Annotated in this window: 109 protein-coding genes, 2 pseudogenes and 1 riboswitch (2 of these 112 running past the window's edge); of the genes and pseudogenes, 11 read left to right on the top strand and 100 right to left on the bottom strand. The window is 56.6% G+C overall.

What is annotated here, in order from left to right; genetic code table 11:
- Window positions 1–653: the 3' end of a glycoside hydrolase family 57 protein gene (locus G7K71_RS15240; RefSeq protein ID WP_166348080.1), read on the top strand. 955 nt of this gene lie to the left of the window's left edge; 653 of the gene's 1,608 nt are visible here — the last part of the coding sequence; its start codon lies beyond the left edge, outside the window; its stop codon occupies window positions 651–653.
- Window positions 654–684: 31 nt separating this feature from the next.
- Here the strand turns inward: G7K71_RS15240 and G7K71_RS15235 are convergent, their stop codons facing one another.
- The 7 genes from G7K71_RS15235 to nifV all read right to left on the bottom strand — a co-directional run bounded on the left by G7K71_RS15235 (window position 685) and on the right by nifV (window position 9,327).
- Complete coding sequence (locus G7K71_RS15235; RefSeq protein ID WP_166348077.1) at window positions 685–3,153, bottom strand: mannose-1-phosphate guanyltransferase; 2,469 nt, start codon at window positions 3,151–3,153, stop codon at window positions 685–687.
- Window positions 3,154–3,185: 32 nt separating this feature from the next.
- Window positions 3,186–4,433: a glycosyltransferase family 4 protein gene (locus tag G7K71_RS15230; RefSeq protein ID WP_207712928.1), complete on the bottom strand. Its 1,248-nt coding sequence runs from the start codon at window positions 4,431–4,433 to the stop codon at window positions 3,186–3,188.
- Between the two features lie 139 nt (window positions 4,434–4,572).
- Window positions 4,573–4,947 carry a carbohydrate-binding protein gene (locus G7K71_RS15225; protein WP_013822764.1) on the bottom strand — a complete coding sequence of 125 codons (375 nt, stop codon included), beginning with the start codon at window positions 4,945–4,947 and terminating at the stop codon, window positions 4,573–4,575.
- Window positions 4,948–5,342: 395 nt separating this feature from the next.
- Complete coding sequence (locus G7K71_RS15220) at window positions 5,343–6,347, bottom strand: isocitrate dehydrogenase (NAD(+)) (RefSeq protein WP_166348074.1); 1,005 nt, start codon at window positions 6,345–6,347, stop codon at window positions 5,343–5,345.
- A gap of 24 nt (window positions 6,348–6,371) precedes the next feature.
- Window positions 6,372–6,872 carry a 3-isopropylmalate dehydratase small subunit gene (locus G7K71_RS15215; protein ID WP_166348071.1) on the bottom strand — a complete coding sequence of 167 codons (501 nt, stop codon included), beginning with the start codon at window positions 6,870–6,872 and terminating at the stop codon, window positions 6,372–6,374.
- 24 nt (window positions 6,873–6,896) lie between these two features.
- Entirely contained in the window at window positions 6,897–8,153 is a 1,257-nt protein-coding gene (locus G7K71_RS15210) for a 3-isopropylmalate dehydratase large subunit (RefSeq protein WP_279286351.1), read from the bottom strand.
- Window positions 8,154–8,160: 7 nt separating this feature from the next.
- A complete protein-coding gene (gene nifV / locus G7K71_RS15205; RefSeq protein WP_166348065.1) occupies window positions 8,161–9,327 on the bottom strand; it encodes a homocitrate synthase in 1,167 nt (388 codons plus the stop codon).
- Window positions 9,328–9,766: 439 nt separating this feature from the next.
- Between nifV and G7K71_RS15200 the strand changes: the two genes are divergently transcribed.
- Complete coding sequence (locus G7K71_RS15200; protein WP_166348062.1) at window positions 9,767–11,017, top strand: OFA family MFS transporter; 1,251 nt, start codon at window positions 9,767–9,769, stop codon at window positions 11,015–11,017.
- 174 nt (window positions 11,018–11,191) lie between these two features.
- On the opposite strand, the gene G7K71_RS15195 is transcribed toward G7K71_RS15200, so the two are convergent.
- The 4 genes from G7K71_RS15195 to G7K71_RS15180 all read right to left on the bottom strand — a co-directional run bounded on the left by G7K71_RS15195 (window position 11,192) and on the right by G7K71_RS15180 (window position 17,505).
- Entirely contained in the window at window positions 11,192–14,002 is a 2,811-nt protein-coding gene (locus G7K71_RS15195) for a HEAT repeat domain-containing protein (RefSeq protein WP_166348059.1), read from the bottom strand.
- A gap of 739 nt (window positions 14,003–14,741) precedes the next feature.
- Window positions 14,742–15,209: a hypothetical protein gene (locus tag G7K71_RS15190; protein WP_166348056.1), complete on the bottom strand. Its 468-nt coding sequence runs from the start codon at window positions 15,207–15,209 to the stop codon at window positions 14,742–14,744.
- 753 nt (window positions 15,210–15,962) lie between these two features.
- Window positions 15,963–16,535 carry a PH domain-containing protein gene (locus G7K71_RS15185; protein ID WP_166348053.1) on the bottom strand — a complete coding sequence of 191 codons (573 nt, stop codon included), beginning with the start codon at window positions 16,533–16,535 and terminating at the stop codon, window positions 15,963–15,965.
- 259 nt (window positions 16,536–16,794) lie between these two features.
- Complete coding sequence (locus G7K71_RS15180) at window positions 16,795–17,505, bottom strand: hypothetical protein (protein ID WP_166348050.1); 711 nt, start codon at window positions 17,503–17,505, stop codon at window positions 16,795–16,797.
- A gap of 569 nt (window positions 17,506–18,074) precedes the next feature.
- Between G7K71_RS15180 and G7K71_RS15175 the strand changes: the two genes are divergently transcribed.
- Window positions 18,075–18,434: a response regulator transcription factor gene (locus tag G7K71_RS15175; RefSeq protein WP_166348047.1), complete on the top strand. Its 360-nt coding sequence runs from the start codon at window positions 18,075–18,077 to the stop codon at window positions 18,432–18,434.
- Between the two features lie 119 nt (window positions 18,435–18,553).
- Here the strand turns inward: G7K71_RS15175 and gatB are convergent, their stop codons facing one another.
- The 26 genes from gatB to G7K71_RS15045 all read right to left on the bottom strand — a co-directional run bounded on the left by gatB (window position 18,554) and on the right by G7K71_RS15045 (window position 47,629).
- A complete protein-coding gene (gatB, locus tag G7K71_RS15170) occupies window positions 18,554–19,999 on the bottom strand; it encodes an Asp-tRNA(Asn)/Glu-tRNA(Gln) amidotransferase subunit GatB (protein WP_166348044.1) in 1,446 nt (481 codons plus the stop codon).
- A gap of 15 nt (window positions 20,000–20,014) precedes the next feature.
- Window positions 20,015–21,472: an Asp-tRNA(Asn)/Glu-tRNA(Gln) amidotransferase subunit GatA gene (gatA, locus tag G7K71_RS15165; protein ID WP_166348041.1), complete on the bottom strand. Its 1,458-nt coding sequence runs from the start codon at window positions 21,470–21,472 to the stop codon at window positions 20,015–20,017.
- Between the two features lie 13 nt (window positions 21,473–21,485).
- Window positions 21,486–21,767 (bottom strand): Asp-tRNA(Asn)/Glu-tRNA(Gln) amidotransferase subunit GatC, encoded by a 282-nt coding sequence (gatC, locus tag G7K71_RS15160; RefSeq protein ID WP_121451400.1) that lies wholly within the window; start codon window positions 21,765–21,767, stop codon window positions 21,486–21,488.
- Window positions 21,768–22,148: 381 nt separating this feature from the next.
- Complete coding sequence (ligA, locus tag G7K71_RS15155) at window positions 22,149–24,158, bottom strand: NAD-dependent DNA ligase LigA (RefSeq protein WP_166348039.1); 2,010 nt, start codon at window positions 24,156–24,158, stop codon at window positions 22,149–22,151.
- Window positions 24,159–24,181: 23 nt separating this feature from the next.
- Window positions 24,182–25,042 carry a lipid II flippase Amj family protein gene (locus tag G7K71_RS15150; protein ID WP_166348036.1) on the bottom strand — a complete coding sequence of 287 codons (861 nt, stop codon included), beginning with the start codon at window positions 25,040–25,042 and terminating at the stop codon, window positions 24,182–24,184.
- Between the two features lie 89 nt (window positions 25,043–25,131).
- Complete coding sequence (pcrA, locus tag G7K71_RS15145) at window positions 25,132–27,336, bottom strand: DNA helicase PcrA (RefSeq protein WP_166348033.1); 2,205 nt, start codon at window positions 27,334–27,336, stop codon at window positions 25,132–25,134.
- Window positions 27,337–27,652: 316 nt separating this feature from the next.
- Window positions 27,653–28,423 carry a phosphoribosyl-AMP cyclohydrolase gene (hisI, locus tag G7K71_RS15140; protein WP_166348030.1) on the bottom strand — a complete coding sequence of 257 codons (771 nt, stop codon included), beginning with the start codon at window positions 28,421–28,423 and terminating at the stop codon, window positions 27,653–27,655.
- 57 nt (window positions 28,424–28,480) lie between these two features.
- Window positions 28,481–29,245, bottom strand: a complete 765-nt coding sequence (gene hisF, locus G7K71_RS15135) for an imidazole glycerol phosphate synthase subunit HisF (protein WP_041282857.1) — start codon at window positions 29,243–29,245, stop codon at window positions 28,481–28,483.
- Window positions 29,239–29,985, bottom strand: coding sequence for a 1-(5-phosphoribosyl)-5-[(5-phosphoribosylamino)methylideneamino]imidazole-4-carboxamide isomerase (gene hisA / locus G7K71_RS15130; protein ID WP_072869943.1), 747 nt, complete (start codon window positions 29,983–29,985; stop codon window positions 29,239–29,241). Before hisA ends, hisF begins: the two co-directional genes overlap by 7 nt.
- Window positions 29,979–30,590: an imidazole glycerol phosphate synthase subunit HisH gene (gene hisH / locus G7K71_RS15125; RefSeq protein ID WP_166348027.1), complete on the bottom strand. Its 612-nt coding sequence runs from the start codon at window positions 30,588–30,590 to the stop codon at window positions 29,979–29,981. The genes hisA and hisH overlap by 7 nt, the downstream gene beginning before the upstream one ends.
- Before the next feature lie 28 nt (window positions 30,591–30,618).
- A complete protein-coding gene (gene hisB, locus G7K71_RS15120; RefSeq protein WP_313884998.1) occupies window positions 30,619–31,221 on the bottom strand; it encodes an imidazoleglycerol-phosphate dehydratase HisB in 603 nt (200 codons plus the stop codon).
- Between the two features lie 3 nt (window positions 31,222–31,224).
- On the bottom strand, window positions 31,225–32,298 hold the full coding sequence (gene hisC, locus G7K71_RS15115) for a histidinol-phosphate transaminase (RefSeq protein WP_013822785.1): 1,074 nt from the start codon (window positions 32,296–32,298) through the stop codon (window positions 31,225–31,227).
- Window positions 32,295–33,602 carry a histidinol dehydrogenase gene (gene hisD, locus G7K71_RS15110; protein ID WP_166348024.1) on the bottom strand — a complete coding sequence of 436 codons (1,308 nt, stop codon included), beginning with the start codon at window positions 33,600–33,602 and terminating at the stop codon, window positions 32,295–32,297. The genes hisC and hisD overlap by 4 nt, the downstream gene beginning before the upstream one ends.
- A gap of 125 nt (window positions 33,603–33,727) precedes the next feature.
- Complete coding sequence (locus G7K71_RS15105) at window positions 33,728–34,039, bottom strand: YerC/YecD family TrpR-related protein (RefSeq protein ID WP_013822787.1); 312 nt, start codon at window positions 34,037–34,039, stop codon at window positions 33,728–33,730.
- Window positions 34,040–34,195: 156 nt separating this feature from the next.
- Entirely contained in the window at window positions 34,196–35,458 is a 1,263-nt protein-coding gene (gene purD, locus G7K71_RS15100; RefSeq protein ID WP_166348022.1) for a phosphoribosylamine--glycine ligase, read from the bottom strand.
- Window positions 35,459–35,479: 21 nt separating this feature from the next.
- On the bottom strand, window positions 35,480–37,012 hold the full coding sequence (gene purH / locus G7K71_RS15095; protein ID WP_166348019.1) for a bifunctional phosphoribosylaminoimidazolecarboxamide formyltransferase/IMP cyclohydrolase: 1,533 nt from the start codon (window positions 37,010–37,012) through the stop codon (window positions 35,480–35,482).
- 12 nt (window positions 37,013–37,024) lie between these two features.
- Window positions 37,025–37,639: a phosphoribosylglycinamide formyltransferase gene (purN, locus tag G7K71_RS15090; RefSeq protein ID WP_166348016.1), complete on the bottom strand. Its 615-nt coding sequence runs from the start codon at window positions 37,637–37,639 to the stop codon at window positions 37,025–37,027.
- Window positions 37,640–37,655: 16 nt separating this feature from the next.
- The gene (gene purM, locus G7K71_RS15085; protein WP_166348013.1) at window positions 37,656–38,699 is read right to left on the bottom strand and encodes a phosphoribosylformylglycinamidine cyclo-ligase; all 1,044 of its coding nucleotides are present in this window, start codon (window positions 38,697–38,699) and stop codon (window positions 37,656–37,658) included.
- An 83-nt stretch (window positions 38,700–38,782) separates the two neighbouring features.
- Entirely contained in the window at window positions 38,783–40,204 is a 1,422-nt protein-coding gene (gene purF, locus G7K71_RS15080; RefSeq protein WP_166348010.1) for an amidophosphoribosyltransferase, read from the bottom strand.
- A gap of 21 nt (window positions 40,205–40,225) precedes the next feature.
- Complete coding sequence (gene purC, locus G7K71_RS15075; RefSeq protein WP_013822793.1) at window positions 40,226–40,930, bottom strand: phosphoribosylaminoimidazolesuccinocarboxamide synthase; 705 nt, start codon at window positions 40,928–40,930, stop codon at window positions 40,226–40,228.
- 25 nt (window positions 40,931–40,955) lie between these two features.
- The gene (gene purB / locus G7K71_RS15070; protein ID WP_166348007.1) at window positions 40,956–42,248 is read right to left on the bottom strand and encodes an adenylosuccinate lyase; all 1,293 of its coding nucleotides are present in this window, start codon (window positions 42,246–42,248) and stop codon (window positions 40,956–40,958) included.
- Window positions 42,245–42,778, bottom strand: a complete 534-nt coding sequence (gene purE, locus G7K71_RS15065; RefSeq protein ID WP_207712927.1) for a 5-(carboxyamino)imidazole ribonucleotide mutase — start codon at window positions 42,776–42,778, stop codon at window positions 42,245–42,247. The genes purB and purE overlap by 4 nt, the downstream gene beginning before the upstream one ends.
- Before the next feature lie 97 nt (window positions 42,779–42,875).
- The gene (locus G7K71_RS15060; protein WP_166348005.1) at window positions 42,876–44,252 is read right to left on the bottom strand and encodes an NCS2 family permease; all 1,377 of its coding nucleotides are present in this window, start codon (window positions 44,250–44,252) and stop codon (window positions 42,876–42,878) included.
- A gap of 366 nt (window positions 44,253–44,618) precedes the next feature.
- Window positions 44,619–46,163, bottom strand: a complete 1,545-nt coding sequence (gene guaA / locus G7K71_RS15055; RefSeq protein ID WP_166348002.1) for a glutamine-hydrolyzing GMP synthase — start codon at window positions 46,161–46,163, stop codon at window positions 44,619–44,621.
- Between the two features lie 98 nt (window positions 46,164–46,261).
- Window positions 46,262–46,819, bottom strand: a complete 558-nt coding sequence (gene hpt / locus G7K71_RS15050) for a hypoxanthine phosphoribosyltransferase (RefSeq protein WP_013822798.1) — start codon at window positions 46,817–46,819, stop codon at window positions 46,262–46,264.
- Between the two features lie 108 nt (window positions 46,820–46,927).
- The gene (locus tag G7K71_RS15045) at window positions 46,928–47,629 is read right to left on the bottom strand and encodes a hypothetical protein (RefSeq protein ID WP_166348000.1); all 702 of its coding nucleotides are present in this window, start codon (window positions 47,627–47,629) and stop codon (window positions 46,928–46,930) included.
- A 234-nt stretch (window positions 47,630–47,863) separates the two neighbouring features.
- Between G7K71_RS15045 and G7K71_RS15040 the strand changes: the two genes are divergently transcribed.
- Entirely contained in the window at window positions 47,864–48,196 is a 333-nt protein-coding gene (locus G7K71_RS15040) for a nucleotide pyrophosphohydrolase (RefSeq protein WP_166347997.1), read from the top strand.
- 7 nt (window positions 48,197–48,203) lie between these two features.
- A complete protein-coding gene (locus tag G7K71_RS15035) occupies window positions 48,204–49,562 on the top strand; it encodes a DUF1015 domain-containing protein (protein ID WP_166347994.1) in 1,359 nt (452 codons plus the stop codon).
- Between the two features lie 136 nt (window positions 49,563–49,698).
- On the opposite strand, the gene murJ is transcribed toward G7K71_RS15035, so the two are convergent.
- From murJ to G7K71_RS15015, 4 genes are all read right to left on the bottom strand, one after another.
- Complete coding sequence (gene murJ, locus G7K71_RS15030; RefSeq protein ID WP_313885014.1) at window positions 49,699–51,303, bottom strand: murein biosynthesis integral membrane protein MurJ; 1,605 nt, start codon at window positions 51,301–51,303, stop codon at window positions 49,699–49,701.
- Between the two features lie 208 nt (window positions 51,304–51,511).
- The gene (locus G7K71_RS15025; protein WP_166347992.1) at window positions 51,512–53,395 is read right to left on the bottom strand and encodes a M48 family metallopeptidase; all 1,884 of its coding nucleotides are present in this window, start codon (window positions 53,393–53,395) and stop codon (window positions 51,512–51,514) included.
- A gap of 41 nt (window positions 53,396–53,436) precedes the next feature.
- A complete protein-coding gene (locus G7K71_RS15020; RefSeq protein ID WP_166347989.1) occupies window positions 53,437–55,101 on the bottom strand; it encodes an S-layer homology domain-containing protein in 1,665 nt (554 codons plus the stop codon).
- An 11-nt stretch (window positions 55,102–55,112) separates the two neighbouring features.
- Window positions 55,113–56,315: a PQQ-binding-like beta-propeller repeat protein gene (locus G7K71_RS15015; protein ID WP_166347986.1), complete on the bottom strand. Its 1,203-nt coding sequence runs from the start codon at window positions 56,313–56,315 to the stop codon at window positions 55,113–55,115.
- Window positions 56,316–56,807: 492 nt separating this feature from the next.
- Between G7K71_RS15015 and G7K71_RS15005 the strand changes: the two genes are divergently transcribed.
- Entirely contained in the window at window positions 56,808–57,272 is a 465-nt protein-coding gene (locus G7K71_RS15005; RefSeq protein WP_166347983.1) for a DIP1984 family protein, read from the top strand.
- A gap of 438 nt (window positions 57,273–57,710) precedes the next feature.
- Here G7K71_RS15005 and G7K71_RS15000 read toward each other — a convergent pair whose 3' ends face one another.
- The gene (locus tag G7K71_RS15000) at window positions 57,711–58,082 is read right to left on the bottom strand and encodes a hypothetical protein (RefSeq protein WP_313884997.1); all 372 of its coding nucleotides are present in this window, start codon (window positions 58,080–58,082) and stop codon (window positions 57,711–57,713) included.
- 184 nt (window positions 58,083–58,266) lie between these two features.
- The gene (locus G7K71_RS14995) at window positions 58,267–58,827 is read right to left on the bottom strand and encodes an NAD-dependent epimerase/dehydratase family protein (RefSeq protein ID WP_166347980.1); all 561 of its coding nucleotides are present in this window, start codon (window positions 58,825–58,827) and stop codon (window positions 58,267–58,269) included.
- A gap of 102 nt (window positions 58,828–58,929) precedes the next feature.
- Between G7K71_RS14995 and G7K71_RS14990 the strand changes: the two genes are divergently transcribed.
- Entirely contained in the window at window positions 58,930–59,223 is a 294-nt protein-coding gene (locus G7K71_RS14990; RefSeq protein WP_166347977.1) for a type II toxin-antitoxin system PemK/MazF family toxin, read from the top strand.
- On the opposite strand, the gene G7K71_RS14985 is transcribed toward G7K71_RS14990, so the two are convergent.
- Both G7K71_RS14985 and G7K71_RS14975 read right to left on the bottom strand, forming a co-directional pair.
- Window positions 59,193–60,935, bottom strand: coding sequence for an SWIM zinc finger family protein (locus G7K71_RS14985; RefSeq protein ID WP_166347974.1), 1,743 nt, complete (start codon window positions 60,933–60,935; stop codon window positions 59,193–59,195). The two genes, G7K71_RS14990 and G7K71_RS14985, sit on opposite strands and share 31 nt — an antisense overlap.
- 253 nt (window positions 60,936–61,188) lie before the next feature.
- Window positions 61,189–61,338, bottom strand: coding sequence for a hypothetical protein (locus G7K71_RS14975; RefSeq protein WP_166347968.1), 150 nt, complete (start codon window positions 61,336–61,338; stop codon window positions 61,189–61,191).
- Between the two features lie 259 nt (window positions 61,339–61,597).
- Here G7K71_RS14975 and G7K71_RS14970 point away from each other — a divergent pair, with 259 nt between their 5' ends.
- The 3 genes from G7K71_RS14970 to G7K71_RS14960 all read left to right on the top strand — a co-directional run bounded on the left by G7K71_RS14970 (window position 61,598) and on the right by G7K71_RS14960 (window position 62,737).
- The gene (locus G7K71_RS14970) at window positions 61,598–61,831 is read left to right on the top strand and encodes a DUF433 domain-containing protein (protein WP_084062154.1); all 234 of its coding nucleotides are present in this window, start codon (window positions 61,598–61,600) and stop codon (window positions 61,829–61,831) included.
- Window positions 61,828–62,148 (top strand): DUF5615 family PIN-like protein, encoded by a 321-nt coding sequence (locus tag G7K71_RS14965; RefSeq protein WP_166347964.1) that lies wholly within the window; start codon window positions 61,828–61,830, stop codon window positions 62,146–62,148. Before G7K71_RS14970 ends, G7K71_RS14965 begins: the two co-directional genes overlap by 4 nt.
- Before the next feature lie 355 nt (window positions 62,149–62,503).
- A complete protein-coding gene (locus G7K71_RS14960; RefSeq protein ID WP_166347961.1) occupies window positions 62,504–62,737 on the top strand; it encodes a type II toxin-antitoxin system PemK/MazF family toxin in 234 nt (77 codons plus the stop codon).
- 28 nt (window positions 62,738–62,765) lie between these two features.
- Here the strand turns inward: G7K71_RS14960 and G7K71_RS14955 are convergent, their stop codons facing one another.
- From G7K71_RS14955 to G7K71_RS14910, 11 genes and pseudogenes are all read right to left on the bottom strand, one after another.
- Window positions 62,766–63,089, bottom strand: a complete 324-nt coding sequence (locus G7K71_RS14955; protein ID WP_166347958.1) for a hypothetical protein — start codon at window positions 63,087–63,089, stop codon at window positions 62,766–62,768.
- Window positions 63,079–64,158, bottom strand: a complete 1,080-nt coding sequence (locus G7K71_RS14950; RefSeq protein WP_313884996.1) for a mannose-1-phosphate guanylyltransferase — start codon at window positions 64,156–64,158, stop codon at window positions 63,079–63,081. The genes G7K71_RS14955 and G7K71_RS14950 overlap by 11 nt, the downstream gene beginning before the upstream one ends.
- Before the next feature lie 53 nt (window positions 64,159–64,211).
- The gene (locus G7K71_RS20100) at window positions 64,212–64,739 is read right to left on the bottom strand and encodes a hypothetical protein (RefSeq protein WP_313884995.1); all 528 of its coding nucleotides are present in this window, start codon (window positions 64,737–64,739) and stop codon (window positions 64,212–64,214) included.
- A complete protein-coding gene (locus G7K71_RS20095) occupies window positions 64,726–65,169 on the bottom strand; it encodes an Rpn family recombination-promoting nuclease/putative transposase (protein ID WP_313884994.1) in 444 nt (147 codons plus the stop codon). The genes G7K71_RS20100 and G7K71_RS20095 overlap by 14 nt, the downstream gene beginning before the upstream one ends.
- Before the next feature lie 299 nt (window positions 65,170–65,468).
- On the bottom strand, window positions 65,469–66,896 hold the full coding sequence (locus G7K71_RS14940; protein WP_166347952.1) for a sugar transferase: 1,428 nt from the start codon (window positions 66,894–66,896) through the stop codon (window positions 65,469–65,471).
- A 79-nt stretch (window positions 66,897–66,975) separates the two neighbouring features.
- Window positions 66,976–68,124: a glycosyltransferase family 4 protein gene (locus G7K71_RS14935; protein WP_166347950.1), complete on the bottom strand. Its 1,149-nt coding sequence runs from the start codon at window positions 68,122–68,124 to the stop codon at window positions 66,976–66,978.
- A 234-nt stretch (window positions 68,125–68,358) separates the two neighbouring features.
- Complete coding sequence (locus tag G7K71_RS14930; protein WP_313884993.1) at window positions 68,359–68,496, bottom strand: hypothetical protein; 138 nt, start codon at window positions 68,494–68,496, stop codon at window positions 68,359–68,361.
- Window positions 68,497–68,513: 17 nt separating this feature from the next.
- Window positions 68,514–68,591: pseudogene (locus tag G7K71_RS20290) on the bottom strand (sugar phosphate nucleotidyltransferase); the annotation flags it as partial.
- 160 nt (window positions 68,592–68,751) lie between these two features.
- Window positions 68,752–70,140, bottom strand: coding sequence for a phosphomannomutase/phosphoglucomutase (locus G7K71_RS14920; protein WP_166348502.1), 1,389 nt, complete (start codon window positions 70,138–70,140; stop codon window positions 68,752–68,754).
- 263 nt (window positions 70,141–70,403) lie between these two features.
- Window positions 70,404–70,577: a hypothetical protein gene (locus tag G7K71_RS14915; protein ID WP_166347947.1), complete on the bottom strand. Its 174-nt coding sequence runs from the start codon at window positions 70,575–70,577 to the stop codon at window positions 70,404–70,406.
- A 323-nt stretch (window positions 70,578–70,900) separates the two neighbouring features.
- The gene (locus G7K71_RS14910) at window positions 70,901–72,019 is read right to left on the bottom strand and encodes a glycosyltransferase family 4 protein (protein WP_166347944.1); all 1,119 of its coding nucleotides are present in this window, start codon (window positions 72,017–72,019) and stop codon (window positions 70,901–70,903) included.
- A 106-nt stretch (window positions 72,020–72,125) separates the two neighbouring features.
- On the opposite strand from G7K71_RS14910, the pseudogene G7K71_RS14905 reads away from it, so the two are divergent.
- Window positions 72,126–73,311, top strand: a pseudogene (locus G7K71_RS14905) (IS3 family transposase).
- A 382-nt stretch (window positions 73,312–73,693) separates the two neighbouring features.
- Here G7K71_RS14905 and G7K71_RS14900 read toward each other — a convergent pair.
- The 44 genes from G7K71_RS14900 to pseC all read right to left on the bottom strand — a co-directional run.
- Window positions 73,694–74,899: a glycosyltransferase family 4 protein gene (locus G7K71_RS14900; RefSeq protein WP_166347941.1), complete on the bottom strand. Its 1,206-nt coding sequence runs from the start codon at window positions 74,897–74,899 to the stop codon at window positions 73,694–73,696.
- Window positions 74,900–74,910: 11 nt separating this feature from the next.
- A complete protein-coding gene (locus G7K71_RS14895) occupies window positions 74,911–78,681 on the bottom strand; it encodes a glycosyltransferase (protein WP_166347939.1) in 3,771 nt (1,256 codons plus the stop codon).
- A gap of 36 nt (window positions 78,682–78,717) precedes the next feature.
- The gene (locus tag G7K71_RS14890; RefSeq protein ID WP_166347936.1) at window positions 78,718–80,037 is read right to left on the bottom strand and encodes a polysaccharide pyruvyl transferase family protein; all 1,320 of its coding nucleotides are present in this window, start codon (window positions 80,035–80,037) and stop codon (window positions 78,718–78,720) included.
- Between the two features lie 95 nt (window positions 80,038–80,132).
- Window positions 80,133–80,426: a Uma2 family endonuclease gene (locus G7K71_RS14885; protein ID WP_243174924.1), complete on the bottom strand. Its 294-nt coding sequence runs from the start codon at window positions 80,424–80,426 to the stop codon at window positions 80,133–80,135.
- Between the two features lie 56 nt (window positions 80,427–80,482).
- Window positions 80,483–81,220 carry an ABC transporter ATP-binding protein gene (locus tag G7K71_RS14880; RefSeq protein ID WP_166347933.1) on the bottom strand — a complete coding sequence of 246 codons (738 nt, stop codon included), beginning with the start codon at window positions 81,218–81,220 and terminating at the stop codon, window positions 80,483–80,485.
- Window positions 81,221–81,235: 15 nt separating this feature from the next.
- Window positions 81,236–82,012: an ABC transporter permease gene (locus G7K71_RS14875; protein WP_166347930.1), complete on the bottom strand. Its 777-nt coding sequence runs from the start codon at window positions 82,010–82,012 to the stop codon at window positions 81,236–81,238.
- A 19-nt stretch (window positions 82,013–82,031) separates the two neighbouring features.
- Window positions 82,032–82,892, bottom strand: a complete 861-nt coding sequence (locus G7K71_RS14870; protein WP_166347927.1) for a lipopolysaccharide assembly protein LapB — start codon at window positions 82,890–82,892, stop codon at window positions 82,032–82,034.
- Between the two features lie 74 nt (window positions 82,893–82,966).
- Window positions 82,967–83,212, bottom strand: coding sequence for a type II toxin-antitoxin system HicA family toxin (locus G7K71_RS20285; protein WP_166347924.1), 246 nt, complete (start codon window positions 83,210–83,212; stop codon window positions 82,967–82,969).
- A complete protein-coding gene (locus G7K71_RS14860) occupies window positions 83,205–83,489 on the bottom strand; it encodes a type II toxin-antitoxin system HicB family antitoxin (RefSeq protein WP_207712924.1) in 285 nt (94 codons plus the stop codon). Before G7K71_RS14860 ends, G7K71_RS20285 begins: the two co-directional genes overlap by 8 nt.
- Window positions 83,486–85,057: an O-antigen ligase family protein gene (locus G7K71_RS14855; protein ID WP_166347921.1), complete on the bottom strand. Its 1,572-nt coding sequence runs from the start codon at window positions 85,055–85,057 to the stop codon at window positions 83,486–83,488. The genes G7K71_RS14860 and G7K71_RS14855 overlap by 4 nt, the downstream gene beginning before the upstream one ends.
- A gap of 174 nt (window positions 85,058–85,231) precedes the next feature.
- Window positions 85,232–86,518 carry a flagellar motor switch phosphatase FliY gene (gene fliY, locus G7K71_RS14850; protein WP_166347918.1) on the bottom strand — a complete coding sequence of 429 codons (1,287 nt, stop codon included), beginning with the start codon at window positions 86,516–86,518 and terminating at the stop codon, window positions 85,232–85,234.
- On the bottom strand, window positions 86,505–87,500 hold the full coding sequence (fliM, locus tag G7K71_RS14845; RefSeq protein WP_166347915.1) for a flagellar motor switch protein FliM: 996 nt from the start codon (window positions 87,498–87,500) through the stop codon (window positions 86,505–86,507). Before fliM ends, fliY begins: the two co-directional genes overlap by 14 nt.
- Before the next feature lie 20 nt (window positions 87,501–87,520).
- Window positions 87,521–87,895 (bottom strand): response regulator, encoded by a 375-nt coding sequence (locus tag G7K71_RS14840; protein ID WP_166347912.1) that lies wholly within the window; start codon window positions 87,893–87,895, stop codon window positions 87,521–87,523.
- Between the two features lie 22 nt (window positions 87,896–87,917).
- Window positions 87,918–88,547, bottom strand: coding sequence for a chemotaxis protein CheC (locus G7K71_RS14835; protein ID WP_166347909.1), 630 nt, complete (start codon window positions 88,545–88,547; stop codon window positions 87,918–87,920).
- A complete protein-coding gene (locus G7K71_RS14830) occupies window positions 88,544–89,332 on the bottom strand; it encodes a protein-glutamate O-methyltransferase CheR (RefSeq protein ID WP_166347906.1) in 789 nt (262 codons plus the stop codon). Before G7K71_RS14830 ends, G7K71_RS14835 begins: the two co-directional genes overlap by 4 nt.
- A gap of 1 nt (window position 89,333) precedes the next feature.
- Window positions 89,334–89,843, bottom strand: coding sequence for a chemotaxis protein CheD (locus G7K71_RS14825; RefSeq protein ID WP_013822842.1), 510 nt, complete (start codon window positions 89,841–89,843; stop codon window positions 89,334–89,336).
- A gap of 62 nt (window positions 89,844–89,905) precedes the next feature.
- Window positions 89,906–90,703 carry a flagellar basal-body rod protein FlgG gene (flgG, locus tag G7K71_RS14820; protein ID WP_166347903.1) on the bottom strand — a complete coding sequence of 266 codons (798 nt, stop codon included), beginning with the start codon at window positions 90,701–90,703 and terminating at the stop codon, window positions 89,906–89,908.
- Window positions 90,704–90,770: 67 nt separating this feature from the next.
- Window positions 90,771–91,541 (bottom strand): flagellar hook-basal body protein, encoded by a 771-nt coding sequence (locus tag G7K71_RS14815; RefSeq protein ID WP_166347900.1) that lies wholly within the window; start codon window positions 91,539–91,541, stop codon window positions 90,771–90,773.
- Window positions 91,542–91,632: 91 nt separating this feature from the next.
- Complete coding sequence (locus G7K71_RS14810) at window positions 91,633–92,385, bottom strand: FliA/WhiG family RNA polymerase sigma factor (RefSeq protein ID WP_166347897.1); 753 nt, start codon at window positions 92,383–92,385, stop codon at window positions 91,633–91,635.
- Window positions 92,386–92,389: 4 nt separating this feature from the next.
- The gene (locus G7K71_RS14805; protein ID WP_166347894.1) at window positions 92,390–93,034 is read right to left on the bottom strand and encodes a flagellar brake protein; all 645 of its coding nucleotides are present in this window, start codon (window positions 93,032–93,034) and stop codon (window positions 92,390–92,392) included.
- Window positions 93,035–93,060: 26 nt separating this feature from the next.
- On the bottom strand, window positions 93,061–93,993 hold the full coding sequence (locus tag G7K71_RS14800) for a MinD/ParA family protein (RefSeq protein ID WP_207712923.1): 933 nt from the start codon (window positions 93,991–93,993) through the stop codon (window positions 93,061–93,063).
- Window positions 93,968–95,257: a flagellar biosynthesis protein FlhF gene (gene flhF, locus G7K71_RS14795; RefSeq protein WP_166347891.1), complete on the bottom strand. Its 1,290-nt coding sequence runs from the start codon at window positions 95,255–95,257 to the stop codon at window positions 93,968–93,970. Before flhF ends, G7K71_RS14800 begins: the two co-directional genes overlap by 26 nt.
- Window positions 95,254–97,329: a flagellar biosynthesis protein FlhA gene (gene flhA / locus G7K71_RS14790; protein ID WP_166347888.1), complete on the bottom strand. Its 2,076-nt coding sequence runs from the start codon at window positions 97,327–97,329 to the stop codon at window positions 95,254–95,256. Before flhA ends, flhF begins: the two co-directional genes overlap by 4 nt.
- A gap of 336 nt (window positions 97,330–97,665) precedes the next feature.
- Window positions 97,666–98,736, bottom strand: a complete 1,071-nt coding sequence (gene flhB / locus G7K71_RS14785) for a flagellar biosynthesis protein FlhB (RefSeq protein WP_166347885.1) — start codon at window positions 98,734–98,736, stop codon at window positions 97,666–97,668.
- Window positions 98,737–98,805: 69 nt separating this feature from the next.
- Complete coding sequence (gene fliR / locus G7K71_RS14780) at window positions 98,806–99,576, bottom strand: flagellar biosynthetic protein FliR (RefSeq protein WP_166347882.1); 771 nt, start codon at window positions 99,574–99,576, stop codon at window positions 98,806–98,808.
- 13 nt (window positions 99,577–99,589) lie between these two features.
- Window positions 99,590–99,859, bottom strand: a complete 270-nt coding sequence (gene fliQ, locus G7K71_RS14775) for a flagellar biosynthesis protein FliQ (protein ID WP_166347880.1) — start codon at window positions 99,857–99,859, stop codon at window positions 99,590–99,592.
- Window positions 99,860–99,994: 135 nt separating this feature from the next.
- On the bottom strand, window positions 99,995–100,792 hold the full coding sequence (gene fliP, locus G7K71_RS14770; RefSeq protein WP_013822854.1) for a flagellar type III secretion system pore protein FliP: 798 nt from the start codon (window positions 100,790–100,792) through the stop codon (window positions 99,995–99,997).
- Window positions 100,767–101,237 carry a flagellar biosynthetic protein FliO gene (gene fliO, locus G7K71_RS14765; protein WP_166347877.1) on the bottom strand — a complete coding sequence of 157 codons (471 nt, stop codon included), beginning with the start codon at window positions 101,235–101,237 and terminating at the stop codon, window positions 100,767–100,769. Before fliO ends, fliP begins: the two co-directional genes overlap by 26 nt.
- Window positions 101,234–101,614 carry a flagellar motor switch protein FliN gene (gene fliN / locus G7K71_RS14760; protein ID WP_313884992.1) on the bottom strand — a complete coding sequence of 127 codons (381 nt, stop codon included), beginning with the start codon at window positions 101,612–101,614 and terminating at the stop codon, window positions 101,234–101,236. The genes fliO and fliN overlap by 4 nt, the downstream gene beginning before the upstream one ends.
- Window positions 101,615–101,673: 59 nt before the next feature.
- Window positions 101,674–102,156, bottom strand: a complete 483-nt coding sequence (fliL, locus tag G7K71_RS14755; RefSeq protein ID WP_166347874.1) for a flagellar basal body-associated protein FliL — start codon at window positions 102,154–102,156, stop codon at window positions 101,674–101,676.
- Window positions 102,157–102,382: 226 nt separating this feature from the next.
- Window positions 102,383–103,537, bottom strand: coding sequence for a flagellar hook protein FlgE (locus G7K71_RS14750; protein ID WP_166347871.1), 1,155 nt, complete (start codon window positions 103,535–103,537; stop codon window positions 102,383–102,385).
- A gap of 155 nt (window positions 103,538–103,692) precedes the next feature.
- Window positions 103,693–104,559, bottom strand: a complete 867-nt coding sequence (locus tag G7K71_RS20090) for a flagellar hook basal-body protein (protein WP_313884991.1) — start codon at window positions 104,557–104,559, stop codon at window positions 103,693–103,695.
- An 89-nt stretch (window positions 104,560–104,648) separates the two neighbouring features.
- A complete protein-coding gene (locus tag G7K71_RS14740) occupies window positions 104,649–105,041 on the bottom strand; it encodes a TIGR02530 family flagellar biosynthesis protein (protein WP_166347868.1) in 393 nt (130 codons plus the stop codon).
- A complete protein-coding gene (locus tag G7K71_RS14735) occupies window positions 105,042–105,446 on the bottom strand; it encodes a flagellar hook capping FlgD N-terminal domain-containing protein (RefSeq protein WP_166347865.1) in 405 nt (134 codons plus the stop codon).
- Between the two features lie 15 nt (window positions 105,447–105,461).
- Window positions 105,462–106,928: a flagellar hook-length control protein FliK gene (locus tag G7K71_RS14730; RefSeq protein WP_166347862.1), complete on the bottom strand. Its 1,467-nt coding sequence runs from the start codon at window positions 106,926–106,928 to the stop codon at window positions 105,462–105,464.
- Between the two features lie 145 nt (window positions 106,929–107,073).
- Complete coding sequence (locus G7K71_RS14725) at window positions 107,074–107,511, bottom strand: flagellar export protein FliJ (protein ID WP_166347859.1); 438 nt, start codon at window positions 107,509–107,511, stop codon at window positions 107,074–107,076.
- Window positions 107,512–107,591: 80 nt separating this feature from the next.
- Complete coding sequence (gene fliI, locus G7K71_RS14720) at window positions 107,592–108,908, bottom strand: flagellar protein export ATPase FliI (RefSeq protein WP_166347856.1); 1,317 nt, start codon at window positions 108,906–108,908, stop codon at window positions 107,592–107,594.
- A gap of 37 nt (window positions 108,909–108,945) precedes the next feature.
- Window positions 108,946–109,758 carry a FliH/SctL family protein gene (locus G7K71_RS14715; RefSeq protein WP_166347854.1) on the bottom strand — a complete coding sequence of 271 codons (813 nt, stop codon included), beginning with the start codon at window positions 109,756–109,758 and terminating at the stop codon, window positions 108,946–108,948.
- Complete coding sequence (gene fliG, locus G7K71_RS14710) at window positions 109,742–110,755, bottom strand: flagellar motor switch protein FliG (protein WP_166347851.1); 1,014 nt, start codon at window positions 110,753–110,755, stop codon at window positions 109,742–109,744. Before fliG ends, G7K71_RS14715 begins: the two co-directional genes overlap by 17 nt.
- Window positions 110,756–110,762: 7 nt before the next feature.
- Window positions 110,763–112,289 (bottom strand): flagellar basal-body MS-ring/collar protein FliF, encoded by a 1,527-nt coding sequence (fliF, locus tag G7K71_RS14705; protein WP_166347848.1) that lies wholly within the window; start codon window positions 112,287–112,289, stop codon window positions 110,763–110,765.
- A gap of 16 nt (window positions 112,290–112,305) precedes the next feature.
- Window positions 112,306–112,605, bottom strand: a complete 300-nt coding sequence (fliE, locus tag G7K71_RS14700; RefSeq protein WP_166347845.1) for a flagellar hook-basal body complex protein FliE — start codon at window positions 112,603–112,605, stop codon at window positions 112,306–112,308.
- 349 nt (window positions 112,606–112,954) lie between these two features.
- Window positions 112,955–113,401, bottom strand: a complete 447-nt coding sequence (gene flgC / locus G7K71_RS14695; RefSeq protein WP_166347842.1) for a flagellar basal body rod protein FlgC — start codon at window positions 113,399–113,401, stop codon at window positions 112,955–112,957.
- A gap of 6 nt (window positions 113,402–113,407) precedes the next feature.
- On the bottom strand, window positions 113,408–113,809 hold the full coding sequence (gene flgB / locus G7K71_RS14690) for a flagellar basal body rod protein FlgB (protein ID WP_166347839.1): 402 nt from the start codon (window positions 113,807–113,809) through the stop codon (window positions 113,408–113,410).
- A 109-nt stretch (window positions 113,810–113,918) separates the two neighbouring features.
- Window positions 113,919–114,006: riboswitch (cyclic di-GMP riboswitch) on the bottom strand.
- 200 nt (window positions 114,007–114,206) lie between these two features.
- Window positions 114,207–115,343, bottom strand: partial view of a UDP-4-amino-4,6-dideoxy-N-acetyl-beta-L-altrosamine transaminase gene (pseC, locus tag G7K71_RS14685; RefSeq protein ID WP_166347836.1) — the 3' portion only. 99 nt of this gene lie beyond the right edge of the window; 1,137 of the gene's 1,236 nt are visible here — the last part of the coding sequence; its start codon lies beyond the right edge, outside the window; the stop codon is at window positions 114,207–114,209.

Here is a 115,343-nt window from a genome sequence, read left to right as displayed (position 1 = left end):
TCCATGCCGGAAACTTTATGTTCAACCGGGAACTGCAGATCAAGTACCTCTGCCGGCACATGGACAGGCCGCCCATTATTGTCGCTCCCTATGATGCCGAACTTTTTGGCCACTGGTGGTTTGAAGGTCCCATGTGGCTGGAATTTCTCATTCGCAAAATTCATTTTGACCAGGATACGGTGGAACTGGTTACCCCCAGCGATTACCTGCAGCGCTTTCCCTGCAACCAGGTGGCCAGGCCCTGTCCTTCCAGCTGGGGGAACAAGGGATATAATGAGGTCTGGCTCTGCCAGGCCAACGATTGGATTTACCGCCACCTTCACCTGGCCGCCTCCAGGATGGTTGAACTGGCCAATACCCATACCGATGCGCAGGGGCTCTTGCGCCGGGCTTTAAATCAGGCGGCCCGGGAGTTACTCCTGGCCCAGAGCAGTGACTGGGCTTTCATCATGAGCACTGGAACCATGGTCGATTACGCGGTGAGGCGTACAAAAAGCCACCTAGCCAATTTCCTGCGCCTTTACGATGGGATCAAGGGGCGGCATATCGACGAGGGCTGGTTGTCCTGGCTGGAACACACCAATAATATTTTCCCCGATATCGACTACTCCTGGTACCGTTCTAAACAAAAAGAGCTAATGGCAGCCGGGTAAAAAACTCCCCGTTTCCCACGGGGAGCTTTTTTTAACCGGTAGCTTCGGCAGAATTTGCAATTTGACTTATTTTATCAATATAAAAGTCACTTAAAGACCGGGCGATTTCCATGGATGCCCCCTCGGTAAATACCCGGCAAACCGGTTCGTCGGGGTCCGGCAGAACCAGCGCCCATCCCTGGGGGTGAAAGACCTTTACCCCGTCCAGCAATTCCAGTTGTGTGGTAGGGGGGTCTTCAATTAATCGCCGGATCACCCGGCCTTTAGCCTCCCAGGGCACGGGTACCTCCTTCTGGTCCATAAAAAAGGTGGGTATTTCATCTACCAGCTCACCGAGGGTTATCCCGTTTTTGGCGGTAAACTCCAGGATACGGGTGAGGGCCCCCAGGGCATCAAAATTCAGGAGGAACTGGAACTCATCTTGTCCCAGCACTTTTTCCACAAAGTCATGGACGGCTGTCTTGGTGCGAACTACCTGTCCCCGGTACTTTTCGGCAAGGGTATCAATGGCCCGCGGGGCTGTTACCGGGACCACCACCGGTCCTCCCCGGGCCCGGAGGATGATGAGTGCGATCAGGGCGGTAAGCAGGTTGTCCTGGATTACCCGCCCCCGTTCATCTACCAGCATCAGCCGCTCGCCGTTGGCATCCAGGAGCGCCCCGGCCGAAGCACCCGTTTCCCGCACCCGCCGGCCCAAGAAGGACAATGTTTCCTGATAATTCCGCCAGGTGGCGGGAGGTGTACCCGCCGGCAGGTCCAGGTTTTCCACTGTAACGCCCAATCTTCCGGTTAGATGTTTCAGATAGGGGCCCAAATTATCCCGGTCGCAGGCTACCACCAACCGGAAACGCGCTTCCTCCAGCACTGCCGGGTCGAGGTCCCGCATCAGGGCCTCGATGTAACTTTCGCCAACGGCGGAAACAAACTCGGGGGGAAGGATGGCCTGCGGTTCAACCCGGTGGAAGTCTTCCCGCATGAGCAGGTTTTCTACTTTTCGCTCGAGGCTGCGGGAAATGTTTCCGCCCTTGCCGTTGAGAAAAACCATAGTTACATGGTCGGAGCGATGGGGAGACAGCCTTACATGTACCCCTCCGGCCAGCGCCAGTTGGCGCACGGCAAAACGCTGCATGGGGGTAATGCCGGTACCCAGGTCCACCACCTGTGCGCCGGCCGACTGCAACCCGCAGGTTAAAGCACTTTTAACCATCCGGGAAGCCGGGGAGGCATCGCTGCTTACAGCCAGGCGTACCCCCCGGTTGCCCATGGCCGAGGCAAAGGCCGCCCCCACCCGGCAGGCAAATTCCGGGGTTAGTTCCACATTGACCAGCCCGCTGATACCTTCAAGCCCGAAAATTTTCTTCGGGCACCGGGTACCCCAGACCAGGCTGTTTTGAACAACGGTACCGCTTTCCACCAGTTTATGGGGCCATAACTTCACGTCGGGCTTGACTACGCTCCGCTCCTGAATTACCGAGTCACTGCCAATGACAGCTCCTTCATAAACAGCCGCGTGGGCCTGCACCTGCACGCGGCCGGCTACGATGGCCCCCCTTAAGGCCGCTCCAGGCCCTACATATACGTTGTTCCACAGAACGCTGCGCTTGAGGGAGGCCCGTTCCTGGATCAAACAGCCTTCCCCAAGGACACTGAAAGGTTCTATCTCTGCGCCGGGACCGATGTAACACCCGTCCCCAATCAGGACGGGACCGGTAATACGGGCGCCGCTGCTGATCTCCGCCCCGTCACCCACCCAGACTCCCGGTTGCACTTCCCGGCCCGGGATGGCAGTTTTCACCCGGCCGGAGAGGACATCCTGATGGGCCTGCAAATATTGCTGCAAATTGCCTATATCACACCAGTAGCCCGGCAACACCACACCGAACAATGGCTTTTTCTCCCGCAACAGCAGGGGAAAAAGGTCCTTGCTGAAGTCGACCATGCGGCCGGGTTCAATGTATTCCAGGACTTCCGGTTCCAGCACATAAATTCCCGTGTTAACCGTGTCACTGAAAACCTCACCCCAGGCAGGTTTTTCCAAAAACCGGGTGATGCGTCCGTCTGGTTTGGTGATGACTACGCCGTACTCCAGGGGACAGCTCACCCGGGTGAGCACCAGGGTGGCCATGGCTCCCCGCTGGCGGTGAAAGGCAACAGCCCGGGTAAGATCCAGATCGGTGAGGGCGTCCCCGCTAATCACCAGGAAGGTTTCATCCAGAAACTCCCGGGCATTCTTTACACTGCCCGCGGTGCCCAGGGGATTTTCCTCGATGAAGTACTGCATGTTAATCCCGTACCGGACGCCATTGCCGAAATGATCCCGGATAGCTTCCGGCATGTATTGCAGGGTTACCGCCACGTCGGTAAAACCGTGGGCTTTCAGCAGTTCCACAATGTGAGACATCATGGGCCGGTTGGCTACCGGCACCATCGGCTTGGGGCGGTTGCAGGTGAGAGGGCGCAGGCGGGAACCCTCTCCCCCGGCCATAATGATTGCTTTCATTAAATCCCTCCTGTTCTGCACTAAAGCCCGGGTTAGGCCCGGGCAAAGATTTTGGACATGCGGGTGAGTAAACGGTTGCTGCGCATGTACGGGGTGTACCATGGAACGTGGCGGTATTCATTCCACACCTGCTGATAAACCCGCCTGGTAGCAAGGGCAATATCCCGCCAGTTGAATTTTTCCAGTACCTTGCGATAGGCCTGCTGGCGCAGGTTTTGGGCCAACTGGCGGTCCTGTAACAGCCAGACGATCATATCGGCCAGGGAACGGCTGTTGCCGGGGTAAAACTTTAAACCGTCCACTCCATGTTCCACAATTTCACTTAAACCGCCGGTATCCGCCACTACCACCGGAGTCCGGGCGGCCATACCTTCCAGGGCGACAATGCCGAAGGGCTCATACAGGCTCGGAAAAACAGCTACATCAGCCCAGCTGTACAGGGTGTTCCGCACCTCGTCATCTACATATCCGGTAAAATAAACCCGCTGGGCTATACCCAGGCTGGCGGCCTGGCGGTGCAGTTCCTCCGCATAGGGACCTTTACCCGCAATAATAAATTTAGTCTGCGGGTGCCGGGCCAGAATTTGCGGGGCGGCGTCTAAAAGGACCTGTACGCCCTTTTCCCGCACCAACCGCCCCACATAAAAAACAATGCGTTCGTCGGGGGCGGCAAACTGGTCCCTGGTTACCCGTATGGTGCGGGTGGCAAAATTGGCCGGATTAACCCCGTTGACGATGACCCGGATCTTATCATCCGGCACTTGAAAGACGTGACGCACCTCATTTTTCATATACTGGCTGCAGCAGATTACTTTCCAGGCCTCGTACGTCAGCCACCATTCAATATCACTAATATGTCGCTGGATATCATTATGTAAGCCACAGTTACGGCCGTATTCGGTGGCATGGATGGTGGCTACCAGGGGTAGGCGCCAGGCGTGTTTTAAGGCCCGGGCCGCATATGCCACCAGCCAGTCATGGGCATGAATGATATGCACCCCTCCCAGTTCGGCGAAGAGCGGGATGGTCCGTTCCAGCATGGCTATGTTCAGTTGGGCAACCCAGGTGACAAAATGGGGGGCGGATATCTGGTAGGTTTGAAAGCGATGGACGTGTACGCCGTTTACTTGCTCGTAATCGGGAATACCGGGGGCACCACAGGTGAGCACATGGACCTCCTCTCCAATCCCCACCAGGGCACAGGACAGGTCGTAGACGTGCTGGGCCAGTCCCCCTACGGATTTAGGCGGGTATTCCCATGAAAGCATCAGAATGCGCAAAAAGTTTTTCCCTCCCTGATCCGTTATTTGCCTTTTAACCTAAAGTGAAATCCCTACCGGGCCCTGGCGGTAGGGATTTAAGAGGCAAATGGCAAGCTGTGCTTAAAGCCAGTGGTGACCATAAAGCTTCCCTGGAAATTTAAATACGGCGCTGGCCGTTATGGATTTCGAAACTCCAGTTGAGCCCGTTATTGTTATCCCAGTTATAGGCGTTGTCCCGGAAACAGAAGTTGAAGCGGCTTTCATCGGGTATTTCCAGCGTTTTGACAAAACCCCACCCCGTGCGGGACATCCGTAAATCCTGGACGTTGCGCCAGTTCCGGGGGTCCCCGAATCCCACGTGCAGGTAAACTTGTTCGGCACCGCTTTGGGCCAGCAGTCCGTTGTAAAATACGGTGATCTCATCGTAGGCTGTGATCGGTGTGGGATCTACCACAACTCCACCGGGGAAGTCTGCGTCGTGCATGGCTTTGAGCCGCCCCTCACCTTCCCCGAAATTGCTTGGATGCGCCAAACAATATCACCTCCTGGCTGCAACGGTAAACGAAATCAGGCCACAGGCTTATTATTATGCCGGCGGGTTTTTTTTATGCACATAACTTTCAGGCTCTTCTGCAGCTGAGTTATCCCCACTTTCCAACTACCCTGTTTTGGCTCCCGCTCGCTCCGGTGACCCAGCACTCACCGGATTCATATACCTGCCCGGAGATTGAACGCCTGTATTAGGCAGCAATTATCCTATCAATGAACTCCGGTTACAGTGAGTGCTGGGGGGCCAAACTAGTGCTCGGCTCAAAGCTCCGGCAGGCTTCCCGAAAGGAAATAAAAAAGCCCGCCGGGGGCCAGTGTTTCCGGCTCCGGCGGGTTTTTTCTGCTTCCTTAATGTCTTGAAGTGCAGGGTCCTGCATTTCAAGCCTGCATTTTGCTTATAATTGCATCGGCCATGTCGCTGGTGCCGGCGCTGCCTCCCAGGTCGTAGGTCAGGGCCTTGCCTTCCCGCAGTACGGCCAGCACGGCCTCGTATATACGGTTGGCCGCCTCATCTTCGCCCAGGTGCTGCAGCATCATTATGCCGGACAAAATCATGGCCAGGGGGTTGATGCGGTTCTTTCCGGCATGTTTGGGGGCGCTGCCGTGGACCGGCTCAAAGACCGCCACCTCGTGGCCGATGTTTGCTCCCGGGGCGACACCCAGGCCGCCCACCAGGCCGGCACAGAGGTCGCTGACGATATCCCCGTACAGGTTGGGCAGCACCAGGACGTCGTAGTTTTCCGGGGCCTGTACCAGTTTCATGCACATAGCGTCTACGATCATGTCTTCAAAAACAATGTCCGGGTATTCCCGGGCCACCTTCCGGGCGCATTCCAGAAACAGGCCATCGGTGAGTTTCATGATATTGGCCTTATGTACGGCGGTGACTTTTTTGCGCCCCTGTTTCCGGGCCAGCTCGAAGGCAAAGCGTGCAATGCGCTCCGAGGCCTGGCGGGTGATGATTTTAATGCTTTCGGCCGCATCCGTGCCCACCCGGTGTTCAATGCCCGCATACAGGTCTTCCGTGTTCTCCCTTACCACCACCAGGTCCACGTTCTGGTAACGGGTAACTATCCCCGGCAGGGTGCGGGCCGGGCGTACGTTGGCGTAAAGGTTTAATTCCTGGCGCAGGGTAACGTTTACGCTGCGGAAGCCCCCACCCACCGGGGTGGTGATGGGCCCTTTCAAAGCCACCCGGTTTCGGCGGATGGAGTCCAGTACATACCCGGGTAAAGGAGTGCCGTACTGTGGGATCAGAGCTTCCCCGGCCTCCACCACTTCCCATTCAATATTTGCACCGCTGGCGTCGATAACCCGGCGGGCGGCCTGGGCGATCTCCGGGCCCACGCCGTCACCGGGGATCAGGGTTACTTTATGTGCCACCGCTTAATTCCTCCTAGTGCTTGCCTAATCGAAATTAAAACCGCCGTATTTCCGGAAATGGGCCACCAGGCCGCCGTCGTTGAGAATTTTAATCATCACCGGGGGGAGGGGTTTGGCCGCAATGGTTAACCCTTTTGTCTTGTTGGTAATCACGCCGGTGCTTAGGTCCACCACCAGCTCATCCCCCGGCTCGATCCGGTCGGTGTCGCATTCCACGACGGGCAGCCCCGTATTGATGGCGTTGCGGAAGAAAATGCGGGCAAACGATTTGGCCAGCACGGCGGAAATCCCGGCGTATTTGATGGCCAGGGGTGCTTGCTCCCGGGACGAGCCGCAGCCGAAATTACGGCCGGCCACGATAAAATCGCCCGCGTTGATCTTCTGGTAAAAATCGGGATCCAGGTCCTCCATGACATGTTTGGCCAGCTCCCGCATGTCCAGGGTTTTAAATTTATATTTACCCGAAATAATGTAGTCGGTATTTACGTCATCGCCAAATTTATGGGCTTTTCCCTGTAAAAGCATCCCGTCACCTACTTTATGTTCAGTTTAACGCAAAAACTCCCGCGGGTCGGTGATCCGTCCGGTGAGGGCCGAGGCCGCCACCGTGGCCGGGGAAGCCAGGTAAATAAAGGCTTTGCTGTTGCCCATGCGGCCTTTAAAGTTGCGGTTGGCGGTGGAAATTACATTTTCTCCGTCGGAAGGTACGCCGTTATGGGTGCCCACGCAGGGCCCGCAGCCAGGGGTGACTACAGCGGCACCGCTTTCCACCAGGGTCTGGATAACCCCTTCCTGCATGGCCTGCAGGTAAATGCGCTTGGAAGCAGGCGCGACAATCAGACGCACGTCCCGGTGGATGCGCCTTCCGGCCAGAATTTGGGCGGCAATGCGCAGGTCCTCCAGCCGCCCGTTGGTGCAGGTGCCGATCACCGCCTGCTGGATGGGGGTTCCGGCCACCTCCGCCACCGGGCAGACGTTATCCACCCGGTGGGGCCGGGCCACCTGGGGTTCCAGATTGGATACGTCATATTCCTTGATCCGGGCGTAATGGGCATCGGGATCCGGGCTTACGGGGAGGAACTGCCGGCGGGTAAACCGGGCCAGCCAGGCAAAGGTCTTTTCGTCAGCTTCCATTATCCCCGCTTTGGCACCCATTTCAATGGCCATGTTGGCCATGGTAAAACGCCCGTCCATGGACAGGTTGGCAATGGCTTCACCGGTGTATTCCGCCGCCATGTAAGTGGCGCCGTCGGCCGTTACATCACCGATGAGATACAGAATAAGATCTTTGGCGTAAACACCCCGGGGCAGGGTGCCGTGACAGACAAACTTGAAGGTTTCGGGCACTTTAAACCACATCTGCCCCGAAATCATGGCACCGGCCAGATCGGTGGAACCCACGCCCGTAGAAAAGGCATTGAGCGCCCCGTAGGTGCAGGTATGGGAATCGGCGCCAATAACCAGAGTTCCGGGACCTACCCGCCCGCTCTCCGGCACTACCTGGTGGCAGACACCTTCCCCGATGTCGTAAAGATGAATGCCCTTTTCCCGGGCGAACCGGCGCATCAGCTGGTGCAAAGCCGATACCCCTTCATTGGGGCTGGGGGCACTGTGATCGATAACAAGGGCAACCCGGTCGGGATCAAAAACCCGTGTGCCCTCCATTTCCTGAAAGGCCCGGATGGCCAGGGGAGAGGTACCGTCCTGACCCATGACGAAGTCAACCCGGGCTACCACAATATCATTGGCATAGGCCTCCTGACCGCTGTGGCTGGAAAGAATTTTTTCAATGATGGTCTGACCCAAGACAAAATCACTTCTTTCCAAAGTAATCTTCATAAATGTACATGAGCTCTTTGTCGAAGAGCGGCCGCTTTAAGGCCACACAATAAGAACGAACCTTGGCCAGCAATTCCTGGGCGCGGAATTCGCTCAAATGGATCCCGTACTCGGCAAACTTGGCCTTCAGGGCGGCGGTACCGGAGTGCTTGCCGATCACGATCTGGCGCTCCAGGCCCACCTCTTCCGGATGGAAAGCCTCGTATGTCTTCGGGTTCTTCAGGGCGCCGTCGGCGTGGATGCCCGATTCATGGGCAAACATATTGGAGCCCACAATGGCCTTCCAGGCCGGCAGCTCCCGGCCGGAAGCCCGGGACACGTATTCAGCAATTTCCCGGAACATCTCAGTTTTGAATCCCAGATCAATGCCCATCAAATGTTTTAAGGCCATGACCACTTCCTCCAGGGCGGCGTTTCCTGCCCGCTCACCCAGGCCGATCACGGTCACCCCCACGTGAGTAGCACCGGCCCTGACACCGGCGAGGGCGTTGGCTGTGGCCATGCCGAAGTCGTTATGGGTATGCATCTCAATATCTATGTCCACATGTTTAAGGATGGTTTGAATGCGCTCGTAGGTAGTGAAGGGATCCAGAATGCCCACGGTGTCGCAGTAGCGCAACCGGTCGGCACCGGCCTCCTTGGCCGCCCTGGCAAACTGGATCAGGAAATCCATGTCGGTGCGGGAGGCGTCTTCGGCGTTAACCGAGATATACATGCCTTCCTTCTTGGCGAACTCTACGGCCTTGACCATCTGCTCCAGCACCCATTCCCGGCTGGTCTGCAGCTTGTATTTAATGTGGATATCCGAGGTAGAAATAGAAATGGCCACGGCATCTACCCCGCAGGCCAGGGAGGCTTCGATATCTTTGATTACCGGGCGGTTCCACCCCATAATGCTGGCTTTAAGGCCCGCCCTGCAAATTTCCTTAATGGCTTCCATCTCATCGCCGCCCATTACGGGGATGCCTGCTTCGATTTGGTGCACGCCAATTTCATCTAAAAACTTGGCTATGCGTACCTTCTCCCGGTTGGCAAAGACCACTCCTGCCGTCTGCTCGCCATCCCGCAGGGTGGTATCCACAATAATAATTTTCCTCTGCTCATTTTTTTCGGTCGTATTTTCACTCAGCTTTTCACTCATTTTTTTCACCCCTTGTCACATCCTTTTTCCGAACAGCTTCGTAGCAAAATGCGACATAAAATTATACAGCTTTAATAATATCATGAAATCGGTTAACTGAAAAGCATTATTTGGGCTGGTCCTCGCTCACCCGGGTGCTTCCTCCCGGTGGCCATTCTATAACACCCAGCGGTCAAAATCCGGCCGTGGGTAGAAAATCGCGGGCAATTGGGGGACCTTTTGCTTTCTTTGAGCAAAAGCGAAACCATTTAGTTGGTGGTTTTGTCTATTGCCGGAAAATTTATATTCTCGTCTGGTCAAACAAAATACAATAAAAGAAAAAGGCGGAGGGATGCCCCGGGGAGGGATGCTATGACCAGCAGAAAGCCCCATCGTATTTAAAAGGGAGTGCAGCAGCAAGTGAGGTATTTAACCAAATATATGACCGGAGGTGTATCCCATGAATCAGCCCAACCAGCCCAGTTTGGCCCGGGCCTGGTCGGTTCCCCTTGCCGGCATGGGTATAAATCTGGCCCTGGGTGTGTTATACACCTGGAGTGTTTTTGCCGCGGCCCTCATTGATCAGTTGCATTGGACCAAAACCCAGTCCCAGTTTCCCTATACCCTGGCCTGTGTGATGTTTGCCCTGTTCATGGTTCCGGCGGGGCGTATGGTGGATAAGTTTGGCCCCCGGCTGGTGGCCACCATTGGCGGTATCCTGGCCGGTGCGGGTATGATCATCTCGGGAGTTACCCAATCCCTGGCAGGTATAACCATTGGTTTTGGGCTTATCGTTGGTGCGGCCCTGGGGTTTGGATATGGTGCTCCCACACCGGCGGCGGTGAAATGGTTCCAGCCCCATAAGAAGGGACTGATTGCCGGTCTGGTGGTGGCCGGATTCGGCCTGGCTTCGGTTTATACCGCTCCTATGACCAAGTATTTCCTGGCTAATTACGGTATTTCCAAAACCTTTATTTATGAAGGAATCATATTCTTAGCCGTTATCGTCATCCTGGCCCAGGTGCTTGCCTTCCCGCCTCCGGGTTATGTGCCTTACGGCGGTCCGCCTCCCGCCACCAGGGCGGCCACCGCGGCCAGCTCCAAGCAGGACTTCAGCCCCCGCGAGATGCTGACCACACCCCAGTTTTACCTGCTCTGGTTGATGTTCTGCTTCGCCGCTTCGGCAGGGCTATTGGTCATCGGCCACCTGGCCAAGATTGCCCAGATTCAGGGGGGAATCAACTGGGGCTTCGTGTTTGTGGCGGTGCTGGCCGTAGCCAATGCCGGCGGGCGCGTACTGGCCGGATGGTTGAGCGACCGGCTGGGCCGGACCAACACCATGCTTTTGGTGTTTGCTATTCAAGCGGCCAACATGCTGCTGTTTGCCTCCTACAAGAGTGCGGCAACCCTGTTTATTGGTTCGGTTCTCACCGGGATAGCTTACGGGGCCAACCTTTCCCTCTTCCCGTCGGCTACTTACGACTACTTCGGGTTGAAGAATGCCGGTATCAACTACGGGTTGGTCTTTACCGCCTGGGGTGCCGGCGCCCTTATCGGGCCAATCATTGCGGGGCGGGCGGCAGACCTTACCGGCGGCTACAATGCCAGCTACCTGATCTCCGCCGCCCTGCTGGTGGTGGCCGCCATCCTCAGCTTCGTCACCAAGCCACCCACGAAACCGTTATCGGACGGGCAGGCAGTAAAAGTCTAGATTGGGGCGGGTTTTCACCCGCCCCTTACCATTTCAGAAAGGAATTTTCCAGCACCGTCGTTGATGATAGTTCGGGCCCCTACTAACGCATGAATTCCAGCTTCACCTTTACTTTTTCTTCCGGCTTAAAGCCCATTTTGCTTAAAAGGGCGGCGGCCACCTTTAGAACTGTGATTATACTTTTTTAGTCAAAAGCTTTTGTATGGCCATTCGGGCCTCTTCTTTCAAAAAATCCACGTTACTATTCCGAGCTATGTCTTGCAAAGCTCTTATGGCACGGGGATCACTCAAATGCCCCAGAGCTTGGACTACAGATACAATAACTTCGGGATCCTTCTCCGTAGATAACAGGGAGAGAAGTGACGATACTGCCTTTTGATCACCCATCAAGCCTAGAGCAGCCGCCGCTCGGGATCTTACCAGGCGGTTCCCGTGACCTAGAGAACGGATGAGAGGAAGAACCGCTGGTACACCAATTTTCTCCAAAGCGTACTGTATAGAAGCAGCTAAATTGCTATCTTCATTTGCAAATGCTTCGATCAAGGGGAAAATTGTCCGGACATCACCAATTTTCCCCAGCGCATTAGCAGCGGAAATTTGGGCAAACACCCCACCTTCCTGGAGGATTTTAATCAAAAACGGTACTGCTCTGGAATCGCCAATCTCGCCCAGGGCTTCAATGAACATACTACGCACTGAATCATCATCTTCTTTTTCGATTATCTCCATAATAGGTGCAATTGCCCTCGAATCCCTGAGCTTGCCCAGAACTTGAGCAATTACCCATTTTACCTCAACCGCTCTTTCAAGTGAAATTATATCTATTAATGCTTCTGCTATGCGTGTGTCGCAAAAACTACCCAAAGCCTTTACTGCTTCTCGCCTGACCAGGGCAATATCATCATGTAAAGCTTGCAAAAGCGGATCTACTGCCTTTATATTGTTGAGTTTACCCAAAGCGAAAGCTGCTGCCGCTCTTATTTTTTCATCCCCGTTACTTTGCAAAGTATGGCTCAACAAATTCACTGCTCGCTCTTCCTCATTTTTAAATTTTTTAATTATTTCTGTACATATTTCCCGTTCCTGAACACGTTCAGGCAACCATGACAGTGTCTGCCGGTCATATTTTCCCAAGCCTTTATCAATTAGGAATGCAGCTTCTTCCATCGTGCCTTCTTCAAAACAATTTAGTGCTACCAGTGAATGGAGCAACGGGATATATGGTAGATCATTTTCCATTTTTAGTTTTTGAGCGGCTAAACGCTTGGCTTCCCGTTTTTTTTCTTTAAGTTCCCGCCTAATCCTATTTACCTCGTCTCTTTCGTCATCAGTCAAGAAAAAGAAGCCATCCTCTTCCCATTCTAATGGCCATCTCACGTAGGAAACCGGCTCGGCCTTCCAGTTTTTAATTGCAGGGCGAGCTTTCTGCAGGGCCTTCACCACCCTCCGCGTGATTAAAAAATCGTTGCGATCCTTCAGACAGAAAAAATCACTACCATCCCAGGTATTCTCATCAAAGTAAAGACCCTGCTTGACTATCTCCGGCTCCCCTTCGGGCACTACGGAAGGCAAAACGGCAATGGGTGCCCGGGAAATATCTACCGAACCGGCACGCCCGGTGACGCATAGACCATGATAACCTTCAGTTAACTTGCCGAATTTATCATAAAGTTCTACCGGGAAAGTCCTCCACCCTGTAAATTTATGCTCTAATAAAAGAGATCGTACACGTTCTGAAATAAGGCAGAAAAAGGGTTCAACCCAAACAAAATCTTCAGGGACCAGTCTTCCGCCAACATAACGGCAGCGAATTGGTACTGGCGGTCGTGTTTCCCCGCGGATAAGATCATTTACTTCCTTGAGCTCAAAGAAATCAAATATATCGTTTACAATCGTTGCTTTAAAAAATCTTCCCGAACCAGGATAGGTAAGAAAAAACACATCCTCTAGCTCTAGCTTATTACCGGTCAAAGAAGAAGCTCTTTCCGGTATTAGTTTACTTAGAGCCTCCCCAGCAACCTTCTTAACTTCCTCTCGCAGATCATTTTGAAATAATTCATTCAATGGCTTAATGGCACGCTTATCTCCTATTTTCCCTAAAATTTCGGCAACGCGCATGCGTATATCACTATCCGTTTCTTCAAGCAACTTAACCAATGCTCCTACCGCCGCATGCCCCAGTTCTGATAAGGCTCTGGCCGACCGCCACCGGACAACCGGATCTTTATCCTTCAATGCCTGGATTAAGGGTTCAATAGCTTCTTTTGCCCCTGTTTTGCCAAGGGCTGCGGCTACCAGCCCCCGGTCATTCAACTCTTTATTCTTTATTGAAGTTGCAAGAGGCCCAACCGCCGCATTGCCGATTTTGCCTAGGGCCTCAGCCGCTAAACACCTATTGTTCCAGCTTCCATCTTTCAGCATGGTAAGAAGAAACGGAATTGCACTAGGGTCGCCAATCTCCCCTAAAGCCGTAACTTCATTAAACTTAATGAGAAAAGGAACGGCTCTTTTATCACGAATTTTTCCCAGGGCGGCTGCAGCATACGGACGGAAAAAGTCATCTTCCAACGCTTTAATCAGGGGCATTACTGCCTCTGGATCGCCGATTTCGCCTAGCATAGATATTATTCTCGTCTTGATACCCACATTCTCGCAGTTTAGCATCTTGATCAGCGGCTCTACTGCCGGCTTACCGATTCCAACTAATGCTTCTTCTGCTTTTCTGCTAATCCGCCAGCTTTCACTTGTGAGGGTATTGATTAATGGTTCTACAGCCGGCCGGCCAATTTTAATCAGGGCTTCCACAGCACTTTGGCGAACGGCCCATTCCTCATCTCCCAAAGCGGAAATCAATGGGAAAACGACTCGTGGGTCAGCCCATTGTCCCAAAGCACGAACCGCGTCCCGCCGAACTCTCCAATTGTCATGATGTAAATCTTTTATGATTTCTGCTAAATTCATCATGATTAGCAACACTTTGATCATAAATAGTCAACTTAAACCTATTTGCATTTTCTTATCTTTTTCCATAAATCTTGAAAGAATTCCACGAATTTTATACCATATTTATCTATTATATTCATGATTATTTTTATAATTATTACATTCACCAATATTATAACTATAATTTTTAAAATAATGTTCATAATTATCCTTCATTCCATTATTAAATAGGTATTGTAGGTACTGTCGCAAAATCAGAAACGAAACGGGTGGCGGTCGTTCCGTAAGGAGCGACATTTCGGAGGACCGGATATGAAACACGGCGCTGCCGAGGTTAGCGAACCGGCAGCGCGAATCGCGCTGGTAACAGTAATGATAGAATGATTAAGCTACTTATGTGCTGTAACTAGCCATGAGGAAAAAAGACTTTCGACGCATATGCAGCGCTGCCAGGTTCGCTCCGAGGCAAGCCGATGTTTCGTCCGGCCCGTAGCACGTAGCGACGGGGGACGACCGCCGTCCCGAGAGTTATGCGACAACATCCCTACGTGTTCAGTTTACCAAATAGTTCATTTAAAACCATTTAACACCTGGGAATTAGCTTATAACCAGGTAAAGTATAACTTTTCCATGGAGCCAGCAACTGCATGAGGTTAAGTCACCGGAAGGACAATGGTCATATAACCACAAATAGGGACTTTAATTACCAGGGATAAAGTACCACCTTTAGATGTCAATGGTATATTGCGGGTTTAACCGAACACGTATGCGACAACATCTATTATTCATCCTGCTGATTGTCCGCAGTACATTGGGATAATAAATAGTCACATAATGCCACATGGAAACCTTGATCTCTTAAATTTTTGATCAACATAAGTGGCACTTCATCGCTTATGGCACCCAGAATTTTGGCAAGAGCCTCTTTTACATCTTTATATTTGAGAGGTTCGTTGGAAAACAAAAAATCTGTAGGATAATCTTTAATCTTTCTAAAGCGCTCTTGTATTTTTTTACCATTAAATTTATCTGATAGTAATATGAAAAGTAAACCAATTTTATCTTGCTTTTCCGGGGATATTTGATAAGACACAATAAAATCATAATATGGGTATTTGGGATTTGTGACTTTGCATACAGATAGGCGTAAAATATAATCTGACAGCTCGTTTATTTTATTTTGCATTTCGTCAATCTTTTTCTGCTGCTGAAAAATAATTTTTTGTAACTCCTCTAGTTCATACCCCAAGTGATTTCCCTCCTATTATTCGACGATTTATTTAGAACAACATTTTCCCTTTAATCTTAATATCCATCACGTCAAGCTAAGTTAAATTAGCAGAATAAGAGGAATATATATCCTTTTATTCTGCTAATTTAATCCTTTAAAGCAACAAAAAGTCTACCGCAGCTGCAATAGCATCAGCTATAGGCAGTGCATATATCCAGGTACATTAACGTTTAACAAACTTGAATATAGCATACTTCTTATGGTTGCCGTTACATAGTCTTGATCATGATTAATTTTTTCCAATAACGTTATCTAAAGCTTGAATAACCTTAGAAGTGTTGCTCCTTAAATATATTGCCTCCGCAGAATTGTAACTAATTTTTTTAGCATATAATTCATAAAATCGACAGCGTAATTGCCTGCCTTAAGAGCGGCTTTAATGGTTTGAAGCGCCAACTTAACCAGGAATCCAAACTTTCCAGCGGGTTGTACTTCTCCATCCTTAGTAGCAGTAGTACTGAGACTACTTGCATCCTTCTCGAGTTGTAAAACATCATTTTTAAATTCATAATATATCAAATGAATAACAGGCGAACACTATTTTTCCTCAGCTTTTTGAACAGAATCTGAATCTAATATACTGTTACCGAAAACTTTAAACCGACGCCAGGTTGGTATGAGGACAACATTAATAAGGATTTTGTTCAGTGCTAGGTAAGAAAGTATGGAAAGATTAAGCAAAGAAAAAAAGGTTATTTTATTAAACATGTTTTACACTTCCTTCACATTACTTTTTTTATTTTCTTTAAGATACCTTAGTATCGTATCAAGCATTTCATCTGGTTTTAAAGGAGAAAGATAATATTTTCTTTTTGATGTTTCTATTAGAAGTAGCTTTTCTGAACGTGTAACAAAAGTACTTACAGGTCCAGTACCTATTTCAAATAACAATGTTGCACCTAATACCCACCATATCGGCATAGAATCTATAATCGCGGTTCTCTGAATTTCTGAGTAATGAATACATACATTTCCAATTAGACGCTTAACAATTATTCCCTTTGCACCGACAGTATAAAGACGCGGGGAATAAAAAAGGTGTATTAACCCAATCATAGCCCACATCCCGCCAAACGAAACTATTATAATTAAAAATAAGGTAAATATACCCTTAATAAAAAAATTTGTTGTTCTTGTTTCCGTAAATATTAAAACTAAAGATAACATAGATAAAAGTATAATAAGAAAAACAGAACCAATTATCCAGATTTTTAGTTGAAATTTAAAATTTCCCTCGATAGGGGCAACTTGAAAATTTTGACTATATCCATTATTAGTAACCATTTCTCATCAACCTTTTTAGCATATATATAATGATTATAACTTAGCTAAGTAAAAGCAGTTGTCAATTTTTAAGGGAACACGTTAAAGGAGGTTAAATAATTATACTTTGAATCAACGATGGTCAAGTATATTGAATAAGATATCCGTTCCCCTATTATTATAAAATATTTAGAAAAGACCTTGCTATCAGGAATAATAACAAGGTCCTTTCTAGAACGCTAAACCTTGCTTAAATTATCGCTGGTTCAACGACAAAAATTTAAGGACATAAACCTACTTTTTCACACACCCATGAACTACCAAGAGCACATGCTAGATTGAGTCCCACAGTATAACAAATAAAGACGCAAATTCCAGTACATGCAGCTACCACAATCGGGTTTGCAGATCTACCACAAATCTTCAGGCACCCCCAAATACATCCTGAACTACTAACTTGATCACACACTATACTTACAACCGATTGACATGCAAAACATGTAGCCGTAGAAGCTACCGTTACCATGCTATCCTTTTCATCATCATAGACATTTAATGTGAGAATACCATCTTTTTTCATTGTTAATACTGCTGCTTTATCATAATCATTGGAAACATAGGTTATTACCGCATTTTCATCATTTTTATTGAAAGGTATTGCCATTATTAAAGTAGTTATATTATTTTCTTCATCAAATTCTGTGATTGTCTGTGCCATAAATACTTTTTCCCAAGAAGGTGAAAATCCTTGTTTGTCTAATTCCTTTAGTAATTTATCGACCTCTTTACTAGATAACGCTTCACTTAATTTTTTTTCTTTCGTTCCCCCTTTAAGTTCTTTTACCTCTTTAACTTTTCCCTCATTTGCCTGCTTTCCATGTGGCTCATATTTTTCAATTAAACCTTTTAATTTCGGGTTGTGATAGCCCACAACAGACGGTTGGCCGACAACCTGTCCCGCCTGTTGTGGGCTTCCTAATATTACTCGCAAAATTCCACCTCCTCTCCCTTCATTCTCCTTTACCTCTGCAGTCCCGACAGGAAATAAAATATATTGGCAAGTATGTTTTTATTAGCAAATCTTGACATCTCCCCTTTTATTACCCGGCTTGATTTTTCTGGAAGTGCGGTGAACCTTGTTGGGCAAACTCCTTGTCGGTATCGACGTGATCCCTAAGAATAGTAATGTTCATTGTAAACGCCAACAGTAAAGCTAACTGGAAAATTATGCGCCGGACACGGTGAACAGAAGCATTTGCCCTGGTGGACAACATCGCTGAGCTCGCAACCCACCATTCTCTACATCAGGTTGTGCCCCACCTCCTCGTCATTTTGTTGACATTACTATTATACAGCAATTATCTCCTTAAATGGTTTCAAAATGGTAATATTTTGGTAAATATTTGGTAACAAATTTTAAATAGAGAGGAAATAACGGAACTATGTCGAAAAGTTTTAATATCAGATAAAGGGAGCTGTAACGAAAGAGAGGACATAATCAAAGGACTGGAAACAGGTGCCGACGACTATGTTGTTAAGCCTTTCGACTCAAGGGAGCTTTTGGCTAGGGTAAAGGCGACACTGCGCCGCACAGTGCCTGCCGCTCAACAGAATGTTATCACATTTAATAATATTGAAATTTTCCCTGCCGCACGGCAGGTAAAAAAGAATGGCCGGTATATTAAATTATCGCCGCGCGAATATGAGTTGTTACTTTTATTTGCTCAAAACCCCAATCGGGTATTTAGCCGGGATGAAATACTGGATCACTTATGTGGTCAAAATTTTTTCGGTGGGCGCAAAACGGTGGATATCTACGTCAGCAGGTTGAGAGCACGACTGGCAGATGAATCGGGTAAGCCCCGTCTGATTAAAACTGTACGGGGTACAGGTTACATTTTTAATTTTGACCCGGAATAACCTGTCTGCCGGGATCCTGGAATCGCCGGATTTTACTCCTGCAAAGGCTATCTGTGGAGATGGCGGAGGTTTGAGAGGAGGGAGCTGGCCGCCCCCTCCTGCTCGATTTCCCGATTTTATTAGCTGGAATGGAGCTTTTCCTTAAGCAGGCGGTTGACCAGCTCCGGGTTGGCTTTGCCCCGGGTGGCCTTCATTACCTGGCCCACTAAGAAACCGAAGGCCCTGTCCTTTCCTTTCAGATAGTCCTCCACCACCTTGGCGTTGCTGGCCAGCACCTCCTCCACTACGGCGGCAATGGCCCCCTCATCGGTAATCTGCACGAGCCCCTTTTCCTGCACAATCTGTTCCGGATCCTTGCCGGTGGCAAACATCTCTTCGAAGACCGTTTTGGCAATCTTTCCGCTGATGGTGCCCCTGTCCATCAGCTTGAGCATGTCGGTCAGCTGCCGGGGCGATACCTTGCACCGGGTAATGTCCATGTTATGGGCATTCAACAGGCGCGAGAGGTCCCCCATCATCCAGTTGCTGACTGCCTTGGCGTTGGGATAAAGGGCTACACACTCCTCAAAGTAATCGGCCATTTCCTTGGTGGCTGTAAGCACGGTGGCGTCGTAGGCCGGGAGATCGTAGCGCTTGATGTAGCGGTTGCGCCGTTCGTCAGGAAGCTCGGGGAGTGTGGCCCGGATTTCCTCCACCCACTGCCGGTCAATCACCAGGGGTACCAGGTCCGGCTCGGGGAAGTAGCGGTAATCGTGGGCTTCCTCCTTGCTGCGCATGGGCAGGGTTACCCCTTTGTTTTCATCCCAGGTGCGGGTCTCCTGGACGATGCGGCCGCCTTCCTGGAGCACGGCAATTTGCCGCTCCACTTCGTAGGCCAGGGCCCGCTGCAGCGCTTTAAAGGAGTTCATGTTTTTAATTTCCGTTTTCGTACCGAATTCCCGGCTCCCCCTGGGGCGTACGGAAACGTTGGCATCGCAGCGTAGAGACCCTTCCTCCATTTTGCAGTCGGAAACTCCGGTGTACTGGATGATGGCCTTCAATTTTTCCAGGTAAGCCCGGGCCTCCTCGGGGGAACGCATATCCGGCTCGGAGACGATTTCAATGAGCGGTACCCCGGTGCGGTTGTAGTCTACCAGGGAATAGGGGGAGGTGGCAATGGTGCCCTGGTGGATCAGCTTGCCCGCATCCTCCTCCATGTGTATGCGGGTGATCCCGATGCGCTTGGTTTGCCCGTTCACTTCAATGTTCAGGTAGCCGTTTCTGGCCAGCGGCAGGTCATACTGGGATATCTGGTAATTCTTAGGCAGGTCCGGGTAATAGTAGTTTTTGCGGTCGAACTTGGAATATTCGGCAATTTCGCAGTTCAGGGCCAGAGCAGCCCGGATGGCGTATTCCAGCACCTTTTTATTTAAAACCGGCAGCACTCCCGGCAACCCCAGGCAAACGGGGCAAACATGGGTATTGGGGTCCCCCCCGAATTCCGTGGTGGACGGGCAAAAGATCTTGCTTTTAGTTTTTAATTCCACGTGTACTTCCAGGCCGATGATGGTTTCGTATTCAGTCAAAGCTTGCTTCCCTCCCTATAAAGACGGCCGGCGGCGGTGATAATCCGTGTGTTGCTCAAAGGTGTAGGCCACCCGCAAGAGGGTGCCCTCGCCAAAGGGCTTACCGATTAATTGCATGCCTACGGGTAAGCCGTCCACAAATCCCGCCGGGATGGATATTCCGGGCATGCCGGCCAGGTTTACCGCCAGGGTGCAGATGTCGGACATGTACATCTGAAGGGGATCGCCGGTCTTCTCTCCCCGTTTGAAGGCCGGGGATGGGGCGGTGGGAGCCAGGAGCACATCAAATTTTTCGAAGGCCCGGTCAAAATCCTGCTTGATTAAGGTGCGCACTTTCAACGCTTTTAGATAATATGCGTCGTAGTAGCCTGCGGACAGGGCGTACGTGCCCAGCATAATGCGCCGTTTTACTTCCGGGCCGAAGCCCTGGCTGCGTGTCTTCATGAACATGTCCACTACATCCCGGGCGTCCTCCGTCCGGTAGCCGTAACGGACGCCGTCATAGCGGGCCAGGTTGGAGCTGGCTTCTGCCGGGGCAATTAAATAATAAGTGGGCAGGGCGTAACGGCTGTGGGGCAAACTGGTTTCTTCAATTTCCGCCCCCAGGGAGGCCAGCAGCCCGGTGGCCTGTCCAATGATCTCCTTTACGGCGGGGTCAATGCCCTCCCCCATGTATTCCCGGGGTACGCCGATTTTCAGGCCCTTCACGTCATCCCTCAAGTAGGATGCGAAGTCGGGGATATCCCGGGGTGCCGAGGTGGAATCCAGGGGATCGTGCCCGCAGATGGCGTTTAACATGAGGGCGCAGTCGGTAACATCCCGGGTAAAGGGTCCGATTTGATCCAGGGACGAGGCAAAGGCCACCAGCCCGTAGCGGGAAACGGCCCCGTAGGTAGGTTTTAATCCCACCACCCCGCAAAACGCCGCCGGCTGGCGGATGGAGCCGCCCGTGTCGGAACCCAGGGCGGTAATGGCTTCCCCTGCCGCCACCGCCGCGGCGGAACCGCCGCTTGACCCGCCGGGTACCCTCTCCAGATCCCATGGGTTGGCGGTTACAAAAAAGCCCGAGTTTTCCGTGGAAGAACCCATGGCAAACTCGTCCATGTTTGTCTTGCCCACCATTACCGTGCCGGCGGCTTCCAGCTTTTCCACCACCGTGGCGTTGTAGGGGGGCACAAAGTTGTAGAGAATTTTCGAGGAGCAGGTGGTGCGTACACCGCGGGTGCACATGTTGTCCTTGATGGCCACCGGGATGCCGGCCAGGGGGGGAACTTCTTCCCCGGCGGCAATTTTACGGTCGATCTCCCGTGCCCGGGCAAAGGCCCTGTCCCTGGTCAGGGTGACATAGGCTTTGATTTTGTCCTCTACGGCATCAATGCGGTCAAAGACGGCGCGGCAAATTTCTTCGGCGCTGATTTCCTTTTTGACGAGCAAATCGTGCAGTTCGTGGGCGGTGAGGTAGTACAGTTCCAACAAAATTCCCTCCTTAAACTATCCGCGGCACTTTGAAGAATTGGCCTTCCGTTTCCGGAGCGTTGGCCAGTACCTCTTCGGGCGGCAGGTGTTCGCCCACTTCATCTTCCCGCCAGACGTTTTTCAGGGGCAGCACGTGGGCGGTGGGCGGGATGTCGTCGGTGTTCAGTTCATTGAGCATCTGGGCGTATTCCAGGATGGCGTTCAACTGTTTGGTGTACATTTGCTTTTCTTCTTCGTTCAATTCCAGGCGGGCCAGAAGGGCTACATGCTCCACGTCTTTGATGGTTATCATACCAGCACCTTCCTTACTTTCAAGACTTTAAATGACAATATTATAGCGCTCCATGGGGGAGGTTGCAACTTTCACTGCCCGTAACTGTTTACCGCTACCACTGGCAGGTGCCGCGTTGTCCAAAGCGAACGACTTGCGAAGCGCTGGAAACAGCACCCGGCGAAGCGAGGGTAACCGGACTGCGGCGCGAAACCAGCGGCACTGGAATGTAGCTTTAGAAAGGTAACTTACTAAAACGGTAATAAAGATGATAGTAAGGTACAACTGCCATGCCGCCTTTGCAGCGCCGCTAGTCCGGTCCGAAGCGAGCCGCGGTGCTGTCAGCGCGGAGCACTGGAGTGAGCGTGGGCAACGCGGCATCATAGCGGGATCACTGAACGTTTACCACTGCTCCACCAGGCGGCGAAAGTCTTCTTCCCGCAGGATGGGGATACCCAGGGCCAGGGCCCTGTCGTATTTGCTGCCGGGATTCTCCCCCACCACCACATAATCGGTTTTCCTGCTCACACTGGAGCTTACGCGCCCGCCCAGGCGCTCAATCAGTTCCTGGGCCTCCTGCCGGGTGAAATGCGAAAGGCTGCCGGTGAGGACGAAAACTTTGCCCGCCAGGGGTTTGTCGCCGGGCTCTTCTTCTGGCTCTTGGCGGGTATTTACTCCGGCGGCGGCCAGTTTTTCCAGCACCCGGCGGTTTTGTTCCTGGGCAAAAAAGGTTATCACGCTTTCGGCAATCTTGGGGCCGATTTCCGGAATGGCCACCAGTTCTTCATAAGTGGCCCGGGAGAGCCGGTCCAGGGAACCGAAGCGCTGGGCCAAAATACGCGCGGCCCTTTCCCCCACGTGCCGGATGCCCAGGGCAAAAATCAAGCGGTACAGGGGGTTGGACTTGCTTTTTTCAATGGCCTCCAGGAGGTTCTGGGCCGATTTTTTGCCCAGGCGCTCCAGGGGCACCAGGTCCTCCAGGCGCAAGGTGTAAAGATCCGCCGGGTCCCGCACCAGCCCCGCTGCCAGCAGCTGGCCGATTACCGCCGGCCCCAGGCCGGCAATATCCATGGCATTGCGGGAAGCAAAGTGGATCAATCCCTCCCGCAGCCGGGCCGGGCAGGCGATGTTGGTGCAGCGGGTTCCCGCTTCTCCCGGGGGACGGACGGCCTCCGCGCCGCATTCGGGACAGCGGCGGGGCATGACAAAGGGTTTTTCGTCTCCGGTGCGCTCTTCCGGGATTACCGCGACCACTTCCGGAATAACATCGCCGGCCTTTTGTACAATTACCGTGTCCCCGATCCGGATGTCCTTCTCCTTGATTATGTCCTCGTTGTGCAGCGTGGCCCGGCTGACGGTGGTGCCGGCCAGGCGGACCGGTTCTAAAATAGCGGTGGGGGTCAGGACTCCGGTACGCCCCACCCGCAGGATAATGTCCCGCACTCTGGTTTTGGCCTGTTCGGCCGGAAACTTGAAGGCAATGGCCCAGCGGGGGCTCTTCATGGTGGCACCGAGCCGGGCCTGCTGATCCAGGGAGTTGACTTTAATGACCAGGCCGTCAATGACATAGGGGAGGTTAAAGCGCTCTTCCTGCCACCGGTTACAGTAATCAATCACCGCCTGGATATCGGGCAGAAGGCGGTGATGGGGATTGACGGGAAAACCCAGTTCTTTGAGCAGGGCCAGGGTTTCGGCGTGGGTATTTACACTAACCCCCTCGATCTCCCCGGTTCCGTAGACAAAGATGCTCAGCTGCCGGGAGGCTGTTACGGCCGGGTCCAGCTGGCGCAGGCTGCCCGCAGCGGCGTTGCGCGGGTTGGCAAAGAGGGGCTCGCCCGCTTCTTCCCGGGTTTCATTTAGACGCATAAAGGCCTCCTTGGACATGTAGACTTCCCCCCGCACTTCCAGCAGGGGAACGGGGCGGAGCAGGCGCAAAGGGACGGCCCGGATGGTTTTCAAGTTGGCGGTAATGTCCTCGCCGGTCTCCCCATCTCCCCGGGTGGCCCCGGTAACCAGCAGGCCGTTTTCATAGCGCAGGGAAACGGCCAGCCCGTCTATTTTCAGCTCCACCACATACTCCACCGGTTCCCCGGGCAGGGCGGAACGCACCCGGCGGTCAAAATCCCGCAACTCTCCCTCGTCGAAAGCGTTGGCCAGGCTGAGCATGGGGATACGGTGGCGCACGGTGGCAAAACCTTCCCGGGGTTGTCCCCCCACCCGCTGGCTGGGTGAATCCGGAGTGACCAGGGACGGGTATTTGCTTTCCAGTTTGATCAGTTCCCGCATCAAAGCGTCGTAGCGCTCGTCGGAAATTACCGGGTCGTCCAGCACATAGTAACGGTAATTATGGTATTCAATTTCCCGGCGCAGCTCCTCAATCCGCTGGCGGGCTCTTTCCAAGGCGCTGTCCAAAAAGTACACCCCCAAGAACTGGATCAGGTAATCAGTTCGGCCACAAAGCGAATCACCAGTGCCCCGGGAACAAAGAGGGCCTGGGCCAAAAGGGTGCCCGCAAGTCTGGTCAGGGCAAGGAAGACGGCCATTTGCTTCACATCTTCCTCCGGGCGCACCCCACGCATGGCCTGGTCGGTGATCATGGCTGCCGTGGGGTCCACCACGGTGGCTGCCAGAACGGCGGCCACGCCGTTGACAATTCCCGAAGTAAGGGTGGCCGTGGACCGGAACTGGGGTATCAACGCCCCCGCATACAGGGCCGAGAGCACACCGGTGGTCCAGATGCCGGTGATTAAAATATTGGCCACCAGGAAGTGCCGGGGTATGTTCAGCGGCCCCCGCAGGGCGTCCCGGAAACGGCCCACTCCCGGTAGTTTAACCTTTTTGGCCATGGCTAAAAGCTGTCGGGGGGAGAGGATCATTTTTAAGATCATCCGGGGTACCGAACCCAGATCCTCCAGGAGCATTATCCCCCGGGTGAAAACCCGGACAAAGGTAGGGATTAAAAGACCCCCCAGGATGGTTCCCCCGGTGGCGGCCAGGATGACCAGGCGGATTTCCATGTTTAACCTGGCAAGCTGGGCCTGGTAGTAGGGATCGGTCAGGATGTCCCCGCCGCCGGCGTGCCTTAAGCCGGCGTTAATGGCGTGTTCCACAATGGAGGACATCAGGGGGGCCTGAATCAGGTTGGCCGTGCTGGCAATGAGAAAGATCACCTGGAAAAGGGACAGGGCCGTGGCCAGGCGCTGGGTGCGCACCCCGGCCAGGCGCACGGAATAAATCAGGGTATTGATCATGTGAATGATGGCCGTCAACAGGGCCACAATCAGCAGACGGGTCATATGAGGAGCCTCCGCAGGACACGACGCAAATCTAACCGGACGCTGGTTTCCCTTATCTTTATTATTGCCAGGAAAATTATGGATCAGACTTAAACCCGTTCCAGGGGGGCGTAGCGGGCCAGAAGGATTTTGGTGCCCAGGTTGGGGAACTCCACCTGTAATTCGGCGTTTTCCCCCTGTCCCCTTACGTTGATCACCGTACCCTGGCCCCATTTACGGTGCCTGACCCGGTCACCGGGGCTGAAGGCGTACACTGGAGCCTGCTCCCGGACGGGCGGGAGCGTACCGGGTTCCGTTTCTTTGGCCGCTCCCCGGGGCAGTCCGGCCCCGCCCGGGGCGGGTTTTGGCCGCTTTGCCCCATTCCCCCTATCGAGGGGGTCATCGACTGTGACCAGGTGGGGCGGTATCTCTTCCAGAAAACGGGACGGGTCGTTGTGCCGGGTGGCACCATACAGGGTGCGCTGCCAGCAGTGGGTTAAATAAAGCCGTTCCCTGGCCCGGGTAATGCCTACGTAGCAGAGGCGCCTTTCCTCCTCCAGTTCCGCCGGTTCCACCAGGGAACGGGAGTGCGGGAAAACCCCCTCCTCCATCCCCACCAGAAAGACCACCGGGAACTCCAGCCCCTTGGCGCTGTGCAGGGTCATCAGCACCACCTGGTCGGCTTCCTCGTCGTAGCGGTCTATGTCGCTCACCAGGGAAAGCTCGGCCAGAAAGGCGCTCAAGGTTCGTTCCCCGGCCTGGCGGTCGAAGTCCTGGGTCACCGAGAGAAATTCCTTCAGGTTTTCCTGCCGGGTGCGGGATTCCACCGTATTTTCGGCCAGGAGCTCCTGCCAGTATCCCGATCGCTGGAGCACTTCCCAGGCCAGACCGGTTACGGTTAACTCGCCCTGGTGTTCATAAAGCCAGCCAAAGAGGCGGGCCAGTTCCATGCATGCCGCCCGTACGCTTTTGGTCAGGCCGGGTATTTCCTCCACCCGGGCCAGGGCTTCCAGTACCGGAATTTCTCTGGCCGCACTGAAGGCAAGCAGCCTGTTAAAGGAAGCCTCCCCGATACCCCGCCGTGGTACGTTAATAATGCGCCTTAAACTTACCGTGTCTGACGGGTTTACCACCAGCCGGAGGTAGGCCAGCAGGTCCTTGATTTCCTTGCGGTCGTAGAAGCGCAGGCCGCCCACAATGGTGTAGGGAATACCCCGGTGCAGCAGGATTTCTTCCAGCACCCGGGACATGGCGTGGGTGCGGTAAAGCACCGCCATATCCCGGTAGGGTACTCCCAGGCGGTGGAGCCGGGTAATGCGGTCGGCCACGAAATTGGCCTCGGCCCGCTCGTCGTGGGCCAGGTAAACCACCACCGGGTTCCCCGCACCGGCGGCCGTCCAGAGCCTTTTTTCCCTGCGCCCCCGGTTGCGCCGGATGACGTGATTGGCGGCATCCAGAATGGTCTGGGTGGAGCGGTAGTTTTGCTCCAGTTTGACCACCTTTGCATCGGGGTAATCTTTTTCAAAGTCGAGGATGTTCTGGATATTCGCCCCACGCCAGCTGTAAATACCCTGGTCCGGGTCGCCCACCACGCAGAGGTTGCGGTGCTCCCGGGCCAGGAGGTTCACCAGCACGTACTGGGCGTGGTTGGTGTCCTGGTACTCGTCCACCAGGATATAACGAAAACGGTTCTGGTAATAGCGTAAGACCGCGGGGTTTTCCCGGAACAGGCGCACCGTGAGCATGATCAGGTCGTCAAAATCCAGGGCGTTGTTGCGGAATAGCTTGTCCTGGTACAGGGCGTAAATACGGGCCACATGACGGGAATAGAAATCAAAGGCCTCGTCCTGGTAAGCGCCGGGTCCTAACAGTTTATTTTTCGCTCCGGAAATGACCGCGGCCACGGCCCGGGGCGGAAACTTTTTCTCATCCAGGTTTAATTCTTTCAGGCAATCTTTCAGAACCGTTTGCTGGTCGTGCTCATCGTAAATCACAAAATTCTCGGAGTAGCCCAGAAAACGGGCTTGCTTGCGCAGGATGCGCAGGCATGCCGAATGGAAGGTGGAAACCCACAGGTCCCGCGCTACATGGGGAACCATGGTCTGGACCCGCTCCTTCATTTCCCGGGCCGCCTTGTTGGTAAAGGTGATGGCCAGGATATGGTGCGGGTCCACCCCCTGCTGCAGGAGATAGGCGATACGGGTGGTCAGTACCCGGGTTTTACCGCTGCCCGCGCCCGCCAGCACTAAAAGGGGCCCGTCTTTGTGCTGCACTGCTTCTTTTTGGGCTTCATTCAGGTTTTTCAACAGGTCCATTTGCCGATCACTTCCCATCCAGGGTGCATTATACCACAGGCCCTGGTCTTTCGGTACCACTGCAAAAGAAAAACCCGGCGTATTTAATGACAAGACCGGGGAAATTTTTATTAGTCATAAGACTTGTTGTTCTATAACAGAACCAAAGCTTGTCTGTGATGAGGCACGACGCTGCCCACGCTCACTCCAGTGCTCCGCGCCGACAGTACCACGGTTCGCTTCAGGCCGCCCAGCATTCACTGAAAAAGCTATACAGGACAACGCCATGCCTTCAAAGACTGAACTGCTTATATGCAGTTCAGCCGGGAAACTCCAGCTAATCATCCTTTCTCCGATCGGCCAGTTCAGCAAACACCTCTGCCGGTGTAATGCCCTGTTCGGCCAGGATTACCAGCAGGTGGTAAAGGACATCGGCGCTTTCTTCGACAACCTCTTCCCGGTCCCGGTTCTTGGCCTCGATGATCAGTTCGGTGGTCTCTTCCCCCAGCTTTTCGAGCATTTTGTCCAGGCCCTTGTCGAAGAGTTTGGCGGTATAGGAACCGGGGGGACGTTTTTCCTGCCGTTCCTTGATTACCTGGAACAGTTCCTCCAGTATCAAGGCATTAACCGCTGGAGCTTTTTTTTCATCACCTTCGTGCCCCAGTGCAAGTGCGCCACCGCTATCTCCTGCCGCCGGCGGGTTATCCTCCGGCTGGCATTTGGGGCCGTAAACCTCTTCCGGATTAAACTGCTGCTCCCCAATCACTTCCGTTTGCCCCGTTTCCGGATTGATGCGGTAGTGGAAGCAGGTGAAGTAACCCTCGTGGCAGGCGGCTCCCGTTTGCTTGACCTTTACCAGCAGGGTGTCCCGGTCGCAATCGTAGGTTATCTCCTGCACCTTTTGCACGTTGCCGGAGGTTTCCCCTTTGTGCCACAACTTTTGCCGGCTGCGGCTCCAGAACCAGGTTTCCCCGGTGGCCAGGGTTTTTTCCAGCGCTTCCTTGTTCATGTAGGCCATCATCAGTACGGTACTGGTATCGGCGTCCTGGATGATGGCCGGGATTAGACCGGCACTGTCGTATTTTAAACAGCCAGGTTCAAAAGTCATGGATTTATCCTCCTGTTTTTTAATATTGTATGCCGCGTAAGTGCCGTATGCCTTTACTTAACAGGGCAGCCGTACGGGGACACCCCGTTCCTTGAGGTATTCCTTTACCTGGCGGATGGAGTATTCACCAAAATGAAAGATGGAAGCCGCCAGAGCCGCATCGGCCTCGCCGGTGGTCAGCCCCTGGGCAATATGTTCTAAAGTGCCCACCCCACCGGAAGCAATTACCGGTATGTTTACCGCCCGGGCCACAGTACGGGTTAGCTCCAGGTCGTAGCCGTCTTTGGTGCCGTCCCTGTCCATACTGGTAAGCAGGATCTCCCCTGCCCCCAGTGCTTCCACCTGCCTGGCCCACTCCACAGCGTCGATGCCGGTGGGGGTGCGTCCGCCGTGTATGTACACTTCCCATTTTCCTTCCCCTGCCCGGCGGGCATCAATGGCCACCACAATGCACTGACTGCCGAATCGCTGGGCCGCCTCCGCCACCAGCCGGGGGTTTTTTACCGCCGCAGTGTTGATGGACACCTTGTCCGCCCCTGCAGACAGAATGGCCCGGATGTCCTCCAGGGAGCCAATCCCACCCCCCACGGTAAAAGGAATGAATACTTCTCCCGCCGTGCGGTAAACCATGTCCAGGACCGTTTTACGGCCCCGGGCCGAGGCGGTGATGTCCAAGAAGACCAGTTCGTCGGCTCCTTCCCGGTCATAAAGGGCGGCCAGCTCCACGGGATCCCCGGCGTCCCGCAGGTTTAAAAAATTGGTTCCCTTCACCACCCGGCCATCGGTAACGTCTAAACAGGGGATGATGCGTTTGGTCAGCACACCTGTTCCTCCAATTCCTCCCGGGCGATTTCCAGGGCATCCCGCAGATTTATGGTACCCGCATAAAGGGCCTTGCCGATAATCACCGCTTCCACCCCCAGGGGTTCCATGGCCTTCAGTGCTCGCAGGTCGGCCAGACTGGAAACCCCCCCGGAAGCAATGATCTTTAGCTGCGTGGACCGGGCCACTTCCTCCACCACAGCCAGGTTCGGGCCTTTCAGTGTACCGTCCCGCCAAATGTCGGTAAACACCACCCGCTTGACACCCAGGCCTTTCATCTCGGCGGCCAGTTCCAGGGCGTTCTTTTCAGCCGTCACTCCCCAGCCTTCAATAGCCACTTTACCGTTGCGGGCGTCGATGCCCACCACGATGGACTCGCCGTAACGGGCGCAGGCCTCGGCCACCATGCCGGGATTGATAATGGCCACCGTGCCCAGGATCACCCGGGCAGCCCCCAGTTCCAAGAGTTGTTCAATTACCGCCATGTCCCGGATGCCCCCTCCCACCTGCACGGGTATGCGGACGGCGGAAAGAATGCCCCGGATCATGTCCCAGTTCTTGGGTTCGCCGGTAAAGGCTCCATCCAGATCCACCACGTGCAGCCAGCGGGCGCCCTGGTCTTCCCAGAGGCGGGCTACGGCGACGGGATCATCGGAATAAACCGTTTCCCGATCCAGCCGGCCCTCTACCAGGCGCACACATTTGCCTGCCCGCAGGTCAATTGCCGGGATAATTAACATTTGGCCACCAACTCCCCAAAGTTTTGCAGAATTTTTAGCCCCAGGGTGCTGCTCTTTTCCGGGTGAAACTGGATGCCAAAAACGTTACCCCGATTGACCATGGAGGTAAAGGGCTGACCGTAGGTGGTTACCCCCGCCACCAGGTCCTGATCCCCCGGGTCTACATAATATGAATGAACGAAATAAAAAGTTGATCCGTCAAGAACTCCCCGGGTCAGGGAAATCTCCTTCTGGAAAAATACCCGGTTCCACCCCATGTGGGGAATTTTAACCTCCCAGTGAATGCGGCGCACCCGTCCGGGGAAAATACCCAGCCCCGGTGTGGAACCAAACTCCTCACTCACTTCAAACAGGAGCTGCAGTCCCAGGCAGATGCCCAGGAAGGGTTTGCCTGTGGCAATGGCCTCCTTAACTGCCCGGTCCAGGCCGGCAGCTATAAGATTGTCCATGGCATCCCGGAAGGCTCCCACTCCCGGCAGGACCACCCCCCGGGCCTGTCCCACGAGGGCCGGGTCCCGCACCACCTCGGCCCTGAAACCCACCCTTTCAAAAGCTTTCTGTACACTGCGCAGGTTCCCCATCCCGTAATCAATGATGGCAATCAAAACTTTCGCCCCCTCCCCCGCCAAAACACTACAACGACCCTTTAGTGGAGGGTACACCCGGCGTCCGGGGATCTGGGGCCATGGCAGATTTCAGCGCCCGGCCCAGACCCTTGAAAATGGCTTCAATGATATGGTGGGTGTTCCGCCCGGCCAAAAGGCGTACGTGCAGGGTAAACTCCCCGTTTAAGGCCAGCGCCCGCAGGAACTCTTCCACCAGCTCGGTATCGAAATTCCCCACCCGGGGTGACGGCAGGGAAACTTCGTAGGCTAGAAAGCCCCGGCCGCTCAGGTCCACCGCCACGAGCACTAAAGCCTCATCCATGGGCAAAAGAGCGTGGCCGTAACGGTTGATGCCTTCTTTATTGCCCAGGGCCTCCTTCAAGGCCCGCCCCAGGCAAATGGCCGTATCTTCCACCGTATGGTGATCATCCACTTCCAGGTCGCCCCGGGCGTTCAGCTCCAGGTCAAAACAGGCGTGCCGGGTGAATAGGCAAAGCATGTGATCCAGAAAGCCGATGCCTGTCCTGATCTGGTAGTTGCCCGTCCCATCCAGGTTCAGGTGCACCCGGATTTCCGTTTCACCGGTGCGGCGTTTTAGCCCGGCCACCCTCTGTAAACTTATTTTCCCCACCCCCTACAGCCCCAAAATCATTTTTAGCTTTTCCAGGAAAAGCCGGTTTTCATCCTTTTTCCCCACCGTTACCCGCAGGCACTGTTCCAGCCAGGGGCCGTGCATATTGCGGATTAAAATACCGTTCGCCAGCAATTCCCGGTATACCTGCTCTGCCGGCAACGGGGTACGGAAAAGAATAAAATTGGCCACGGTAGGGAAAACCTCGACCCCCGGCAGGGCGGCCAGTTCCCGGTATAGTTCCTCCCGGTCCTGCAGGATCTGGTTGATCAACTGGCCGAATTCTTCCCGGCGGGCCATTACCGTGCGGGCGGCGAGCTGGGAAAAGGCATTCAAATTAAAGGGCTGTTTGATGCGCAGCAGTTGTTGAACCACTGCCGGATCGGCCAGCAAATAGCCCACCCGCAGGCCGGCTAATCCGAAAGCTTTGGAAAAGGTGCGCAGGACCACCAGGTTGGAGTATTCCTCCAACAGGGGTACACAGCTTTCCCCGCCAAATTCCTGGTAGGCCTCGTCCACCACCACCAGGGCGCGGCTGTTCTTTAGTATTTCGGCCACTTCCTCCGGCGGGGTGGCGTTCCCCGTGGGGTTGTTGGGTGAACACAGGAAGATCACCCGGGTTTCGGGATGCCGGGCCGCCGCGATAACGCCCGGTACGTCCAGGGCAAAGTTTTGCCTGCGGGGTACGTTTACCGGCCGGGCCCCCGCTATGCGGGCATGTACCTCGTACATGGAAAAGGTGGGAGGGGTGATGACCACCCGCCCTCCGGTGCCAAAGGTTAATAGCAGGGTGAGGATCAGCTCATCGGAGCCGTTGCCCGCCAGGATGCCGCCGGCCGGTACGCCGGTGTAATCAGAAAGCTGATCGATCAGCTCACCGGCCACGGGGTCGGGATAGCGGGTAAAGGTATGATTCCCCAGTTCCCGCCAAATTTCCTCCCGGATGGACGGGGGAAAATCGTAAGGATTTTCGTTGGCGTCCAGTTTAATTACGTTGTGATGGACATGGACCTGGTAGGGTACCAGCCCGTCCAGGTCCGGACGCACCAGCGCTGCGGGATCAAAGGCAGCATTCATGATTTTTCACTCTCCCGGCATGACGTGTCCAACCTTATCTCTACGGCCCTGGCGTGGGCATCCAGGCCTTCCACCCGGGCCAGCTGGATAATGTGGGGGGCCATTTCCAGGAACGCTTCCCGGGAGCAGGAAATAACGCTGATTCTTTTTAAAAAGGTATCCACGCCCAGGGGGGAATAAAAACGGGCGGTGCCCCCGGTGGGCAGAACATGGCTGGGGCCGGCCAGGTAATCCCCCAGGGGTTCCGGGGCGTGGGGCCCCAGGAAAACGGCCCCGGCCGTAGCAATGCGTCCCAGCCAGGAGAAAGGCTCCCTCACCACCAGTTCCAGGTGTTCCGGAGCGAAGCGGTTGGCCAGGTCCACGGCCTGGGCAATGTCCCGGGTCAGGATAATGGCTCCGTGGCTGGCTAGAGAACCGGCGGCAATTTCCCGCCGCGGCAAATCGTTCAGCTGGCGCTCCAGTTCCTCCTTGACGGCCTGTGCCAGCCGGCCGTCCGGAGTGAGAAGCAGGGCCCGGGCCAGGGGATCGTGTTCGGCCTGGGAAAGCATGTCGGCGGCCACATGCCGGGGATCGGCCGAATCATCGGCGATTACCAGCACTTCGCTGGGCCCCGCCAGCATGTCGATATCCACCAGGCCAAAGACCTGCTGTTTGGCCAGGGTAACGTAAAGATTGCCCGGCCCGACGATTTTGTCCACCGGCCGGATGGTTTGCGTTCCATAGGCCAGGGCGGCAATGGCCTGTGCCCCGCCCACCTTGTAAATTTCCGTTACTCCCGCCAGGTCGGCAGCCACCAGCGTGTGGGGATTAATTTTACCCTCGCGGTCGGGAGGGGTGACCATGGCGATTTCCTTCACCCCGGCCACCCGGGCGGGAAGGACGTTCATCAATACCGAAGAGGGATAAGCAGCCGTACCTCCCGGCACGTAAACACCAACCCGGGCCAGGGGACGCACAAGCTGTCCCACCAGGAGGCCCCGGGCGCCGGGTTCAATCCAGGAGTTGGTCAACTGGCGGCGGTGGTAGGCGGTGATGTTCTCCGCCGCCGCCGCCAGGGCGGCGAGGAATTCCCCTTTAACCTGCTTTTTGGCTTCGGAGATTTCTTCCGGCTTTACCTTCAGTTCTTCCGGAGCCAGGTTGATTCCATCGAAGCGGGCCGTATACCGGCAGAGGGCCTGATCCCCTCCGTCCCGCACGCCGGCAAGGATCTCCCTTACCCTGGCGGCAGCCTCCTCCCGGCCGGCCGGGTGGCGGGCCAGGAGTTGCTCCAGGGCCGGATCGCCCGCATTAAGAATTCTAATCAAACGGGTGCCCTCCTTCTATATCATGGCCCGGAAGGATCACCGGACCGGCTACTTCTTTAACTAGTTAAATTGCTATAATGATATCATAATAAACTACCGGTGGGAGTTATGTCAACACCGTACCTTTACTGGGCAGCTTTTGCTTTCCCGGCCAGCCGGGCCAGGACCAGCTTATAGCCGTCGGCACCGTAATTAAGGCAGCGCTTAACCCGGCTGATGGTAGCCGTGCTGGCCCCCGTTTGGGCGGCAATTTCCGTGTAGGTGCGGTTTTCCTGCAGCATCTTGGCTACGGCCAGGCGCTGGGCCATGGCTTTGAGTTCGGCCACGGTACAGATGTCTTCAAAGAACTGGTAGCATTCGTCCACATCCCGCAGTGTGAGCACCGCTTCAAATAATTCGTCCAACAAGGGATCCTTCAGTTTGCCCGTATATGCCATGTTGGCCACTCCCCCTGGTCTTATCCTATTATTCCCAAAGGGAACAGGGTTCTTTCCCAATGGATTTCGACGCCGGGGAGAAAAATCCTTTTCCTCTTTACAAAAGTAAAGAGGGGCCAGTAACCGCCTCCTCCTTACATATTATGTTAAAACACCTTACCTTAGAGCTTTGCGGCCGATGTCCCGGCGGTAGTGCATGCCTTCAAAGTGGATTTGTTCCACGGCGGCATAGGCCTTTTCTATGGCCGCGGGGATGGTTTCGGCCGCAGCGGTTACACCCAGGACCCGGCCGCCGGCGGTAACCAACCGGCCATCCTCCAGGGCCGTGCCGGCATGAAAGACCATCACGTCGGGAGGCACCCGGTCCAGGCCGGAGATGGGATAACCCTTGCGGTAAGGGCCGGGGTAGCCCCCCGAGGCCAGTACCACGCAGACGGCCGCTCCCGGCCGCCAGCGGATTTCTTTTTCCGCCAGGCGGCCCGACAGCACGGCTTCGATGATTTCCACCAGGTCGGTTTCCAGGAGTATGAGCACCGGCTGGGCCTCCGGGTCGCCGAAGCGGGCGTTGAATTCCAGGACTTTGGGGCCTTCACCGGTGACCATTAATCCCGCGTAGAGGACCCCCCGGTAGGGCCGCCCTTCGGCGGCCATGGCCCGCACAGTGGGGATGAGGATATCCTCCAGGGCGGTCCGGTAAACTTCCGGCGTACAGACGGGAGCGGGGGCGTAGGCACCCATGCCGCCGGTGTTGGGGCCCCGGTCGCCGTCATAAACCTGTTTGTGGTCCTGGGCGGGCAGCATGGGAATAACCGTTTCTCCATCGGTAAAGGCCAGAATGCTCACTTCCTGGCCGGTGAGGTATTCCTCCACCACCACCCGGCTGCCGGCGTTACCAAACACGCCCTTCACCATGATGTCTTCCACTGCCTCCAGGGCCTCTTCCACCGTCTGGCAGACAATCACTCCTTTGCCGGCGGCCAGGCCGTCGGCCTTCACCACGCAGGGAGAGTTTAGTTGCCGTATATAAGCAGCTGCTTCCCCGGCATCGCTAAAGACGGCAAACCGCGCCGTGGGAATGCCGTATTTGGCCATGATTTCCTTGGCCAGCACCTTGCTGCCCTCAATGGAGGCAGCGCGGGCGGTAGGCCCGAAAATGGCCAGGCCCGCCTGGTTGAAGGAATCCACAATGCCCATGGTTAAGGGGCCTTCCGGTCCCACCACGGTTAGGTCAATTTTTTCCTGCCGGGCGAAGGCCACCAGGCCGGAGATGTCTTCCGCCCCGATGGGCACGCAGCGGGCCAGGGAAGCAATGCCGGCGTTGCCCGGGGCGCAAAAGATTTCCTTCACCCGGGGGCTTTGCTTTAGTTTCCACACCAGGGCGTGTTCCCGGCCGCCGCCGCCCACCACCAGCACTTTCATGTGATCAGTCCTCCCATTGCACTAGTGTTTGAAATGGCGCATGCCGGTGAAGACCATGGCAATACCGTACTCATTGCAGGCGGCGATGGATTCTTCATCCCGTAAAGAGCCTCCGGGTTGAATAATGGCCGCAATACCGGCTTTAGCCGCTTCGTCCACCGTGTCCCGGAAGGGGAAAAAGGCGTCGGAAGCCAGCACCGCGCCCCTGGCCTTTTCGCCGGCCTGCTCCAGGGCAATCCGGGCCGCTCCCACCCGGTTCATCTGCCCCGCTCCCACACCGATCAGCTGGCGGTTCCTGGTGACCACAATGGCGTTGGACTTCACGTGCTTGACCACGGCCATGGCAAAGGCCATCTCGGCCAGCTGTTCTTCAGAGGGTTGCTTTTCGGTGACCACCCTCACCTCATCGGGGCAGGTTAATTCCAGGTCGGCCTCCTGAATGAGCAACCCGCCGTTAACTTTACGGATGTCCAGCCGGTCGGTGGACGGGCCGGTCAGGGGACCGGTTTTTAAAAGGCGCAGGTTGGCCTTTTGGGTCAGTATTTCCAGGGCCTCGGGGGTAAAGTCGGGGGCAATTACGGCTTCCAGGAATATGGCGGCCATTTGCTCTGCCGTTTCCTTATCCACGGTGCGGTTGCAGGCCACTATGCCGCCAAAGGCCGATACGGGGTCGCCTTCGTAGGCCAGGCGGTAGGCTGTGGCCAGGTCGCCGGCACTGGCTGCTCCGCAGGGGTTGTTGTGCTTGATAATTACCACCGAAGGATCGATGAATTCTCGCACCAGTTCCAGGGCGGCATTTAAGTCAAGGATATTATTAAAGGAAAGCTCTTTGCCGGCCAGCTGCACGGCATTGCCCACACAAGGGCCGGCAACGGTGGGGTCCCGGTAAAAGGCGGCCCGCTGGTGGGGGTTCTCCCCGTAACGCAGGGGCTGGGCCAGCTCAACGGAAATGTGCCAGGCCGGCGGGAAAGGTTCATCCCCCTGGATCTGTTTCTGCAGGTAGGCGGCAATGGCGGTGTCATAGGCGGCGGTATGGGCAAAGGCCTCCCGGGCCAGTTCCAGGCGCAAATCATCGCTGACTTTTCCTTCCGCGAGGGCTTTAAGCACCTGGGGGTAGCGGGCCGGGTTCACCACTACCAGCACGTAACGGTGGTTTTTCGCCGCGGCCCGCACCATGGCCGGGCCTCCAATATCAATGTTCTCGATGGCTTCTTCCAGGGTTACGCCGGGACGGGCAATGGTTTCCCGGAAGGGATACAGGTTAACCGCCACTATATCGATGGGGGTGATGTGATGCGCTTGCAGCTGATTCAGGTGGTCCGGGGTGCGCAGGGCCAGAATACCCCCGTGGACGGCGGGGTGCAGCGTTTTCACCCGGCCGTCTAAAATTTCGGGGAAGCCGGTGACCTCTGAGATATATGTAACGGGCAGGCCGGCTTCTTTCAGGGTACGGGCAGTCCCCCCAGTGGAGACGATTTCTACCCCCAGTTCCACCAGGCCCCGGGCGAAGTCCACCAGTCCCGTTTTATCCGAAACGCTGATCAGGGCGCGCATATAAAACCTCCTTTATGCTTCCTTAATGTATACCCGTTTGCCCCGCAATTCCAGCCGGCCGGCGGCAAAGAGGGCAATGGCTTCGGGATAAATGCGGTGCTCCTGTTCTAAAATGCGGTCGGCCAGGGTTTCGGGGGTGTCGTCGGGCAAAACCGGAACCACGGCCTGTAAAATGATGGGGCCGGTGTCCATTCCTTCATCCACAAAGTGCACCGTGCAGCCGCTGTAGCGGACGCCGTATTCCAGGGCGCGCTGCTGGGCGTGCAGCCCGGGAAAGGCCGGCAAAAGGGCCGGGTGGATGTTCATGATGCGGTTAGGGAAAGATTCCAGCATAACCCTCCCCACCAGGCGCATGTAGCCTGCCAGGCAAACAAGTTCAACCTGGTGTTTTTTTAATGTGTCCACAATGACTTCCTCATACGTGTGCTTGTCGGGAAATTGGGCCGGGTTAATATGAATGGCCGGAATACTGTGGAGGCGGGCCCGTTCCAGGGCTTTTGCCTCCCCGTTGTCACTGATCACCACCACCACTTCGGCCGCCAAGCGCCCCTCGTCAATGGCATCCAGGATGGCCTGCAGGTTGGAGCCCCGTCCCGAGGCCAGGACGCCCAAACGCAATTTTTTCATATATCCTCCCCCCGACTCAAACGTACTTTACTTCCCGCTCGCCTCCGGCTATTTCGCCCACAAGGTAGGCTTTTTCGCCCAGTTGGGACAGGTGTGTTAAGAGGGCATCGGTTTGTTCTGCCGGAACCACCATTACCAGACCCAGGCCCATATTAAAGGTGCGGAGCATTTCCTCCTCCGCCACCCGGCCGATGGACTGGATGAGGGAGAAAACCGGGGGTACGGGCCAGGACCGGCGTTCCAGAACCGCGGCTGTACCCGGGGGCAAAATGCGGGGTATATTTTCGGTAAGACCGCCGCCGGTAATGTGGGCCATGCCCCGGATGTCGAATTGTTCCAGCAGCGGCAGTACCGTGCGGACGTAAATGCGGGTGGGTTCCAGCATTTCCTCGCCCACGGTGCGTCCCAGATCCTCCTGGTAGGTGTCCACCCCGTATCCGGCCACCTCCAGCAGCACCCGCCGGGCCAGGGAATAACCGTTGCTGTGCAGGCCGGAGGAAGGGAGGCCGACCAGCCGGTCGCCGGGGCGAATGGACGACCCGTCGATGATCCGCTCCCTTTCCACCACGCCCACCACAAACCCCGCCAGGTCATATTCCCCGGGGCCGTAAAAGCCGGGCATTTCCGCCGTTTCACCGCCAATCAGGGCGCAGCCGGCCTGCCGGCAGCCCGCGGCCACCCCGGATACAATGGCCGCCACCTTCTCCGGCACCAGTTTGCCTACGGCCAGATAATCCAGGAAAAAGAGGGGTTCGGCTCCCTGGACCAGGATGTCGTTCACGCACATGGCCACGGCATCTATGCCGATGGTGTCATGGCGGTCCATGAGCATGGCTATTTTCAACTTGGTGCCCACACCGTCGGTGCCGGATACCAGCACAGGGTGGCGGTAGCGGGCGGTATCCAGGGCGAAAAGCCCCCCGAATCCCCCGATTTCCGTAAGCACTTCCGGGCGGAAGGTGCTGCGCACGCTGTCCCTGATCAGTTCCACCGCCCGGTTTCCGGCGGCGATGTCCACTCCCGCATCGGCATAGGTAAGGCCTTTCTTTTCCAGGGTCACGCTCTCTTCCCCCTACTCCTGAGGCTGCCATATAATACCTGCCTGTTGCCGTTTACACCCGTTCGCCCCGTTCGCTTATCCAGTTATTCCAGACTGAATTTTCCCGATTTTTCATGTTGCGGTAAGGCTACCGGGTAGTCCCCGGTAAAACAGGCGGTGCAAAAATCGTTGCGATGTTCGCCGAAAACAGAAAGCAAGCCTTCGATGCTCAAATAATATAATCCATCGGCATTAATCATGCGACGAATTTCTTCCAGGGGCATCCGGGCGGCAACCAGTTCCTCCTCGTTGGAGGTGTCAATGCCGTAATAGCAGGAGTGCACCACCGGCGGGGAAGAGAGGCACAGGTGCACCTCTTTTACCCCGCAGTCCCGCAACATGGCGATCAGTTTGCTGCTGGTGGTACCCCTGACCAGAGAGTCGTCCACCATGATCACCCGCTTGCCGGCCAGCACTTCCCTGATGGGGTTGAGCTTCAGCCGCACCCCCAGGTCCCGCAAATCCTGGCTGGGCTGGATGAAGGTCCGTCCGATATAGCGGTTTTTCATCAAACCCTCTTCAAAGGGGATCCCCGAGGCTTCGGCATAACCCCGGGCGGCGGCTATGCCCGAGTCCGGGACGGGAATGACCAGGTCGGCTTCCACCGCGTATTCCCGGGCCAGCTGGCGTCCCATTTCCCGGCGCACCCGGTTGACGTTGAAGCCGTCCATCAAGCTGTCGGCCCGGGCGAAGTATATATATTCGAAAATACAGTGGGCCCGCCGGCGGGGGAGCATTCCCTGCAGGCTGGTCAAACCGTCTTCATCGACAATGATTATTTCTCCCGGAGCCACATCCCGGACCCAGTGGGCACCCACGGTGTCCAGGGCGCAGGATTCCGAGGCTACCACATAACCTCCGCCGGGGAGGGTGCCCAGACAAAGGGGGCGAAAGGCATGGGGATCCCGCACCGCCAGCAGTTTTTTTTCGGTGAGGATGACCAGGGAATAGGCGCCCTTCAGGTCGATCATACACTTCATGATGGCATCGACCAGGCTCGCCTGTCCGTAGCGGGCGATCAGGTTGACAATTACCTCGCTGTCGGTGGAGGACTGGAAGACAGAACCCGTGGAGGCCAGCCTGGCCCTTAATTCGCTGACGTTGGTCAGGTTGCCGTTATGGGCCAGACCCAGCATGCCGCCGGCATATCGGAAGACCAGGGGCTGGGCATTAATGGGGGAGCTGGCTCCCGTGGTGGAATAGCGCACGTGGCCGATGGCTACGTGGCCCTTCAGCTCATCCAGGTCCCCCTGCTGGAAAACCTCCGGCACCAGCCCCATGGCCTTATGCAGCTGCACCTGCCTGCCGTCGCCCACGGCAATGCCGGCGCTTTCCTGTCCCCGGTGCTGCAGGGCATACAAACCGTAATAGGTGAGCCGGGCTACATCTTTTCCGGGGGCGTAGACCCCAAAAACCCCGCACTCTTCCTTTGGTTTATCCGTCAGCCAGTCGTTGGCGGCTCCCACCGTTCTCCCCCCTTATTTTGATTAACCAACCAGCCGGCGCCAGACCTCCTGGTAGGCCTCCTCCACGCCGCCCAAATCCCGGCGGAAGCGGTCCTTGTCCAGCTTTTCCTTTGTTTGGGCATCCCAGAAACGGCAGGTGTCGGGAGAAATCTCATCCCCCAGGAGGATTTCCCCGTCACTGCGGCCGAATTCCAGCTTGAAATCCACCAGTTCCAGGTTGCGTTCGCTCAGGTATTCCCGCAGGATCTCGTTGACCACCAGGGCCGTCTTTCTTATGACGTTCATCTCCTCCGCACTGGCCAGGCCCAGGACGGCAATGTGGTCGTCGTTAATCAGGGGATCTCCCAGTTCGTCGCTTTTATAGTAATATTCCACCACCGGGCGGGGCAGGGCCGTGCCCTCGGCCAGGCCCAGACGTTTGGCCAGGCTGCCGGCGGCAATGTTGCGCACCACCACTTCCACCGGGATTATTTCCAGCGCCCGGACCAGCATCTCCCGCTCGCCCACCTGTTCCAAAAAATGGGTGGCAATGCCCCTGTGTTCCAGGAGGCGGAAGAAGTGGGCCGAGATCTTGTTGTTTAATTCACCTTTGCCGGAGATGGTTCCCTTTTTTAACCCGTTAAAAGCGGTGGCGTCGTCCTTGTACTCCACCAGATACACACCGGGATCGCCGGTGCGGAAAATCTTCTTGGCCTTACCTTCGTAAAGCATTTCTCCCTTTTGCAAGTTAATCCTTCCCTTCTGGCAAAATTTAGAGACCGAAACGCCGGTATATGTCGTCAACATGGCGCAGGTGATAGTTGTAGTTAAAGAGGGATTCTATTTCTTGAGGGGAAAGCACGGAGGTGATGTCCGCATCTTCCTTTAAGAGCGTCTCAAAACTGGCACCCTCCCGCCAGGAGCGCATGGCATTGCGCTGTACCAGCTCGTAGGCCCGTTCCCGGGACAGGCCCTTTTCCACCAGGGCCAGGAGCACCCGCTGGGAGAACAGCAGGCCGCGGGTGCGTTCCAGGTTTTTACGCATGTTTTCCGGGTAAACCAGGAGATTTTTCATAATGGCCGTCATCTTGTGGAGCATGTAATCCAGGATGATGGTGCTGTCAGGAATGATCACCCGTTCCACCGAGGAATGGGAGATATCCCGCTCGTGCCAGAGGGTCACGTTTTCCAGGGCGGCCAGGGCGTTGCCCCGCAGGATCCGGGCCAGACCGCTGATGCGCTCGGCGGTGATGGGGTTGCGCTTGTGGGGCATGGCCGAGGAGCCCTTCTGCCCCTGAGCGAAGTATTCCTCTACTTCGAGAATATCCGTGCGCTGCAGGCTACGGATTTCCGTGGCAAACTTATCCAGAGAGCTGCCGATGACGGCCAGGGTGGTCATAAACTCGGCGTGGCGGTCCCGCTGCAGCACCTGGGTGGAAATCCGGGCCGGGCGCAGGCCCAGGCGGCGGCAGACATGGGCTTCCACCCGGGGATCTATGTTGGCGTAGGTACCCACCGCCCCGGAAATTTTGCCCACGCTGATTACGTCGATGGCCCGCTTCATACGGTCTATATTCCGTTCCGTTTCGGCCACCCAGAGGAGCATTTTCAAGCCGAAGGTGATGGGTTCCGCATGCACCCCGTGGGTACGGCCAATCATCAAGGTGTAGCGGTGCTCCCCGGCCCGCTCCAAAAGCACTGCCCGCAGCTCCTCCAGGCGCCTTAAAATCTGCTGGCCGGCCTCCTTCATCAGTACCGCCAGGGCCGTATCCAGCACATCGGAGGAGGTGAGGCCCATGTGGATGTATTTGGCCGCGTCGCCCACATATTCCCCCACACATGTAAGAAAGGCAATGACGTCGTGGTTGACTACGGCCTCAATTTCTTCAATCCGCTGCACGTTGAAATCGGCCCGTTCCCGGATTTGCCTGAAGGCCTCTTCGGGTATCAGCCCCATTTCGGCCATGGCCTCGCAGGCGTAAATTTCCACCTCCAGCCACTTGCGGAACTTGTTCTCCTGGGACCAGATGGCCTTCATTTCCGGCAGGGTGTAACGTTCGATCATCCTTTAGCTCCTCCCATTTGCTCAAGATAACCCGCCACACCCAGTTCCTGCAGCCGCCGGGCCTTTTCTTCCACCGCCCGGGCCAGTTCTTCCTTGTAGCGCAGGACCTTCTCCCGCACCTCCGGGTTGGTAGCGCCGATGATCTGGGCCGCCAGGATGGCCGCATTACGGGCACCGTTAATGGCCACGGTGGCCACGGGAATGCCCGGGGGCATCTGCACCATGGAGTACAGGGCGTCCACTCCGCTTAAGGGACCGCTTTTGATGGGTACGCCAATTACGGGCAGGGGGGTCTGGGCGGCGATGACCCCCGGCAGGTGGGCGGCCACGCCGGCGGCGGCGATGATCACCGCCAGCTCCCGTTCCACCGCCGACCGGGCGTACTCGGCGGTGAGCTCCGGCGCCCGGTGGGCGGAGGAAATGCTCACTTCGTAGGGCAGGCCGAACTTCTCCAGCATATCCACGGCCTCTTTCATTACGGGCAGATCCGAATCGCTGCCCATGACAATGCCAACCAGCGGTTTGATCATGATTTCACCTCTTTAAATGTTATTATTGTTATTTAATTATTATCGCATGGCTACCCGGGCGGCGGTCATGCCTTGTTGTGGAAAACGCTCCGGGCTTTTAGTGTTCCGCCAGGAACAGGTAGCGGGCCAGTACCAGAGCGGTCAGGATCCACATCAGCCAGTGCACTTCCCGGGCCCGGCCGCTGATTAATTTGAGCAGGGTGTAAAAGATGATCCCGGCGGCAATGCCGTTGGCGATGCTGCCGGTGAAAGGCATCAAAACTATGGTCAGGAAGGCCGGCATCCCTTCGGTGAAGTCCTCGAAGTCAATGCCCTTGATGGCCTGGGCCATGAGCAGGCCGACGATGATCAGCGCCGGGGCGGTGGCCGCTCCCGGAATCAAGCCGGCAATGGGTGCCAGAATCAAGGCCAGGAGGAACAAAACCCCCGTGGTTACGGCTGTAAGGCCGGTACGGCCACCTTCGGAAATGCCGGCGGCACTTTCAATGTAGGCGGTAACGGTACTGGTGCCCATTAAGGCGCCGAAAGCCACCCCGCAGGCATCTACCAGCATGGCCCGGCCCAGGCGGGGAGACTGGCCGTTTTCGTCAAGAAGCCCCGCCTTGCCGGCAGTGCCTACCAGGGTGCCGAAGGTATCAAAGAGTTCCACAAAGGTAAAGGTGAAGACTACCGTCCAGATGCCCATGTTCAGCGCCCCGGCCAGATCTAGCTTGCCCACCGCCAGCCGGGAAAAATCAGGCAGGGCAAAGGGCTGGAAGTTGGCCGGAATTTGGGTGACGCCCAGGGGGATGCCGATGATGGTGGTGAGGATGATGCCCAGCAGCAGGGCCCCCTTGATCCTTTTGGCCATCAACAGGGCTGAAATGACCAGACCGGTCAGGGCCAGTAGGGTGGTCGGGTTGGCAAAGCTGCCCAGGAAAATGTTCCACTCAAAGAAACGCAGGGTGGCAATGCCGCCGGGTTGGGAGAGCGCCTCCATGGTGGGCGGGATTACCGGACCGGCTTTAATGACCATGAATTCGGCCATCTTCAGGCCCAGCATGGTGATGAACAACCCAATGCCGACAATAATGGCCCGCTTGATGGAGTTGGGCACGGCCACCACCAGCAGCTGGCGGATCCGGGTGACGGTGAGGAGAATAAATAAGATACCGGAGATGAATACCGCACCCAGGGCCACCTGCCAGGGCATGCCCACGTGCTGGGCGGCCACCGTGGCAAAGTAGGCGTTGAGGCCCATGCCCGGCGCCAGGGCGATGGGATAGTTGACCAGGAGACCCATAGCGATGGTAACCAGGCCCGCGCTAACGGCAGTGGCAAAAAAGACGGCGTTTTTGTCCATGCCGGTAGCGGCCAGGATGTTGGGGTTGAGGAACAAGATGTAGGCCATGGTCATAAAGGTGGTCAGTCCGGCAATAACCTCTGTGCGCGCACTGGTATGGTACTGGCGCAGTTTAAAAATTTTTTCCAGCAATTTTAACCCTCCTCCTTGTTGGGTGCGGTGCTGTCCCCGCTCACTCCAGTGCTTCGGGCCGACAGCACCGCATCCTTGTCATATCGGTTTTACTGAATATACGCCGGAATTAAGGATTAAACAAGCAGCCCAGGCGGGCAGGTTTCCGTGTACATGTGAGAAACCTACCGCCTGGGCTTTTCTCCCTGCCGGTGTAACCCGGAAAACTGCTCTTCCGGGCCTGTACCGCTCGGACCGAGCCACCCTGAAAACCGGGTGTGGAACCCTAGGTACACTTTCTCGAAAACTTTATCTTGCAATCGGGAAAAATAGCCATCCTTACAAGTGTATCTTAGCAAGGCGGGAACGGGCTTGTCAATAACCATTTCACTCCCATTCAATGGTGGCCGGCGGCTTGGAGGTGATGTCGTAGACCACCCGGTTTACGCCCGCCACTTCGTTGACGATGCGGCTGGATATGCGTTCCAGAACTTCGTAGGGCAGGCGCACCCAGTCCGCCGTCATGCCGTCGTGGCTGTGCACCGCCCGCACGGCCACGGTATAGGCGTAGGTCCGCCCGTCGCCCATCACTCCCACGCTCCGCAGGTCCGGAAGCACAGCGAAATACTGCCAGATTTGCCGGTGCAGGCCGGCCCGGCGGATTTCCTCCGTGACAATGGCGTCGGCATGGCGCAGAATTTCCAGTTTTTCCGGGGTTACTTCCCCCAGGATGCGCACGGCCAGCCCCGGTCCTGGGAAGGGCTGGCGCCAGAGCACTTCTTCGGGCAGTCCCAGCTCTTTGCCCAGTTCCCGCACCTCGTCCTTGAAAAGCCAGCGCAGGGGTTCGATCAGTTCCAGTTGCATGTCCTCGGGCAGGCCGCCCACGTTATGGTGGGACTTGATTACTGCCGCCGTGGCCGTACCGCTTTCCACCACGTCGGGGTAAAGGGTTCCCTGCACCAGGAAGTCCACCTGTCCCAGCCTGGCGGCCTCCTCTTCAAAGACCCGGATGAATTCCTCCCCGATAATTTTGCGCTTTTGTTCCGGGTCGGTTACTCCCGCCAGGCGGTTTAAGAAGCGCCGGCTGGCGTCCACATGGATCAGCGGGATACGAAACTGTTCCCGTATGACCCCGACCACCTGCCCGGCCTCGCCCTGGCGCAACAGGCCGTGGTCCACAAAAATGCAGGTCAACTGGTCGCCGATGGCCCGGTGGACCAGTACGGCGGCCACCGAGGAATCCACGCCGCCGCTGATGGCACAGAGGGCACGCCTGTCTCCCACCCGGGCGCGGATTTCCTTGATGGATTCTTCAATAAAGGAACCCATGGTCCAGCGGCCCTGGCAGCCGCAAACATCGTAAAGGAAATGGCGCAGGATGTCCTGGCCCTTCGGAGTATGTATTACTTCCGGGTGGAACTGCACGGCGTAAAGCCTGCGCTCCCGGTTGGCCATGGCGGCCACGGGAGCCAGTTCCGTGCGGGCGATGATTTCAAACCCTGGGGGCGGGGCCTCCACCCGGTCGCCGTGGCTCATCCAGCATTGTTCAATGGGCTCAAAGCCACAGAAAAGGTCGCTGGTGTCAAGTATTTCCAGGGCCGTTTTGCCGTACTCGTGGTGTTCCGCCCGGGTAACCACTCCTCCCAGCTGCCTGGTCATTAACTGCATGCCGTAGCAAATGCCCAGGATGGGGATGCCCAGATCATAAACGGCCGGGTCCACGGTGGGTGCCCCGGGCTGGTAGACGCTGGCCGGCCCGCCGGAAAAAACAATGCCCCGGGGATGATGTCTTCTGATTTCATCAAGGGGCGTGTTGTAGGGCAGCATTTCACAGAAAACTTTCAACTCCCGGATACGGCGGGCGATAAGGTGGCTGTACTGGCCCCCGAAGTCCAGGACAATGACCATCTCCTGCTGGTCTTGAACGGACATGGTGCGGATAACCTCCCGGTTTTTCTGCCTTAAAAAATGTCCAGTCAACCCACTTAAGGCACGGCGTTGTCCCGCTTACTCATCTGAAATTTACAAGTTCAATTTTCCCTCTGCTCCTTGCCGCTATAAACTTCCCGTTTCAGGATCAGAATATCCCGCAGGTGGCGGTAGCGGCCGTCGTAATCCAGGCCGTAGCCGACCACGAATTCATCGGGGATGACGAAACCGTTGTAGTCCACCTGCACGTTTACTTTGCGCCGGCTGGGCTTGTCCAGGAGGGTGCAAATTTTTAAACTGGCCGGCCCCCGGGTGAGCAGGTTTTCCCGCAGGTAGTTCAACGTCAGGCCGGTATCGACAATATCCTCGACGATTAAAACGTCCAGGCCTTCGATGTTCTGCTCCAGGTCCTTTAGAATGCGCACTACCCCTGAGGACTCGCTGGAGGTACCATAACTGGAGACGGCCATAAAGTCCAGGCGTACCGGGATGTTCAGGCAGCGTACCAGGTCGGCCATAAAGATGACCGCACCTTTTAATATGCCGACCACCAGCAGTTCCTTCCCGGCATAGTCCCGGGAAATTTCCGCCCCCAGCTCGCGCACCCGCCGGGCAATCTCCTCTTCAGTAATTAAAACTTTTTCCATATCCTCGTGCAAAGAAACACCACTCCTGAAAACAAAAAATGCAGCAGCAACGCCGCGTTCTTTAAAGTCCTTAAATTATAATAAAAGAAAAAACGGGTAACGTCAATTATTTGTCGAAAATCATACCGGTGGGTTGATGTTCATTTCCCGGTCAAAATCCCACAGCTTCAGCCCCACCGAAAGGCCCGTTATGTTCCCCGGTTCTTTGGCCTCCAGAACGACCTGGCGAATGCGGTGGTCCTGCGGTTCAATCCACAACTTGCAGTAGTAGTCCGTGTACTTCAATTCCAGGTAGGAATTGTCCAAAAGGGGCTGGCATTCCAGCACCAGCATTTGGCCTTCCTTTAACTTTTCTTTGCCCCGGTAACGGACACCAAGGGCATCCTTAAATTTTAAAAACCCCAGGGGGTTAAATTCGGCCACAAAGAGTTCCGACTGGGCCAGCCGGTTTCCTTCCATGGTAAGCCACTTTTTGGTCCACAGATCCCGCATATAGGTGGTATCCCCCACCTGGATGAACTCCACGGGGTTGTTGTACATGGTGCCCTTAATGTGTATGCGGTCGGGAGCCTGCCGTTCCCCTTCCACCCGGCTGAGCACGCCGTCCCGGCCCAGCTTGGCTTCCACCCGGTAACGAAAGCTTTTGCTGGTGGCCGTTTTTTCCAGGGCTTCCGCCAGCAGCTGTTCGGGGGCGATCTCCGGTTCGGGAGCCAGTCCCCCTGATAATACCCGGAGGACCAGGAGGAAAAGGAGCAGCCCCAGGATGGCCAGCAGGTATTTCTTGCGCAAAATCAACCACTGCGGCCCGCGCCTTGGTTCCATGGTTTTTCCCTCCTTCCTGCTGTGAAAACAATATGTTCCGGCGGGGGAAAATATGACCATTAAGTGGAAAGATGTGGCCCTTCCGGGAGGACTTCGGGAAATAGATCTTTTCACCTGGTGTCCTGCAGGGTATAATGGCAAAGGTGAGGCCCTCAATTACCTGCCGTTTGCACGCGTTCTCCGGTGAGCCTCGCAGGCGCTTTGGAAGTAATTTAACAACGGGAGAGGTTTGGCGTGGAAATCAGGGAAATGCAGCAGGAAGTGGACCGCTGGATCAGCCAATTTGAAGAGGGTTACTGGCACCCGCTGGCCATGCTGGCCCGCCTGACCGAAGAGGTGGGTGAGCTGGCCCGGGAAGTCAACCATCTCTACGGCCAGAAACCGAAAAAACCCGGGGAACCCCCGGGAGATCTGGCCCTGGAACTGGCCGACGTGCTTTTTATTATCGCCTGTTATGCCAACTCCCTGGGCATTGACCTGGAAGAGGCCTTTTGCCGCATGATGCAAAAATACCGGCAGCGGGACAGCGACCGCTGGACGAAGAAAAAGAGCGATAACAAGGAGTGAGAAGAGATTGGCAGAAATCAAACCCTTCAGAGGACTGCGCTACGCCCCCGGTGTGGGGCCCCTGGCCGACCTGGTGACCCCGCCCTACGATGTCATTGATGCAAAAGCCCAGGACGGCTACTACAGGCGCCACCCCTACAATATCATCCGCCTGGAATACGGCAAGGTCTATCCCGGGGATGGCGAAGACAACAACCGCTACACCCGGGCGGCAGCCGATTTTACCGCCTGGCGGGAGAAGGGCGTGCTGGTGCCGGAAGAATCCCCGGCAGTGTATCTTTACGAACAGGAATTTAGCGTGGGTGGGAAACATCTGGTGCGCAGCGGAATGATCTGCGCGGTTAAGCTGGAGCCCTACGAGAAGGGCGTGGTCCTGCCCCACGAGGAGACCCTGCCCAAGCACAAGGCCGATCGCCTGGCGCTGATGCGGGCCTGCCGGGCCAATTTCAGCCCCATTTTCGGCCTTTATGCCGATGCGGAAATGGCCGTGGACAACCTTTTGCGGCAAGGGGCGGGCCGTTCGCCGGACCTGGAGTTTACCGATGAAAACGGCCACGGCCACCGCCTGTGGGTGATCACGGACCCCGCCGTTATCGAACAGGTGCGGCAGGTCATGGCCGGCAGGCGCGTTTTCATTGCCGACGGCCACCACCGTTACGAAACGGCCCTGGCTTACAGCCGGGAAAGGCGGCAGGAAGAGGGTAACCCCGCCGGACCGGGACCTTATGATTACGTAATGATGACCCTGGTCAACCTGTACGATCCCGGCCTGGTGGTGTTGCCGACCCACCGCCTGGTACGCAACGTGGAGGGCCTGGATGTGGAGGAACTCTTGGGCAAGATACAGGAGCATTTCGAGGTAGACGTCTTCCCCCTAACCCCGGACTACGATAACTTTACCGGTTTCATCAAAGAACTGGCTGCCCGGGGGGGCTTTGCCGGTGATGCCCGGCCCGGGGTCGGCCCCCTTTCCCACCGCCACTCCTTCGGCCTGTACTGCGGTGGGGGGCGCCTGTATCTCTTAACCCTGCGGGATGAAGGGGCGTTGCCCCGCCTGATGCCCGCCGGCCATTCCGCCGCCTGGCAGGGGCTGGATGTTTCGGTGCTGCACCACCTGATCCTGGACCGCCTTCTGGGTATCGGCGGTGCGGAACGGGCCAGGGAGAGCCACCTCACCTACACCCGGGAAGAGGTGGGGGCACTGAAAGCCGTGGACGAAGGCGAATACCAGCTGGCCTTCTTCCTGAACCCCACCCTGGTGGAGGAGATCACGGCGGTGGCCACCAACGGCGAAAAAATGCCCCAGAAATCCACTTTCTTTTACCCCAAGCTGATAACGGGTCTGGTTATCAATCCGCTTTTTTGATGTTAACTCATCGTTAAACTGGTTGGGCGGCGGCCGTCCCCCGTGGCTGAAGGAACGGCCGCCGCCCCTGTTTACTTCCCTTGCTGTGCAAGCTACCTGCTACATACCTCCAAAAACGCCTGTGTTGGTGCGTTCTTTACCGGGCCGCCGGGCGGAAGCGGTGGAAGATGTTCCGGGCCAGGTTCAGGGCATAGCTCATCTCTCCCACCCGCAATAGCCAGCAGCTAAAGAAATAAAAGCACCCGCCGGCGGTGATCAGCACTCCCAGGCGCAGCCCCTGCAGCACAAAACCGGCCAGGCTCCCGCCGCCCGGGGAATTCCCCGCCAGGCCCTCCAGGAAGGGCCAGCCCATTAGCGCCAGCCCCCGTACATCCAGCCACCATACTAAGAGCCCCATCAACAGGGAGGCCGCCAAAATACGTCCCGTTTCCCGCACCAGGGCCGTTCCCCCAATATGCCCCAGCCGGCGGCGCAGCAGCCAGAACAAGAGCATGCAGCCAACCCCCGCGGCTGCGGATGTGGCCAGGGCCAGCCCGGCCAGGCCGGTGTACCGGACCAGGATCAGGTTTAAAGCGATGTTTACGGCCACGGCCACCAGGCCCGTACCCATGGGAGTCCAGGTATCCTGCAGGGCATAAAAGGCCCGGTTGAGGAACTCCCGCCACATCAGGAAAAGCAGGCCTGGAGTGTAAAAGAGGAGCGCCACGGCGGTCATACCGGCATCCTTCGCGTCAAAGGCACCCCGCTGAAAGATAAACTGCACCAGGTCTTCCCGCAGAATCATTGTGCCTACAGTCAGGGGGATCAAAACGAAGGCCAGCACCCTTAAACCCCTGCTTAAACCCGCCAAAAAGCCGGTGGAATCCTCAAGGGCCGTACGTTCCGTCAGGGTGGGGTAAAGCACGGTAATGAGGGGAATGGCAAAAAGGCCCTGGGGCAGGTTTAAAACCCGCTGGGCGTAATTGAGGGCGGAAATGCTGCCTTCGGCCAGGCCTGAAGCCAGCATGCGGTCTACAATCACGTTTAACTGGTTGGCCCCCACCCCAATCAACACCGGCCCGGCCAGCCAGAGCATTTTCTTTAAGGCCGGGTGGCGCCAGTTAAAAACCGGGCGGTAGCTGATGCGCCGCCGGTAGAGGGCCGGCACCTGGATGAGAAACTGGCTAACCGTGGCCAGCACCGTAGCCCAGGCCACCCCGGCAATGCCCCCGTAAGCCCCGGCCAGCAAAATGCCCCCGATCATGATGATGTTATAGGGAATGCCCATAAAGGCCGGGGCGGCGAAATGCTGGTGGGCGTTGAGCACCCCCTGGGCCCAGCCCACCATGCCCATGATCACCACCATGGGCAGCAGCACCCGCACCAGCTGGGTGGTAAGCGCCGCCTGCTCCGGGGTGAATCCCGGGGCCAGGATGCGCACCAGCCAGGGGGCCGCCGGCAGCCCCAGCAGGGCGATGATTAAAAGGGCGCCGGTAACGGCGTGAAAACTGGTCCAGATCAATACCGGCAGTTCGGACCTTTTATCCGGCCGGTGGATGTACTCGCTGAAAAAGGGAATACCCACAGTGGTAATGGTGGTGCCCACCAGGCCAAATAACAGTGCCGGAATGATCATGGCCACCAGGTAGGCATCGGTGGCCGCGCTGGCCCCGAAGGCCGCCGCTAAGACCGCCTCCCGGCCAAACCCCATGATTTTGCTTAAAATGGTGGCGCCCATGACCAGCGCCGTGGCCCGGGCGATCCGTCCCTGGTTGGTCAGTTTGTAAGTTCACCTCGATTTCCGGCAACATCTAGTCATATCCAAATAATAACACGCCCGGCACGGAACGGACAAGGGGTCCCACTTTTCACTTGTTCCGCCTCCGCAAAGTCAGCTGTTACGGGAAAAATGCAAACTGTTAACGGAGTACATTACCGACCTGGAGGAACAGTCCCACGTAAGTTAAATGTTATATGCCCAGTATTTCCTTCAGGGGTTGCCGCAGTTCCAGGGGGATTGTGGCAATCTTGACGCGGCGCCCTTCCAGCGTAGCTTTACCCACCATCACCAGGCCCAGGGACCACAGGAAGCCCAGAAAAGATTCCGGTTCCCGCTCATGCCAGAAAAAACCGTCCCCTTCTAAAGAGCCGAATTTGCGGGTGACGGCGTTCAACCGGCTCCAGCCGCTCCGCTGCAAAAGATATTTTAAAAGTTCCCTTTCTTCCTCTTCCAGTTCCCCCACTTCCTTTTCCAGGTTGTCGCGGCGGGAGAGAAATTCCCGCAGCTGCTCTTCCCGCTGCCGGCGCTGCCGCGCGGGCTCGAGACCGTAGTATATACAGGCGCCCTCCAGCCAGTGGGCGGGCATGTTTTTCAAGCCCCGGGAGAGGGAGGCGTCCACAGGCAGGGGTTTCTCTTCTATTTTCCGGCGCTCATCTTCCTCATAGGCCTGCATAATCATTTCCGGCAAGCGAATAACACTTTCATAGCGCTCTATTTCCCTTTCCAGAATTTTTAAATTTTCGGCAAACTCTTTCTCAAATTCCGGATTATCGATCCTGTTAAAATATTCGCGGGCTTTCTCTATTTCTCCCATTTCCAGCATCAGCGAGGAAAGGTTGAACAGAAAAACCGGGTTGTCCGGGTCTATTTCCTCCAGCATTTCCATTATATTTAGAGCCTCATCCAGATCGCCCTTTCGGCGCAGAAGGTTGGCAAGGGTCATCATCGCCCGGGGGTAGAGCTTCCCCTCCCGGTGGAGACCCCGCAGCAGCTCCACAGCTGCGTCTATTTTCCCTTCGTCCCGCAACTTAATCGCCCGGTCCACTATTTTGTCCAGCTCCTGGTCCGGTTCCATCAAAACGGGGGTCTTTTTGATCTCCACCAGCCGCCGCTCCCCGTCGATAAACATGGGAACGGGCTCGCCTTCCCGCAGGATGCCCCTGGCCATGAGGGCGTCTACTGCTGCAAATTTCAGGGAGGGAGAAAACCCGGGGTATTCCAGCACCTGCCGCCCCAGCTTTTCGCCCCATTCGCCGCCGTAATACACCAGGGTATATACCCCCTGGGCGGCATTTTTGGAGCTATCCCCCTCCAGCAGCCAGGCAAGCAGCATCATGCGGAAAAAGCCGTCCTGGGTGTACCGTCGGCGCGCTTCCTCGCTGGTCGCGGCCTCTTCCATCATTTCCTGCATTTTTTCCATGGAATAGCGTTCGTAGCTCATCTCAAAGGGCGGGATGACGCCCCGCTCCACCAGGAAGGCCACCTGCTGCATGCCGGAAAACAGCCTGGACACCTGTGCTATGGAAGACCACAGGGTTGCGGCCCGCTTGTAGCGGCCCAGGTTGAAGCAGGCCACCGCGGCCAGAAATTTGTTTTCCCAGGAAACATGGTAAGGTTCCCAGCGGCGGTAAAGTTCGAACACCTGCCGGTGATCTCCCAGGTCGGCGGCCGCCAGCATGATGGTCACCGTGTACTCCCGGAATGAATATGGGACCTGTCCCAGGCTTCGGCGCAGTTCCGACAATCCCTTCTCAAAGCTCCGCGCGGCCTGCTGCAGCCGCCGGCGGGCCTGCTCCTCCTGGCCCAGGGAGCGGTGAATCCTGGCGGCCAGGGCGTAGGTAAAGGGATTCGCCCCGGCATCTTCCTTTTCCGGGTCCAGGTACGGTTCCAGAATCTCAAGGGCGCGCCGGGGCTCCCCGGCCATAAAGACGGCCAGCGCCAGGTTGTTGCGTACGGGTATAGCGTCGTCTTCTTCCAGGGCTGCGGCAAAGGCCTTTTCCGCGGCCCGGAAGTCGCCCTTCTCCAGGAACTCTCTACCTTTTGAAACAAGTTCCTCAGCTTTATTGACCTTCATTATTCTGTTGGATTGCCTCCTTTTAACAGGTGCGAAGTATGCTATTCACCTGCAATCCGGATCTCCATAACCACGCCGGCTCCATCCAACCACAACTCGACCCGGGATTTGATGTACCGGTCCAGGTCGGAAAAGGCAATTCTGTTGCCCGAGGGATCAGTTACCCTCACCGCGGGGTCCACATCATACTCCTTGTCCTTTTCCAGGATAATGCGGTAAGTCCCTCCAGTTGTTTTGATGGCCTGCAGTTTGCCCGTTTGTTTTTTCAGGCTGGGACGGGAGGTTATCTTAATTTGAAGCACCCGTTCGTCCTGAATCTCCCCGGGGATGGGATCAAGGTAGGTAATTTCCACCCGGTCTCCCCGCATAACGCCCCCGGCGCGCCGGTCTTCCCTGTCCACTATCCTGGCCCGGTCCCAGTAATCGAAGCGATCCGGGTTGCCCTTCTGGCCGGACCTGCCCAGCAGCCCCAGCGTTTTGCTGGTGAGTGTACCTACGGTACCCGAGATTTTTTTCACCTCGAGCAGGGTAACCCGCTTTACCTGGCCGCCGTCAAGCTCCACTTCCACGAAGTCGCCCGGTTTGAGGGAGCGGAAATCCTGCTTGGCCTTTTTCCCCACCAGCACCGCATCCCAGGCCAGAGAAAAAATACGATCCTCGCAGTTCAAATCGTTCAATACCAGCAGGTTATCTTCACCCAGGACTACGGACTTCACCGAACCGGTTACTTTCTCTGTATTACCTGCTGTCTTCCGTTTCTCCAGCAGGTTGACCCAGCGCACCTGCCGGCGGCCGTCCAGGATAACTTCCACCCGGTGATTGCCGGCCTGGAGCAGCGTGCATTCCCTGCCGTCGGCGAAGCAATGATAATCTGGACTTACCCGCAACTTCTGCACCCCGACCAGGGAGGTGAGCTCCAGTTCCAGGCCTTTCGGGTCCATACGCACATTGGAAACCCAACCCTCCAGCCGACGGCCCGCCGGCACTTTAACCCAGTTGCGGTCCAGCAGGCTGGAAAGAATGACCGCCATTTCAGCGCGGTTCAATATGTGGGCGGGACGGAAAGTGCCGTCGGAATACCCGGACATGATCCCGGCTGCGGCCACGGCCCGGATGTAGGGTTGGTACAGGGCGGGTGCCCGGTCGATATCGGGAAAGACGCCGGTGGAAGGAGCACTGCCGGAAGTGCCTCCCTCTTCCGGTACGGCCAGGTAAAAACTCCGGGCCAGTAAAGCGGCCACTTCGGCCCGGGTTACCGGTTTATCCGGATTAAAGGAAGCCACCCACTCCGGGGGCAAAAATTCCTTTTTTACTGCCAGGGTAAAGGAATCCTGGCCCCAGGGAACCCGGGGGATAGGACTTCCAGCAGGCGAAGGCGTGCCGGAATCCTCAACGGTGCGTCTCCGGGTTTCCCGGCGGGCCGCCTCTGCCGCGGCCTTTTCGAAATCGCCCACCCGCATCACCAGGGCCACCAGCTCCAGCCGGGTGAGGGGGCGCTGGGGCCGGTAGGTGGCATCGGGATAACCCCGGACCAGATCCAGGGCGGCCAGGCGCAGGATGTGGCTTCTGGCCCAGTGGTTCCGTATATCCTTAAACCATTCTGTTCCGGCCGACTCCCCCGCTGCCACCCGGGGAGGCAAAATAAACATAATCCCTGTAATAATTCCCGCCATCAGCAGGACAAACTGGAAATGAAATCGCCTCATATCAGGAACACCTACTTGAACAGGCGCCAGGAATTGCCGGCATCCAGTATTTTGTACAAGCTCCCTTTGGCGGTGACTACGTACAGGTAACCGTCCGGGCCCACAAGCGGCGGCCTGCTGACGGCCCCGTCCAGCTCCAGGTCCCAGATCAACCGCCCTCCGGCGCCGACCGCCAGCAGGCGTTTGTCGGAAGTTCCGGCATAAATCCTGTCCCGCCTGCCGTCCACCGCCGGGGCTGAAATCAGATTCAAGAGCGGCTGGTACCATTTTTGCTGCCCGGTTTGAGCATCCAGGGCATAAATGCGTCCCCCGGCAGTAAAATAAAGGGTTTTATCCGGGGAAAGAACCGGAGCGGTCAGGTCGTCGAAGGGTATGGTCTGGCTCCAGGCGGGCCGGCCGCTGTCCTCCGGCCGGAAAGCATATACCTTCCCTTTATTCAACTTGTCGAGTTTCGACGGATTAACCGTTGCATAGAGAACGCCGTCGCCTCCCGGAACCAGATGGACCTCCTTTATCTCTCCCAGCCAGTAACGCCAGAGGATTTTCCCGGCACCGTCCACAGCCAGCAGGGTCGATCCAGCCTGCCTGCGGCTGCAAACCACGTATACCGCCCGCTCGTCGCCGGCACAACCGTCAATTGCCCGGTCTTTAAGGGGGACGGCCCGGTACAGATCGCCGGCATCCCAGTGTAACAACGCCCATTTATACCGGCCAATGGTGTCCACGGCGTACAATGCCGCAGGCAGGGGCAGGTAAAGGTAACCCCGCGGACCTGAAGACAACCAGGCAGGCCCGGATGCCGTGGAACCCTGGAAGGCACTGAAACTCCATCCCGCCGCCCCGTTCATTTTTATTTCCTGCACCACGGTACTCCCCGGTAAAAAAATAGAACCGGCGGGACCGAAAACCGGCCGGCCCATCCTTCCTCCCGCCGGACCGGCCGCCTCCCAGACCACCCGCCCCCGGGTGTCCACCGCCGCCAGTTTGTTGCCCACGGGGAGGTATAAAAGGCCGTTGGGGCCAACCATTATGTCCCCCGAAAGGCGGCCCACCCCGGACAACTGCCAGATAAACTGCGCCGGTTTCCCCTTCTGTTCGGCCGGGGAATAGACGGTCAGCTTCTGGGCGGCCCGGGCGGGAGAAGGAACAATTAGATGAAAGATAAGCAGCCCAAGGACAAGCCGGGCTAATAATTGCTTCGGTACTCCACACATGCCGACCACCTTTTACTGGTTCAGTCATTTCCCCAGCGTTACCAATCACCACCCGGATACCGCAAGCTCCGCCGCGGCCAGCGGCGTCTCCAGGAGTCCGGCGTTTTTTAAGGGCACGAACACAGAGTCTGGTGGTAATTCCCCGGGGCAGGCGTCACGACTAATTCACCTCCAATGAGCTGGTAGGGTGCCCCCTCGGGGAGCTTACAATAGTCAGCGTAGGTGTATTTTTTTTCGCCGGTAGCGGCGATCTCTGCAAGTGCCGCCTTCACCATTTCACCCCCCCTTGGATGCTTGCGGTAAAAGGCCCTGACTGGGCTCTTTCGCGGCATTATTGTAACATTTTTCCGAAAGGCGGGCAATGGTATGCGGGATAAAAACGCAAAAATCATGAAAAGCTTGCCAGCGTTCCTCGATATGAAAATATTAAATTTTAAGGAACTTTCATCTCTTTTCCTGTGTCTAATTCTATCAGGGAAGGAGATGGTAACAATGAAGTTGGCGGAGGCACTTTTGGAGCGTAAAAGTATAAAGGAGCAGATTGCTGCGTTAAGAGAGCGCGCCTTCAAGGATGCCCGGGTGCAGGAGGGTGACCTGCCGGCGGAGCGCCCGGAAGACTTGATGGCCGAAATTGAGAAGTTGACCCGCCGTCTGGAGACACTGGTGGTGGCAATAAACCGTACCAACCTGCAGGCTAAGCTCCCTGACGGGCCGACATTAATGGAAGCCATCGTGCATCGCGACATGCTCAAGTTGCGCCAGAAACTGGTTACGGATCTGGTTGATGCAGCCGCACCTGATCGTGATAGTTGGCGAATAACCCGTTCCGAGGTTAAGTTCCAGCCCACGATAGATGTAGCCCGGTGGCGGCGCGAAGCCGACGCCCTGGCCAAGGCGTACCGGGAACTTGATACGGCCATCCAGGCGGTGAACTGGACAACCGAATTGAACGAATAAAAATTTCAGGTGTAACCAGAGGTGGGAGCTGCTGAGGGCATCTCCCCGTCGGAGGTGCTATATCCGGCCGTAGCCGCGCTGACGCGCGTCTCCGTTAACTTCTCAGGGGTGAGGTCCCTGCAGGATACCGGTGAATGCGTACCGGGTAATGGGTACACGAGTACCGGGTAGCGGGTAAAGCTTATAACCACATGCCGGCAGCAATCTCTTTGGTGAGGGCGGGATAGAGGGTACCTATTTAACAGGTGCGAAGCATGCGTCTCCAAGAGTCCGGCATTTTTTTAGAACACAGGATATTAAATCAATCAAAAAGTCCGTGTCCAATAAAAATCCGGCTCTGTCGTTTTCCTAAAAAGGGGCATTATTGGTCACTGAATAATCCCCATTTATGGTCACGGTCCAGGGCCAAATATGGGGAAGCCCCCCCACTAATATTTCTTAAGGCAGTTTATCTCCTTTAACGCCGTTATTGATGATGACCCGAGCTTCTTCCAGGGTGCTGGCGGCAAACAGCTGCTCCAGGATATAGTCCAGCGTTTCTAAATCGGTCATCCGCTCGACCTTTTGCTGCAAGCCGGCCGACTTATCCCCAAACTTACGGGACAGATATTTACAAATGATTTCCCGCGCTTTCTCCACACGCCCTTCCACACGGCCTTCCGCACGGCCTTTTTCATGCCAGCTGGTGGTTATTTGCATAATGGCGTCAACCTCCTTTTTGTCCATTTTACCCAATTCACGGTAAAGTTGTTCTTCTTCCTCGCGGTTCAGCTTCAGGTAGGTCTCGAAAAAAACGGCCAGCAGTTCCATCCGCGCCGGGTCCAGTTTCGGTCGATCTGATTTTCAGTCATCGAGCTGTCTCCTTATATTCTTTCTGGTTAAAGTTTACATCAGGTCCAGAAGGGTTTCAAGAAGCACGGTCATTCTCCTTCTGGTACCTGCTTAAATTTTACACGGCCAGGTCAATCATGAAAACCCGCCTCAAGTCCCACCTTCATAGTCCTCTGGATGCCGCCGGTGCCACTCCCAGGCCGTGCGGACGATGGTTTCCACGTCGCCGTAACGGGGCGCCAGTCCAGCTCTTCCCTGATACGCCGGGAGGAGGCCACCAGCACCAGGTGGCACCATAGGGGTTGGTAGGAGCCAGGGGGTGGTCTTCCTCAATGGGCACCTGTACCGGCTCGCCGTAGACGGCGGCGGTGGAAGAAAAAATGAAGCAGGGAACTTCCGCCTCCCGCGCCGCCTCCAGGAGAGACAGGCCCTTAACCACGTTGTTATGGTAATAAAGGGACGGCTCGGCCATTGACTCCCCCACCAGGCTCAGGGCTGCAAAGTGAAGCACGGCCTGAATGCCGCGCGATCTCACCAGCCCCACCACCAGTTCACGGTCGGCAATGTCCCCCCAGACGAATTCCGCACCATCAAGCACCTGCGCCACCGCCATGTGGCCCCGGGAAAGATTGTCCAGCACCGTCACCCGATACCCCGCCCGCAAAAGTTCCTGAACTGTATGGCTGCCGATGTAACCGGCCCCACCGGTGACCAGAATGTGCATTTATCCACGCTCCCTTAAATTACCACTTCTGCACCGTCGCCCTTTTTGAATTTACCACTCCTATCGAAATGCCGACGCCGAAACGGCGAGGTTGATACCGGAATGGTGACGTACCGCTGGCGTATTTTTTGGGTGAGTCTGGACCCGGTTGCGGGTTCCGAACAGGGCGGAAAACGCCCGGCGCTGGTGGTGTCCGCCGAAGAAGTTAACCAGTCGTTGCCGGTGGTTACCATACTGCCGATAACCTCTTTTAAGCCCGGAAGAAAGGTATACGCCACCGAAGTTTTCTTAAGTAAAGAGATTTCCGGATTACCCAAAGGATTTTTCGCCAGTGTAATTAAGGAACAATACAGTTCGTCCCGTTTTTATAACCCCGCTCCGTCCAGCTCTTCCTGAAGCGCCGGAAAACGGGCATATTTTCTCCTCAACGCGGCGAAGTAATCTTCCCAGTTCTCCTGCGCGCCGGTGCGCTGGCAGAGAGTTTTAATCCGGCACAGGTAGCCTGCGGCTTCCCGGTAGGCCCCGCGCTGACGGCGGCCGATGGCCTCTTCCACCAGCTCTTTGTACAACGCTATGGCGTCTTCCGGCCGTTCTTTTTCAGCGGCCCCGGCCACCTTCTCCTTGTAATTACGCCATCCCCAACCGGAAGCCCGGGGCAATAACTCCAGCGCTCTCGTCACGTCGCCCTCATGCAGGGCGATTTCAAGCAACACGTGCGGCATTTTCTCGATCTCCGGAGTGTGCAGTACTTCGGAGCGCACCTGTTCCCAAACACCAAGCTTTTTACTAATATATTCCAGGTCTATGAACGATTTAACCCGTGGGTTCTGGAGAAAAACCCTGCGCTGCCACTTCAAGGCCGCTTCCCAATCTCCGTGTACCAGGTAATATTCCGCCAGCCATTCCACATATCTCCAGTGGGAGTCAGCCCCCTCCGCCAGTTCGGTCAGCAGGGTTACGGCCTGTTCCCGGGCGCCGGCTTCCACCAGCTCACCGGCAAGCCTGGTAATCAAGCCGGGTTTATCCAGGCAATGCTGCCGCGCAATGGCCACAGCCTCAGCCGGTTTTCCGTCCCTGACCAACCACAGCATGCGCTGTTCCGGGGTACCCAGTTCGCGGACGATATCGCCTGCTTCTTCATGCCGGCCGTGCTTCTCCCGCCAGGAGACAAGCATCCTGACCAGCATTTCCTTCTTCCAGTCATTGCTTTCCCCCATGGCCTCACGTATTCGTTCCTCGAGTACGGTCCATTCCTCTTCGGTGGCATGCTCCAGAATGACGTCAAAGGCGCCGGACGCAAAATCAATACCGCCCAGCCTGATGTCGGCCAGTTCGGCTTCCAGCAGCGTCTGCAGCCACTCCCGCCGCGTGCGGGCGTCAACCCGTCCCTGGGCCAGACACTCGCCCAAAAGTTCGGCGCAATCGCCGGCAACAACCGCGATGTCCCCCTCCTCGTCCATGAACTGAATATCCTCATATTCGGATGACAGCACGCTCAACAGGGCATGGCAAACCGTACCCGCGCCGAACCAGTCTTCTTTTGCGGCCATACGTTCGGCCATGTCAAGCATTCCCCGTAAATCCGCTTCGATAAGGAGCGGATCCTCATGCCGCAGCACACGTAACGCCTGCCGGCGGCACGATGCCGCATCCACATGCCCCCGGGCCGCGGACGCCGACAGTTCCACCAGGACCAGCAAGGACGGTTCCCGTTCAATCATCTCACTAATTAAAGATATAAGCTCTTCCTTGCTCAGCCGGGCAAGCATTTCCTCCAGAGGTGTCAGTTCCCGGAATGATTCCGGCTCATGGACATAGGCAAGCAACAGGGCCACGATGTGCTTGCAGAACCCGCCCCGGGGGCAGGTGCAGGAAGCTTCCACAATGCCTTTATCGCTAAACCTGACCCTGACCCTGTATGGCTGGTACCGGGAACCGCTACATTCCCCGCGCAGTTCCATCCCCTGGCGGACGGGGTCTATGATAGCTCCATCATTATAATAGTTCCTGCCGCGCTCAAAACTCTGAGGGTCCGCCATGTCGCGGATGTGGGATTCGGTTAGTCGCGGCAAATTATCCTTCTTTGTTTTGCTCTTTCTTCCAGTCACGGCCACACTACCTTTCAGGATTTGGACAAACTCATAGAAGTTGCCTATAGTAGAACAACCGCCTTCTCCACGGCTATTAGCATGTATCTAAGCTTTTCTTTCTACGGGTTCGATCCCCAGTTCATTCAGCCATTCCTTTATCCACCCGGTCATTGCTGCCTGTTTCTTTTGGTACCAACGTTGGTGCTCTGCAGGGTATTCACCCACCTCCTGCTATTGGCATTCAAGCAGCTCTGCAACAGTATATCTGCGGTTACCAGGCAGATTGCCGCCCCCGGTTCCCCGGTGATGCTTCCTGCTGACCGTTCACCAGGGCATGGATCGCTGCGCGCTTTTCCAGGTCCACCTCCCTTTGTTCCCGGGCCGCTTCACCCCCCAGGATGACAGGGATGGTCTGCAGCAAGATCTTACCTGTTGGTACGATTTTAGCCATTACCTTTTCCAAATGTCAACATTTCGAGGTGCAGTTGTCTCTTGCCAAACAGGCAGGAAACTGGCGGAAGACGACATCGTACGGTTTGAGGACGATTCCAGACGGGATATTGATTTACAAGGTTTTTTACCTTATAATGCATGTAAAAATAACTATAGATGATCGCCAGTATCCTCCAGGGGAACCGGGAAGAGTTGTTTAAGGCTTAGTTGAGCAGGAGGTGTTGGAAATGATTGAGCGTATTTCAATTGACCCGGCTGTTTGTCACGGTCAGGCCTGCATAAAAGGAACCCGTATTCCTGTGCATCAAATTATCGCTATGATGGCGAATGGAGATACCATTGAAGAATTGCTGGCGGAATATCCAACCCTGCAAAGGGAGGATATTCTGGCCTGCCTCGAATATGCGGCTTTACTCGCTGAAGAACAGATCACCCCCATTGAGGTTATGTCGCAATCATGAAAATTTATGTAGATGAAAATATCCCATCGCGAACAGTTCAAGTCCTGCGGGAATTGGGTCACGAAGTTTTTGATCACCGGGGAACGCCAAAAGAAGGAATTGCCGATCGAGATCTTTGGAAAATTGTTCTGCGCCTGAAATGCCTGCTTATTACTACAGATAAAGGGTTTGTGAACAAGCGCAGCGAACGGCATTATGGCATCATAATCGTTCGGCTTCGTCAGCCAAATCGTAAGAAAATTCATGAGCGCGTGCTCAGGGCTATTAATCAGTTTCGGGAAGATGAATGGCCGGGGACGCATAGTTGTTATGCGTGATAATGTACAGAGTGTTTGGCTAAAGGAAACCGCGCGATAGGAGATTCTTTCTTTCATACATAAACCGCACTATTTCCGCCAGCCCGGCCATAAGCGCCTTAAACGTTAAAGACTTTCCCTCGCGTGCTTACCTTACCGGCAGCAACAATTAATGGTGCCTACAAGGCGCTCAGGGTCAAACTCCTACACGGGCTTTCCAGGCTCCAGTGGTAAACCGACCCTTTCGCGGCAGTTTGGCTTGACGGTAATATCACAAAGACTGCGCCTATTTTCATTCATTATGGAGTGAACGTAAGTTCGTCATGGGGAACTCCTATCGAAATGCCGACGCCGAAACGGCGAGGTTGATACCGGAATGGTGACGTACCGCTGGCGTATTTTTTGGGTGAGTCTGGACCCGGTTGCGGGTTCCGAACAGGGCGGAAAACGCCCGGCGCTGGTGGTGTCCGCCGAAGAAGTTAACCAGTCGTTGCCGGTGGTTACCATACTGCCGATAACCTCTTTTAAGCCCGGAAGAAAGGTATACGCCACCGAAGTTTTCTTAAGTAAAGAGATTTCCGGATTACCAAAGGATTTTTCGCCAGTGTAATTAAGGAACAATACAGTTCGCCCCGTTTTTACAACCCCGCTCCGTCCAGCTCTTCCTGAAGCGCCGGAAAACGGACATATTTTCTCCTCAACGCGGCGAGGTAATCTTCCCATTCCTCCTGCGCGCCGGTGCGCTGGCAGAGAGTTTTAATCCGGCACAGGTAGCCTGCGGCTTCCCGGTAGGCCCCGCGCTGACGGCGGCCGATGGCCTCTTCCACCAGCTCTTTGTACAACGCTATGGCGTCTTCCGGCCGTTCTTTTTCAGCGGCCCCGGCATGTCGCCCCAAAAGGTAGTTGGATAAACATGCCGGCGGGGAAACTATAGGGAAGGCAGGGCCTTCCCTATAAAGCATCTTCGAGACCCGCTTCCTTGAGGGCGGCGGTGAGACGCTTCAGCTCCTGGGCGCGATCCTTGCGGCACACCAGCAGGCACTCCCCGTCGTCCACCACTACCAGGTTCTCCACCCCCAGGGTGGCCACCAGCCTGCCGGGGGCGTGGATGATGCTGTTGCGGGTTTCCAGAAAAACCCCCCGCGCCTCGATCACGTTGCCGTTTTCCTCCGTTTCCCGGCACCGCTCCAGGGCCGGCCAGGAACCCACGTCGTCCCAGCCGAAGTCACCCGGCAGGACCAGCACGTTGGGGGCCTTTTCCATGACCCCGTAATCAATGGAAACCTTCGGCAGGCCGGGATACACACGGGATAAGACTTCCCGGCAGGAGCCGCGGTTCATGGCCCGCCCTATTTCCGCCAGTCCGGCCGCCAGGGCCGGCAGGTGTTCCTCAATCAACCGGTAAATTAAATCAGCCCGCCAGATAAACATCCCGCTGTTCCACAGGTAACACCCCGCGGCCAGAAACTGGCGGGCCTTTTCCGGCCCCGGCTTTTCCGTGAACCTTACCACCCGGTAAACTGGTATGTCTTCATGGTATTCGAGCAACTCTCCCTGGCATATGTACCCGTATCCCGTGTCCGGCCGGGTGGGGGTAATGCCCATGGTTACCAGCCACTGGCCGCCGGCCGCCAGGGATACTCCCGCCTGCAGCACCGATTGAAACCGCTGTACATAGGCAATGTAATGGTCGGCAGGCAGCACCGCCATTATCCCCCGGGGGTCCTTTCGCAAAACATGGAGGGCTCCCAGACCCACGGCGGCCGCCGTATCCCGGCCGCACGGTTCGGCCACAATGTTTTCCGGCGGAATCTCCGGCAACTGCCGGCGCACGGTTTCGATATAATTGACACCGGTAACGACCAACACGTTCTCCGGCGGTACCAACCCTGCCAGCCGGTCAAAGGTCAGCTGCAGCATGGTGCGCTCCCCCACCAGGGAGAGGAACTGCTTGGGTCTATCCCGCCGGGAGAGGGGCCAGAAGCGCTCCCCCGCCCCACCGGCCATAATTACGGCATAAAACAAAAACACATCCCCCCGTACGGCGGGGCATACACCGCTTTGTGCAGTCCTTACCCCGGTCTTTATCGCTCTCTAACGCCGTTATTGATGATGACCCGAGCTTCTTCCAGAGTGCTGGCGGCGAACAGCTGCTCCAGGATATAGTCCAGCGTTTCTAAATCGGTCATCCGCCAGACCTTTTGCTGCAAGCCGGCCGACTTATCCCCAAACTTACGGGACAGATATTTACAAATGATTTCCCGCGCTTTCTCCACACGCCCTTCCACACGGCCTTCGGCACGGCCTTCCGCACGGCCTTTTTCATGCCAGCTGGTGGTTATTTGCATAATGGCGTCAACCTCCTTTTTGTCCATTTTACCCAATTCCCGGTAAAGTTGTTCTTCTTCCTCGCGGTTCAGCTTCAGGTAGGTCTCGAAAAAAACGGCCAGCAGTTCCATCCGCGCCGGGTCCAGTTTCATCCGTGCCAGCATGCGCAGGAATTCCAGCTTTACGCGCACCCTTTCTTCCGGCCTGAAGCCCATTTTGCTCAACAACGCCGCTGCTACCGGATTATCACTATGTATGTACTCCCGCCAGTCAAGTTTTTTCAACTCCAGCTTGTAAAACCGGAAATTCAGGACATCCAGGAAAGGGAAAGGCAATCCCGAAACTGTCCGGTTCATCCCGTACCCGGTCGTAGCCGAACACGGCCACCGGTAATATTTTCCGCCGGTACTTCTCGTATAACCGGCTGAAGTAAATAAACATCCGCTCGTTAAAATTCTTTTGCACATACGATTGCGGTTCAATGTGCACCAGAATCAAACCGGGCTGGCCCTTGAGACTGGTTTCCACCAGAATGTCCACTTTGTGTCTGTCACCGGCTGTAACATCGGTGAAGATTTCTTGCTGGAGAAACCTGATCTGTGTCAGGTCTATGGATCGGGCGGCTTCCGGAAAGAACAACTCCATGAATTCGGCGAAAAATGTTTCCAGCAATTCTTTAAACAGGCGGTCATGGTCGATCTGATTTTCAGTCATCGAGCCGTCTCCTTATATTCTTTCTGGTTACAGTTTACCTCAGGTTCAGAAGGGTTTCAAGAAGCGGTCATTCTGCTTGCCGGCATCCCCCGGCTAAAACTCCCACTGGAAATCTTCCACCTGGGGGTGGGCGGTAATTGCTTTTTTCATTAGTTCGATCCCCAGTTCATTCAGCCATTCCTTTATCCACCCGCTCATTGCCGTCTGTTTCATTTGGTACCAACGTTGGCGCTCTGCAGGATATTCAACCCACCTCCAGCTACTGGCATTCAAGCAGCTCTGCAACAGTATATCTGCGGTTACCAGGCAGATTGCCGCCCCCGGTTCCCCGGTGCTGCTTCCTGCTGACCGTTCACCAGGGCATGGATCGCTGTGCGCTTTTCCGGGTCCGCTTCGCTTTGTCCCCGGGCTGCTTCACCCCCCAGGATGACAGGGATGGTCTGCAGCAGGATCTTTAGATCCAAAAGCAGGGAATAGTTCCGGATGTAGTAGAGATCATAGCGGAGCTTGTCCGCCGCGGAAGTGGTATACTTGCCGTGGACCTGGGCCAGGCCGGTAAGCCCGGGTTTTACCAGGTGGCGGTAGTGATAATCAGGTATTTCGCTCGCAAACTGTTTAACGAAAAAAGGACGTTCGGGCCGGGGACCTACCAGGCTCATATCCCCCTTGAGCACATTGAAAAGCTGTGGCAACTCATCCAATCTGGTGGCCCTCAGGATACGGCCCACCGGAGTGATACGGGGGTCCTTCTCTCCTGCCAGTACCGGCCCGGTCTGTTTTTCCGCATCCTGGATCATGGTGCGAAACTTGTAGACCCGGAAGGTCTTGCCCCGGAAACCCGTTCGCTCCTGGGTGTAAAAAACGGGGCCGGGAGAAGTGACGGCTATGGCCAGGGCACAAAGTGCCATTACTGGAGCCGCCAGAATCAAACCCAAACCCGCCACTACTACATCCATCGCGCGCTTGGTTACCCGCTGCGGCCAGGTGAGGCGGATATCCTGCACCTCCACCACCGGCAGGTCGTCCAGCTGGGTCAGGCTGGCCCGGATCAGCAAAATGTCGTACAAATCCGGCACCAGGAAGACCTCCCGGCGGGCCTTGAGGCAGGCACCGACCACCCCGGCCTTGTCCTCCCGGGAGAGGGAGGGCACCACCAGCACGGCATCCACCGCGGGCAGCCATTTCTTTAATTCTCTCAGTTCCCCCGGCGCCAGCACCCGGCGTACCCTGAACCACCCCCGGGGCAACTCCAGCACCTTGCCCAGGATTTCTGCGGCCTCCTCCGGCGGCCCTACCACCAGCAGCTCCCGCCGGCCATAGATCCGGTGTTCGAGATGCCAGAAGAAGCAGCGCCACAGGCAGATCAGCCCCGCCTGGATGGGCGGCGCCAGCAGCAAAACACTGCGGGGGAAGGCAAAACCCCGCAGCCAGAAGGTGAGAGCCATGGCGGCCACGGCCACGCCAGCCACGCCGGTCAAAGTCGCACGCAGCACGGGCATGAAGCCGTTGTAACTCTTCTGGTACAGCCCCAGGGTACCGAAGATCCCCCACGTAACTGCCCCGATGCCCGGAAGCGCCTGCAGAAAAGCCTGCCAGTTTTCGGGCGGCAGCGTGCCGGCAAAGCGCAGGATAAAGGCCAGGTAATAGCCGCCCAGGACCCCCAGGGCGTCCCCGAGCGCCAGAAGCCAGGGTAAAAGCGGTTTTAAAAGACGCAGAAATTTCTTCATGGGTGAAACATCCAGTAAATGTATTGGGGTTCTGCTTTTTACTTAATTGACTTACTTCGACGGCTGGAGCAATTTTCCTTCAACAGGATGCCGGGAGCATTTCCTCGTACAGTGCCGTATAGCTTTTTACCATCCGTTCCACCGAAAACCTTTCCCGGGCCAGCCGCCCGGCCTTTTCCCCCATCTCCCGGCGGAGCCGTGCATCTCCCAGGAGCACCTCCAGGGCCTTTACCGCTCCCGGCAGGTCCCGGGGCGGGACCAGGAACCCCGTCTCCCCGGGGACGACCAGTTCCCCCACCCCGCCCACCGCCGCGGCCACCACCGGCTTTGCCGCGTACATGGCCTCGATAATGGTGAGGGGCAGGCCTTCCCAGAGGGAGAAGAGGACGAAAACATCGAGATCGCCCAGAAGGGACGGGGCATCCTCGCGGCCGCCCGGAAGGAAAACTTTTCCGGCCAGGCCGTGGCGCGCCACAAAATCCCGACAACCGGCCATTAAAGGGCCGTCGCCAATGAGCACAAAATAAAGGCGGTTAGACCATTTCCCCGTGGAAAGCAGCGCCCGGGCCGTTTGCAGGAAGAACAGGGGATCCTTTGGCGCGCGCAGCCGGCACACCATACCCACCAGCAGGACGTCCCTGTCCAGGCCCAGCTCCCGGCGCAGGGCACCCGGCTTGAATGGGGGTTCCGGCAGGCCGTTGTGAATAACCGCCAGCCGGGAAGGCGGAGCCAGTCCCAGCTCAAGGCCCTTTTGCAGATCAGCCTGCGAAACGCACACCACCCGGCTGCTTACCCGCCCGGCCAGTCTTTCAGCCGCCACAAATAAAAGCTGGGCCGCCCGGGACTGGTAATCGTTTATTCCCCAGCCGTGAACGGTGAAGACGATGCCCGGTACCCCGGCCAGGCAGGCCGCCAGGCGCCCCAGGATACCTGCCTTGGAGCTGTGGCAGTGCACGATGTGAAAGCGCTCCCGGCGCATAAGGCGGTACAAAAAGCAAAAGGCGGACAGGTCCCTTAGAGGCGACACCTCCCGGCAGAGATACGGCACTTCCACGATCCTCACGTCCTCGTGCCCGGAAAGCCAGTGCACCAGCTCCCCGCCCGGCGCACAGGCCACCGTAACCTCAAAGCGCTCCCGGTTCAATCCGGACACCAGGTGGTAGAGCACCTTCTGGGCGCCGCCCAGTTCGGAAAGGGTAATTAGCTGGAGGAGCTTAACTTTTTCCATGCTACCATACCCCGACAACGCCAATCACCGGGTGGGTGTTCCTTACCTTCCGCAAATTATTCCGGCTACCCGTCCCCGGTCTTCTCCCATACCTCTATCTTTTTACAATTGCCTTGTAACTGGGAAGGTTAACCTGGCCAACCTTCGAAGATGCTTTCCCAAAAAAGAAGGCCGGCCCTTTAATAATACCTACCGGTTGCCGGCGGGGAAACTAAAGGAAAAACAAGGCCTTCCCTATAAAGCATCTTCGAGACCCGCTTCCTTGAGGGTGGCGGTGAGACGCTTCAGCTCCTGGGCGCGGTCCTTGCGGCACACCAGCAGGCACTCCCCGTCGTCCACCACTACCAGGTTTTCCACCCCCAGGGTGGCCACCAGCCTGCCGGGGGCGTAGATGATAGGGAGAGGAACTGCTTGGGTCTATCCCGCCGGGAGAGGGGCCAGAATCGCTCCCCTGTCCCACCGGCCATAATTACGGCATAAAACAATAATACATCCCCCCATCAGAAACAGCCAACCAGATTTTCCAGGCTGACCGAACTGTTTTCCTAACGGTAACCAGTGCGTTCCTGGCTGCTGAAGTAACCGGATTAACTTCCTGCCGGAAATCTATTCTTCTTTGTTTCCCGGCTAAAACTCCCACTCGAAATCTTCCACCTGGGGGTGGGCGGTAATTGCTTTTTTCATTAGATCGCAGATCCTCTGCAAGCCTGCGGGTGTTTTCGCCTCGCAGCGGGCCACCAGCACGGGCTGGGTGTTGGAAGCGCGCACAAGTCCCCACCCGTCCTCAAACACTACCCGGGCACCGTCCACGTCAATAACTTCGAACTGGCGCTGAAACTCCTTGACAAGCTGCTCTACAACGGCAAATTTAACCTCGTCCGGACAGGGTACGCGCGTCTCTGCCGTAGAATAATATTGCGGCACGCCGGTCAAAAGAAGAGAAAGAGGTTTTTCCGTATTTGATAAAATACGCAAGAGCCTCCCGGTGGCATACAGCGCATCGTCGTAGCCATAATATTCGTCGGCGAAAAACATGTGGCCGGACATTTCCCCTGTAAAGGGGGCGTTAAGTTCCCGCATTCTGGCCTTGATCAGGGAATGCCCGGTGCGGGAAAAAACGGGCTTCCCCCCAAGGCGGGCGGCTTCCTCCACCAGGCTCTGGGAGCACTTGACTTCCACCAGCACCGGGGCACCGGGGAAGCGGGGAAGAATTTCGCGCCAAAAGAGGATCATCAGCTTGTCCCCCCAGACCACGTTTCCCCGGTCGTCCACAACCCCCAGGCGGTCGGCATCCCCGTCGTAGGCCACGCCCAGATCCGCCCCCTCCTCAAGAACTTTCTTTTGCAAATCGAGGAGGTTGGCCGTTTTTACCGGGTCGGGGTGGTGGTGGGGAAAGGCCGGGTCGGGAGTACAATAAAGCTCTATGACGTTACAACCCCAGCGGCGCAAGAGCTGCGGCGCGAAGTAACCCGCCGTACCGCTGCCGCAGTCCACGACCACTTTTAATTGGCGGGGACCAAGTTTAATTTTATCAGCCAGCGCATCCAGGTAGGCGGGAACAACGTCAGCAGTTTTAATTTTCCCCCGGCCGGCGGCAAAGGAACCGAGTGAGCTAATCTCCTTGAGCTTCTGGATTTCATTCCCGTAGATCGTTTCCGCGCCGCCCGCAGCGAGCTTAAATCCGTTTTCCTCCGGCGGGTTGTGGCTGCCGGTGACCATCACGGCGCCTTTTACGCCCAGGTGGTAACGGGCGAAATATACGATGGGGGTGACCACCAGGCCCAGATCAATAACATCACATCCCGTTGATAAAAGCCCATCGCAAATTCCCTTTCGCAATTCTTCGGAACTGGCCCGGTTGTCCCGGCCCACCAACACTTCACTTAAGCCCTGTTCTAAAAGAAAGGTGCCGAAGGCTTTTCCCAGGATACGGGCAGTTTCAAAGGTTAAGTCTTTTCCGGCCACGCCCCGGATGTCGTATTCCCGGAAGATTGAGGGGTTTAAGAAAGGAGATATCTTCAGCAAGTCGAAAATCGCCTCCTTACATCACAAAACCATTACGAGGTACCGGGAACCGCTGCATTCCTCGCGCAGTTCCATCCCCTGGCGGACGGGGTCTATGATAGCCCCATCATTACAGTAATTCCTGCCGTGCTCAAAACTCTGCGGGGTCCGCCATGTCGCGGATGTGGGATTCGGTTAGTCGTGGCAATTTATCACTGTTTGTTTTGCTCCTTCTTCCAGTCATGGCCACCATTACCTTTCAGGCATAATAATCATCATTGCGTGCCGGTATAATTGCCGGTTTCCTGCAGCATCGTCCTCTCCCCGAACAGCCGCAGGAATTGTTTGAGCCTGTTTCTCGAACCCGGGGGCCGGAACCGCTCGCTGCCCCTTCCGGCAAGGACCACGGTGTGTATGTTAGCGTTGTCTTTTTCCCGCATGGTTCTCACAGGTGCGGCCTCCAATTCCGGTAATGTAACCATTGCTTTTATGTGTAAGCCCACAGAAAGCGAACAGCCCCTGCCCCGCCCTTCATCTGCCACGTCGTCGCAACAACGGCAATACCACCTTACCCAACGTGTGATCTTTTGTGTCTCCAGTTCCGGTGCGTAATGGGTCCAGAAATCTAGACACGAAAAATGGGGGGTCCAAGCTTCGAATGGCTGTACGGGAAAAATATCCAAACATCGGTGTAAAACCCCTTACAGGACTAGAGGACGCAGGTCTGCGCGCCGACGGTTTCCTGGAGGTGATGAGGTCGAGAACCAACTGTCTATCTCGATACAGCACTTTCTACAAGACTCCTGTAGGCCTCTTGGATCGCCTGGCATTGCCGAGCAAAAGAGTATCGTTGTTCGTACAGCTGCCGGCCTTTCCGACCCATCCGTTCGCACTCTTCGGGATGCGACGCGAGGAATCTCATGGCATCTCCAAGGCGTTGTACGTCGTCGTACGGTACCACGAGACCTATACCTTCACGCTCCACGATCTCTCCCACTAAGGTCCCGCCAGACGTTATGATAGGCCGGCCTAACATCATAGCTTCGTAGAGTTTATTGGGCGCGGCAAAACGATTATTCGGCACGGCGGGATCGTATAAGGCCAGTATGGCGATGGCGCCTCGCTGCAGCGCCAGGGCTTCCTCGTAGGAGACCCGGCCGCGGAAAGTAACGAGGTCTTCCTTTCCGCTTTCCGAAGCACACATTTTGGACAATGGGCCGAAGCCGGCGATCGTCAACCTTGCGCCAACCGCAAGTGCAGCACGGATTATTTGCTCGATGCCACGGTCAGGCTGGAGCACCCCGACATAGACGAAGTAATCACCCGGCTCCGTGTGTTCGCCGTGGTTAGCAAGGCAGTCTATTTCCTCCGGGGTGTTATAAAAAACGACCCACCGCCTGGGCGAAAAGCCAGTCTGCTCTATCCGACTTTCGTGAGCCAGCACCACCAAATCAGCCGCTCGGCAGGCTAGCCGTTCAAGCCAGTTAGCTAGCGGTTTCAGGCACCCAACCTTGCGGGAGTCGGCATACCAGTCGGCGATGTCGTATACCACCCGGCTCTTGACAAGGCAGCGGGCAAGCAACGCGGGCAGCACCGTATCCAGGTCGTACGCGTGAATCACCGGCGGGCGGGTTTTCAGGTGATTCCAGAGCAACCAGAGGTTAAACACCAGCAGGCCGAACAGGTTGAGAAACCCTCCGCCGAATCTGCCCGGAAAGTACATTCTGCAGCAGGGATAACCGGGCGTTAGACCTGTTTTGTCCAATCTTTCGCGTGCCCAAGCCAAAACACTGCAATGGTAACCTGCTCCTTTCAGGCAGCGCACTAGCCTGCTCACTCTGGGGTCGGGCAGAACCGGGTTAGAACGTGTAACCACAACTTCCCAACTCATTTCTGGTGTCACCCATTTGCGTTGAGTCTTCGAGCGAGAGAACTCCTTGTATCCTTATAATGGACCCAGGATTTTAGACAGTGAAAAGGGGGTTTTTTAGAACCAAATGTCTGTTCGCAAACAATATTCGCCGGAATTCAAAAGCAAGATCGTACTGGAAATTCTCAAAGAAGAAAAAACCCTCTCTCAGCTATCATCGGAATACGGGGTCCATGCCACTCAGTTAAAGAATTGGAAAAAAGAAGTACTCGAAAACCTGCCCCAACTTTTTGATAAAAGAAAATATAGAAGCCATGAAAAAAGATTACGAAAAGCAAATCCAGGACTTGTATGCCGAGATTGGTCGTCTGACCACACAACTGTCCTGGTTGAAAAAAAAATCTGGCATCCAGCATGACCCGTGAGCAACGCATGGCCCTGGTCGAGTGGGATAACCCGGAAATTCCCATTGCAACACAGGCCAGACTTTTGAGCCTTAATCGCACAAGCCTTTACTACAAGCCTGTGGGACCTTCACCAGAGGAAATCGCTATCAAACACCGCATTGATGAGATCTACACAGAACATCCGTACTACGGTTCCAGACGGATTACAGCACAGCTTCGCCGCGAGGGCTTTGAAGTCAACCGTAAAGCAGTACAGCGACATATGCGTGAAATGGGGATCGCCGGTATCCATCCCGGGCCAAACCTGAGCAAGCGCAATCAGCAACATAAGGTTTACCCCTACTTGCTTAGAAACCTCGAAATCACCCATCCAGACCAGGTGTGGGGCATAGATATTACCTACATTCGCCTGCAAAAGGGCTGGGTGTACCTGGTAGCAATCATGGATTGGTACTCCCGTTATGTGGTCAGTTGGGAGATGGACCTCTCGCTGGAGATTTCCTTTGTCCTGGAAGCGGTTAAACTGGCCCTGGCCCGGTCCCGGCCGAAAATCATGAACAGCGATCAGGGAAGCCAGTTCACCAGCCCGCAGTACATAGAGCTTTTAAAAAATGCGGGAGTCCAAATCAGCATGGACGGTAAGGGTAGAGCTACAGATACATCTTTGACGAGCGCCTCTGGCGCAGTCTGAAATACGAAGAAGTTTACCTGCACGACTACGCTAGTCCCCGTGAGGCCAGGCAAAGAATCGCCCACTACCTGGACTTTTATAACTATCGTCGCCCTCACCAATCACTTGGCTACCAAACACCTGCAGAAGTTTACATACAATCCTGCCAAAAGATGCAAAAGGAGGTGGTTACAACCAGCGATATTATAACAGATTTGGTAGTGCCAATGGTTTAATAACTCTAACCATTCTACCTATTACAAGGTCTATAAAACACGTATTTGGCTCTTAAATTTTAAATAAAACTGTCTTGAACAATGGGGTCCACCTTGGCTGTTTCTAAAGAGTTCAGCCGTTTGAACAAACTCTCCGGAATGGCTTTAAATAACAACATTATAAAGCGCCAGGCTGCCGGAATGTATATACCTCCTCACGCCCCTTATAATCCGTACACAGCACCGAAACAGGCGGTTCTGCAAGCCCCGCGTGAAGTGCGTACGCTTGGCGGTTGATGGTGGTGCTCAGCACCACCCTGCTTCTGCTCGTCGCAGTATGGCGGCACGTCGGTGCCGCCGCCGAAATCGATGCGCAATGGGGAGCGTGCACGGATGATCATTTCTAAGGTACCATCTTAAAGATCGCACAAATGATCTCCCATTGGCGCCACATCAATCGTTCCCAACTCAGCCGCTCGGCATATAGCAATGCATGTTGCCGGAGCCTGGTATGCTGGGCGGAATCGAGCATCTCCATCACCGCACCGGCGATGTCCTCCGGACTGCCGTCGGTCAGACACCCCGCCTGGCTCTGCCGGATGACACGAGTAATATCGCCCACATCGGTGCCTAGTACTGGCAACCCGACGGCCATGTACTCGGCGATTTTAAGGGGGAAGGCATATCGGGTCAAGGGGGAAGGCCGGAAGGTACAAATGCCGATAGTAGCGTTGGCCGTGTAGCGAGATAGTTCATGATACGGCTTGCGGCCCAGGAAGATCACGCGACCGCCAAGCCCCAGCTCCTCAACGAGCGCTTTCCACTCAGCTTCCGCCGGCCCAGAGCCAATGATGTGTAGCTCCGCATCAGAACGTTGCTTCAGGATGAATGGCATTGCCCGAATGACCAAGTCCACGCCCGCCCAATGCTCCAGCGAGCCCGTGTAAATTAGAACCGGTGGGTCAAACCGAGGGCTGGCGGCTGGGCGAAACAGTTGACTCTCGTAACCGTTCTCCACCACGTAAACCGGCCGTTGTGTAAAAGACCGCCGCAAGGCAGCAAGCTCCTCACCCACTGAAATCACGGCGTCCGATTCCGCAATGCAGCGATTTTCGATTCGCATGATCGCACGGAACACGTCCGGCTGGTTTATGTAGAAACCCGGGAAGAAATCATAGTCCTCGTAGACCACAGCACGTATCCTGCCTAGACGCTTGAGCCACAGCGCGACGATGCCTGCCCACGGCGTGCTGGCAACCGCCACGTCAAACACACTGCTGTCCCGCAACAAGCCATGTAAGAACGTAAGAGCTGGACCAGTAGTGGAATGGATGGCGGAGTGCCAAAACCGGAAGAAATTAGTATGCACCTCAATGTATTTTATGTTCCCATCCTGCCAATTTACTGCCTTTTCTAGGTCACGGATGTGGACGAGCCGCTTCCACATTGACCATTTTTTTTCGAACGGAGCCATGCTGTTGTACAGGACAGTTACCTGGGAGCAGCGGGTAGCCAAAAAGCGGATGACATGATGCACCCGCTGGTTGGGAGCAAGACGGCGGTTGGCAACGTCAATGGCAGTAATGATCATTAACTTCAACTTCTGCATTTACTTCACTCCTAAACCGGCGAATAGCAGCTCTTGCGCGCAATTGCAAGAATAGTCTCGCCGAGTCGATTAAAAATCGGTAGTTTTCGTAAGATCCGCTCTACCCGCACGGCCTTTCGTGCGGCTTTTTCTGGGTTTTGCCCCACTTTAACCAGAAAGCAGGTTAACCATCGAGTGAACGGAAGCACCAATGTTTCGATCCGTATTACCTCGTACTGATACTCCCGCAAGAACCTTACCACCTCCGCAACGGTGTATCGACGATCCAAGCTATGATCTTTTTGCCAGTTTACCAGGTGGTGGTGGGGACTCAGCACACCGGGCACTATCGTACCAAGCAAGACTTCGAGCATGGAAAGCGGGTTCCAACTCCAAGGGAGACTATGACGGGAAGGAACGGCTAGGACGAGCTTGCCTCCCGGCACCAACACCCGTGTGGCCTCATATAGGGCGATGTGCGGGCGGATTGTCTGGCCCAAGGTATAGGTACTCACCACGATGTCAAACTCTGCCGAGCCGAAAGGCATGAATTCCGCATCGACCAATATAGCCTCCAGCCCGCGCCGCCTCGCCAGCTTTACCCGATACGGATTATGGTCGATTCCCAACACCCGTAGATCGGGGCGTTTCCGTACCACCTTAGTCAAGAGGTATCCGTCACCGCAGCCCACATCCAGCACCCTGGCGCCAGGGGCTGCTTTCGATATGAGTGTATCAGCCAGTTCCTCATACCTCAGGTCATAAAGCCACCGCGACTCCGGTGCCCAGGTGGCCAATACATCCTCTACAAAAGGTTCGCCAGAGGAAAAAACTGGCTTATAGTTCGGGTTACGAAGGAAGCCAAGTTCGCATCGGCGACCGTAACGGGCTCGGTAAACCGCTTGAACCCTCCGCAGGAAATAGTCGACCACACAGGCTGCGGCAGCGACCCCTCCCAATATCTGGGAACGAAAGTACAGCGCCGGGACAGCCGCACTGAAGGTAACAAATAACAAGATCTGAGTGCGCAGGATGTAGGCCGTTGGTTTAGCCAGCAAGCGTAGCACTTCGGTTACCGTACCCCTACCGACGCCGATCACCCACCGGATGAGATTAATGCGGGTGAGGAAAGGAGAATCAAAATCAAGTGGCGGCTTTTTACGCCCGACCCGCAACCACCCCAAGGTATACCCGTAGACACGACCTACATCAAGTGCCAACCAAATCAACGGTAACCATAGAAAGACTCGCCAATCGTGGATGGCCTGGTAAACGCCCCATGCCCGCATAAGGAAGCCCAGCGCACCTACTAGGGCAAGTAGGGCCCCTACCAAAGGAGAAACGACCAGAAGCGTCAGCACCAAAAGCAACAGAAAGAGCCGCAGATAGCTTTGCTGGTTCCAGATGAAAAAGAGGCGGGCTTCACCATCCCCGCGGGCGTACGCGAACGATTGCCGGTAAAAGGCTCGCAGGTTCGGCCGGGGGCGCCAATATACGATGGCATCGCTGGCGAAGGCATGTTTCAAGCCGGCCTTGCGTAGAGAGAGGTCGAACAGGGTATCCTCAGCCGTTTGCAAGTACTCTGGGTAACCCCCTACCATTTCCCAGGCATCCCGCGTAAATGCGATAGATCGGCTAGACGGCATAAAGGTGTTTGGATCCACGCACTCCAACTTGGGGAAGGTCAACTCGCCTAAAATCCGTTCAAAAAGGGATCGACAATCTGGTTTATAGAAACCACAGACCACCTGAACTTCGGAATCTACTTCAAAGGGAGCTACTATATTACGCAACCAGTCTCGGTCTGCTCGACAACCCGCATCGGTGACGGCGATGAGATTGTGGGTAGCAGCGCGGATACCGATGTTCCGCCCCTGCGCGATATTAGTACCTGGTGCCTCGATCAACCGAATGGTGTCGTGATCCCTGGCAAACTGTCGTACGATCTCTACAGTCCGATCAGTGGATCCCCCATCCACCACCACAATCTCATCGGGAGGGCGGGACTGGCTCAACAAAGCCTCCAATACTTCAGCAATCGACGACTCTTCGTTCTTGATTGTGAGGACTACGGATACCTTGCGCATTGCGGTTCCAGACTGCCCCCTTGTACTTTCCGACCTCCCATCGGAACCGTATTTGCAGTATAGCTCGTTCACACGAGGATCCGCCCAGCTTCGAGCGTTGGCCCGTTCCAGAACCGCCAGGCATTCTCTGCATCGGCCAAACCGGGCTAGGGCCTGCGCCAGCTGAACGGTTGCTTCACGAACCTCCGGCGCTAAGCGAACTGCCTCTTCCAGGTGGCGGATACCGCCCTCTTCGCCGGAGCGTACCTGCAACATGCCCAAGCGCATGTGGGCATAAACGTGACTTGGGTCCAACCTGATACACGCTTCATACTCAGCCCGGGCCTCCGGGATGCCTAACGCTTCCGACACCACCGCGTGCATGTACGCGATCTGGGAGTTGTCGGGCTCGAGCCGACGGGCAACTTGTAACACCTCCAGTGCTGCCTGGTAATCGCCGACGCGGTACAGCAGCTCACCCCTATGGTACAGTATTGGGGCGATGTCACCCAATTGACGGCGAGCTTTCTCTAACTCACAGAGTGCCCGGTCTGGGAAATCGGCGATCTGGAAAAGAGCTGCCCGTGCTACATGGGCGTGGCCCGTCTCCGCATCCGCCAGTTCATCCGCCATCAGTAGGGCTTGAGCAACCGGTAACCCTTTTGCGGAAAGGTGGGCTACCATATCCCATACGCCCCAGAGTCCCGGTTTACTGGGTGTCCGACGCTCCCCGTACCGAAATAAGGTTTCATAGGCGTCCGCTATAGCACCCCAAGTGTGCTGCCTGGTCAACTTGTAACCCTGTCTCGCTATATGCCAGAAATATTCTGGGTTTTCCAGTGCCTCTTTCAGACCTTCCGCCAGATCGTCGGAAGTGCTATACAACCTAGCCACTCCCAACAGGAAAGGTGGCATGCAGCTTAAGTATCTTCGCTTGAGCTCGCTCGAGTAGGCTGCGAAAACGATACGTCCAGCTGCCAGGGCTTCCCAGATGGACAAATACCCGGTGGCGTACACAAAACGATAGCCAGACATCAGCACTGCTGGATCTGGAACGGAGGCAAAAAACCGGACCGGTAGGCCCCGCCGCCGGGCGTAAGTCTCCAGCCGGGGCCTTAGGGACCCGTTCCCGTACAGGTCGGCCGGTAGTTCCACCCCGTACCGGGCGCGCAGAATCGACAGAGCCTCAAGCAGCATGTGCACGTCCGTGTCCGGCTCCAGCCGGCCCGCAAACAAAATGCGGTAGGCGCCCGGTCCGTCGGTATTCCGCTGCTGCACGACGCCGCCATAAGTTACCATGTCCGCCGGCGGCCCATATACTTCTGATATCCACTCACCGACAGCTATCGACGCCGTTGCCAAGTCGTACGCTAACCAGTGGAGGTTCCGCGTTGGCGCAGGAACTGGCCACTGGCCCTCATGCCCATGCCGAACCAGAACCACAGGCTGGCGCAGCCGGCGGACGAGATACGGAAATAACCAGAATACGGCCGGATAGAAATCGTGGATCACAATTACGTCGAATTGGTCCAACCACATTTGGTGGCGTACCACCCACCGCCACCCTTCCCATGGGTGGACGGCGTGCATACACCGGATCTCAGCTTCCACCAGAAACGCTACGCTTCCGTTCCCAATGAGCACCGACACCTCGTAACCGCGCTTGGTTAGCTCGGCTGTTACCTGCTGAACGTGCCGTTCTACCCCACCGTACTGATTTAAAGTTTTGACCACCATGCAAATCCGCACACCTACGCACCACCCCTCTTCCTTTCATCTTAACAGATCCGCCACAATACGTGCGCTTACCCGCGCCCGATGCCGGAGCCATTGCGTTGTTGTTAGCAAGTGATCCCGAATTTGTTCCCGCCGTTCCCAGGCCTGGGACACGCAATCCCAAAGGCGGTCCAACTGGAGGTTTGTGTCTACCCAGTTGTGACCATCCCCAATCCCGGGTGATGCCAGTTCCGGTAGACCGACCATCTCCATAAATTGCTGTACCTTATGATGATAGGGAATTGCCACCACCGGTACGCCCATTGAAGCGGCCAGGATCAATGCGTGCAATCGGAGGCCGATCACGAGGTCCGTGTGCGCTAGAAACGCCTGGGTTTGGGCTGGCGTGAGACCTTCTAGCGCCATGAGACTGGCCGATTGGCCTACATCCGCCCGCTCCAAAACCTCCCGGGCAAAAGGAGCGTCATAGGACGGCTGCATACATGTGAATGCCACGTGTGCCCCTAGCTGTGACACCAGACGCCTAGTAAGCGCGGCCAAGTCATTCCTGTACTGGTCAAAGCGGTGACCCTTACCGGGCCAGAGGCGCGGGTTATGAAACAATGGCGCCACGCTTACGGCCACTACAGGCTGACCAGGCCGACCAGGTCGCGGCATGGGCGGCGGCACCTTTTCCCCGCCCCGCCACCCGATAGCCGGATCGGCGGCGACCTCAATAGGCCGTCGGACCCCGCTTACACGCAGCCATTCAAGGGAAGCTTGATCCCGGACGGTTGCAACGTCCATCAAATTGATTAGCATCCGGATATATAACTTACCTTTCGGAGTAGTAATGGGACCAGCCCCCACCGCATAGAGCATGACCTTTCCGCAAAGCACTTTAGCTGCCAGCGCTCGTAGCAGCCAGGTAGGAATAGCCTCCGGCTGCCAGTCAGAGAGGAACCCTCCACCGCCCAGGATCACCAGATCCGCCCGAGCGATGGCTTGTAACGTGGTGATGATCCTGCCTGACCTGAACGACGCCTTCACATCTGACCAGTGATAAGGCAGATGCAGTGCGGTCGGTAATCGGTGCACGGCGCGTGTGTGATCTGGCACCCCCGACAGCACCGAGATTCTGGCCCCCGGTATTTCCGCTTGTAGGTCCTCAACCATACTGGCTAGAATAGCCTCGTCGCCAGCGTTGCCATAACCATACCAGCCAACGATTAAAATCTGTACTCCCTGAGGCGTGCTTTCCATATCCATATCCATATCCATATCCATATCCATTTCCATATCCATATCCATATCCATTTCCATTTCCATTTCCATTTCCATTTCCAGATCTACACCTGGTTCTTCCACTTCCAACATCACTGCCTATTCACGCTGTACCAGTACAGGCCTTTTGTGGCTTGGCAGTTTCCGAATGGCGAAGAAGGTATTTTTTTACCTGGAAACAGTCAAGGTTAACCCGGCCAACCTTCGAAGATGCTTTCCAGACGAACGGTGAACCCTGGAAGGACACGTGAGGAGATTTCGCCTGTTCGCTCTGCCTCCTGGTCGAGGACAAACCTGCCCTCTCTGGGCACGAAAACCTGTACCGATTTTTCTTCCGGGTCCACGATCCAGTATTCCTTGACGCCGCACCGCTCGTAGACTTTGAATTTTTTCCGCAGGTCGTAGTAGGCGGTGGCGGGGGAGAGAATTTCCACCACCAGGTCGGGAGCGCCATTTATCCGCTGCGGCTCGATGATGTTCATTATTTCCCGGGCGCGGCCTTATTGTAACATTTTTCCGGAAGGCGGGCAAACCCGCTTTACCCCGCCGCCCCGCCCATAAACTCCGCATACGCCCGGGCCACCTCCGCGGCTGGACCCTGCATCCTTATCTCCCCCCGGTCCAGCCACACCGCCAGGTTGCACAGTTCCGCCACCTGCTTTGGTGCGTGGGTGACGAAGATGATGGTCTTCCCCTGCCCCTGCAGTTCCCGGATGCGGGCCAGGCACTTTTCCTGGAAGGCCAGGTCCCCCACGGCCAGCACTTCGTCGATGAGCAGGATTTCCGGGTCCACGTGCACGGCCACGGCAAAGCCCAGCCTCATGTACATGCCCGAGGAGTAGTTGCGTACGGGGTTGTCGATGAAGTCGCCCAGCTCGGCAAAGGTGATGATGTCGTCCAGGCGCTCCTTGATCTCCCTGCGGGTCAAGCCGAGGATGGAGGCGTTTAAGAAAATATTTTCCCGTCCCGTGAAGTCGGGGTGAAAGCCGGCACCCAGCTCCAGCAGGGTGGAAACTCTCCCCTTTACGCGCACCTCACCCTCCGTGGGGTATAAGATGCGGCTGATTACTTTTAAAAGGGTACTTTTGCCGGAACCGTTGCGGCCGATGAGGCCCACGGTTGTTCCCCGCGGCACGGTGAGGTTTATGCTTTTAAGCGCCCAGAAGTCTTCGGCGCGCTGCCGGCCCCAGAAGATGACCCGCTCTTTGAGGGATATTGCCCGCTCGTGGTAGATGCGGAACTTTTTCCATAAATTAACTACTTCCACTGCAGCCACGGGTTGTCCTCCGCTTTAAATTTCTTCGGCTATGTTGCGCTGCAGCCGGCTGAAGAAAATCAGGCTCAGCGTCAAAAGAACTGCCAGGCCCGCGGCCAGGTAGCCCAGGGACGTCCAGTCGGGCCAGCGGCCGTAAAAGAAAATGGCCCGGTAGGCTTCCATCAAGGGGGTGGCGGGATTGAGGTTGAAAAAGGGCTTCACTCTTGCCGGTATTATGTCCACCGGGTAGAGCACGGGGGTGAGGAAAAACCACACGGTCATCAAAATACCCAGGATGTGCTCCAGGTCCCGGAAGTAAACGTTGGCCACCGAAACACAGAGGGCCAGGGAAGTCACCAGCATGGTTTCCACCAGCAGCACTGCCGGGAAGGCCAGGAGCGCTGCGGTGAGCTTAATTTTGAAGGCCAGAAGGGCCGGAATGAGGATTAATAGGCTTAACAAATAGTTGACCAGATTGGCCAGGACCACCGAGAGGGGCAGGACCTCCCGGGGGAAGTAGATTTTTTTAATCAGGGCGCCGTTCTGCACCAGGCTGGCCGCTCCCTGGAGGACTGAGACCGAAAGATAGTTCCAGGGTAAAAGGGCTACAAAAAGAAACATGGCGTAATTTTCAATTTGAGCCCGCATGACAAAAGAAAATACGACGTTATAAACGACCAGCATCAAAAGAGGATTGAAGAATGTCCACAAAAAACCGAGCACCGACCCTTTGTAGCGTGCCCGGAGCTCTTTGGCCACCAGATTTCTGAGCATTTCCCTGTAGGCGTAAATCTCTTTGATCTGCTCACACATATTATTGCACCTGCTTGATTTATCCCTGCAAGGTCGGGACTGCCTTCAACTGCTGAAAAGCCGCTTCAAAACTTTTGTTTATCTGCCCGGCTTCCTTTACCAGCTTTTTTGCTTCCTCCGTTTTACCCTGCTTTTCTCTCACCAGGGCCAGCCAGAGGGATGCTTCGCCTTTCAACTGACTATCCTGAAGAGCGGCCTGCAGGCTTTTTTCCGCTCCCGGCAGGTCACCCAGCAGGTACCGGGCCTGCCCCATCTCCAGGTGCACCCCGGGCGTAACGGAGAGCATGGGAGCGTCTACCCAGAGCTTCTTCTCTTCTTCCCCCAGTCCCGCCACCCGGGCCTGGATCATCTCCGGTACCTTCAGGGCTTCTTCCAGGTGCCGGCGGGCGGCATCCCTGTTGCCTGCCTGCAGTTCACCCCTGCCGGCGGCGGCACAGGTTGTTGCAAAAGTTTCGTACCAGGCAATTTGATAGGGTGCCAGCTCCAGTGCCCGGCGGGCATAGTTGACAGCGTCCGGGTACCTGCCGGCGGCCAGGGAGGCCCGGGCGAGATCGGCCTGGCGGCCAGCGCTGTAACGGCTTAAGGCGGCGGCCCGGCGGGCCTCCTCCAGGGCCTGCTGTGGCTTACCCGTACCCAGGTAGATGCGCATCAGGACGGTATGGTAGTCGGCATTGAAAGGATTATAAGCGGCTGCCTTCTGCATGGCGGCCAGGCCCTGCTGGACGTTTCCCTGCTGCAGGTATCCGGCCGCCTGGCTGGCATAGCTGCCGGCAGAGGCCAGGAAGAAGGCAAAAAGGAACACTATGGCGCCGGCAACGGTGGCTGCGGCCAGGGCGACCGGATTTGAAGTTTGGGTCTTGGCGCTTTTTAGCGGCCGCAATGAGGTAACTGCTGTTTGAGCAGGTCCACCTGTAGCATGTATGATCTTCTTGCGTTTAGCTTTTTTGGCCATGTTTACCAGCCCTTAAATACTGAATCTATTTCTTCGTCACTGAAATGAAACTGTCGTAGTATGCGTAATACTACCACTGGGGAAAACTCACCGGCACCCATATCAATGGGTACCACAATTTTCCGTCCCTTTAAATATCGTACATATAATCGGTGGTCCCCTTTACCCTCACGATAATACTTACAGCCGCGGGATTCCAACAATCGAATAAGTTCCTTAACTTTAAGTGAGGGGACGCTTTTAGGCATGGATTGCCCTCAGTTCGAAGTATTCAGGTACAGGTTCATCAGAAGGCATTGATAAAAACTCATGTAATTCATTTATTGGAACTGGTGCCGTGTAAATTTCGGGATCTTCCCTGCGGGCATCTTCGAAAGAGTCAATGGCTTCTTTTAATTTGAAAACAGCCTCGTCCTTTGTTTTTCCCTGGCCGATCAGGCCATTTTCCAGACATAAGGCCACCCAGTACCCGCCACTTTTCTTTAAAACGAAAGTAAAAAAGCCATTACGGAATTGCATCATCATTCACCTTCCCCACTTATTTCCCTGTTTCGATTATAACCCAGAACCCTGACGCAGGCAAAGAGAGTCCACAAGGCCAGGGTGAGGGCGGACAGGGACAGGTCGAAGTCAACTGCTGCGTGCAGGCCCACGGCCAGGGCTCCGGCAGTCATGGCCCAGACCATGGCCCGGCTGGTACTGCCGGCGGGCGCCTTCCAGTACGCCCGGTGGGCGGCCCACAGATAGGAGACCCAGATGCCCAGCAGCACCAGTAATCCCACAACACCCGTTTCCACGGCCACCTGGAAGTAGTGGCTGTGTACCTCGTTGGAGTTGTACAGGTAGCCCTGGTAGGCCCGGTAGGCTTCTTCCCAACCGCCCCCACCCCAGCCCAGAAGGGGGCGATCCTTGATCATGATCATGGCATCTTTAACAAAATAGGCACGTGAAAAAGCGTTGCGCAAATAAGTAAAGCTGGTTACCTTTTCCATAACCTCGGGGTGTGTGGTCAGCACCGCCGCGCCTGCAACCAAACAGGCCAGTATAATGGAGGCTAAAGCCATATTCACCCGCTTTTTATCTTCAAACCACGGAGATAAAAAGCGCCTTTCCGCAAAGCCATAAGCCCACTGTCCGGCCAGAACCAGGGCCAGCCCGCCCAAGATCCAGAGCCAGGCCGTTCCCATCTGCTTGGCCATGGCTGCCGCGATGAACTTATGGGATGCAGTATAACCCAGGCCGCCCACATACAGCGCATGCAGCAGTACGGGCAGCCGTTTTTGCCAGTGCAGCCCGATCAGGTAGAGCACGAACACCGCGCCGGTGATGAGCAGGCCGCCGCGGGATTTGGTGCCGAAGAGCACGGCCAGGATGATGAAGTTGGCCGCGGCGTAAAAATACCCGTACGGCCGGCATTCCAGCAGGCGCCGGGGCAGGGTTTTGAGCAGCACCCGGTCAGTGATGCTTTCCCCCACGGTGCGGGAACCATAGTGCGCCCACAGGAACAGCCCCAGGAAGCCCGCCAGGGCCAGGTAGCTGGCCAGGGCGTTGGGGTACTGGAAGGTGGAATAAATGCGCCCGTTTAGAAAACCGTCCTTTATATATACCAGACCGGTGGCCGTGAAGAGACCGGCCAATGCTACACCGGCGGCAGCCAGATAAATGACATGCAGCAGGCGGCCGGCGTCTTCTTCCTGTTCCACCACCTGAACGGCCACCCAGTAGGCCAGGAAATACAGGATGTTCTTGACAATTTCGTCCACCGCCAGGCCATAGTTGACCGCCCCGAAGGCGGCAATAACGTACACCAGCGGCAGGGCCAGGGTGAAATAGTCCAGCGGGTGCGATAGAAAGCTGTAATCCCGCTGCCCGTGCTTCCAGAGCCAGGTGAACCAGAAGATTACCGCCGCGCCCATCAGGGCCAGTTCCTGCTCGGGAGGGAAGAAGAGACCCCGGAAAAAGGGTGGGAAAAAGAGCAGCGCCGCCAGTCCCCAAAAAGAAACCTGGTAGATCCAGGGGCGGGCAGTCGCCGTCATTGCAGCCAATTCCCTTGTGCGATTTACCCGGGAGGTTGTGGCAGTTGCTTTGGCCATGGTCTAGCTCCTTTGTGTTACAAAATTTTGTCAGGACTCTTAAGGCACAAATTACAGCATTCTACAATAATTCCCTAATTCCTGCATCCAACTTCTTTTTTATTGTAAAATCTTCCTGCAGAAAAGTACATTCCGTTTACTTTTCAAGGCGGGGTTTCTACCCGCCTTGGTTAATCAATATCGCGTTCCCAGCTGTTCCACCCGCTCTTCCGGGCTGATGATGCTGGTGATGCGCACCCCGAAGTTTTCGTTGACCACCACCACTTCCCCCCGGGCCACCAGGGTGCCGTTCACCAGCACTTCCACCGGTTCATCCACCAGGGAAGAAAGTTCCACAATGGCTCCCGGAGTTAGACCCAGCACCTCTTTAATTGGCCGCCGGGTGCGGCCCAAGACTACACTGACCTTTAAGGGGATGTCCAGCAACAGCTCCAGCTTACGCTGTTCCTCTTCGCTTAAGGTGCCAAAAGCACGCCTTTCATCGCCCCCAGGCGGTGCCCCCACAGCCCTTGCCGGGGGTGGTTCCGCCCGGGCAGCCGCCGGCTGTGGTTCAGGGGGCGGAACGGCCTTCTGCCTTCCGACCGCCGGTTCCGGGGCGGGGGCCGCCGTTTGCGCCATTAACTGCTCTAAAAGCATGGCGGCCTCCTCTTTGGCCGTCTCCAGACTCATGATCTGCATGATCTCCGTATCCACCAGATCGCCGATGGTCATCTTGAAGGAAACCACGACAATGGGGTCTTCGGTGGGCAGCCGGTAACCGGCCCCTCCTTCGGACACCTCCAGTACCGTGGTCTGGGGTGGGGAGATGTTGATGGTACGGCGGAAGATGGTGGCCAGGGAGGTGGAGGCGGTGCCGATCATCTGGTTCATGGCTTCCGATGCGGCTGAAAGCTCCAGTTCGGAAATCTGCTCGGCCACATTGGTGCCGTCGCCGCCCATCATCAAATCGGCCATGACCATGGCGTCCTTTAACTGGATGATGAGCACGTTGAACCCCTTGAGCCCCTCTTTGAACTCCACCTGGATGATCACGTAGGGGACCTTGAAGCCCGCAAAAAACTCCTCCTGCGTACAGGTAAGCACCCGGGGGCTGGTAATGGTTACTTTCTGGTTCAGCAGTTCGGACAGGGTGGTGGCTGCGGAACCCATGGAGATGTTGCCGATTTCCCCCAGGGCGTCCCTTTCCTCGGGGGTCAGGTCTTCCGCCGGCCTGCAGCCTGCGGTGGGCGCTTCACCCGCTGCCTGGCTGGTGCCTGCCGGTTCCCCGGGTGCCGGTTCCGGAGTTTCCCCGGGGCCGGCTGCCGGGATCTCCTCTTCCAGGGCAGGCGCAGCCGTGGCCGCCGCTTCTTCCGCCCCCTGTCCGGCCTGCGGCTCCTCTTCCGGCGAAGGTTCCCCGGCAGCAGCCTTTAACAGGGCGTCTATTTCTTCCTGGCTTAAAAACTGGTTATTATCCGGCACCATTCATTTCCTCCCCGTTGAGCGATACCACCTGCACCGCCAGGTTTTGCCCCACCCGGCCGGCCTGCACGCCGAATTTACGTTCCCCTTCCACGTAAAGGTCCAGGTCCTGGTTTAGATGGCGGTTCAACACCAGCACGTCACCTTCCTGCAGTTGCAGCAATTCATGTACGGTGATTTCCGTTTCCCCCAGGATCACCTGCAGTTCCACCCGGGAAAAGCCCAGCCAGTAACCCAGCCGCTCCATGTCCTCGGGGCGTGGTGCTCCCACCTGGCGGCTGAACTGCTGGCGCACCGAAAGCCGGGATATCACCGGCTCCATCAATATGTACGGCAGGCACAGGTTGATAAAACCCCGCTCTTCCTCGTTGATGGACACGGCAAAGGTGATCAGGGCCACCACCTCATTGGGTGAATACAGTTGCTGCATTCTGGGGTTGGTTTCGATGGCCTGGACTTCCGGCTCCACGGAGTAGAAATCGTGCCAGGCCTGGGCCAGGTGCTCCAGAATACGTTCTACCAGCCGTTTTACCACCGTCACCTCGATCTCGGTCAGTTCCCGCATCTGATCCGTGGAGGTGCCCGGCCCGCCGAAAAGCAGGTCCAGCATGGGAAAAACCACCTGGGCGTTGATTTCCATCAGTGCCGAACCTTCCAGGGGGTTCAAACTGAAAACGGCCAGGGCCGTAGGGCTGGGAATGGAGCGGATGAATTCTTCATAGATCATCTGCCCCACCGAAGCCAGTTCCACGTTGGCCGCGGCCCGCAGGTAGCCGGAAAGGAAACTTGACAAAAGCCGGGCAAAATGCTGGTGCAGCATTTCCAGGGTGCGCAGGTGTTCTTTGGAAAATTTATTCGGCCGGCGGAAGTCGTAGGATTTTACCGCGGGAGCCGGGGGTTTCTTTGCCTCCTCCAGGCTCAGTTCACCGGAGGTGAGGGCCGCCAGCAGGGAATCTATTTCCCCCTGGCTCAGGACTTCCTGCATTCAGTACGCCTCCCTTTGCCTTACTTGCGGGAGCGGGCCAGTACCCGCTCAATGGCCTGCAGGAGACGGTCCTGCTGGAAGGGCTTGACGATGAAATCCCTGGCCCCGGCCTGGATGGCGTCCATGACCATGGCCTGCTGGCCCATGGCGCTGACCATGATGATGCTGGCGTTGGGATCAATGGTTCTAATGGCCTTCACCGCCTCAATGCCGTCCATCTCGGGCATGGTGATGTCCATGGTGACAATATCGGGCTTTAATTCGGCGTACTTCTCAACAGCCTGCTTGCCGTTTTCAGCTTCCCCCGCCACTTCATAGCCGTTTTTGGTGACGATGTTTTTAATCATCATGCGCATGAAGGCGGCGTCGTCCACCACCAGGATCCTTTTACCCAATGCTGTTTCCCCCTCACATATATTAAGAGCCCTGCCCTTCGCTGAACCCGAGAGCGGCCATCAGCCGGTCGATGGCACCCGGTTCGGTGAGCAGGAAAAAGTGCCCCTTAATCAATGTTTCATCATCGTGGAATAGCTCGGTTTCAATAACCAGCACCTGGTCTTCCACCCTGCCGGCGGCCACCATCAGGGAAGTCAGCACCGCCCCCAGCATGTCGAAGGCAAACAGGGGCACGGTGGTGACCATGTTCAGGCCGGTCATCATGCTGATGGCACTGACAAAAGAGCCGGTGAGTACGTTGCCGATTTCCTTTATTGCCGACTGGGCCAATTCGTCCAGTTCCCCGGTGGTTCCCACCGGCAGCCCCATGAGCATGTCCACCAGGTGGAGGGTGCTTTCCCCGTCAAAAATATATAAGACTATTCCCGGCGCATCGCCCAGCACACGCAGGCTCACGCACCCCACCAGCTCCTCGTATCCGCCCACCAGCTCAATCATTTCTTCAAAGGGCAGAAAGCTGCTGCGAGGTACGCGCATGTTCACCCGGCGGTTGATTAACTGGGCCAGGGAGGTCACCGCATTACCCAACCCGATATTGCCGATCTCCTTGAGGGCGTCCAGTTCCACCGGTGAAAGAGGCCTGTAGCTCAAGACTCCCCCCCCTTTGCTCCCCGCTTGCGGTAAAAACAGGTACGCACCTTTTCCAGCCCCAGCTGGTGATAATTAAAAATCATTTCACTTCCCCCAATGAATAGTACCCCTTCTGGCGCCAGGGCCCGGACAAGTTTCTCGTTCAACCTGTCCTGGGCTTCCCGGGTGAAATAAATGGTTACGTTGCGGCACAGGATCAGGTCATAGCCCTGGCCGAAGGGATCGTTCAGCAGGTCGTGGCGGCGGAAGGTCACCCGCCGGCGAAACTTTTCATTAATAACGTAAAAACCGTTTTCCCGGTCAAAAAACCGGGCCAGCCGCTGCGGGCTGACGTTGCGTACAGCCTCGGGAGGATACCGGCCCTCTTTTGCTTTGACCAGGATGTTTTGATCTATGTCCGTGGCCTCCAGGTGGTGCAGGTGTCCCGGGGTAAGCTCTTCCAGGATGATGGCTACCGAGTATGGTTCGGCGCCCGTTGCGCACCCGGCGCTCCATATTTTCAGCGTTCTTTTTTCTTTTAAAAGGGCGGGTAAAATAATGCTCTCCAGTTCCCGGAACCTTTCCGGGTCCCGGAAAAACTCCGACACGTTTATGGTTAGATAATCTAAAAAGGATTGGTAGGCCTGGGAATCATCCTTCAGCTTCTGGAATAATGCTCCATAACCGGCAAGCTGTTGCCGCACCAGGTAGGCATCCAGCCGCCTTTTGAGCTGGGTTTCCTTGTAGCTGTTCAGGTCAAGGCGAAAGTGCTGGCGCACCATTTCTTTGAACCGGGCAAAATCCATGTCAAATCACCTTCAATTTGCTCCCCAGCATGCGGATGCTTACCTGGCCATTGCTGGTGTCGAAAATCATGGTTCGCCCCCGGTTGCCTCCCACCTCTTCGGCCAGGATGGGAATACCCGCTTCTTTTAACAGCGCCCGGGCCTTTTCCACGTTGCGCTGTCCGATATTCAGGATCATTTTGTTGTCCAGACCCGAGAACATCTGGGCTCCCCCCACCAGCTTGGCCTGCAGGCGGTTCAAATGGGCACCGTTTTTTCTCATCTCGTCAATCAACAGCGGAATGCCCAGATCGGCAAATTTGGCCGGCTTGGTGACGTTGCTGAACTGGGTGCTGTCGGGGAGCATCAGGTGTAAAAGCCCGCCCAGTTTGAGCACGGGATCGTAGAGGCTGACTCCCACGCAGGAACCTAGGCCCAGGGTAATCAGCCGGGCCGGGTCCCTGCCGATTTTATAGTCGGCTATGCCGACCTGTATTTCCACAGGGTCGCTGGCGACCTTGGCCGGCTCCATTCCATTCCTCCTTTTGAGGCTGCCTGCCGGGGTTTTTCGGCTGTCCCGGGCAGGTACCGGTTTTACTTGCGCAGGTTGTTGGCCATACTCCACATTTCATCGGCCGAGCTGATTACCCGTAAATCCATCTGGTAGGCGCGCTGGGCTTCGATAAGTCCGGTTAACTCGGTGGTCAGGTCTGCGTTGGAGGCCTCCAAACAGCCCTGGATTAAAGTACCCGCGCCGCCGGTTCCCGGGTAATATTCCGTTGCTTCGCCGCTGGCTGCCGTGGCCAGGTAGAGGTTTTCCCCCCGGGCGGCAAGACCTGCCGGGTTGGTAAAGGAGTAAAGGGTAAGCCGGCCTGCTTCTTCCTGCCGGTCATTGTTTATTATCGTCACCCGCCCGTCGGAATGAAGGGTGACGGACTGATATCCGGGGGGCAAAATTATTTCCGGTTCCAGGGGATAACCCTGTTCAGTGATCAGGCGCCCGTCAGAACTCACGGTAAACCTGCCATTTCTGGTGTAGGCGTATTCGCCGCCGGGAAGAAGCACCCGGAGAAAACCTTCGCCCTGGATGGCCACATCAAGCGGCCGGTTGGTGCGGGCCAGGCCGCCGGGGCGAAAGTCCCGGGAAACGGCGGCCACCCGCACACCACTTCCCTCCGGGGGCGTGGGGCCGGGGGTGTTTGCTCCCGGCGGGGTCACCCTTTCGGCGGGTATACCTTCCCGGCCCATTTCCTGGTAGAGCAGGTCGGCAAAACTGACCCCCTGCTTTTTGTAGCCGTATGTGTTTATGTTGGCCAGGTTGTTGGCGCAGGTATCCAGGCGGATCTGCTGGGCAGTTAGCCCCGCAGCACCGGTCGAAAGGGCTCGCAGCATGGGATCACCTCACAAAGATATGTCTTATCGCCCGGGCGGCAGGTCGTTTCCATGTTAAGGAGCGGCGTTACCGCAGCGCTCCCACCCGGTTGACCGCCAGGTCCAGAAGCTGGTCCTGGGCCTGGAGCAGGCGCTGGTTGGCCTCGTAGGAACGGATGGCGCTGACCAGCTGCACCATGGAAGCGGCGGGATCCACATTGGCTCCTTCGAGATAGCCCTGGCGCACTTCGGGATTGACCGCCGGTTGGGCGCTGCCGGCCGGAGCCGTATAGTAGTTGTCTCCGGTTTTGGTCAGCAGGTTGAGATCGGCAAATTGTACAATACGCAGGCGGTCTATCGTTCCCTGCCCGGGCCGGATGATTTCTCCCCCGGCAGTTATGTGGAAATCGTCGTTCCCCACCTGCACCGGGCCGGCTTCTCCCAGCACCCGGTTGCCCCGGGAGTCCACCAGGTAGCCCTCGCTGTCTATCGCCAGGTCGCCGTCCCGGGTGTAACGTTCCCCCTGTGGTGTTTGGACCACCAGAAATGTATTGGCGGTGGCCAGGGCCAGGTGGGTGTTTTTGCCCGTCGGCTTCAGGGAACCGGGGGAAAAATTGGTTACCACCCGGGTGACCGCTGCGCCCTGGTTGGTTACGCCCACGTAGCGCCAGCGGGGCCCGATTGTCGCGGGTCCCCGGTCCTGCTGTTCCACCAGCAGGAGTTCGGGAAAAGGTTTTTGAATGACGCCGTCTGCCTTGAAGCCGCTGGTGGAGGCGTTGGCCAGGTTGTTGGCCAGCACGTCCAGCCGGGCCTGCTGCACGCCCAGGCCGGAAGCGGCGGTATAAATGCCACGGATCATGATCAGGGTTCCCCCTTGTTGGAGATTTAGTGTGACTAATTCGCCAGGCACGGCGTTGTCTTCCGATCGCTCCGGTGCTCCGCGCCTTCAGCTAGCTCAGTTCCGCCAGCTTCTTGCGCAGGCGGTTGATGGCCCGGCTGTGCAGCTGGCAGACCCTTGATTCGGAAACTTCCAGCACGGCACCAATTTCCTTTAAAGTAAGCCCCTCCTGGTAGTACAGGGCCAGCACCAGCTGGTCCTTTTCCGGCAGGCTGGCCACGGCGCGGGCCAGAAGTTCCTTGTTTTCCTCCTCGGTGATGCGGTCCAGGGGGTCGGGGCTGGTTTCGTCGGGCAACAGGTCCCCCAGCCGGACGGGCTCACCGTTGCCCGCGGCCACCATTTCATCCAGGGAAAGGGTGAACAGTCGGTACAGCTGGCTGTCCAGGTAGTGCACTTCGGCCTGGGAAATACCCATTTCCTGCGCCACTGCCTCCATGGATACCTTTTCCTGGTGTATGTTTTCCAGCTTCTCCCGGGCAACCCTGAGCCGCTGTAATTTGTACCACAGGGTGCGGGGCATCCAGTTTGCCCGGCGCACCTCATCCAGCATGGCTCCCCGCACCCGGATGCTGGCGTAGGCTTCAAAATCGCACCCCATATCGGGGTCGAATTTGTCGATTGCTTCTATTAATCCAAAAATACCGCAGCTTTCCAGGTCCTCCTGGCTCAAGCACGCAGGCAGCTTGACGGCCAGCCGGCCTGCCAGGTACTTGACCAGCCAGAGATAAGAGAGGATGAGCTGGTGACGGATTTCCGGGCTCTTCGTTCGCTTGTACTCCTGCCAGAGCTTCTCCTTATTATCCACGCTCTCACATCCTGGTGAGCCGGGCCTGTTCGGCCATGCACTGGAAAATGTAGCGCATGATCAGATCCTGCTGGGCGGTTGTAATATCCACAAACTCCAGGGCCACGTGGTATTTTGAATTTTCCCTTTCCTGAAGACGCACCACCCGGCCCCGGAGTTCCATCTTCCGGGCACCGGTGCGCAGGGGCAGGTTGAACTCCACCAGCAGTTCCCTGCCGGGCAGGACCGGTTCGTCCACGGCCAGAAGCATACCCCCGCCGCTGATGTCCACCGTAAAGGCTTTTTTATACTGAGGGCGGCGGTTTTTCTCCGGAGGATGGGCGTAGTGGACCTCGAGGAGAGTCTTCAACCGCACGTGCTGGCGCTGCTGCACCCGCTGGCAATCTCCCGTGGGAGCCAGGCGGTAAAGGGGTATGGCTTCTATGGTACGCCCCAGGCAGCGGGCGGGGAAAATGAAGCTGGCGTTTTCGTCGAAAAAACGGACCTTTACATTATCGCCCGGCGTCAGGACGAGCACATCCCCCCGCAGGCGGGGCAGGGCGATGTGCAGTTCACCGCCTTTGATGTCCTGGATGGTGGAGGCATACCAGTCCCTTTCCCCCTCCCTTGCCACCTGTATCTTCTGGTTGATCCTGAGCTGGTCCAACAATATGCGTAACCTCCCGTACAGTTTCCCTAACGGTCAAACAGCCTGGCCAGGCGCTGGACAAAGCCCCGTAATCCCGGCCGGGGCGGTTCCTCCCGGGACCCGCCGCCGGTGAGGCAGCGGGCCATGGCGGCTACACTTCTGGCCGGCTGGGAGCGGGGCTCCGCCAGGTAAAAAGGCCTCTGGTTCCGCACGGCCCGGATCACCGCCCGGTCTTCATTAATGGCACCCAGGTAGACGACCGGCAGGCCCAGAAAGCGGTCGGCCGCCATTTCCACCCGCCTGACCGTGGCCCGGGCCTCCTGTTCGCTGCCGGCCCGGTTGACCACGAGCAGCACCTCCCGGTGGACCTTGAAACGTGCCAGCACCTTGATCAGGCTGTAACCGTCCATGAGGGAGGTGGGTTCAGGGGTAAGAACCACAATTACTTCCCCGGCAGCGGCCAGAAAGCCCAGCACATTTTTGGAAAGACCCGCCCCCGTATCGATGAGAATGAAGTCGGCCAGGTTGTCCAGAAGGGTCAGGGATGCAAGCAGCCTTTGCCAGCGGGCCCGGTCCAGGTTGGCCAGTTCCAGAAAACCGGAACCGCCGGAAATGAACTGCACTCCTCCCGGGGCAGGCACCAGCACTTCCCGGATATCCCGGTCCCTGTAGAGGCAGTCGTAGAGGGTGCAGGGAGGGCTTATTCCCAGGAGTACTTCCACATTGGCCAGGCCCAGGTCGGCGTCCAGGATAATCACCTGCTGGTTTAAAGCGGCCAGAGCCAGCCCCAGGTTTACCGTCAGGTTGCTTTTGCCCACCCCGCCTTTGCCGCTGGTGACGGCGATGACCCGGGCCACGGCAGTCCGGGACTCCGCTGACGGAACCACGTCTTCATCCGGGCTGACGCCTGCCGGGGGGCTGCCACCCGGTACGCGGCCGAAGATGCGCCCCCCCTTAACCCCGGAAGCCCGCCCCCACATTGTTTTCGCCCCCCTCCAGGAGGAGGGCGGCCAGGCGCCGGGGGGTTATGCCGGCGATATCATCGGGGACATTCTGCCCGTTGGTGACGTAGGCCAGCGGGCGGCGCATCTGGTGGATCAGGTTTAACGCCCCTCCCCGGGTTAGGGTTTCGTCCAGTTTGGTAAAGATGAACTCCGAATATCCCACCCGGGCAAATTCCCGGGCCATATGTAAAAGATCCCGGTTGCGGGTGGTGGCGCTTAAGACAAGGAAGATCCGGCGGGACGGCGGCAGGGCGTCCATAAACCCTTTTAATTTAAGCAGCTCACTGGCATTGCGGCAGGAAATGCCCTCTGTATCGACGAAAACGGCTTCTTTGTCTTGATGGGCTTCCACTGCCGATGCCAGTTCAGCTGGAGTCATTACCACTTCTACAGGCACGCCGATCGTCTGGCCGTAAAATTTCAGTTCCTCTACTACCCCGAAGCGGTGGCTGTACACGGCGATTAGCGCTATTTTTTTCTGGTCGAAAAGGGCCTGTCTGGTGGCCAGTTTGGCCAGGGTGGTGGTTTTGCCCACTCCCGTGGGGCCGATAAAGGCATAGATTTTGCCGCTGTGGTCCCGTGCAGAATAGACATCTTCCACCAGGGAGGCCAGCCGTCCCTTTATTTGCAGGAGCAAAAAGTCCTCGCCGTCCCCGGTGGTATCGTTTACCTCGAGACCGCGTAAAAGGTTTTCCACCACTCCTTCCATCACTTCCATGTCCAGCAGGCGCCGGCGCCATCTTTCAAGAACGTCCCCGTCCATCATGGCTTCCTCCTGTTGTTTCAGGATAGTATTAAAGGAGAAGGAATTGTTTTCCTCCTGTCCGGTTGGCGTGCCCAAGGTGAATTCGGGTATTTTTTCACCGGCAGGCAATGCCTGTGCCGGGTCATGCATCTTTAAAACATCCGCTTCCAACCGTATTGCCTCTTCCCTCCGGGTACGCCGTACCTCCGGGGGCGTGGTCGAAGGCGGGGCAAACATCCCGGCGGTTACCACTTCCCTCGTGGCAGGAGGCTCAGCCCCGGGCGGTCTTCCCGGAGGTAGCTCCGCCGGGGCGGGGGCCGCAGGCAGCTCGTCCAGAGCCGCGGTTACTTCCAGTTGCGGCGGGCGGAAAAAATCAAAAATGCTCTTCCTGGGCAGGCGGTAGCTGCCGATAATCACCGCATCGGGTCCCATGTCCTCCTTGATCAGGCGCATGGCTTCCTGCATTTCCCTGACGATATATTTTTTAATTTTCATTCCACAATCACCGTCCCCACCACTTCCACTTCGATACCGGGTGCGATTTCATTCAGGGATAATACGGCCACTGCCGGCAGACTGCGTTCAATCAACCGCCGGAAGGGCAACCTTATCCGGGGCGAACAGAGCACCACCGGGGTCAGGCCCTTCAGGCTTATCTTTTCGGCCTGCTCCTGCAGCCTTTCCAGGATCTTTCTGGCCAGCCCGGGTTCCAGCACCGGGTAGGCCCCGATCTGGGTCTGCTGGATGGAATCCGTAATGGTTTGCTCCATCCGGGGGTGCAGGGTGAGCACGGCCAGTTTGTTTTCTGGTGTCAGGTAGAGCCGGCTGATGGTGCGGGAAAGACGGCTGCGTACGTGTTCGGTAAGAAAATCGCTATCCCGGTTTAAGCGGGCTCCATCGGCCAGGGCCTCGCAAATGGTCACCAGGTCTCTGATGGGCACCCTTTCCCGCAGGAGATTTTGCAGCACCTTCTGCACTTCGCCCAGGGTCAGCAGATCGGGAACCAGTTCTTCCACCACCGCCGGATCCTTCTCTTTAATGGCCTCCAGCAGTTCCTTCACTTCCTGGCGGCCCAGCAGTTCGTGGGCGTGGGCCTTGATGAATTCCGTCAGGTGGGTGACCATAACGGTGGAAGGATCCACCACCGTAAGTCCGGCCAGCTCCAGCCTTTCCTTTTCACCGGCCGGCACCCACCAGGCCGGCAGGCCGAAGGTGGGTTCGGTGGTGGCTATGCCGGGTATACCGGTGGCCTGCCCCGTGGGGTCCATCGCCAGGTAGTAGCCGGGCATCAATTCTCCACTGGCGGTTTGTTCCCCACGGATTTTAAAGACATAGGCGTTGGGTGCCAGCTGCAGGTTGTCCCGGATACGGATGGGCCGCACGTAAATACCCATTTCTATGGCGCACTGCCGGCGCACTGCCGCCAGCCGGTGCAGCAGATCCCCGCCCTGGGACTCATCGGTCAGGGGGATGAGGTTGTAGCCGATTTCAATTTGCAGGGGGTCCACCTGGAAGTACGTGGTCACATTTTCCGGTTCCCGGCGGGTTTCCTGCACCTGCTGCTTGGCCCTTGCCTCCTGCCGGCGGGCTTCCTCCCTTTGCTTTTCCTGCACTAAGGTTCTTCCGGCGACGAAACTGATTCCCGAGAGCAGGAGGAAAAGAACGTTGGGCATGGCCGGGATGCATCCCAGGACGAAGAGGATCCCCGCTACCAGGTAGAGGATCCGGGGAAAACCGGTAAACTGCCGGGAGATGTCCGTGCCGAAGCTGGCATCGGAGGTGGCCCTGGTGACCAGGATGCCGGCGGCGGTGGAGATGAGCACCGAAGGCACCTGGGTCACCAGCCCGTCCCCGATGGTAAGCACGGTGAAGGTGCGCAGGGCTTCTGATACGGGCATGCCCATCTGCAGAGTACCGATGGCGATGCCCCCCAGGATGTTGATCAGGGTGATGATGATGCCGGCGATGGCGTCTCCCCGCACAAATTTGCTGGCACCATCCATGGCGCCGTAAAAATCGGCCTCCCGCTGCAGCCTCCTGCGTCTTTCCCGGGCCTCGGCCTCGGTGATCAGGCCGGAGTTGAAGTCGGCGTCAATGCTCATCTGCTTGCCGGGCATGGCATCCAGGGTGAACCGGGCGGCCACCTCGGCCACCCGGCCGGCACCGCTGGTTATAACTACAAACTGAATGACGGTAATGATAATGAAAACTATGAATCCCACCACGTAGTTGCCCCCGGCCACAAAGTGCCCGAAGGCGTCGATGACATTGCCCGCGTACCCCTGCCCCAGGATCAGCCGGGTGGAGGAGATGTTCAGTGCCAGACGGTACAGGGTGGTCACCAGCAACAGGGCCGGAAAGATGGAAAACTGCAGGGGCTCGGTGGTAAACATGGTAATCAGCAGGATCACCAGCCCCAGGGTGATGCTGATGGAAAGCAGTACGTCCAGGGCCCTGGGGGGCATGGGGATGATGATCATCAGCACGATGCCCACGATCAGGCCGGCGATAAGCAGGTCTGTGTTGCGTTTCAATTGTGATCTCAAGGTTGTGCCGGGTGCGGGCACGGTTTGTCCCTCCTGTAAATGTTCAGTGAACCCGGTTGGGTGCGGCGCTGTCCTCGCTCACTCCAGTGCTTCGCGCCGACAGCACCGCGGTTCGCTTCGGGCCGGCTCTGGCTCTCTGCGGATTACCATCGACACTGTTACCTCACGATCATATTAAACTGCCCGATGTGTCATCAACAGGTGTTCTTCCATTTGCTTTCGTTTGGCGTCCTCGAGAGCCGAGCCGGCGACCTCGCTTCACCGGGTGCTGTAACCGGCGCTTCGCAAGTCGTTCGCTCCGGACAGTGCCGCACCCTCGTCAGTACGGTTTTGCTAAACATTCACGTCCTCCTTAACTTACACCGGCCGTTTTTTCAGGCGGTAGACCAGGGCCAGGATCTGGGCTACGGCCTGGTAGAGTTCCACCGGGATTTCCTGTCCGATTTCCACCTGGTGGTAAAGGGTCCGGGCCACTTCGGGATTATGTATGATTGGTACTTTATGCTCGGCGGCCAGTTCCCGGATGCGGCGGGCCAGGTCCCCGGCTCCTTTGGCCACCACCCGGGGAGCGGACATTTCCTTTTCGTCGTAGCGCAGGGCTACCGCCAGGTGGGTGGGGTTGGTGATTACCACCGTAGCCCGGGGCACTTCCTGACGGATGCGGTTGAGCAGAATCTGCCGCTGGCGGCGCCTTTGCCAGCTTTTGATGAGCGGATCTCCTTCGGTCTGTTTAAGTTCATCCTTTACCTCCTGTTTGGTCATGCGCATGCTGCGCATATATTCCCAGCGCTGGTAGAAGAGGTCAATTATCGCCAGAAGCAGGAAGGTGCCGCCCGCGGCCGCGGCCGCCGCCAGCATGACGCCGGTCACCGTACCGAAGGCCGCCTGGGGGGCACGGTGAAAAACCAGCAGCAACTCGGGCAGGTGCGCTTTGACCACCAGGTAACTGACCCCCGCCACCACCGTTACCTTAAGGATGCTTTTGCCCAGCTCCACCAGGGTGCGCAGGCTGAACATGCGGGAAAGGCCGCTTACCGGGTTCAGCCGCTCCAGGTTGGGTTTGATCACCTCCGGGGCAAAGATGAAGCCTGTTTGCACCAGGTGCACCGCCAGGGCTGCACCGGTGAGCGCCAGAAAAAACGGCGTGCACATCCATATCGCCCCGCGGGCGACATCGTAAATTACCCGGGGCAGGTGTTCGGGTGCCAGATCAAAGGCCAGACAGTTGCTGAAATACCAGGTGAGCTCCTTCTGCCAGTTTTCCATGGCCGGACCCCTTAAAAGGTAGGCCAGGATGACAGCCGCCATGAGCACTACTGCCGCGGCAAAGTCCCGGCTCTTCGGCACCTGGCCCCTGCGCCTGGCTTCCTGCAATCGCCTTGGGGTTGGGGCTTCGGTTTTCTGCTGGGCGCCCCCGCCGTGGGCCAATCTCCATCCCCTCTTCCCAATAAGTTAAAAATCAGGTGCCTGGCACGCAATTTATTAACTTATTTCGTGTCACCCGGAAAGCCCGCGGATCACTGTATACAGGTCCTGCTCCATCATGCGGACCATGGCCCGGAAGACCACGCCGAAAAGCGGAACCATCACGCTTAAAGTGAGGATGCCCAGAGCGATCTTCAACGGAAAGCCCAGCATGAAAATGTTCATTTCCGGGGCGGTGCGGCCCAAAAGGCCCAGGCAGATATCGATGATCAGCACCACCGCCACCACGGGGGCGGCAATCTGGACGGCCAGGGCCGCCATGCGCGCAAAAATCTTGACCACGGCCAGGGTGGTGGTTCCGTCCAGGGCGGCACCGGTCAGGGGGACCAGTTCGTAACTTCTGGCCAGGCCGGCAATGAGCACGTGATGGCCGTCCAGGATGAGAAAGAGCACCATGCCCAGAAGGTACAGGAAACGGGAGCTGATGGTGGCCTGGTGGCCCATGGCCGGATCGAAAAGGTTGGCCATGAAAAAGCCCATCTGAATATCCATGATCTGTCCCGCCACGGCCAGGCTCTGGAAGACCAGGCTGGCGACGAAGCCCAAAACCAGACCCACCCCGGCTTCTTCTGCTGCCGCAAGGGCAAACCCCAAAAGCCCCCCTGGAAAGTCCGGTTCCACTCCCGGCACCACGGGGAAAAGCACCACGGCCAGCACAAAGGCCATGAAGGCCTTCAACGGCCGGGGCACGTTGGGGAAGAAGAACAGGGGTCCCGCCGCTAAAAAAGCGCTGGCCCGGACGAAGATTAAGATGAAGGTTGCTACTGCTTCATAGTTGAGCAATCTGGCTCTCCCCTTACCCCGTAAGATTGGGCAGGTGCTTGAAAAGCCGTGTGGTGTAACTGGTCATCAGCCGGACCATCCACGGAGCGGTGATGGCCAGCGTCAGGAAGACGGCAATGATCTTGGGCACGAAGGTCAGGGACTGCTCCTGCACCTGGGTGGTGGCCTGGAGGATGCTGATTACCAGCCCCACCAGCAGCGAAACCGCCAGGGTGGGCAGGGACAGGATCAGGATCATCATCAGCGCTTCCCGGGCAATCTGGGTGACAAGGGTATCGGTCACAGCGTTTCCCCCTATGTTGGCGGTTAACAGCCGTTTTGTCTTTATGCTAATGTTCGGTCGGCGGTCGTCCCCCGTCGCTCCGTGCTCCTTAAGGGACGACCGCCGTCTGCACCGTCTTTGATTTTGCGACGGTACCTAATGGAAGCTTTCCACCAGGGACCGGACCACCAGGTACCAGCCGTCCACCATCACAAAAAGCAGCAGCTTGAAGGGCAGCGAGATCATTACCGGGGGCAGCATGAACATGCCCATGGACATCAGGGCGCTGGCCACCACCATATCGATGACCAGAAAGGGCACGTACAAGAGAAAACCCATTTGGAAGGCGGTTTTTAATTCGCTGATCACGAAAGCCGGGATGACCACCGTAATGGGCAGGTCATCCGCATTCCGGGGCCGGGGCATTTTGGCCAGGCTGACGAACAGGGCCAGGTCCTTCTCCCGGGTCTGTTTGAGCATAAATGCCTTCAGCGGTTTGGCCGCGGCCTCAAAGGCCTGCTCCTGGGTCAACTGGTTGTTTAAATAGGGCTGCAGGGCCTCCCGGTTAATTTCCTGAAAGGTAGGGGTCATCACAAAAAACGTCAGAAACAGGGCCAGGCCGATGATCACCTGGTTGGGCGGCGTTTGCTGTATGCCCAGGGCTCCCCGCAGGATGGACAGGACCACCACAATGCGCGTAAAGCTGGTGACCATGACCAGGAGGCCCGGGGCCAGGGCCAGCACCGTGAGCAGGACCAGCAGTTTGACGCTGTCCACCACCTGGGCCGGGTTGTCCGTGGGGGTGACCCGCAGGTCGATGCCCGGCAGGGGCTGCGCCTGGGCTGCTGCAGGAGACAATAAAAGGGTCAGCAGAGACAGCGGGACCAGCAGGCTGTAAAGCCAAGCGAAGCGTTTCAGGATTTTGCGATTATCTCTTTCCGTCAGTGTTTTCATCTTTTTGTCCATCCAGATGGCTTTGATGTTGGTTCAAAAAACGCTTTGGCCCGTTATCCGGCGCAGCCGGTTTTTCACCGGTGAACCGTTTCTTCAACCGGTTGATGGCAGAGGATAGTTCCTGGTGGAATGAGGTTGGCCAGGGCCTGTCCCCTGCCGGCGTACCGGGAGACGGCAGCACTTCCGGGAGGCGGTCCAATTCCTGCAGCAGGGTCACATTGTTCTCCTGCTGGGCCAGCAGGTAGTAGCGCCGGCCTACCTGCACGAGAGTGAGGGCGGTCTTCGGTCCCAGAGGTACCTGCTCGATCACCCGCATGTACCGGCCCCGGTTGACGGCCAGATGGCGGCCAAGACCGTAACGCACGGCCAGATAGGCCAGGCCGGCCACCAGGGGCAGGCTCACGGCCAGCTGCACCACTGCCCAGAACAGGTCCGCGTGGCTCATTGTTTTTCCCCGCCCGGACGGGTTTTTCTCTGTTCATGGATGCTTTCGATACGGACACCAAAATTGCCGCCCAGAACCACCACTTCCCCCCGGGCTAAAGGCTGGTCGTTGATCAGCACCTCCACCGTGTCACCGGCCGGGCGGTCCAGCTCTACCACGGAACCTTCGGAAAGCTGCAGTATATCCCGCACCTTCATGGTCGTGCTTCCCAGTTCCACCGTTATGGTTACCTTTACGTCGTTCAGGTAATCAAGGGGTATTTTCAGGCGGTCCGCCCCCGCCGGAGCGGTTAGAGGGGGAAAGCTCACCTTTCTTACCGCCGGCTGCCGCCCTTCCATGCGCTCAATCATATCTTTGATTTCATCTTCGGTAATCACGGGTACCGCCTGCTTTCATCAATATATTCAGCCGTTCAGAGCATGACACCGGCCCGGGCTCATTGCACCAGGAAATCGGTAAAATACAGCCGTTCCACCTTGCCGTGCAGAAGCTGGCTGTTGATGTGGTCGAGAATTTCTTTTTTGATGGCCTCCTGGTTTTTCACCGGGAGCACTTCATCCGATGTTTTGCCGCGCAGAATGGTCAGCACCGCCTCGGTAAGCATGGGCTGTTTGGCCTTGATTTCCTCAACCAGCTTTTTATCATGGGGATACTCCAGCACCACCTGCACCCGCAGGTAACGGCTGGGACCTTCGTCGGCCAGGTTGATTACCCTGTCCCCCAGGTCCAGGGTTTCCATGGGGCGCTCTTTCGGCGTGGCCTGCACCGGTTTGGACAGCGGGCCCAAGAACCAGAGGGCACCGAAGGTTGCCCCGCCGCCGATAATGACGGCCAGGAGCAACAGGAGGATGGTACGGCCGCGGCCGCCCCGTTTTTTCTCATTTTCATCGCCGGTTTGTTTTTTTCTGCTGACAGGCATTTGGAAACACCCTTTTTGTGGCTGCCGGTTCTTAATTATGAGTGCCGGCAGCCGGAATTTTTAGCGGCGGCAGCCGGCAACGGCCTGCTGAAGCCGTGCGGCTTAATGGGGTCATAACCGGACGCCGCCGGTGGTTCCATCATGGGCGGCGGTCGCCCTTCACCGCTCATATGCCCCCGGGATGACCGCCACCCGTGCGTCATGTAAATATTTTACAATACATCTACTACCGCTTCAGGTTGATCAGTTCCTCCAGCATGGTGTCGGAGACGGTAATAATCCGGGCGCTGGCCTGGTAGCCGCGCTGGGTGGTGATCATATTGGTGAACTCGTCGGTCAGATCCACGTTGGACATCTCCAGGTAGCCGGACTCGATGGTGCCATAGCCGGCGGAACCGGGTTTGCCCGGGGTTGCCGTGCCGCTGCTCACACTCTCAGCAAACAGGTTTTTGTTTACTCTCTGAAGGCCGTCCTGATTGTTGAAAATGTACAGCGAGATCCGGGTCGCGTCAAATCCGCCTGAAAAAGTTAACTGGTCGCCGCTAGTACCGGTAGCGGTGATGATGCCGTTGTCCTGGATGTTGATGGTCGCTACCGGGACATTATCAACAAAGATCTCCGTATTGTTGGTGTAGTTGGTGGGTGCAGCAGTGTCACCCGAAGTTAATCCAAGGTCAGTAAGTATTGATTGTGTGGAGTTGGAGTTCGGGTCGATGAATAGGGTGTTGCTGGTGGTGTAGTCGTTGTATATAGTGGAGAGCACCAAATTGTTATTCTGGTCTTTGGAAGCCGTCACCCCCGTGGTGCTGCTGTATTCGTTGATTTTTTCTATCACCTGATCCAGGGTCATGCCATTAGTTAGCTGTATAGCAGTAGCTTTACCCGCCGAACCGTCTGCCAGGGTCCCCTTTAATTCTAGGTAACCGTCTGCCGAAATGGTTGGGTTAGCTTCCGTACCTGTAATTTTCGCCTTGTTCCATGATGCCCCCACCAGCCGGTAGCCGCTGGAGTTGACCACGTAGCCGTTCTGGTCGATGTAGAAGACCCCGTCGCGGGTGTAGTATTCCTTGCCGCTGCCCGGGTCAATCACCTTGAAGAAACCATCACCGTTGATGGCCAGGTCCAGGGTGCGGCCGGTGGACTGCAGGCCGCCAGGGCTCATGTTGTTGCTGATGCCGGCCAGGGAGACGCCCAGGCCAACCTGGGCCGGGTTGGTGGATGTGCCGGCGCTTTTCAGCGTCTGGTAGAGCACGTCCTGGAAGTTAGCCCGGCCGCTTTTAAAGCCCACGGTGTTCACGTTGGATATATTGTTGCCGATGACGTCCATGCGGATCTGGTGGTTTTTCATGCCGGCGACGCCGGCGAAAAGAGAGCGGATCATTTTTAATCCCTCCGGTTTTATCCCTCTTATACTTACAAGGCAGAGGTTGATGGAAAAAGGGTAGCTGTTTTTACCATCCTTGCGAACTGGCCTGTTCTCATTAACCATCGCAGGACGAACCATCATACAGCATCTGACGAAATCCCGGTTGAATCTTAACGCTTCAGCTCAATGGTTTCCCGGAGCACCTCGTCGGAGGTGGTGAAGACCTTGGCGTTGGCTTCGTAGCCGCGCTGGGTGACGATCAGGTTGCCCAGTTCCGTGGCCAGGTCAACATTGGACATCTCCAGGCAGCCGGACTCGATGGTGCCCAGGCCGTCCTTGCCCGGCGTTCCGTCCAGCCTCTCTCCGGCAGGACTTTCTTCACCACCGCTCCCCGTTGCGTTATTATCGGTATACAGGTTGCCTCCCACCCTGGTCAGGCCGTTGGGGTTGGGGAAGCTGAACAGGCCGATTTGATACTCATCGCTGGCGGTGCTGCCGTCGCTGTAGGTGACGGAAATTTTCCCCATGTTTGAAACATTTATGGCAGCAATGGGTTTGGATACATCCAGTTGTATCTCGCTTCCGCTCTCGTCCACCAGCCTGAGGCCGCTGGAGTTGATCAGATAGCCTTCCTTGTCCACTGAAAAAGATCCTTCCCTGGTATAGTAAATTTTGTCCTCTCCGCCTTCATCGCCTGCTTTTACCCCGAAAAAACCGTTCCCGTTAATGGCCAGGTCCAGCGATCGGCCGGTCGGCACAAGCGGCCCCTGGTTGAAGTTGTTGAGCACAGCGGCCAGCATTACGCCCGTTCCCATCTGGGAAGGGTTGCTTTGAGCTGTGCCGGCGCGTATGGTTTGGTAAAGGGTATCCTGAAAACTGGCCTGGGCCGCTTTGTACCCCGGGGTGTTTATGTTGGCGATGTTATTGGCCAGAACGTCCATGCGCGTGCGGTGGCTGAGCATACCGGCCAGGCTGGTATATATGGACTGGATCACTTTTATTCTCACCTCACGTATATCCACGGTTATTCCAACCACTTTTCCGACTTCCGACTTCCGACGACTGACTTCTATTCAGCGCCGCCTCCGTCGTTCAGCGGTCGCACGGCCTCCTTGCGGTCCGGCCGTTACTCGACAATTATGGCTCCGTCAATATTGGTGAAAACGCGTCCGGATTCGGAATGGCGATCCAGGGCTGTTACTACCGTACGGTTTTGTATACTGGTTACCAGTGCCAGGTCGTGGTATATAACCAGTGAATTCCTCACCCCCTTGCTGGCGGCCAGACTCACCGCCCGGCTGATTTTTTCCATGTCGGCGTCATTCAGGGTGATGTTGCGCTCCCGCAGGCGTTTTTCGGCATGGGCCGACAGTTTCAGCCGGCCCCCGTCCATTTCCCGGCGCAGCACTTCCCTGAAAGAGCCCGTTTGGGATGCCTTGTCTTGCTTTTCAGGACGGCCTTCCCGGGAAACCGGGAGAGCTAGCGGTGCAGGCAAAAGTCCGTGAATCTTGACATCCATTTAACTCCGGATCTCCTTTACCGTACCATAGTCATAGGGAGTGCCGTTGATCACCAGTTTGATGCCGTTTTCGTTAATAATGAGCTTTTCCACCGTTCCCTCAACGTCCCGGCCGTCCTCCCCCACCGCTGTCACCTGCTTGCCGACCAGATTGGCAGTCAGCGAGAGCTCCTGTGTCCGTAGCAACACCTCCATGTTCTTGTTGAGGTTCATGATCTGCTCCAGGGCCGTAATTTGCGTCATCTGGGTCATGAACTGGTCCTGGTCCATGGGACTCATGGGGTTCTGGTAGCGCAGTTGGGCAACCAGAATTTGTAAAAAGGCGTCCTTGTCCAGTTCCTTTTTGGCCGGTTGAAATTTGTCCTGCGGATTGTAGTAGATACTGCTTGCTGAATTTACTTCCATCTGTACATCCCACCTTTAAACGAAAAGGTTGATACCACCCGGCAATGGATCTGCTGGCGGTTCTTGCCCGGTACTGCCGCCCGGTCTTTCGCCGGAACCGCTGTGCTGCCGCCCGTAATTGTATCCCGGTTGCTGGTAATCACTCCGGGGCGGGAGACCGCCCTCATGTCCTACTGATACCGAAGCGCTGTGGAGGTGTAGATTCTGGGCGGCCAGGGCCTCGCGTAGCTGGGGCAGAGCACTTTCAATGGCGTCCCCGGCGGCGGGGTTACTTGCGAGAAAGTGGGCGCTCACATCCCCCTGCCGGTAGATCAGGCGGATCATTACCTCACCCAGGTGCTCCGGCTCAAGCTTGAACCAGAGGTGGGTTTGCCCCTCGATATGCCGCGCCACGGCCTGCCGCAACACCCGGCCGATTAAAGCCGGCATTTGCAGCAGGTTTACATTCTCCCGTTGTATTATTGGATTGGACAAATTATTGGAAGTTCCGGTAATTCCGTCTCCGCTGTGATTGGTTGACTGGTAGTGCGTCGGATTGTGGCCCGGGGTGCCGGCGCTGTCATTACGGTTCATGATAGGAGGAGAAGTTGTATCCTGTGCGATTTGCCGGGGCACCGTACCGTCCCGGATCCGGGGAGCCTCCAACCTGCCGGAATCCGGAACCTCCCCGGGGACTGTGTTCTGCGGGGCCACCGGTACCCGCGTACCTTTAAGCTCAAGCCCGGCGGTGTTGTTCAGCAACCTTTCTTCCCCGGAACCGGCCTTTTTCTGGAGAACTTCCCCTCCGTTTTGCTGCATGAATTGAAACAGAAAAGGTTTTAACTGGTTAATTTCCACGTCATGGAAGACATCAACACCATTTTGCTGCAAGTCAAGCAGGGTTAGCTCCTTCAAGACTAAATCCCAGGGCTTTATGTTTTGCTCGACCTGCCCGGCCGCATATGCAGCCTTCTGTGACGGTGAAGGGAGAAATTCTGCTGCTCCCTGGTGTTGGCTTGACGGGGCAACTGCGGCAATTGCGGGAATGCTTTTGTTTCCGCTGTTATTACCGGTACCCAATACGGATTCCAATGTTTTGTTTTCCAGTTCGTTGTAAAGGTTAAAGATTGCCGCCAAAAGGGCCGCCCAATCACTGAAAATCTCCGTTTCATTATTGCTTGCATTTTGTTCCTTTGTCCCCTCTGAGCTATTGGTTACTGGTGTGAACGGTTCTTCGGAAAGAATACCTGCGGGCGACAGCAGGGAAGCTATATCCGTAAAAGTTGCTTTCAAAACGCCGGCGAGTGGTCCCGGTGTACTACCGTTTTCCGAATCCCCGCTAAAATCCCCACCGGCTGCGTTTGCAGCGGCTGTACCTTCCCCGGTTGTGCCCAGCAGCTGCATTAATAAGGAAAGAAACGTGCTGGAACCGGATGAGCCGGCAGCAATGCCGCCTGGAGAAAATGGCCGTTCCGGCGCCGGGGAGACAAAATTAATTTCCATGATCGTTTCACCTCCTTTTTCTAAAATCTTCCTTCTCGTTTTTGTGCCATCACCTCCTCCGGGTAGCTCAAACACTCCAGCACTTGTCCGGCAGTATCCTGCTTTTCGTCTGCCGGGTCAAATGATCCCGCAGGCAGCTTACTGCTTAATTCCGGCGGCACCAAAACCGCCTGAGCCCTTGTTCGTCCGTTTCCTTTTGTTCGGCCCGGTTTGCCTGCAGGGTGTGGGCGTGAAGTTGCTTTTCCTTAAGTCTTTGTAAAACCATTCTCTGGCGCCGGGCCTCAAAGGCTTCCATCCGGCAGCGCATCAGCTTCTCATTGGCCCTGGCCACCTCTTCCTGACAACGGTTCCGGTCATTTATAAGCCACTCCCGCCAGAGCACCAGGTGAAATTCGTTCTCCAGCCGCATTGGCCCCACGCTGCAACCGGCAAAGCTTTCTTCCAGCAGGGAGGTTGTCCTGTTCAGCTCTTCCACCCGGTCCAGGTATTCCCGCTGTGCCCGGGAGTGGGCCAGGATGGCCTGCTCTTCCTTCTGTTCCCTGAACTGCAGTACGGGCTGCAGGCGAAAATGAAATTTGCGCATGCCAGACACTCCTTAAGCTTCAGGTGTGTAACAAACGGCACCGAAGACGGCGGTCCTTTTTTGCAGGACAAACCAATCGTCTACCCGGGATCCGGTAAGGTTTTCATCGTTTCCTCAAAGCTGCTGTACTCGTGCATGTCCTGGCGTAAAAACTGTACAATACGGGGATAGGCCTTTACTGCGGCGTCAACCTGGGGGTTGGACCCGGCTACGTAAGCGCCGATGTTGATTAAATCCTCCGACTGGCGGTAGGTGGCCAGCAGATCCCGCAGTCTGCCGGCCCGGGCCAGGTGTTCTGCGTCCACAATCTCCGGCATTACCCGGCTCACGCTCTGTAATACATCGATGGCCGGGTAGTGGTTTTGGGCCGCCATTTCCCGGGACAGGACGATATGCCCGTCCAGAATGCCCCGCACCGCATCGGTAATTGGCTCATTCAGATCGTCCCCTTCCACCAGCACGGTATAAAAGGCGGTGATGGAACCCGTAGCCCCCATCCCGGATCGTTCCAGCAGCCGGGGCAACAGGGCAAAAACCGAAGGGGTGTAACCCCGGGTGGCCGGGGGTTCGCCGATGGCCAGGCCCACCTCCCGCTGGGCCATGGCAAAACGGGTGATCGAGTCCATGAGAAGCAGTACGTCTTTACCCCGGTCGCGGAAATATTCGGCAATGGCGCTGGCCAGAAAGGCGGCCTTTACCCGCACCAGCGCCGGCTGGTCCGAAGTGGCGGCCACTACCACTGAACGGGCCAGGCCTTCAGGACCCAGGTCCCCTTCAATGAAGTCCCGTACTTCCCTGCCCCGTTCCCCCACCAGGGCGATCACATTCACATCGGCACTGCTGTACCGGGCCACCATGCCCAGGAGCGTGCTCTTGCCCACCCCGCTGCCGGCAAATATGCCCAGGCGCTGTCCCCGGCCGCAGGTGAGAAAGGCATCGATGGCCCGTACCCCGGTGGAAAATATCTGCGTGATGCGCTGTCTGGACAGGGGGTTGGGCGGGGAGTTGTCCACCGGTACGTAACACTGGTCCGGAGCAATGAGCTCCCGGCCGTCCATGGACCGGCCCAGCCCGTCCAGCACCCGCCCCAGGAGGTGTTCTCCTACCGCCACCGACAGGCCCCGGCCCCGGGGCACCACGCTGCAGCCGGGGAAAATACCCCGCAGTTCCCCCAGGGGCATGAGCAGGGTGACATCTTCCCGGAAACCCACCACTTCGGTCACCACCGGTGCTTCGCCGGGCACGTGGATGTCGCAGATTTCACCGATGCGGGCGGCAATGCCCCGCACCTCCACGGTCAGGCCGATGACCCGTACCACCTGCCCGGTGGGGCGCAGCAGTTTGGCCGCCCGTACCCGCCGGCGCCATCGTTCCAGGTCAATTTGGGGTAAAGCCATCTGTGTTATCCCCACTTTCCAATCCAGCCTTCAGAAACTATGATGGATCCGCTCTCCCTTGCCCGGCGACCTGCAGCCCTGCTTCCCTCAGCACTTCCTCCAGGGCCTGCCAGCGTGACTCAAGGGTGGCGTCCACCCTGCCGTCGGCCGTTTCGATGCGGCACCCACCCGGTTCTATGGCCGGGTCGCCTATAATATTCAGGACCGTTCCGGGGGTCAGGGCATGGAGTATTTCCTCCCGTCTTTCTTCCATCAATTTTTTCTGTTCCGGGTTTACATAAATAACCACCTGTTCCCGTATCCGGGCCGTTTCCAGAGCTTCCCGCACTATATTCAGCACTATGGCGGGGTCGATGGTCAACTGGGCGGCCACAATTTTTTCCGCCATTTCCCGGGCCAGGGCCACCACTTCTCCCTCCAGAGCTTCCAGGGTTGCGCGGCGGATTTCTTCGGCCTGCTGCAGTACCTGGCGGGCTTCTTCCCTCAAGGCCCGGGCTTCGGCCGCAGCATCTTCCACGGCTTTGCGGTAACCTTCCCGGTAACCTTCCTCCCACCCTTCCTGCAGCCCTTCTTCCCGGGCTCTGGCGGCCGTTTCCCGGGCCAGAACCTCCGCTTCGTGCCGTGCCTTTTCCAGTATGGCTGCGGCTTCCCTTTGAGCCGCAGCCAGGATTTCTTCGTTTTTTGCCCGGGTTTCATCCGGAGAAACCATCTGCCCCCGGCCGTTCCCGCTGCCCTCGTGGTGTTCGTCCCGGTTTAAAGGCAGTACGGGAAAATCATAGCGGAGAGCTATAAAGACGGGGTCCTCATCGCAGGATACGCTCCCCCGGATGATCCTAAATGATGATCGCATCTTCTCCACCCCGTGCGATGATAATTTCGCCCGTTTCGTCCAGACGGCGGATAATCTGCACTATGCGCTGCTGGGCTTCTTCCACATCCCGCAGCCGTACCGGCCCCATGAACTGAATTTCCTCCCGCAGCATATCGGCCGCCCGGCGGGACATGTTCTTGAAGATGCGCTCGTTGACTTCCTCGTTGGCCCCCCGCATGGCCTTGGCCAGGTCCTTGGTATCCACTTCCCGCAGAACCCGCTGGATGGCCGTATCGTGGAGCTTGACGATATCTTCGAAAACAAACATCATCTTGCGTACCTCGTCGGCCAGGTCGGGATCGGAAACCTCCAGTTCTTCCAGGATGGTTTTTTCGGTGCTGCGGTCCACCCGGTTTAAAATGTTGACCAGAGTTTTCACACCACCCACCATCTGATCCTGTTGAACCACCATCGAGAGCTTTCTTTCCAGAACCTTTTCCACTTCTTTTACTACCTCCGGGGGTGTGCGGTCGATAACCGCTATCCGCCGGGCGATGTCGCTCTGCTTTTCCGGAGGCAGGGAGGAAAGGATCAGTGCTGCCTGCTCCGGCACCAGGTGGGTGATGATCAGGGCGATGGTCTGGGGGTGTTCGTCCCGGATGAAGTTGAGCAGATGCTTGGGGTCGGTCCGGCGCAGGTTGCTGAAAGGCACTTTCTGAATGGCTACCGACACTTTGTTAAGGATTTCCTCCGCCCGTTGGGGACCTACGGCTTTTTCCAGTACTTCCCGGGCATACTTGTAACCGCCGTGCATCAGGTATTCCCGGGCCTTGCTCAACTCCAGAAATTCTTCCAGCACCGCTTGCTGGATTTCTTTCGGTACACTCTCCAGCATGGAGATTTGCTGGGTAAGCATCTCTATTTCATCATCGGGAAAATGTTTCAAGACCCTGGCGGACAGGTCCGCCCCCAGAGCAATCAGGACGATGGCCGCCTTTTGAACACCAGTTAACTGACCGCTGAACCTGCCATTCATGATGCACCTACTCCTTGAGCCACAGCTTTAAAACCTCGGCTACCTGAGCCGGTTTTTCCCGGGCCATTTCCCTGATCTGCTGCGTCCTGCCGGGCTGTGCCGGCTTTTCTTCAGGTGCGGGCACATGCCCGGTTACTACAGGAGTCTTCGGCATCTCTTCCACAGCTTCCAGTTCATATGCACGGCGCCGCCGCCGGCGGATAAACAGGATTAACAGGAGCAAGCCCATTAACAACCCGGCTGCTCCCGCCGCCACGGGCCAGTATTTTTTCAGGCCGGCCAGCATGGTGGGGGGTTGCGCCGTTTCCTGCCGGAACTGGTCCAGGTAAGAGGTATCAAAGGGCATGGCCGAAACGTTAATCTGATCCCCCCGGTTTTGCTGCAGGCCCACCGCTGCCGAAACCATGTCCTGGATCTGCTGCACCTGGGGTGCGCTGTAGTTGCCGTTTAAAACCACGGCTACCGAAAGCCGGCGCAGGGTTCCCGGTGCGGCGACCAGGGTCTGCTGCTGGCTGCCCAGCTGATAGTTGGTAATGGTCTGCTGCTTCTGGTACTGGGAATTGCCGCCGGTAAGAGCCTGGATGGTCTGTCCCGGCTGGGCGGTATTCGTTCCCGGCGCCCCACCCGCACCCGTGCCCGAGCCGCTTTCGGTAATGGTTTGCTGGCTCAAAGTTTGCCCCGGCTGCACGGTAGTGGTGGTGGTCTGACGCTGGTCAAAATCCAGGTCGGCCGTAACCATGGCCACCGCTTTGTTCGGTCCCAGGATTTTGGTCAGCATCTGCTGAATGCGGGTCTCCAATTCTTTTTCATATTGCCGGCGCACCTGGTATTGCTCCATGGACAGGCGGGCCAGTTTAGCCCGCTCGTCGGCCAGGGCCAGGTTGTCGCTTAAGACGTTGCCCTCCATGTCAATGATGTGTACGTTTTCCGGCTTCATTCCCTGGACGCTGCCCACCACCAGATCCATAATGCCCTTTACCTGTTCGGGCTTCAATTCACCCTTGAGTTTTAAAGCTATCGAAGCAGAAGGTTCCACCTGGTTGTCCAGGAAGAGGCTTTCCTTTGGCAGCACCAGGTGCACCCGGGCCTGTTCCACCTCGTCCAGGCTGGTAATGGTGCGGCTCAATTCCCCCTCCAGCGCCCGCTGGTAGTTAACCTGCTGCTCAAAGTCGGTGACACCGAACTTTTGCCGGTCAAAAAGCTCCCACCCGGCCCCCGAATCGGCCAGTATCCCCTTGCTGGCCAGCTGGATCCTAACGTTATGAACCTGCCCCTCCGGCACGGTAATGGTTTTCCCCTGATCTTCCAGCCGGTAGGGTACCTTCATGTTTTTCAGTTCTTCGGCAATTTTGCCCGCCTGTTTTGGCTCCAGGCCGGTGAACAGGGGAGCATATGCAGGTTGGGCGATAAGAACGATCAGGTAAATTACGGTCGCCAGCAGTCCCGCCGCAGCGGCAGTGAAAAGGACCTGCCGGGACCGGGGCAGCGCCTGCCACCGCTCCTTAATGGGGGCCAGGATCGGTTTGGGGTCCATCGACTACAACAGCTCCTTAAACCTGCATGCGCGAAATTTCCTGGTAGGCTTCTACTATTTTATTACGCACCTCCACAGCCAGGGACATCATTATCCGGGCTTCTTCCATGGCAATGGTCACCTGGTGCAGTTCCTGCACCCGGCCGGTGAGGAAGTCGAGGCCCACCCGGTCGGCCCGTACCTGCGCGTTATTTACCTCTTCCAGGGCCCGTTCAAGCATCCGGCCGAAACCGGGAGCGCCGGCAGCAGCGTCCGGCTTTGCGGGCTGGCTTGCCGTGGGTACCAGGGTTAAAGGGGAAACGGGTAAAACCTGCATTTACAGAGTGCCCCTTTCGTTAGCAGCATGAATAATTATAAAATGTTCAGCGAACCTTGTTAGATGCGTCGCTGTCCTCGCTCACTCCAGTGCTCCGCGCCGACAGCACCGCGGCTCGCTTCGGGCCGGCTCTGGCTCTCTGCGGATTGCCCGTGACTAATTGCACTTCGTTGTTAGCTGTTAACTAATGTTTTTTTAAACTTTTTTTACGCTTAGTTAATCTTGCGTCCTCGAGAGCCGAGCCGGCGGCCTCGCTTCACCGGGTGCTGTTACCGGCGCTTCGCAAGTCGTTCGCTCCGGACAGCGACGCATCCTTGTTATCACGATTTGACTGAATACATATCGAATATCAGCCCCTGCCTATTTCCAGAGCCCTCAGGGCCATGTCCTTGGCCGCGTTCAAAACCGTGACGTTGGCCTCGTAGGTCCGGGTGGCTGCAATCATGCTGACCATCTCGTTGGCAATATTGATGTTGGGATAGGCCACGTATCCCGTATTGGGGTCGGCCAGGGGATGGGAGGGCTCGTAAACAAGCCGGGGCGGGGATGGATCCTCCACTACTGCCGCCACGCTCACGCCGGCGGCGTTGAAGGAGGGTCGGCCGGGCGGGGAGTCCAGGGCCTGGCGCAGTTTCTCGGCAAACACGGGAACTTTCCGGCGGTAGGCCGGGTTCAGGGGGTCGTTGGGCCTGCCCGCCGTTTGCAGGTTGGCAATATTGTTGGCCGTAATATCCAGCCAGAGCCTCGATGCTGTTAAGCCTGAGGCACTAATGCCGAATACATCTAATAGAGGCATCGCCTGTTACCTCCCCCGGATGACATAGGTTAACAGGGACAGGCGGTCGCCCAGAGCCCGGGCGGCGGCCTGGTACGTCAGGGTATTGGCGGCCAGGTTTACCATCTCCTGATCAATGTCCACGTTATTGCCGTTGTAACCCATGGTGGTGCCCTCCTCCTTCACCACCGTGGGTTCCACCCGGGCCAGCGGGACCGGAGCCCCGATATGCCTGGGGTCACTGGTAACCAGCGGCAGGACATCCTCCCCCAGCGCCCGCCGCAGTTCCTCCGTAAAGCTGACGGAAGATTTTTTAAATCCCGGCGTATTTACATTGGCCACGTTATGGGCAATTACCCTTTGGGTTAGTGCCGCTGCATCCAGCTGCTTTTGCAGCGCCACCAGAATGGGACTGGCGAAAAGGTCCAAAAAACCACCTCCCGGCTGCTCTGCCATGATCTTATTTGGGGGCCGCTCTCCGCAATATACCACCCATGTAAATTGCTAACAAAAAACCGACCCGGAGGTCGGGAAGCATTGTCGCAACCCGGCTGCCTTAGCGGGAGTCCGCTTTAGGCCCGTGGCTTTGCGCCCCTCCCTTTCGGTGAAGTTTGCCCCTGGACAATGTGCTAAGATGAGTTATTTGTTTGAAGGCAGGTTGACTTTGGTAACTAAATGGTAAAATATTTGACACGATCTCCCAAACTCCTTCTATAAGAGAAGAAAAAAACAAAAAAAAATAACAAAACTTGAGCTTTTTGACACAAGGTACGGAGTAAAACCAGAGAAAAACGTCGAATAAAGTCGAAAGTGGGGAGGTTCCCTTTCACCTTCGTGCCCAGGCTATAACCCTGCGCACCGCCGTGATTACGTCCCGTACATCCCCGTCATTCATGGCCGGATAAAGGGGCAGGGTGATAATCCGCTCGTACAGCTCTTCCGCGTGGAAACAGTAAAACCCGGAAAGGCTGCAGCTGTCCGGGTCCCCCAGCCAGCGGTAGTAGGGATGGCGGTACACGGGCAGATAGTGTACATTCACCCCGATGTTTTCCGCCCGCAGGGCTTCAAATACCTGGCGCCGGTCGAATTTTAGATGCTCCAGTTTCAAGGCCAGCACGTAAAGGTGCCAGGATGAGTGACCGTATGGAGCCTGGTACGGGATTTCCACTTCGGGCAGGCCGGCAAAGGCTTCGTTATAAGTACGGGCAATCTCGCGCCTGCGCTCCACAAAACGGTCCAGCTTGCGCAGCTGGCTCAAACCCAGGGCGGCCTGAATATCCGTCATGCGGTAGTTGAAGCCAACATCAAGCATTTCGTAGTACCAGGGGCCCTGGTCTTCTACCATCAATTCCCGGTCCCGGGTGATCCCGTGGTTGCGGAAAAGCAGCAGCCACTGGTACAGCTCGGCGGAATTGGTGGTCACCATTCCCCCTTCCCCGGTGGTGATGTGTTTCACCGGGTGGAAGCTGAAGACGGTCATATCGCTCAGGCAGCCGACGGGCTGCCCTTTATATTCCGCCCCCAGGGCGTGGCAGGCATCTTCAATGACCACAAGATTGTGCTTTTCAGCCAGGGCGTGAATGGCGTCCAGATCGCAGGGCTGTCCGGTGAAATGTACGGGAATGATCGCCTTTGTTTGCGGGGTGATCTTTTTTTCTATTTCTGCCGGGTCGATATTGTATGTGCGCGGATCTATGTCCGCAAACACGGGCTTCGCACCCAGGTAGAGGGCGCAGTTGGCGCTGGCCACGAAGGTGATGGGGCTGGTAATCACTTCGTCACCCCTGCCCACACCGGCGGCAAAACAGGCCGCGTGCAGGGCCGCCGTCCCGCTGGAGAAGGCCACGGCATAACGGGCGCCCACCCGGGCGGCAAATTGCTTTTCGAATTCGGCCAGGGTCGGGCCGGTGGTCAGCCAGTCGCCTCGCAGTACCCTGGTGACGGCCTCGACGTCGTCTTCTTC

Source organism: Desulfofundulus sp. TPOSR, from assembly GCF_011393055.1.
GTDB classification, from domain to species: domain Bacteria; phylum Bacillota; class Desulfotomaculia; order Desulfotomaculales; family Desulfovirgulaceae; genus Desulfofundulus; species Desulfofundulus kuznetsovii.
The sequence above is the reverse complement of the archived record's forward strand: the minus strand, read 5'-3'. Positions and strand labels throughout refer to the sequence as shown.

What these genes read in the sequence shown, in the direction of transcription:
- G7K71_RS15235 (WP_166348077.1), bottom strand. Translation starts at nt 3,153, where the DNA reads ATGAAAGCAATCATTATGGCCGGGGGAGAGGGTTCCCGCCTGCGCCCT.
- G7K71_RS15215 (WP_166348071.1), bottom strand. Translation starts at nt 6,872, where the DNA reads ATGCTTTTACAGGGAAAAGCCCATAAATTTGGCGATGACGTAAATACC.
- nifV (WP_166348065.1), bottom strand. Translation starts at nt 9,327, where the DNA reads ATGAGTGAAAAGCTGAGTGAAAATACGACCGAAAAAAATGAGCAGAGG.
- G7K71_RS15200 (WP_166348062.1), top strand. Translation starts at nt 9,767, where the DNA reads ATGAATCAGCCCAACCAGCCCAGTTTGGCCCGGGCCTGGTCGGTTCCC.
- G7K71_RS15195 (WP_166348059.1), bottom strand. Translation starts at nt 14,002, where the DNA reads ATGATCAAAGTGTTGCTAATCATGATGAATTTAGCAGAAATCATAAAA.
- G7K71_RS15185 (WP_166348053.1), bottom strand. Translation starts at nt 16,535, where the DNA reads ATGGTTACTAATAATGGATATAGTCAAAATTTTCAAGTTGCCCCTATC.
- gatC (WP_121451400.1), bottom strand. Translation starts at nt 21,767, where the DNA reads ATGATAACCATCAAAGACGTGGAGCATGTAGCCCTTCTGGCCCGCCTG.
- G7K71_RS15150 (WP_166348036.1), bottom strand. Translation starts at nt 25,042, where the DNA reads ATGACCCGTCTGCTGATTGTGGCCCTGTTGACGGCCATCATTCACATG.
- pcrA (WP_166348033.1), bottom strand. Translation starts at nt 27,336, where the DNA reads ATGGACCTGTTGAAAAACCTGAATGAAGCCCAAAAAGAAGCAGTGCAG.
- hisI (WP_166348030.1), bottom strand. Translation starts at nt 28,423, where the DNA reads ATGACTTTTGAACCTGGCTGTTTAAAATACGACAGTGCCGGTCTAATC.
- hisA (WP_072869943.1), bottom strand. Translation starts at nt 29,985, where the DNA reads ATGTTAATTATCCCGGCAATTGACCTGCGGGCAGGCAAATGTGTGCGC.
- hisC (WP_013822785.1), bottom strand. Translation starts at nt 32,298, where the DNA reads ATGAATGCTGCCTTTGATCCCGCAGCGCTGGTGCGTCCGGACCTGGAC.
- G7K71_RS15105 (WP_013822787.1), bottom strand. Translation starts at nt 34,039, where the DNA reads ATGGCATATACGGGCAAACTGAAGGATCCCTTGTTGGACGAATTATTT.
- purD (WP_166348022.1), bottom strand. Translation starts at nt 35,458, where the DNA reads ATGAAAGTGCTGGTGGTGGGCGGCGGCGGCCGGGAACACGCCCTGGTG.
- purH (WP_166348019.1), bottom strand. Translation starts at nt 37,012, where the DNA reads ATGCGCGCCCTGATCAGCGTTTCGGATAAAACGGGACTGGTGGACTTC.
- purN (WP_166348016.1), bottom strand. Translation starts at nt 37,639, where the DNA reads ATGAAAAAATTGCGTTTGGGCGTCCTGGCCTCGGGACGGGGCTCCAAC.
- purB (WP_166348007.1), bottom strand. Translation starts at nt 42,248, where the DNA reads ATGATCGAACGTTACACCCTGCCGGAAATGAAGGCCATCTGGTCCCAG.
- purE (WP_207712927.1), bottom strand. Translation starts at nt 42,778, where the DNA reads ATGATCAAACCGCTGGTTGGCATTGTCATGGGCAGCGATTCGGATCTG.
- guaA (WP_166348002.1), bottom strand. Translation starts at nt 46,163, where the DNA reads ATGTCCGTTCAAGACCAGCAGGAGATGGTCATTGTCCTGGACTTCGGG.
- G7K71_RS15045 (WP_166348000.1), bottom strand. Translation starts at nt 47,629, where the DNA reads ATGGAACCAAGGCGCGGGCCGCAGTGGTTGATTTTGCGCAAGAAATAC.
- G7K71_RS15025 (WP_166347992.1), bottom strand. Translation starts at nt 53,395, where the DNA reads ATGAAGGTCAATAAAGCTGAGGAACTTGTTTCAAAAGGTAGAGAGTTC.
- G7K71_RS15020 (WP_166347989.1), bottom strand. Translation starts at nt 55,101, where the DNA reads ATGAGGCGATTTCATTTCCAGTTTGTCCTGCTGATGGCGGGAATTATT.
- G7K71_RS15015 (WP_166347986.1), bottom strand. Translation starts at nt 56,315, where the DNA reads ATGTGTGGAGTACCGAAGCAATTATTAGCCCGGCTTGTCCTTGGGCTG.
- G7K71_RS15005 (WP_166347983.1), top strand. Translation starts at nt 56,808, where the DNA reads ATGAAGTTGGCGGAGGCACTTTTGGAGCGTAAAAGTATAAAGGAGCAG.
- G7K71_RS15000 (WP_313884997.1), bottom strand. Translation starts at nt 58,082, where the DNA reads ATGGAACTGCTGGCCGTTTTTTTCGAGACCTACCTGAAGCTGAACCGC.
- G7K71_RS14995 (WP_166347980.1), bottom strand. Translation starts at nt 58,827, where the DNA reads ATGCACATTCTGGTCACCGGTGGGGCCGGTTACATCGGCAGCCATACA.
- G7K71_RS14990 (WP_166347977.1), top strand. Translation starts at nt 58,930, where the DNA reads ATGGTGACGTACCGCTGGCGTATTTTTTGGGTGAGTCTGGACCCGGTT.
- G7K71_RS14970 (WP_084062154.1), top strand. Translation starts at nt 61,598, where the DNA reads ATGATTGAGCGTATTTCAATTGACCCGGCTGTTTGTCACGGTCAGGCC.
- G7K71_RS14965 (WP_166347964.1), top strand. Translation starts at nt 61,828, where the DNA reads ATGAAAATTTATGTAGATGAAAATATCCCATCGCGAACAGTTCAAGTC.
- G7K71_RS14960 (WP_166347961.1), top strand. Translation starts at nt 62,504, where the DNA reads ATGGTGACGTACCGCTGGCGTATTTTTTGGGTGAGTCTGGACCCGGTT.
- G7K71_RS14955 (WP_166347958.1), bottom strand. Translation starts at nt 63,089, where the DNA reads ATGCTTTATAGGGAAGGCCCTGCCTTCCCTATAGTTTCCCCGCCGGCA.
- G7K71_RS20095 (WP_313884994.1), bottom strand. Translation starts at nt 65,169, where the DNA reads ATGACTGAAAATCAGATCGACCATGACCGCCTGTTTAAAGAATTGCTG.
- G7K71_RS14940 (WP_166347952.1), bottom strand. Translation starts at nt 66,896, where the DNA reads ATGAAGAAATTTCTGCGTCTTTTAAAACCGCTTTTACCCTGGCTTCTG.
- G7K71_RS14935 (WP_166347950.1), bottom strand. Translation starts at nt 68,124, where the DNA reads ATGGAAAAAGTTAAGCTCCTCCAGCTAATTACCCTTTCCGAACTGGGC.
- G7K71_RS14910 (WP_166347944.1), bottom strand. Translation starts at nt 72,019, where the DNA reads ATGAGTTGGGAAGTTGTGGTTACACGTTCTAACCCGGTTCTGCCCGAC.
- G7K71_RS14900 (WP_166347941.1), bottom strand. Translation starts at nt 74,899, where the DNA reads ATGCAGAAGTTGAAGTTAATGATCATTACTGCCATTGACGTTGCCAAC.
- G7K71_RS14895 (WP_166347939.1), bottom strand. Translation starts at nt 78,681, where the DNA reads ATGGTGGTCAAAACTTTAAATCAGTACGGTGGGGTAGAACGGCACGTT.
- G7K71_RS14890 (WP_166347936.1), bottom strand. Translation starts at nt 80,037, where the DNA reads ATGTTGGAAGTGGAAGAACCAGGTGTAGATCTGGAAATGGAAATGGAA.
- G7K71_RS14885 (WP_243174924.1), bottom strand. Translation starts at nt 80,426, where the DNA reads ATGAACATCATCGAGCCGCAGCGGATAAATGGCGCTCCCGACCTGGTG.
- G7K71_RS14875 (WP_166347930.1), bottom strand. Translation starts at nt 82,012, where the DNA reads ATGTGTGAGCAGATCAAAGAGATTTACGCCTACAGGGAAATGCTCAGA.
- G7K71_RS20285 (WP_166347924.1), bottom strand. Translation starts at nt 83,212, where the DNA reads ATGCCTAAAAGCGTCCCCTCACTTAAAGTTAAGGAACTTATTCGATTG.
- G7K71_RS14860 (WP_207712924.1), bottom strand. Translation starts at nt 83,489, where the DNA reads ATGATGATGCAATTCCGTAATGGCTTTTTTACTTTCGTTTTAAAGAAA.
- G7K71_RS14855 (WP_166347921.1), bottom strand. Translation starts at nt 85,057, where the DNA reads ATGGCCAAAGCAACTGCCACAACCTCCCGGGTAAATCGCACAAGGGAA.
- fliY (WP_166347918.1), bottom strand. Translation starts at nt 86,518, where the DNA reads ATGGTGCCGGATAATAACCAGTTTTTAAGCCAGGAAGAAATAGACGCC.
- fliM (WP_166347915.1), bottom strand. Translation starts at nt 87,500, where the DNA reads ATGCAGGAAGTCCTGAGCCAGGGGGAAATAGATTCCCTGCTGGCGGCC.
- G7K71_RS14830 (WP_166347906.1), bottom strand. Translation starts at nt 89,332, where the DNA reads ATGGATTTTGCCCGGTTCAAAGAAATGGTGCGCCAGCACTTTCGCCTT.
- G7K71_RS14825 (WP_013822842.1), bottom strand. Translation starts at nt 89,843, where the DNA reads ATGGAGCCGGCCAAGGTCGCCAGCGACCCTGTGGAAATACAGGTCGGC.
- flgG (WP_166347903.1), bottom strand. Translation starts at nt 90,703, where the DNA reads ATGCTGCGAGCCCTTTCGACCGGTGCTGCGGGGCTAACTGCCCAGCAG.
- G7K71_RS14815 (WP_166347900.1), bottom strand. Translation starts at nt 91,541, where the DNA reads ATGATCCGTGGCATTTATACCGCCGCTTCCGGCCTGGGCGTGCAGCAG.
- G7K71_RS14800 (WP_207712923.1), bottom strand. Translation starts at nt 93,993, where the DNA reads ATGTGGGGGCGGGCTTCCGGGGTTAAGGGGGGGCGCATCTTCGGCCGC.
- flhF (WP_166347891.1), bottom strand. Translation starts at nt 95,257, where the DNA reads ATGAAAATTAAAAAATATATCGTCAGGGAAATGCAGGAAGCCATGCGC.
- fliP (WP_013822854.1), bottom strand. Translation starts at nt 100,792, where the DNA reads ATGAAAACACTGACGGAAAGAGATAATCGCAAAATCCTGAAACGCTTC.
- fliO (WP_166347877.1), bottom strand. Translation starts at nt 101,237, where the DNA reads ATGAGCCACGCGGACCTGTTCTGGGCAGTGGTGCAGCTGGCCGTGAGC.
- fliL (WP_166347874.1), bottom strand. Translation starts at nt 102,156, where the DNA reads ATGCCTGTCAGCAGAAAAAAACAAACCGGCGATGAAAATGAGAAAAAA.
- G7K71_RS14750 (WP_166347871.1), bottom strand. Translation starts at nt 103,537, where the DNA reads ATGATCCGCTCTCTTTTCGCCGGCGTCGCCGGCATGAAAAACCACCAG.
- G7K71_RS14740 (WP_166347868.1), bottom strand. Translation starts at nt 105,041, where the DNA reads ATGGATGTCAAGATTCACGGACTTTTGCCTGCACCGCTAGCTCTCCCG.
- G7K71_RS14735 (WP_166347865.1), bottom strand. Translation starts at nt 105,446, where the DNA reads ATGGAAGTAAATTCAGCAAGCAGTATCTACTACAATCCGCAGGACAAA.
- G7K71_RS14730 (WP_166347862.1), bottom strand. Translation starts at nt 106,928, where the DNA reads ATGGAAATTAATTTTGTCTCCCCGGCGCCGGAACGGCCATTTTCTCCA.
- G7K71_RS14725 (WP_166347859.1), bottom strand. Translation starts at nt 107,511, where the DNA reads ATGCGCAAATTTCATTTTCGCCTGCAGCCCGTACTGCAGTTCAGGGAA.
- fliI (WP_166347856.1), bottom strand. Translation starts at nt 108,908, where the DNA reads ATGGCTTTACCCCAAATTGACCTGGAACGATGGCGCCGGCGGGTACGG.
- G7K71_RS14715 (WP_166347854.1), bottom strand. Translation starts at nt 109,758, where the DNA reads ATGCGATCATCATTTAGGATCATCCGGGGGAGCGTATCCTGCGATGAG.
- fliG (WP_166347851.1), bottom strand. Translation starts at nt 110,755, where the DNA reads ATGAATGGCAGGTTCAGCGGTCAGTTAACTGGTGTTCAAAAGGCGGCC.
- fliF (WP_166347848.1), bottom strand. Translation starts at nt 112,289, where the DNA reads ATGGACCCCAAACCGATCCTGGCCCCCATTAAGGAGCGGTGGCAGGCG.
- fliE (WP_166347845.1), bottom strand. Translation starts at nt 112,605, where the DNA reads ATGCAGGTTTTACCCGTTTCCCCTTTAACCCTGGTACCCACGGCAAGC.
- flgC (WP_166347842.1), bottom strand. Translation starts at nt 113,401, where the DNA reads ATGCCTCTATTAGATGTATTCGGCATTAGTGCCTCAGGCTTAACAGCA.